93 protein-coding genes, 4 tRNA genes and 10 pseudogenes are annotated in these 114,448 nt (G+C 69.0%); 56 read left to right on the top strand and 51 right to left on the bottom strand.

Annotated elements, in window-relative coordinates; all coding sequences use genetic code 11:
* Positions 1-100: 100 nt before the first annotated feature.
* Positions 101-1,024 (bottom strand): LysR substrate-binding domain-containing protein, encoded by a 924-nt coding sequence (locus AC2W7K_RS06510; protein WP_198500541.1) that lies wholly within the window; start codon positions 1,022-1,024, stop codon positions 101-103.
* A gap of 206 nt (positions 1,025-1,230) precedes the next feature.
* Between AC2W7K_RS06510 and AC2W7K_RS06505 the strand changes: the two genes are divergently transcribed.
* Positions 1,231-2,769: an SLC13 family permease gene (locus tag AC2W7K_RS06505; RefSeq protein WP_198500542.1), complete on the top strand. Its 1,539-nt coding sequence runs from the start codon at positions 1,231-1,233 to the stop codon at positions 2,767-2,769.
* A 20-nt stretch (positions 2,770-2,789) separates the two neighbouring features.
* Here the strand turns inward: AC2W7K_RS06505 and AC2W7K_RS06500 are convergent.
* Positions 2,790-4,695, bottom strand: a pseudogene (locus AC2W7K_RS06500) (primary-amine oxidase).
* Positions 4,696-4,817: 122 nt separating this feature from the next.
* Between AC2W7K_RS06500 and AC2W7K_RS06495 the strand changes: the two are divergent.
* From AC2W7K_RS06495 to AC2W7K_RS06480, 4 genes are all read left to right on the top strand, one after another.
* Positions 4,818-5,477: a TetR/AcrR family transcriptional regulator gene (locus AC2W7K_RS06495; RefSeq protein WP_198500544.1), complete on the top strand. Its 660-nt coding sequence runs from the start codon at positions 4,818-4,820 to the stop codon at positions 5,475-5,477.
* A gap of 5 nt (positions 5,478-5,482) precedes the next feature.
* Positions 5,483-6,415 (top strand): AraC-like ligand-binding domain-containing protein, encoded by a 933-nt coding sequence (locus tag AC2W7K_RS06490; RefSeq protein ID WP_198500545.1) that lies wholly within the window; start codon positions 5,483-5,485, stop codon positions 6,413-6,415.
* A 276-nt stretch (positions 6,416-6,691) separates the two neighbouring features.
* Positions 6,692-8,158 (top strand): APC family permease, encoded by a 1,467-nt coding sequence (locus AC2W7K_RS06485; protein WP_282959858.1) that lies wholly within the window; start codon positions 6,692-6,694, stop codon positions 8,156-8,158.
* A gap of 123 nt (positions 8,159-8,281) precedes the next feature.
* Positions 8,282-9,697 carry an aldehyde dehydrogenase family protein gene (locus AC2W7K_RS06480; protein WP_198500547.1) on the top strand — a complete coding sequence of 472 codons (1,416 nt, stop codon included), beginning with the start codon at positions 8,282-8,284 and terminating at the stop codon, positions 9,695-9,697.
* A 202-nt stretch (positions 9,698-9,899) separates the two neighbouring features.
* Here the strand turns inward: AC2W7K_RS06480 and AC2W7K_RS06475 are convergent, their stop codons facing one another.
* The 4 genes and pseudogenes from AC2W7K_RS06475 to AC2W7K_RS06460 all read right to left on the bottom strand — a co-directional run.
* Positions 9,900-11,861, bottom strand: a complete 1,962-nt coding sequence (locus AC2W7K_RS06475) for an HNH endonuclease signature motif containing protein (protein ID WP_232623835.1) — start codon at positions 11,859-11,861, stop codon at positions 9,900-9,902.
* A 210-nt stretch (positions 11,862-12,071) separates the two neighbouring features.
* Positions 12,072-12,605 carry a hypothetical protein gene (locus tag AC2W7K_RS06470; RefSeq protein WP_344251448.1) on the bottom strand — a complete coding sequence of 178 codons (534 nt, stop codon included), beginning with the start codon at positions 12,603-12,605 and terminating at the stop codon, positions 12,072-12,074.
* Between the two features lie 264 nt (positions 12,606-12,869).
* Positions 12,870-14,459, bottom strand: coding sequence for an FAD-dependent monooxygenase (locus tag AC2W7K_RS06465; RefSeq protein ID WP_486005903.1), 1,590 nt, complete (start codon positions 14,457-14,459; stop codon positions 12,870-12,872).
* A 109-nt stretch (positions 14,460-14,568) separates the two neighbouring features.
* Positions 14,569-14,694, bottom strand: a pseudogene (locus tag AC2W7K_RS06460) (FAD-dependent monooxygenase); the annotation flags it as partial.
* Between the two features lie 239 nt (positions 14,695-14,933).
* Here AC2W7K_RS06460 and AC2W7K_RS06455 point away from each other — a divergent pair.
* Positions 14,934-15,614, top strand: a complete 681-nt coding sequence (locus tag AC2W7K_RS06455; protein ID WP_137825869.1) for a GntR family transcriptional regulator — start codon at positions 14,934-14,936, stop codon at positions 15,612-15,614.
* A gap of 768 nt (positions 15,615-16,382) precedes the next feature.
* Here the strand turns inward: AC2W7K_RS06455 and AC2W7K_RS06450 are convergent.
* Positions 16,383-16,976, bottom strand: a complete 594-nt coding sequence (locus AC2W7K_RS06450) for a recombinase family protein (RefSeq protein ID WP_198500549.1) — start codon at positions 16,974-16,976, stop codon at positions 16,383-16,385.
* 196 nt (positions 16,977-17,172) lie between these two features.
* Here AC2W7K_RS06450 and AC2W7K_RS06445 point away from each other — a divergent pair, with 196 nt between their 5' ends.
* Positions 17,173-17,592: a hypothetical protein gene (locus tag AC2W7K_RS06445; protein WP_198500550.1), complete on the top strand. Its 420-nt coding sequence runs from the start codon at positions 17,173-17,175 to the stop codon at positions 17,590-17,592.
* A gap of 514 nt (positions 17,593-18,106) precedes the next feature.
* Here AC2W7K_RS06445 and AC2W7K_RS06440 read toward each other — a convergent pair.
* The 4 genes from AC2W7K_RS06440 to AC2W7K_RS06425 all read right to left on the bottom strand — a co-directional run bounded on the left by AC2W7K_RS06440 (position 18,107) and on the right by AC2W7K_RS06425 (position 20,107).
* A complete protein-coding gene (locus tag AC2W7K_RS06440) occupies positions 18,107-18,955 on the bottom strand; it encodes a hypothetical protein (RefSeq protein WP_198500551.1) in 849 nt (282 codons plus the stop codon).
* A 126-nt stretch (positions 18,956-19,081) separates the two neighbouring features.
* Complete coding sequence (locus AC2W7K_RS06435) at positions 19,082-19,279, bottom strand: hypothetical protein (protein WP_198500552.1); 198 nt, start codon at positions 19,277-19,279, stop codon at positions 19,082-19,084.
* Entirely contained in the window at positions 19,276-19,662 is a 387-nt protein-coding gene (locus AC2W7K_RS06430; RefSeq protein ID WP_198500553.1) for a hypothetical protein, read from the bottom strand. The genes AC2W7K_RS06435 and AC2W7K_RS06430 overlap by 4 nt, the downstream gene beginning before the upstream one ends.
* Positions 19,663-19,750: 88 nt before the next feature.
* Positions 19,751-20,107, bottom strand: a complete 357-nt coding sequence (locus AC2W7K_RS06425) for a hypothetical protein (RefSeq protein WP_198500554.1) — start codon at positions 20,105-20,107, stop codon at positions 19,751-19,753.
* A 1,076-nt stretch (positions 20,108-21,183) separates the two neighbouring features.
* Here AC2W7K_RS06425 and AC2W7K_RS06420 point away from each other — a divergent pair.
* A complete protein-coding gene (locus tag AC2W7K_RS06420; protein ID WP_198500555.1) occupies positions 21,184-22,719 on the top strand; it encodes a tyrosine-type recombinase/integrase in 1,536 nt (511 codons plus the stop codon).
* A 158-nt stretch (positions 22,720-22,877) separates the two neighbouring features.
* Here the strand turns inward: AC2W7K_RS06420 and AC2W7K_RS06415 are convergent.
* From AC2W7K_RS06415 to AC2W7K_RS06405, 3 genes are all read right to left on the bottom strand, one after another.
* A tRNA-Phe gene (locus AC2W7K_RS06415) sits at positions 22,878-22,953 on the bottom strand.
* Positions 22,954-23,021: 68 nt separating this feature from the next.
* Positions 23,022-23,095 (bottom strand) — tRNA-Asp (locus AC2W7K_RS06410).
* A 37-nt stretch (positions 23,096-23,132) separates the two neighbouring features.
* Positions 23,133-23,205 (bottom strand) — tRNA-Glu (locus tag AC2W7K_RS06405).
* A gap of 166 nt (positions 23,206-23,371) precedes the next feature.
* Here AC2W7K_RS06405 and AC2W7K_RS06400 point away from each other — a divergent pair.
* Positions 23,372-23,719, top strand: coding sequence for a metallopeptidase family protein (locus AC2W7K_RS06400; RefSeq protein WP_137825195.1), 348 nt, complete (start codon positions 23,372-23,374; stop codon positions 23,717-23,719).
* A gap of 243 nt (positions 23,720-23,962) precedes the next feature.
* Positions 23,963-24,468, top strand: a pseudogene (gene ybaK, locus AC2W7K_RS06395) (Cys-tRNA(Pro) deacylase).
* Here ybaK and AC2W7K_RS06390 read toward each other — a convergent pair.
* Positions 24,428-25,102, bottom strand: a complete 675-nt coding sequence (locus AC2W7K_RS06390; protein ID WP_486005902.1) for a YigZ family protein — start codon at positions 25,100-25,102, stop codon at positions 24,428-24,430. The pseudogene ybaK and the gene AC2W7K_RS06390 sit on opposite strands and share 41 nt — an antisense overlap.
* Positions 25,103-25,221: 119 nt before the next feature.
* Here AC2W7K_RS06390 and AC2W7K_RS06385 point away from each other — a divergent pair.
* Positions 25,222-26,585, top strand: a pseudogene (locus AC2W7K_RS06385) (aminotransferase class III-fold pyridoxal phosphate-dependent enzyme).
* Between the two features lie 21 nt (positions 26,586-26,606).
* On the opposite strand, the gene AC2W7K_RS06380 reads toward AC2W7K_RS06385, so the two are convergent.
* Together AC2W7K_RS06380 and AC2W7K_RS06375 are read right to left on the bottom strand one after the other, a co-directional pair.
* Positions 26,607-28,238 (bottom strand): amidohydrolase, encoded by a 1,632-nt coding sequence (locus AC2W7K_RS06380; protein ID WP_198500558.1) that lies wholly within the window; start codon positions 28,236-28,238, stop codon positions 26,607-26,609.
* A gap of 60 nt (positions 28,239-28,298) precedes the next feature.
* Positions 28,299-30,005: a thiamine pyrophosphate-dependent enzyme gene (locus tag AC2W7K_RS06375; protein WP_486005901.1), complete on the bottom strand. Its 1,707-nt coding sequence runs from the start codon at positions 30,003-30,005 to the stop codon at positions 28,299-28,301.
* Positions 30,006-30,120: 115 nt separating this feature from the next.
* On the opposite strand from AC2W7K_RS06375, the gene AC2W7K_RS06370 reads away from it, so the two are divergent.
* From AC2W7K_RS06370 to AC2W7K_RS06345, 6 genes are all read left to right on the top strand, one after another.
* On the top strand, positions 30,121-32,970 hold the full coding sequence (locus AC2W7K_RS06370) for an aminotransferase class I/II-fold pyridoxal phosphate-dependent enzyme (protein WP_344251445.1): 2,850 nt from the start codon (positions 30,121-30,123) through the stop codon (positions 32,968-32,970).
* A 30-nt stretch (positions 32,971-33,000) separates the two neighbouring features.
* Positions 33,001-33,360, top strand: coding sequence for a UBP-type zinc finger domain-containing protein (locus AC2W7K_RS06365; RefSeq protein ID WP_344251444.1), 360 nt, complete (start codon positions 33,001-33,003; stop codon positions 33,358-33,360).
* Positions 33,361-33,387: 27 nt separating this feature from the next.
* The gene (locus AC2W7K_RS06360; protein WP_137825187.1) at positions 33,388-33,636 is read left to right on the top strand and encodes a DUF2630 family protein; all 249 of its coding nucleotides are present in this window, start codon (positions 33,388-33,390) and stop codon (positions 33,634-33,636) included.
* The gene (locus tag AC2W7K_RS06355; RefSeq protein WP_376871343.1) at positions 33,633-35,486 is read left to right on the top strand and encodes a GMC family oxidoreductase; all 1,854 of its coding nucleotides are present in this window, start codon (positions 33,633-33,635) and stop codon (positions 35,484-35,486) included. The genes AC2W7K_RS06360 and AC2W7K_RS06355 overlap by 4 nt, the downstream gene beginning before the upstream one ends.
* Positions 35,487-35,595: 109 nt before the next feature.
* On the top strand, positions 35,596-36,201 hold the full coding sequence (locus AC2W7K_RS06350; RefSeq protein WP_344258484.1) for a GNAT family N-acetyltransferase: 606 nt from the start codon (positions 35,596-35,598) through the stop codon (positions 36,199-36,201).
* Positions 36,202-36,342: 141 nt separating this feature from the next.
* Positions 36,343-37,344, top strand: a complete 1,002-nt coding sequence (locus AC2W7K_RS06345; protein WP_344251441.1) for a hypothetical protein — start codon at positions 36,343-36,345, stop codon at positions 37,342-37,344.
* 15 nt (positions 37,345-37,359) lie between these two features.
* Here the strand turns inward: AC2W7K_RS06345 and AC2W7K_RS06340 are convergent, their stop codons facing one another.
* From AC2W7K_RS06340 to AC2W7K_RS06310, 7 genes are all read right to left on the bottom strand, one after another.
* Positions 37,360-37,839, bottom strand: a complete 480-nt coding sequence (locus tag AC2W7K_RS06340) for a protein-tyrosine phosphatase family protein (RefSeq protein ID WP_486005900.1) — start codon at positions 37,837-37,839, stop codon at positions 37,360-37,362.
* A gap of 5 nt (positions 37,840-37,844) precedes the next feature.
* A complete protein-coding gene (locus AC2W7K_RS06335; protein WP_137825183.1) occupies positions 37,845-38,627 on the bottom strand; it encodes an amino acid ABC transporter ATP-binding protein in 783 nt (260 codons plus the stop codon).
* Between the two features lie 6 nt (positions 38,628-38,633).
* Positions 38,634-39,425, bottom strand: a complete 792-nt coding sequence (locus AC2W7K_RS06330) for an amino acid ABC transporter permease (RefSeq protein WP_198500565.1) — start codon at positions 39,423-39,425, stop codon at positions 38,634-38,636.
* 134 nt (positions 39,426-39,559) lie between these two features.
* Positions 39,560-40,390 (bottom strand): ABC transporter substrate-binding protein, encoded by an 831-nt coding sequence (locus AC2W7K_RS06325; protein ID WP_137825181.1) that lies wholly within the window; start codon positions 40,388-40,390, stop codon positions 39,560-39,562.
* Positions 40,391-40,632: 242 nt separating this feature from the next.
* Complete coding sequence (locus AC2W7K_RS06320) at positions 40,633-42,069, bottom strand: MFS transporter (protein WP_137825180.1); 1,437 nt, start codon at positions 42,067-42,069, stop codon at positions 40,633-40,635.
* Between the two features lie 131 nt (positions 42,070-42,200).
* Positions 42,201-42,806: an MFS transporter gene (locus tag AC2W7K_RS06315; RefSeq protein WP_486005899.1), complete on the bottom strand. Its 606-nt coding sequence runs from the start codon at positions 42,804-42,806 to the stop codon at positions 42,201-42,203.
* Entirely contained in the window at positions 42,803-43,411 is a 609-nt protein-coding gene (locus tag AC2W7K_RS06310) for an MFS transporter (RefSeq protein ID WP_486005898.1), read from the bottom strand. The genes AC2W7K_RS06315 and AC2W7K_RS06310 overlap by 4 nt, the downstream gene beginning before the upstream one ends.
* Before the next feature lie 160 nt (positions 43,412-43,571).
* Here AC2W7K_RS06310 and AC2W7K_RS06305 point away from each other — a divergent pair, with 160 nt between their 5' ends.
* Positions 43,572-44,993 (top strand): MFS transporter, encoded by a 1,422-nt coding sequence (locus tag AC2W7K_RS06305; protein WP_344251455.1) that lies wholly within the window; start codon positions 43,572-43,574, stop codon positions 44,991-44,993.
* A gap of 10 nt (positions 44,994-45,003) precedes the next feature.
* Here AC2W7K_RS06305 and pcaC read toward each other — a convergent pair whose 3' ends face one another.
* From pcaC to AC2W7K_RS06270, 7 genes and pseudogenes are all read right to left on the bottom strand, one after another.
* Entirely contained in the window at positions 45,004-45,429 is a 426-nt protein-coding gene (pcaC, locus tag AC2W7K_RS06300) for a 4-carboxymuconolactone decarboxylase (protein ID WP_376871364.1), read from the bottom strand.
* A 143-nt stretch (positions 45,430-45,572) separates the two neighbouring features.
* Positions 45,573-46,211 (bottom strand): annotated as a pseudogene (locus AC2W7K_RS06295) (alpha/beta fold hydrolase); the annotation flags it as partial.
* Between the two features lie 98 nt (positions 46,212-46,309).
* Positions 46,310-46,909: a lyase family protein gene (locus tag AC2W7K_RS06290; RefSeq protein WP_486005897.1), complete on the bottom strand. Its 600-nt coding sequence runs from the start codon at positions 46,907-46,909 to the stop codon at positions 46,310-46,312.
* 26 nt (positions 46,910-46,935) lie between these two features.
* On the bottom strand, positions 46,936-47,664 hold the full coding sequence (locus AC2W7K_RS06285) for a lyase family protein (protein WP_486005896.1): 729 nt from the start codon (positions 47,662-47,664) through the stop codon (positions 46,936-46,938).
* 55 nt (positions 47,665-47,719) lie between these two features.
* Positions 47,720-48,292 carry a protocatechuate 3,4-dioxygenase subunit alpha gene (pcaG, locus tag AC2W7K_RS06280; RefSeq protein WP_344251437.1) on the bottom strand — a complete coding sequence of 191 codons (573 nt, stop codon included), beginning with the start codon at positions 48,290-48,292 and terminating at the stop codon, positions 47,720-47,722.
* A complete protein-coding gene (gene pcaH, locus AC2W7K_RS06275) occupies positions 48,285-49,085 on the bottom strand; it encodes a protocatechuate 3,4-dioxygenase subunit beta (RefSeq protein ID WP_344251436.1) in 801 nt (266 codons plus the stop codon). Before pcaH ends, pcaG begins: the two co-directional genes overlap by 8 nt.
* A gap of 17 nt (positions 49,086-49,102) precedes the next feature.
* A complete protein-coding gene (locus AC2W7K_RS06270; RefSeq protein ID WP_344251435.1) occupies positions 49,103-50,299 on the bottom strand; it encodes a 4-hydroxybenzoate 3-monooxygenase in 1,197 nt (398 codons plus the stop codon).
* Positions 50,300-50,570: 271 nt separating this feature from the next.
* Here AC2W7K_RS06270 and AC2W7K_RS06265 point away from each other — a divergent pair, with 271 nt between their 5' ends.
* A complete protein-coding gene (locus AC2W7K_RS06265; RefSeq protein ID WP_486005895.1) occupies positions 50,571-51,626 on the top strand; it encodes a YeeE/YedE family protein in 1,056 nt (351 codons plus the stop codon).
* Positions 51,623-51,847: a sulfurtransferase TusA family protein gene (locus AC2W7K_RS06260; RefSeq protein ID WP_211978126.1), complete on the top strand. Its 225-nt coding sequence runs from the start codon at positions 51,623-51,625 to the stop codon at positions 51,845-51,847. The genes AC2W7K_RS06265 and AC2W7K_RS06260 overlap by 4 nt, the downstream gene beginning before the upstream one ends.
* Position 51,848: 1 nt before the next feature.
* Here the strand turns inward: AC2W7K_RS06260 and AC2W7K_RS06255 are convergent, their stop codons facing one another.
* Entirely contained in the window at positions 51,849-52,640 is a 792-nt protein-coding gene (locus tag AC2W7K_RS06255) for a class II glutamine amidotransferase (RefSeq protein WP_344251433.1), read from the bottom strand.
* Between the two features lie 28 nt (positions 52,641-52,668).
* On the opposite strand from AC2W7K_RS06255, the gene AC2W7K_RS06250 reads away from it, so the two are divergent.
* From AC2W7K_RS06250 to AC2W7K_RS06240, 3 genes are read left to right on the top strand one after another with little or no spacing between them, the layout of a single operon-like run.
* Positions 52,669-53,202 (top strand): O-acetyl-ADP-ribose deacetylase, encoded by a 534-nt coding sequence (locus AC2W7K_RS06250; protein WP_344251432.1) that lies wholly within the window; start codon positions 52,669-52,671, stop codon positions 53,200-53,202.
* A 10-nt stretch (positions 53,203-53,212) separates the two neighbouring features.
* Positions 53,213-53,566 carry a VOC family protein gene (locus tag AC2W7K_RS06245; protein ID WP_344251431.1) on the top strand — a complete coding sequence of 118 codons (354 nt, stop codon included), beginning with the start codon at positions 53,213-53,215 and terminating at the stop codon, positions 53,564-53,566.
* A gap of 16 nt (positions 53,567-53,582) precedes the next feature.
* Positions 53,583-54,248, top strand: coding sequence for an SDR family oxidoreductase (locus AC2W7K_RS06240; protein WP_344251430.1), 666 nt, complete (start codon positions 53,583-53,585; stop codon positions 54,246-54,248).
* A 2-nt stretch (positions 54,249-54,250) separates the two neighbouring features.
* Here AC2W7K_RS06240 and AC2W7K_RS06235 read toward each other — a convergent pair whose 3' ends face one another.
* The gene (locus AC2W7K_RS06235) at positions 54,251-54,988 is read right to left on the bottom strand and encodes a GTP pyrophosphokinase (protein WP_137825167.1); all 738 of its coding nucleotides are present in this window, start codon (positions 54,986-54,988) and stop codon (positions 54,251-54,253) included.
* Positions 54,989-55,122: 134 nt separating this feature from the next.
* Here AC2W7K_RS06235 and AC2W7K_RS06230 point away from each other — a divergent pair, with 134 nt between their 5' ends.
* Both AC2W7K_RS06230 and AC2W7K_RS06225 read left to right on the top strand, forming a co-directional pair.
* On the top strand, positions 55,123-55,683 hold the full coding sequence (locus AC2W7K_RS06230; protein WP_344251429.1) for a dihydrofolate reductase family protein: 561 nt from the start codon (positions 55,123-55,125) through the stop codon (positions 55,681-55,683).
* A gap of 3 nt (positions 55,684-55,686) precedes the next feature.
* Positions 55,687-55,950 (top strand): DUF2277 domain-containing protein, encoded by a 264-nt coding sequence (locus tag AC2W7K_RS06225; protein WP_344251428.1) that lies wholly within the window; start codon positions 55,687-55,689, stop codon positions 55,948-55,950.
* A 1-nt stretch (position 55,951) separates the two neighbouring features.
* Here the strand turns inward: AC2W7K_RS06225 and AC2W7K_RS06220 are convergent, their stop codons facing one another.
* Positions 55,952-56,725 carry an IclR family transcriptional regulator gene (locus tag AC2W7K_RS06220; RefSeq protein ID WP_137825165.1) on the bottom strand — a complete coding sequence of 258 codons (774 nt, stop codon included), beginning with the start codon at positions 56,723-56,725 and terminating at the stop codon, positions 55,952-55,954.
* A 133-nt stretch (positions 56,726-56,858) separates the two neighbouring features.
* Between AC2W7K_RS06220 and mdlC the strand changes: the two genes are divergently transcribed.
* The 4 genes and pseudogenes from mdlC to AC2W7K_RS06200 all read left to right on the top strand — a co-directional run bounded on the left by mdlC (position 56,859) and on the right by AC2W7K_RS06200 (position 62,362).
* Positions 56,859-58,439, top strand: coding sequence for a benzoylformate decarboxylase (gene mdlC, locus AC2W7K_RS06215; RefSeq protein ID WP_344251427.1), 1,581 nt, complete (start codon positions 56,859-56,861; stop codon positions 58,437-58,439).
* Between the two features lie 32 nt (positions 58,440-58,471).
* Positions 58,472-59,932: a benzaldehyde dehydrogenase gene (locus AC2W7K_RS06210; RefSeq protein WP_486005894.1), complete on the top strand. Its 1,461-nt coding sequence runs from the start codon at positions 58,472-58,474 to the stop codon at positions 59,930-59,932.
* A 32-nt stretch (positions 59,933-59,964) separates the two neighbouring features.
* Positions 59,965-61,218 (top strand): MFS transporter, encoded by a 1,254-nt coding sequence (locus tag AC2W7K_RS06205; protein WP_486005893.1) that lies wholly within the window; start codon positions 59,965-59,967, stop codon positions 61,216-61,218.
* Positions 61,215-62,362, top strand: a pseudogene (locus AC2W7K_RS06200) (PrpF domain-containing protein). Before AC2W7K_RS06205 ends, AC2W7K_RS06200 begins: the two are co-directional and overlap by 4 nt.
* A gap of 15 nt (positions 62,363-62,377) precedes the next feature.
* Here the strand turns inward: AC2W7K_RS06200 and AC2W7K_RS06195 are convergent.
* The 7 genes from AC2W7K_RS06195 to AC2W7K_RS06165 form a co-directional block, all read right to left on the bottom strand.
* Positions 62,378-65,212: an ExeM/NucH family extracellular endonuclease gene (locus AC2W7K_RS06195; RefSeq protein WP_486005892.1), complete on the bottom strand. Its 2,835-nt coding sequence runs from the start codon at positions 65,210-65,212 to the stop codon at positions 62,378-62,380.
* A gap of 148 nt (positions 65,213-65,360) precedes the next feature.
* Positions 65,361-66,254 (bottom strand): endonuclease/exonuclease/phosphatase family protein, encoded by an 894-nt coding sequence (locus tag AC2W7K_RS06190; protein ID WP_486005891.1) that lies wholly within the window; start codon positions 66,252-66,254, stop codon positions 65,361-65,363.
* A complete protein-coding gene (locus AC2W7K_RS06185; RefSeq protein WP_486005890.1) occupies positions 66,251-67,024 on the bottom strand; it encodes an HAD family hydrolase in 774 nt (257 codons plus the stop codon). The genes AC2W7K_RS06190 and AC2W7K_RS06185 overlap by 4 nt, the downstream gene beginning before the upstream one ends.
* Entirely contained in the window at positions 66,924-68,027 is a 1,104-nt protein-coding gene (locus tag AC2W7K_RS06180) for an ABC transporter ATP-binding protein (RefSeq protein WP_486005889.1), read from the bottom strand. Before AC2W7K_RS06180 ends, AC2W7K_RS06185 begins: the two co-directional genes overlap by 101 nt.
* Positions 68,024-68,926: an ABC transporter permease gene (locus AC2W7K_RS06175; protein ID WP_486005888.1), complete on the bottom strand. Its 903-nt coding sequence runs from the start codon at positions 68,924-68,926 to the stop codon at positions 68,024-68,026. The genes AC2W7K_RS06180 and AC2W7K_RS06175 overlap by 4 nt, the downstream gene beginning before the upstream one ends.
* Positions 68,911-69,798 (bottom strand): ABC transporter permease, encoded by an 888-nt coding sequence (locus tag AC2W7K_RS06170; protein WP_486005887.1) that lies wholly within the window; start codon positions 69,796-69,798, stop codon positions 68,911-68,913. Before AC2W7K_RS06170 ends, AC2W7K_RS06175 begins: the two co-directional genes overlap by 16 nt.
* Complete coding sequence (locus AC2W7K_RS06165) at positions 69,795-70,937, bottom strand: extracellular solute-binding protein (RefSeq protein WP_486005886.1); 1,143 nt, start codon at positions 70,935-70,937, stop codon at positions 69,795-69,797. The genes AC2W7K_RS06170 and AC2W7K_RS06165 overlap by 4 nt, the downstream gene beginning before the upstream one ends.
* Positions 70,938-71,193: 256 nt before the next feature.
* Between AC2W7K_RS06165 and AC2W7K_RS06160 the strand changes: the two genes are divergently transcribed.
* Positions 71,194-71,985, top strand: a complete 792-nt coding sequence (locus tag AC2W7K_RS06160) for a GntR family transcriptional regulator (RefSeq protein ID WP_486005885.1) — start codon at positions 71,194-71,196, stop codon at positions 71,983-71,985.
* A gap of 102 nt (positions 71,986-72,087) precedes the next feature.
* Here the strand turns inward: AC2W7K_RS06160 and AC2W7K_RS06155 are convergent, their stop codons facing one another.
* Positions 72,088-75,519 carry a bifunctional proline dehydrogenase/L-glutamate gamma-semialdehyde dehydrogenase gene (locus AC2W7K_RS06155; RefSeq protein ID WP_486005884.1) on the bottom strand — a complete coding sequence of 1,144 codons (3,432 nt, stop codon included), beginning with the start codon at positions 75,517-75,519 and terminating at the stop codon, positions 72,088-72,090.
* A gap of 142 nt (positions 75,520-75,661) precedes the next feature.
* Here AC2W7K_RS06155 and AC2W7K_RS06150 point away from each other — a divergent pair, with 142 nt between their 5' ends.
* Positions 75,662-76,474, top strand: a complete 813-nt coding sequence (locus AC2W7K_RS06150; RefSeq protein WP_486005883.1) for a transposase — start codon at positions 75,662-75,664, stop codon at positions 76,472-76,474.
* Positions 76,475-76,530: 56 nt separating this feature from the next.
* Complete coding sequence (locus AC2W7K_RS06145) at positions 76,531-77,241, top strand: GntR family transcriptional regulator (RefSeq protein ID WP_486005882.1); 711 nt, start codon at positions 76,531-76,533, stop codon at positions 77,239-77,241.
* A 20-nt stretch (positions 77,242-77,261) separates the two neighbouring features.
* Here the strand turns inward: AC2W7K_RS06145 and mgtE are convergent, their stop codons facing one another.
* Entirely contained in the window at positions 77,262-78,593 is a 1,332-nt protein-coding gene (mgtE, locus tag AC2W7K_RS06140; RefSeq protein ID WP_486005881.1) for a magnesium transporter, read from the bottom strand.
* A 224-nt stretch (positions 78,594-78,817) separates the two neighbouring features.
* Between mgtE and udk the strand changes: the two genes are divergently transcribed.
* From udk to AC2W7K_RS06120, 4 genes are all read left to right on the top strand, one after another.
* Entirely contained in the window at positions 78,818-79,426 is a 609-nt protein-coding gene (gene udk / locus AC2W7K_RS06135; protein WP_137825150.1) for a uridine kinase, read from the top strand.
* Between the two features lie 74 nt (positions 79,427-79,500).
* Positions 79,501-80,094 carry a hypothetical protein gene (locus AC2W7K_RS06130; protein WP_344258477.1) on the top strand — a complete coding sequence of 198 codons (594 nt, stop codon included), beginning with the start codon at positions 79,501-79,503 and terminating at the stop codon, positions 80,092-80,094.
* On the top strand, positions 80,025-80,978 hold the full coding sequence (locus AC2W7K_RS06125) for an HNH endonuclease (RefSeq protein WP_344258533.1): 954 nt from the start codon (positions 80,025-80,027) through the stop codon (positions 80,976-80,978). The genes AC2W7K_RS06130 and AC2W7K_RS06125 overlap by 70 nt, the downstream gene beginning before the upstream one ends.
* An 83-nt stretch (positions 80,979-81,061) precedes the next feature.
* Complete coding sequence (locus AC2W7K_RS06120) at positions 81,062-81,616, top strand: hypothetical protein (RefSeq protein WP_137825149.1); 555 nt, start codon at positions 81,062-81,064, stop codon at positions 81,614-81,616.
* A 46-nt stretch (positions 81,617-81,662) separates the two neighbouring features.
* Here AC2W7K_RS06120 and AC2W7K_RS06115 read toward each other — a convergent pair whose 3' ends face one another.
* Positions 81,663-82,133 carry an SRPBCC family protein gene (locus tag AC2W7K_RS06115; RefSeq protein WP_211978103.1) on the bottom strand — a complete coding sequence of 157 codons (471 nt, stop codon included), beginning with the start codon at positions 82,131-82,133 and terminating at the stop codon, positions 81,663-81,665.
* A gap of 79 nt (positions 82,134-82,212) precedes the next feature.
* The gene (locus AC2W7K_RS06110; protein WP_211978102.1) at positions 82,213-84,135 is read right to left on the bottom strand and encodes an FAD-dependent monooxygenase; all 1,923 of its coding nucleotides are present in this window, start codon (positions 84,133-84,135) and stop codon (positions 82,213-82,215) included.
* Between the two features lie 185 nt (positions 84,136-84,320).
* On the opposite strand from AC2W7K_RS06110, the gene AC2W7K_RS06105 reads away from it, so the two are divergent.
* From AC2W7K_RS06105 to AC2W7K_RS06080, 6 genes and pseudogenes are all read left to right on the top strand, one after another.
* Positions 84,321-85,790 carry a fumarylacetoacetate hydrolase family protein gene (locus AC2W7K_RS06105; RefSeq protein ID WP_211978101.1) on the top strand — a complete coding sequence of 490 codons (1,470 nt, stop codon included), beginning with the start codon at positions 84,321-84,323 and terminating at the stop codon, positions 85,788-85,790.
* Positions 85,772-86,476: a GntR family transcriptional regulator gene (locus AC2W7K_RS06100; protein ID WP_249120911.1), complete on the top strand. Its 705-nt coding sequence runs from the start codon at positions 85,772-85,774 to the stop codon at positions 86,474-86,476. Before AC2W7K_RS06105 ends, AC2W7K_RS06100 begins: the two co-directional genes overlap by 19 nt.
* Complete coding sequence (gene hpaE / locus AC2W7K_RS06095) at positions 86,473-87,978, top strand: 5-carboxymethyl-2-hydroxymuconate semialdehyde dehydrogenase (RefSeq protein ID WP_198500571.1); 1,506 nt, start codon at positions 86,473-86,475, stop codon at positions 87,976-87,978. The genes AC2W7K_RS06100 and hpaE overlap by 4 nt, the downstream gene beginning before the upstream one ends.
* An 11-nt stretch (positions 87,979-87,989) precedes the next feature.
* A pseudogene (gene hpaD, locus AC2W7K_RS06090) lies at positions 87,990-89,100 on the top strand (3,4-dihydroxyphenylacetate 2,3-dioxygenase).
* A 9-nt stretch (positions 89,101-89,109) separates the two neighbouring features.
* Entirely contained in the window at positions 89,110-89,895 is a 786-nt protein-coding gene (locus AC2W7K_RS06085; RefSeq protein ID WP_211978099.1) for a fumarylacetoacetate hydrolase family protein, read from the top strand.
* On the top strand, positions 89,880-90,671 hold the full coding sequence (locus AC2W7K_RS06080; protein WP_211978098.1) for an HpcH/HpaI aldolase family protein: 792 nt from the start codon (positions 89,880-89,882) through the stop codon (positions 90,669-90,671). Before AC2W7K_RS06085 ends, AC2W7K_RS06080 begins: the two co-directional genes overlap by 16 nt.
* Before the next feature lie 38 nt (positions 90,672-90,709).
* On the opposite strand, the gene AC2W7K_RS06075 is transcribed toward AC2W7K_RS06080, so the two are convergent.
* Positions 90,710-92,596, bottom strand: coding sequence for an LPXTG cell wall anchor domain-containing protein (locus tag AC2W7K_RS06075; RefSeq protein WP_211978097.1), 1,887 nt, complete (start codon positions 92,594-92,596; stop codon positions 90,710-90,712).
* 563 nt (positions 92,597-93,159) lie between these two features.
* Between AC2W7K_RS06075 and AC2W7K_RS06070 the strand changes: the two genes are divergently transcribed.
* Positions 93,160-94,662 (top strand): PrsW family intramembrane metalloprotease, encoded by a 1,503-nt coding sequence (locus tag AC2W7K_RS06070; protein WP_486005880.1) that lies wholly within the window; start codon positions 93,160-93,162, stop codon positions 94,660-94,662.
* The gene (locus AC2W7K_RS06065) at positions 94,659-95,849 is read left to right on the top strand and encodes a MarP family serine protease (protein ID WP_198500576.1); all 1,191 of its coding nucleotides are present in this window, start codon (positions 94,659-94,661) and stop codon (positions 95,847-95,849) included. The genes AC2W7K_RS06070 and AC2W7K_RS06065 overlap by 4 nt, the downstream gene beginning before the upstream one ends.
* A gap of 13 nt (positions 95,850-95,862) precedes the next feature.
* Here AC2W7K_RS06065 and AC2W7K_RS06060 read toward each other — a convergent pair whose 3' ends face one another.
* The 3 genes from AC2W7K_RS06060 to upp form a co-directional block, all read right to left on the bottom strand.
* Positions 95,863-96,804 carry an endonuclease/exonuclease/phosphatase family protein gene (locus AC2W7K_RS06060; protein ID WP_198500577.1) on the bottom strand — a complete coding sequence of 314 codons (942 nt, stop codon included), beginning with the start codon at positions 96,802-96,804 and terminating at the stop codon, positions 95,863-95,865.
* Positions 96,805-96,908: 104 nt separating this feature from the next.
* The gene (locus AC2W7K_RS06055; protein ID WP_486005879.1) at positions 96,909-97,352 is read right to left on the bottom strand and encodes a winged helix-turn-helix domain-containing protein; all 444 of its coding nucleotides are present in this window, start codon (positions 97,350-97,352) and stop codon (positions 96,909-96,911) included.
* A 552-nt stretch (positions 97,353-97,904) separates the two neighbouring features.
* Positions 97,905-98,543: a uracil phosphoribosyltransferase gene (upp, locus tag AC2W7K_RS06050; RefSeq protein WP_198500579.1), complete on the bottom strand. Its 639-nt coding sequence runs from the start codon at positions 98,541-98,543 to the stop codon at positions 97,905-97,907.
* Between the two features lie 60 nt (positions 98,544-98,603).
* On the opposite strand from upp, the gene AC2W7K_RS06045 reads away from it, so the two are divergent.
* The 12 genes and pseudogenes from AC2W7K_RS06045 (at position 98,604) to allB (ending at position 112,825) form a co-directional block, all read left to right on the top strand.
* Positions 98,604-99,161, top strand: a complete 558-nt coding sequence (locus AC2W7K_RS06045) for a tRNA adenosine deaminase-associated protein (protein ID WP_344251413.1) — start codon at positions 98,604-98,606, stop codon at positions 99,159-99,161.
* A gap of 59 nt (positions 99,162-99,220) precedes the next feature.
* Complete coding sequence (locus AC2W7K_RS06040) at positions 99,221-99,658, top strand: nucleoside deaminase (protein ID WP_344251412.1); 438 nt, start codon at positions 99,221-99,223, stop codon at positions 99,656-99,658.
* 58 nt (positions 99,659-99,716) lie between these two features.
* Positions 99,717-99,807, top strand: a tRNA-Ser gene (locus tag AC2W7K_RS06035).
* Between the two features lie 249 nt (positions 99,808-100,056).
* Positions 100,057-101,537: pseudogene (locus AC2W7K_RS06030) on the top strand (NCS2 family permease).
* Between the two features lie 193 nt (positions 101,538-101,730).
* Positions 101,731-103,176 (top strand): xanthine dehydrogenase small subunit, encoded by a 1,446-nt coding sequence (locus tag AC2W7K_RS06025; RefSeq protein WP_344251411.1) that lies wholly within the window; start codon positions 101,731-101,733, stop codon positions 103,174-103,176.
* Positions 103,173-105,518: a xanthine dehydrogenase molybdopterin binding subunit gene (gene xdhB / locus AC2W7K_RS06020; protein ID WP_486005878.1), complete on the top strand. Its 2,346-nt coding sequence runs from the start codon at positions 103,173-103,175 to the stop codon at positions 105,516-105,518. Before AC2W7K_RS06025 ends, xdhB begins: the two co-directional genes overlap by 4 nt.
* Entirely contained in the window at positions 105,515-106,300 is a 786-nt protein-coding gene (xdhC, locus tag AC2W7K_RS06015) for a xanthine dehydrogenase accessory protein XdhC (RefSeq protein WP_344251409.1), read from the top strand. Before xdhB ends, xdhC begins: the two co-directional genes overlap by 4 nt.
* A gap of 40 nt (positions 106,301-106,340) precedes the next feature.
* A pseudogene (gene guaD / locus AC2W7K_RS06010) lies at positions 106,341-107,626 on the top strand (guanine deaminase).
* Positions 107,627-107,739: 113 nt separating this feature from the next.
* Positions 107,740-108,540 carry a hydroxypyruvate isomerase family protein gene (locus tag AC2W7K_RS06005; protein ID WP_486005877.1) on the top strand — a complete coding sequence of 267 codons (801 nt, stop codon included), beginning with the start codon at positions 107,740-107,742 and terminating at the stop codon, positions 108,538-108,540.
* Positions 108,525-109,529 carry a 2-hydroxy-3-oxopropionate reductase gene (locus AC2W7K_RS06000; protein WP_486005876.1) on the top strand — a complete coding sequence of 335 codons (1,005 nt, stop codon included), beginning with the start codon at positions 108,525-108,527 and terminating at the stop codon, positions 109,527-109,529. The genes AC2W7K_RS06005 and AC2W7K_RS06000 overlap by 16 nt, the downstream gene beginning before the upstream one ends.
* Entirely contained in the window at positions 109,529-111,325 is a 1,797-nt protein-coding gene (gcl, locus tag AC2W7K_RS05995; protein ID WP_486005875.1) for a glyoxylate carboligase, read from the top strand. Before AC2W7K_RS06000 ends, gcl begins: the two co-directional genes overlap by 1 nt.
* Positions 111,326-111,439: 114 nt before the next feature.
* Positions 111,440-112,825 carry an allantoinase AllB gene (gene allB, locus AC2W7K_RS05990; RefSeq protein ID WP_486005874.1) on the top strand — a complete coding sequence of 462 codons (1,386 nt, stop codon included), beginning with the start codon at positions 111,440-111,442 and terminating at the stop codon, positions 112,823-112,825.
* A 92-nt stretch (positions 112,826-112,917) separates the two neighbouring features.
* Here allB and AC2W7K_RS05985 read toward each other — a convergent pair whose 3' ends face one another.
* Positions 112,918-113,385 carry a peroxiredoxin gene (locus AC2W7K_RS05985; RefSeq protein ID WP_486005873.1) on the bottom strand — a complete coding sequence of 156 codons (468 nt, stop codon included), beginning with the start codon at positions 113,383-113,385 and terminating at the stop codon, positions 112,918-112,920.
* 2 nt (positions 113,386-113,387) lie between these two features.
* Positions 113,388-114,406 (bottom strand): annotated as a pseudogene (locus AC2W7K_RS05980) (glycerate kinase).
* Positions 114,407-114,448: the final 42 nt, after the last annotated feature.

Here is a 114,448-nt window from a genome sequence, read left to right as displayed (position 1 = left end):
TGAAGCGGTGCTCGTCCGGTGGAGCCAGCGTGTCTCCTCAGCGACCGGGCGGGATTGCCGACGCAATCGATCCTGGGGAAGCAGTGGTCTTCTCGCGTTGTCAGGCGTTGTCGCGCAGGTGCGCGGAGGCAGCTCTGGTCAGGTTGGCAAACGCCGACTGGAGCGGCGTGATGGCGTGGCTTCCGTGGTCGCCGTGAGCGCGTCGGGCAACGGCGAGGCCGATGGTGAGCTGCTCAGCCAGCGGTCGGACAGCGATCGATGTCCGCAATGGCAGTCCTGAGGGATCCGGGATCAGTGCGACCCCCAAGCCGGCGCTGACCATTGCAATGAGAGTGGAGGTCTCCGTTGCGGTCTGGACGATGCGAGGGCGGAACCCCAGTTGTCGGTAGAGCTCCCAGACTGCAGACGCCACCGTGGAAGAGCGGGGATAGCTGACAAGGCCGGTGTCGGCCAACTCTGCCACGCTCACCGGATGCCCTTGAGGAGAACGGCAGATCGCGGGATGGTTCATCGGGAGAATCGCCACGATCGGAGTCTGTTCGAACTCGTCGAGTATGAGTTCGCCCGATTGCACTGGCGGCCGCAGTACAGCGATATCGATGCGGTTCTCAAGCAGGGCGTTCTCCATCTGGGGTGTGAGCATCTCACCGGAGATCTGAAGACGCACATTGGGGAGCTCGGTCTGCGCGCGTCTGACGACCTCAGGCATGAGCCTGTATGTTGCCGTTCCCGAGAACCCGACCCGGAGAACACCGGCGGCACCGCGGCCCACTTCCGCAACGTCGAACTCTGCGGCTTCGACGTCGGAGAGCAGCTGCCGGGCTCGATCCATGAGGAGCAGCCCCGCCTCGGTGACCTCGACTCTGCGCGTCGTTCGCTCGAACAGTGTGGTGCCGAGTTCGGCTTCGAGCTGTTTGATTTGGTTGGAGAGCGGAGGCTGGGCCATGTGCAGTCGATCTGCAGCGCGCCCGAAATGCTTCTCCTCTGCCACTGCAAGGAAATAGCGCAGGTGTCTCAGTTCCATAGGGGTTCCAATCACGGTTGACGCACGCGAGAAATCAAGCCCGGCGTGATCATTGCCGAACGGCCTCTCGGACCTCGATTCATATCGTCATCATATGAAAAGAGGAAAAACCTGTACTTCTGTATCTTGATCGTCAACTCTACAGTGATTGAGATCACTGGGAATCCTCGCTGTGATTCTGCGCGGGGACCGAGCTGGGAGATGACATGACTGACGCAACGACGCATCGGACGGGAAGCCACGAGACGAACCCCGAAGACACGCTGGACGGCGGACGGAGGCGCAACTGGTGGCTCGTCACACTTGGACCGCTGGCTGGTCTCGTCCTCGCCGCAATCCTGCCTGACTCCCTCTCGTTCGAGGGCCGGGCTGTGGCCGGGTGCGGGCTGTGGATGGCGCTGTGGTGGATGACCGAGGCTGCGCCCATCCCAGTGACTTCGCTTCTCCCGCTGGTGCTGTTTCCCCTGTTCGGAATGGGAGAGATGAAAGCCGTGGCGGCCCCTTACGCCGATCCGGTGATCTTCCTGGTCCTGGGTGGCGTCATACTCGGTCTGGCTGCTGAGAAGTCTCGGTTGCACCTGCGTGTCGCGCTCGTGACCATTCGCCTGGTGGGCACCAAGCCATCGCAGATAGTCCTCGGACTCATGATTGCTTCTGCGTTCGTTTCTGCGTGGGTCTCGAACACCGCCACCGCAGTCATCATGGTTCCCATCGCCGTCTCGATCATCGATCTCGTGCGGAGAGTGAACAGGCAGGCAGTCGGTCCGAAGTTCGCCGCGTCGATGCTTCTCGGTGTTGCCTACGGAGTGACGATCGGATCGACGGCAACGCTGATCGGCCAGCCCCCGATGGCGCTCATGAAGGGCTATCTCAGTGAGGCCTATGACTTCGACATGGGGTTCGGCACCTGGATGCTCATCGGGATCCCGTGGGCGATCGTCATGCTGTTCATTGCATGGGCGGTTCTCACCAAATTGGTGTTCCGTCCAGAGGTCGACAAGCTCCCAGGAGGTGAGGGTGTGATCCGCGAGGAACTCGCGAAACTCGGGCGAATGACCACCGCGGAGCGCCGAGTGTCGGTGATCTTCTTGGTGGCGATCTTCTTCTGGGTCGCTGTTCCGTTTCTCGCGCAGATTCCGTGGCTGGCCGCCAACGCCGCCTTTCTCGGGTCAATCGATGACGCGCAGGTTGCAATGGCTGCGGCGATCGCCTGTTTCATCGTGCCCGCTGGGGGCGGCACGAACGGCAGCGACGGGCGGGCGCTGTTGCGATGGTCGGACGCGAAGGAGGTCCCCTGGGGCCTGCTGCTGCTCTTCGGCGGAGGCCTGTCCCTGTCGGCGATGTTCACTGCCACGGGTTTCTCAGGATGGGTGGGAGAGCAGGTTGCCGGTCTGACGGGCCTGCCCCCATGGCTGATCATCGTCGCAGTCATTGTCGTAGGTCTCGGCTTGACCGAGCTGACATCGAACACCGCTACCGCAGCGGCGTTCCTGCCGATCTTCGGTGCCGTCGCGGTGGGGGTCGGCCTCGATCCGCTATTCATGACGATTGCGGTGACCCTCGCTGTCTGCTCCGCCTACATGCTTCCAGTCGCGACGCCCTCCAACGCCGTGGCGTTCGGCACGGGTGAAGTCTCCATCAAGCAGATGATGCGTGCGGGACTGTGGTTGAACGTCATCTCACTCGGGTTGATCATGATCGTCATGTATACGCTGGTTCCAGTCGTCTTCGGGGTCTCTCTCTGATCGTGTGACCCGCCCGCCCCTCACTCCGCGCAGCAGTGGCCGCCGGAGTCGGGGGCCGGCACGTCGAGGACGGGGGAGCGGTCGAAGAAGCCCTCGGGGCGCAGCTTGAAGCCGACGGTATCGACGGGCATGATCGGCCAGTCCTCGACGCGTGGAAAGTGCGTGAGCCCGAACGTGTGCCACACGACGATGTCCTCACCGTCGACGCTGCGGTCGGCCTGCGTCCATGTCGGCAGGCCGGCATGACCGGCGTGCTGGTTGGGGAAATCGCCGGTCGGGTACCGCTCGTCGACGTCGTACTGGCTCACCCACAGCGCCTTCGACGCGAACGTCGCCCGCTTGTGGACCGAGGACTCCTCGGCGGCGAGCAGCGTCGGCAGACCGGCCGGATGGAGTTTGTAGGCGACGGGCTCGCCGAGGCGGTTGATCGACTCCGGGTTCGACACCACCCACGTCCGGGCCACCGACTGGTCGGCGTCGCGCTGGGCCGCGAGCTCCGTGGCGAGCAGGGTGCGCTTGCGGGTGAAGGCGTTGCCGCGCGGGTTCTCATCCGAGACCGGCAGCCGGACGACGTCCTCCTCCTCGACCCGGCAGCCGCCGCCGTCGAGGGCGAAGTCGAGGCGGGCGCCGAAGAGATGCTGGTGGAACGGGGCGCCGAGCCCCGGTGCGATCTCCGAGGCGAAGTCCGTCGAGCCGTTCGGCAGCGCCGAGGTGAAGACCACGCCCGTCGCCTTCGCCTCGAACTCGATCGTCCCGTCGAGGTAGAGGTACCAGTAGAACCCGTAGTCGTAGTTGCCGACGGTGGTGAAGAACGAGACGACGAAGCGCCGGTTGCGCCGCGTGTAGGCGACCCCCGACCACAGGTCCGAATGCTTCGCGAGCACCCCGGCATCCTCCTCGTGCATGCAGATGCCGTTGCGGATCTGCCGCGGCTCGCCGAGGTTGTTGACGACCCACGGGGAGAGGTAGGTGATGTCGCCGAGGCAGTCGCACCCGAGTTCGAGCGAGTTCGCCCACTGGCCGACGAGGTATTCGCCGGTGTCGAAGTAGTTCTGCCACGACCGCACCGGGGAGGGATCGCCGTAGGGGGACGACCATCTCCGCGATCGCGGCCCGGTCGAGGATCCGCCGGGTCTCATCCCCGTCGGTGAACGCGATGTTTTGGAGGACGAGACCCTCGCGCATGTCGAAGCCGACGTCGAAGGACCACTTCTCCCAGTCGATGTGGTTGCCGTCGGTGACGGTGAAGCTCGGTCCCTCGGGCTGGGTGATCGAGATCGGCTTCTGTGTCGTGCGCAGCGGACCGGTGAGCTCGGGGTCGGTGTAGTTGCCGTGCTCGGCCGGGATCGGCACGTCCTCGAGGTCGAGGACCTGGTCGACGCTGCGGTTCGTCACATCGACGTAGGCGACGAGGCCGTCGATGGGGTGCGCCCACGCGCTGTCGGAGGCGTGCTGCTGGTGGAACGCGAGCCCGCGGAGGATCCGCCGTCCCGCCTCGTCGGGGTATTCGAAGACACCGGCCGACAGGGGAGCGACCCGGACCTCGTCGAGGGCGAGACCGCGCCGGGCGATCGCCTCCTGCCACGCGGGATCCTCGCTGAGCACCTGTTCGACGATCTCGAACTCCTCTTCCATGACGGGGAACTCGCCGGCGACGGCGGAGTCGACCTCGGTGACGGATTCGACGCTGCGGTGGGTCGCGGACACGACGATGTCACGGGCGGTGCCGGCTTCCTTGTCGCTGACGAGGACGCGGAACCGGCGATCGACGGTGCTGGCGTCGCGCGCGGTGCCGCGGACGGGATCGAGGAGCCCGAGGTAGGCGATCCGCGCCGCGGCGGGGAAGAGATCGGCGTCGCGGAGCGTGTCGACGACCGTCGTCATCTCGTCATCCGTGGCCAGGGAGTAGGGGGTCTGGGGAGTCATCGTCCACCTCTGCGGTCTGAGGGTTCCAGGAATCTGGGGGTTGGCGATCAGGGGTTGGCGTGAGCCGGATCACGTTATAATCTACACTCGTAGGAAATAAAGTCAATGGGGATGGAGCACCGGTGCCGAAGATCGTCGACTACGCCCAGCGTCGCCGCGACATCGTCGACGCGACGATGCGGATCATCGCGCGCCAGGGCCTGCCGGGGGCGACGATGCGCGACATCGCCGCCGAGGCGGGGTTCGCCAACGGCGTCGTCAAGTCCTACTTCGGGTCGAAGGCCGACCTCCTCGCCGCGACCTATGTCGACGTCTACGAGGCGACGAATCGCCGCGTCGTCATCGCCACGGCGGGCCGGAGCGGGCTGACCGCGCTGCACGCGTTCGCCGCCGAGGTCGTTCCCCTCACCCCCGAGCTCCGCGACGAGGCCCGCGTCGTCCTCTCCTTCCTCGCCGAGGTGGCCCAGGATCCGGTCCGGGCCCGCGAGGTGCGGGCGACGATGGCCCGCTGGCGGGAGTGGATCCGCGGGTGGCTCGCCGAGGCGGCCGCTGCGGGGGAGATCTCCGCTGAAGTCAGCATCGACGTCGAGACCGACATCCTCCTCACCTACCTCTACGGGGCGCAGACGACGTCGATCCTCGGCGGGGAGAGCTTCGACTTCGAGGGATTCCGGACCCAGCTGAGCTACCTCATCGCGCGGCTCGACACCAGGCATGTCGGAACCCGGCATCTCGCAACCGGAACGCGCGAATCCAAGGAAACGGCACAGGCAGGCAGGTGAGAGCGATGACGCTGATGGAGAGCACGGCCGCGGACTTCGACGATTGGCGCAGCCTCGTCTCCGACTCGTTCGTGCCGCTCGAGACCGACCCGCAGCGCCGCGGAGCCTTCGCCGGCTCGATCAGCGCCCGAGACTACGACGCCGTCGTCATGTCCCACATCTGCGCCAACCCCCACGCGGTGCTGCGCACCCCGCGGCTCATCGCCGGCGGGGGAGAGGACTACTACAAGGTCTCCCTCCAGGTCAGCGGGCACGGTCTCCTCGTCCAGGACGGCCGCGAAGTGCCTTTGGCGCCGGGCACTCTCGCCCTCTACGACACGTCCCGGCCGTACACGCTCAGCTTCGACACCGACTCGACGTCGTACGTCATGATGTTCCCGCAGTCGCGGGTCACCCTGCCGCAGGACAGCGTCGCCCAGCTCACGGCGACGGCGATCGGCGCCGGCCACGACCTCGGCGCCGTCGTCTCCGATGTCATCGTCCGCGCCGGCACGATGCTGCCGACCCTGACCCGCTCGGTGGGGATCAGGTTCGCCGGCAATATCGTCGACCTGCTCACGACGGTCATGGCCGATGAGCTCAGCGACGGCGCCGAGGTGCCCGATGAGCGACAGCGGCTGTGGACTCAGGTCATCGCCCACATCGACGACCACCTCGGCGATCCGACGCTGTCACCGGCGACGATCGCAGCCGCGCACTTTATGTCCGTGCGCGCCCTCCACCAGCTGTTCGCCGGTGGGGAGAGTGTGGCCGGGGAGATCCGCCGACGGCGCATCGACCGCTGCCGGGTCGACCTCGCCGATCCCCTGCAGAGGCACGTGCCGGTCGCCGCGATCGGCGCGCGGTGGGGGCTGCCTGATCCGGCGCACTTCTCCCGCCTCTTCCGCAAGGTCGTCGGTCAGCCGCCCGCCGTCTTCCGCCGCACCCACCTCGAATGACCACTGTCGTTGCGTGACCCAGGTTGCCGGGTGACCCTGGCCGCCGGGTGAGGCTGTGCACGGGAGGTCAAGGGGACTGCTCGGAAAGCCAAGACGCGCCGGCTGGTGGCGCGGCAGGGTGGGGAGAACAATGACGTCTGTGAGGTGAACGACATGAGCGCTGCCACCGGGAATTCCCACGGCCCCGGCCAGTCCAGCAGTTCCGGCCATGCCGGCGGCGCTGGTGGTCCGGGCGGCCCTGGTGATCGCAGCGGCATCGGTCACTCAAACGGTCCCGTGCGTTCGCACGGTCACGGTCCGGCGGCTGCGAGCCTCGATGCGCGGAGGATCGGCACCCCGGCACTCGTCTTCATGATCATCGCCGCCTCGGCGCCGCTGACGGTCGCCGCCGGCGGACTGCCGAGCAACTTCGCGGTCACCGGACTCCTCGGGATCCCGCTGTCGTTCATCATCCTCGGCGTCATCCTCATCCTCTTCGCGATCGGCTACGGGGCGATGAGCCAGCACGTCCACAATGCGGGCGCGTTCTTCGCCTACATCGCCAAGGGGCTGGGCAAGCGGATCGGCGTCGGAGCCGCGCTGACGGCGCTCATGTCGTACAACGCGATGCAGATCGGCATCGTCGGGATGTTCGGCTTCGTCTTCTCCTCACTCCTGAACTCGTTCTTCGGGCTCACCGTCTCGTGGGTCGTGTGCGCGCTCATCGGCTGGGTCGTCGTCGGTCTCATGGGCATCGCCCGGGTCGATTTCTCCGCGAAGATCCTCGGCATCATCGTCACCACGGAGTTCCTCGTCGTCGTCATCTACGACGTCATCGGACTCTCGAACAGCCCCGAGGGGCTGTCGACGGCCGGCTTCGCCCCCGGTGACCTCTTCGTCCCGGGGATCGGCGCGGTGCTCGCATTCTCGATCGCGGCGTTCATGGGCTTCGAGTCCGGGGCGATCTACAACGAGGAGGTCAAGGATCCCAAGCGCACGGCCGGACGGGCGACGATCATCGCGGTGTGCCTCATCGCCGTCTTCTACGCCTTCTCCGGCTGGGCGATGGTCATGGCCGAAGGTCCCTCGCAGCTCGTGCCCCGCGCCCAGGAGCTCGGTCCCGATCTCATGTTCGCCTACCTCGGCGAGCACGCCCCGGTGTGGTTCGTCGACCTCGCGAACCTCCTCTTCCTCACCTCGCTGCTCGCCGCTCTCGTCGCGTTCCACAACATCGTCGCCCGGTACTTCTTCGCCCTCGGCCGCGACAGTGTGCTCCCGTCGTTCCTCGCCCGCACTTCACGACGGTCAGGCGCGCCCGTCGCGGGATCGCTCACGCAGTCGGCGCTCGCCCTCATCGTCATCCTCGTCTTCGCGGCCGCGGGCGCCAGCAGCACGGATCCGCTCTTCCCCGTCGTCACCCTCTTCACGTGGCTGACGAACATGGGGGCGTTCGGCCTCGTCCTGCTCATGGCGCTCACCGCGCTCGCCGTCATCGGGTTCCTCCGAACCCAGCGCGCGGAGTACTCGACGTGGGTTCGGCTCATCGCGCCCGGCATCGCGGCCATCGGACTCTTCGTCCTCTTCTTCGCGATCGTCGCGAACTTCGACGTCCTCATCGGCACGACGGAGCCGACCGTGCTCTCGTGGCTGCTGCCGCTCCTCGTCCTCGTGCCCGGGCTCATCGGCACCCTCTGGGCCTTCTGGCTGCGCGGCAGCCGGCCCGAGCTCTATGCAGGAATCGGATCCGGTGGAAGTCTGGGATGAGGACCTGCATGAGACGAGGATCTGCATGAGACCCCGCGACCCTGACAGTCGGCGTCGACCCGACCGTTGGCTTCCACCCGACCGCACCCGTCCCACTCACCGAATCCGAACCGAAGGAGCATCATGAGCACCGACCTCACGACCTACGATGGACTGCTCGCCGCGATCAACGACCCGGCGGGTCGCGAGATCACCGACCCGGCGACCGGTGATGTCATCGGCTGCACCCACGAGGGCACCGTCGCCGACATCGACGCGGCCGTCAGCGCCGCGGTCGCAGCGCAGCCGGCGTGGGCCTCGCGCCCCGTCGCCGAACGCAACGACCTGCTCAACAAGGCCGCCGACGCCATCGAGGCCTCCGCCGAGGCGCTCGCACAGCTGCTCTCCCGCGAGGCGGGCAAGCCGCTCAACGGGCCCAACGCGCGCTTCGAGGTCGGCGCCTGCGCGGCGTGGCTGCGGGCGAACGCGGCCTTCGTGCTCGAACCCGAGGTCCTCGTCGACGAGGACGGCACGCACGCCGAACTCGTCTACGACCCGGTCGGCGTCGTCGGCGCCGTCGGTCCGTGGAACTGGCCGATGATGATCACCGTGTGGCAGCTCGCCCCGGCCCTGAAGATGGGCAACGCCGTCGTCGTCAAGCCCTCGGAGTACACACCGCTGTCGGTCCAGGGCCTCATCGCCGTCATCAATCAGGTGCTGCCCGCCGACGTGCTCTCCGTCGTCGCCGGTGACGGGGCCGTCGGTGCGGCGCTGACCGACCACGACGACGTCGACAAGATCATGTTCACCGGCTCGACGAAGACCGGGCAGGCGATCATGCGCTCGGCCGCTGACAACCTCGCCCGGCTCACCCTCGAGCTCGGCGGCAATGACGCGGGCATCGTCCTCGAGGACGCGGACCCCAAGGCAATCGCCACCGACCTCTTCTGGGGCGCGTTCATCAACACCGGTCAGACCTGTGCGGCGATGAAGCGACTCTACGTCCCCGAGTCCCTCTACCAGGAGGTCTGCGACGCCCTCGTCGAGGTCGCCGCGCAGATGCCGATGGGTGTCGGCCTTGACGAGAACAACGTGCTCGGTCCTCTGCAGAACAAGCAGCAGTACGACATCGTCGCCCGTCTCGTGCAGGCGGCAAAGGACGGGGGAGCGACGGTGCTCGTCGGCGGAGACCCGCAGGAGGGCCAGTCGGGATACTTCTACCCGACGACGATCGTCGCCGACATCGACAACGACAACCCGCTCGTGGCCGAGGAGCAGTTCGGTCCCGCCCTGCCGATCATCAAGTACACCGACCTCGACCAGGCGATCACCTGGGCCAACGAGCTCGAAGTGGGGCTCGGCTCCTCGGTGTGGGGGTCCGACCTCGACGAGGCCAAGCGGGTCGCGGCGCGACTCGAAGCCGGCTCGACGTGGATCAACAAGCACGGCGCCATCGATCCTCGCGTGCCCTTCGGCGGTGTCAAGAAGTCCGGTTACGGCCTCGAGTTCGGTCTCGAGGGCCTCAAGCAGGTGAGCGTCCCGCACGTCATCTCCTGGTGACCAGTCGTCTCCTGGGGTGTGCTAGCTCCTAGGTGATGGCGACATTCGGCCGTCCGGCCGGGTCCGGTTGATCTGATCCCGGGCCCGGTCGGGCCATATCTGGGGTTGGGTTGCCTCTCGGAGTGGCAGACTCTTCCGGCAACACGGCGACGCCGTACAACAGAGCGCCTCGATCCTTCGGCCACGCGGCAGTGCCCGCAACTCAGAACGGTGGCGGCTCGCCGTTGTCCCAGACCCATTCCTGCTGAGGGGACGCCGGCCGCCGGACGATTCCCATGCGCTTGACCCAGCCGGGTCTCCCGATTTCGCCCTGCGGACCGGGACAGTCGTCGGAGATGCGCGTGTCTCCCGATTCCGGCAGCGATTGCTCGGGCGGCGGTGGTTCCGGCGGCGGTGGTAGCTCGGGAGGTGGCGCAGGTGGCGACTCGGGCGGTGGCTCGGGTGGTGGTTCGACCGTGGCGAACTGCCTGGCGTGCTCGACGTTGACAGGGTTGTCCCCTGCAACGAGAATCGCGCTCACTCCGTGGGCGAAGCGGTACCGGAGGAGGCCGGCGGACTCCATCCACACGGCGTACTTCCTGTCCGTCTTCGCCTGGTGGTGCGATTTGCAGAGGGGATGGAGGTTGCCGAACACGGTGAGTCCGCCGTGTTCGGGGTCATCGTGGTCGAACGGAATGATGTGGTCGACTTCTGAGGATTCTGCTCGCCGTCGGCATCCGGGGACGGTGCACGACTGCCATTGGGCGATGAGCGTCTGTCTCACCGTCTGTGGAATGTAATAGCTCTTGGCCTGGGCATCGACCGGAGTGCCGGTGGCGGGGTCGGTGAGGATCCGCGACCACGTCGAGCAATGGCCGGCGACGCGTCGCGCCATGTCCGCCGGAACCGGTGAGCCGTCGGAGAACGTCCCCGGCAGCTCGGACTGGTCGAGCAGTGACATGAGCGGCACCGTCATGATCATCCGGGCCTGATTGGCGAACCAGAACCCTGTGGTCGGCAGGGAGAGATTGAGACCGAGGAGAGGACGACCCTCCTCGTCGCGGTCGACGTCGACCGCCTCCTCGAACCGATCGGCCGCCGCGGTGAGGGCATCGGCGATGTCGGCGACGCTGCGCACGTGCTCGGTGTCGAAGGGGATCTCCCGTGTGGTGACCTCGCCGGTGTCGGTGTCGTGGGCCCGCACCTCGATGCCGACCTGGGGCCTCGTCTGGGTGAAGATGTCGAACATCAGAGCCATGATCGTGCGGTCGTCTTCGATGACGGCACCGGACGGGAGCATGTCGGCGAACGGTGCGGTGCTGTTGTTCCGGATCGCTTTGGCGAAGGCTTCGATGCGGAGGAAACAGGCTTGGAGTTCCGCTGAGGGGCCGGTGATCGTCAGGCACGACGTGCCGTCCGGATGGGTGGTGAGGTCGACGCGGCGGTGGTCGAAGGCACGCTCGCTGCGCTCCTCGACGGGTTCGACCACGCTGATCTTCATGGCCAGGGACTTGCGGAAGGTCTCGATCGTGACATCGGCGCGACGCCGCGCGAGGTAGCAGTCGATCTCCGGCAGGTGGGCGAACCCGATGTCCTTGCACAGACGCGCGGCGGCGACGACGTGGGCGTAGGTGAAGTCGCCGGCGAGGCAGCGCTCGTGGAACTTCGGCAGTCCGTGGATGAGGAGCATCGCCGTGGTGATGTGGGTGTAGGTCGTGGTGATCGAGTTGCCGAGGATGGTCGCGAGCTCCGCGATGTCCTCGGCGTGGGAGTGCGCATGGACCCAGCCGTCGATCGACTGGGTCTCGCGGAAGCGCGGGAAGCCGGGCAGGACTGCCGTGTCGGAGGCTTCGCCGTCATCGCGTTCCGAAGGCACTTTTGGACTGTCCGACGCCGTATCAGCCTGGTCGTCGCGGGTGCGCGCCCGCGCGAAGCGTCGAGCGGTCTCGGTCAGGCTCGCGTGCCGGTACGGTTCGTCCGCATCGGGATTCATGAGGTTGAGGTGGTCGATGACCTCGTCGTGGAAGAGCGCGGCAGTCGTCTCGAGCGCGGTGAGCTGGGCCCGGTCACACGCGGAGTAGACGTCGACGGCAGCGGCGAAACGGGAGTCCGGATCGACATTGATGCGCCGGCTGTTTCGGCCAGGCTGAGCTCCGGAAGGGACTGATTCGGTTGTGTCGGTCACGGGGATTCACCTGTCTTCCCACGTCAACGTGGTTAATGACATCAGTGTAGTTCACGATCCAGATGAAGTCAATGGGTTTCTCGAAACTGATTCGAACGCAAAAATCGATAGATTCTCTGTGCTCAGCGATTTTCGGAGCCCGCGATGACATGCGAACGCCCTCCCACCTCGGCGAGCGAGGAGAGAGGGCGCGCGGAAGGGAGGGGAGGGTCAGTCCTCCCAGTAGGCGTTGTCGATCGTCTCCGGCATGCCGTCGATGACGTCGACCTCTTCGACGTGATCGTCGGCGAGGGCGTCGACGTCGAGATCGTCGCCGCTGAGCTCGGCGACCTCGGAGTCGTCGTCGCCGTAGGAGACCATGTCGTCCCCGTCGCGGTTGCCCTGTTCGGCGGCGGTCGTCGGGTCGGTGTCGAGGTCGCCGTCGAGCGCGGGGGCGTCCTGTTCGTCGTCCCAGCCGGCGTCGGCGATGAGGGCGTCGTCGGCGCCTTCGATGCCGGTGCCCTCGGGTCCTTCGGCGCCCGGTTCGACGTAGGGCTCGCTGTCCTCGTCGTCGATCTCGTCGAAGTCGTCCGATTCGGCGTCGTCCTCGGCTTCGTCGGCGGTTTCCTCGAGACCGGTGAGGTCGACCCCGGTGGGCTCGGCGTCGTCCTCTTCGAGCTCTTCCTCGTCGAACTCGTCGTCCTGCGTGAGGAAGTCGTTGTCAGCGGGATCGGTGTCGTCTGCCCAGGTGTCGCCGGTGCTCATGGTCGCTCCTTGGTTCGGGTCGGTACATCCTTATTCTTGCACCGTTGCGCGACGGTGGGGACAGGCAGCGGAAAGTGCTGAGGAATCGGTCGCGCAGGATGGATCCCCTGCAGAGATCTCCGGGATCTCCCCAGCTCGCCGAGGCGGTCCTGCGGTTCCCGCGCCCGCCCGGTCCCGCGCCCGCCCGGTCCCGTGCCCGCCCGGTCCGGAGCCGGCGCGGTTGAGGAAGCTCCGCGCCGGGCCCTCTCCACGTCTCGAGCGTCCTCAGACAGTCACGCCGTTGACTCCTGCCGCCGCGACCCCGTTCGACTCGGATGTGCCGAGGCGCGACCCTGACCCCGCACCCTGAGACCCCGCACCCTGAGACCCCGGCGTCACCGCGAGCAGCGAGTCGAAGACCCGGCGGAGCTCGCTGTCGGCGTCGGGCACGCCGGCGACCGAGCGGTAGGCGACGTAGCGGTCGGGGCGGACGATGACGACGCCTGAGGAGCTGATGCCGCGGTTCTTCATCCACGCCATCCGCACGTCGACGAAGTCGCAGCCCTCGAGGCCGACGGTGTGCGCTCTCAGCGGCAGGCCGCGCTCGGCGGCCAGCCGGTTCGCCGCATCGACCCAGCCCTGGCCGTCCTCGCCGGCGAGGACGAGGAAGTGCCCACCGGCGACGAGGTCGCCGAGCGCGATGCGCTCGTTCGACTTCTCGACGAAGGCGTGGGGGAGCGGATGGCCCGGCTTGGTCGAGGGCTCGTAGAGCCGCACGGGGTCGATGGGGGAGTAGTCGGGCGATCCGTCGGAGACGATGGCCGCGGAGTCGTACCGATACCCGAACTCGACGTTGTGATGGCGGAACTCCATCGTCTGCGTCCCGATCGCCTTGTTGAGCGCGTGGCGCTTCTCCGCAGCGTTGGGCAGCGAGTCGTCCCAGATCGGCTCGAGTTCGGCCCAGTTGTCCGTAGCGGAGGCTTCGGGCGAGAGGTTGAGCGCCTTGTCGATCGTGAAGTGATTCATCGCCGAGGCGACCGCGGCGTCGACATTGTCCTGATCGACCGGCTGGCGCTCGGCTTCGTAGGTGTCGAGCAGTGCGTCGTCGGCCTTGCCGGCGAGGACGAGGGAGAGCTTCCACGCGAGGTTGTACCCGTCGTGGATCGCGGAGTTGAGCCCGAGTCCGCCGGTCGGCGGGTGGCGGTGGGCGGCGTCGCCGATGAAGAAGACGTCGCCGGTCCTGAACCTCTCGGCCACGACTCCCTCCATGATCCACGGCGAGACCTTGTGGACCGTGAGCGCCGAGCGGTCGACGCCGAGGACGGTGCACAGGCGCTCGATGACGAGATCGTCTCTCAGCGCGTCCTTGTCGTGCGTCGCGTAGTCGAGATGCACGACCCACTCCTCCGAGGTCGTGCCCCAGTGCTCCGGTCCCATCGCCACGAGGACGCCGGAGGACCACGATCCGCCGAACTCCGGATTGACGAGCCAGCGGATGAGCACATCGTCGTCGCGGGCCGACTGGGAGAGGTCGGCGGAGAAGTGGACGGAGACCATCATCATGAGGTCCGTCGGACCGGTCATGCCGACGCCGAGGGCCGGGCCGATCGTGCGCCCGCGGTCGGCGGCGATCGCATAGCGGGCACGCACGGTGTACTCGGTGTCGGTGTCCTTGTCGAGCACCGTCGCGCGCACGCCCTCGTCGAGCTGCTCGATCGCGGTGACCTCGTGATTGAAGCGCACGCCTCGCGGGTCGGGATGGAGCGTCCGGGCGTGGTCGAGGAGGAGCGGTTCGAGGCGGATCTGGGGCAGATTGCACGTGCGCTTCGCGCTCGCCGCGATGTAGTCGGGGTCGGTGTAGCCGCCGCCCCACACCTCGAGATGGCCGAGTCGGCGCCCGGAGTACCGGTGGTCGCCGACGAGCGGCGTACCACCCGGTGGCCTTCATGTTCTCGGCGGGCGTGCTGCGCTTCTCGACCTCCGGGGCCACGCCGACCTCCTCGAAGATCTCCATCGTGCGCTGATTGAGCACGTGGGCCTTCGGCAGCTTCGAGGTGTAGGGCAGCGAGCTGACGAGCAGGTGATCGACGCCGAGCTTCGACAGGTTCATCGAGGCCGACAGTCCGGCTCCGCCGCCGCCGATGATGAGAACGGGTACTTCGATATCAGCCATGGTGCCTCCTTGCATCCCGGCATCGGCGTTGCGATGCCACAGGCTCTGATCCGACTTCTGCGCCACGATCGGTCGTCGCGTGGTGTCCACCGTATGAGCTGAATCACGACATTGCAAGAGAAAAAAGATATTTTCAGCAAACGTCGACAGATGGCTGTTCCATCTATACTGGCGCTATGCCTGCACCTCGAGCCGGAAGCACGCTCTCCGCGGAAGCCTATGATCGCCTGCGCGCCGAGCTGCTGCGCGGAAGCTTCACCCCGGGCTCGAAGCTGCGCATCGGCGAGATCGCCCGCGGATTCTCCGTCAGCGCCTCGGTGCTGCGGGAGGCGATGACCCGGCTGGCCCAGGACGGACTGCTCAGTGCGAGTCCGCAGCGCGGCTTCTCGGTTCCCGAGCTCACCGTCGGAGCGCTCGAGGATCTCACTCGGGCCCGCCGGATCATCGAAGCCGCCGCCCTGCGCGAGTCGATCGCCGATGGGAGCCTGTCGTGGGAGTCGGATGTGCTCGCGGCTCACCACATGCTCGAGCGCACGCCCTTCACCGACGGGGGCGGGCACATCACCGAGGAGTGGGGGCATGTGCACCGGGCGTTCCACGAGGTGATCCTCGCCGGCGGCCGCAGCGAGACGCTGGCGAAGGTGGCGACCGACCTGCGGGCGCGCTCGGCGCTCTTCGTCCACTGGTCGCGCGAGCTCGTCGTCGACGAGTCCCGTGACGTTCCCGCTGAGCACCGGGAGATCGCCGAGGCGACGGTGGCCCGTGATGTCGAGCGCGCGGTCGATGCCCTCGAGTGCCATATCCAGCGGTCGGCCGATGTGCTCATCGCCAGCGTCACCGCGAAGGCGAGTGCCTGAGCCTCGCGCCCGTGGCAGCTGCTCGTCCCTGGCAACTGCCGGTCCCTGAGACACAGAAGAACCCCGCGGAATCCGCGGGGTTCTTCGTGGTGGTGGCTCCGACCGGCGTCGATCCGGTGACCTTTCGATTTTCAGTTTCGATGTATGGTCAGTGTTGGTGGGGGAGGGAATATGAGAGTGTCCAAAAAGTGACTGTCGATTTCGGCGGTAATGACTTTGATGCGGCAGCGGATTCCGGTATTCGCTTCGTCCCTGCCGTGACGGTGATCGCGCCGAGGTCACCTCGACCCGGCGCGCGCTCGGGCCGCCGATCCTCGCAAGCGCGGCAGTCGTTAACCGAGTCGCTTATACCACGCTGGTTTGCTCTACCACCTAGTGTCAAATCGTCATTGGAATGAAACTGTGATGTTACTATTCCATGATCTAGGGTAGCTTAGAGGAGTGGTGCGGCGGCCGGCGTTCACCGTCTTGGGGACCTCGGGAGCTGCGTCTCGCTCGTGCCGAACGGCAGGACATGGTCCGGATGCTCTCGGACGAGGGAATGAGCACCAGGGCGATCGCTCCGATAGTGGGGGCGAGCGATAGGCAGGTGAGGCGCGATGTTTCAGGTGGGACAAATGTCCCACCTGACCCTACTCCACCGCACGTCAACACCGATACCGGCGAGATCATCGACGAGCCGGTCAAGACGACAGGCATGGACGGGAAGCAATACTACCGGCCTAATCAATCTGCAAGTGACACAGCAGGGCCACGGCTATGCGACAACTACAGGCTGAGAGTCTCCCTCATCTCCTCCGCTTCCCTGACGTAGCGATAGCCCGTCGGTCGAGACTTACCGAGGACCTCGGCAATCTCGGGTGCCGTGTGCCCCGAGTCGATGAGGGCGAGCACTCGGCGTGCCAGCTTCTCGTTCATGACACGCCGCCTGCCGCCGACTTTGCCGTTCTCGCGCGCTTTGGCGAGCGAGGCCGTGGTGCGTTCGCTAATAAGTTCACGCTCATACTCGGCCATTGTGATGACCATTCCGGCCATCATCCGCCCGGCGGATGTGCTGGTGTCGATCCCGTCTGTGATGGAGACCAGCGTGATGCCGGCGTTCTTGAATTGTTCGATGAGGGTGGCAATGTGAGCCATTGACCGGCCTAGCCGGTCGAGTTTCCAGACCTTGACGGTATCGCCTGGTCGGAGTTGGGCGAGCAGGCTGTCGAGCCCGGGGCGCTGTTGTCGTGTCCCGGAGACTCCTACGTCTTGGAGGATGCTCTCTTCTTCGACTCCTGCTGCGCTGAGCGCGTCAACCTGCTGGTCGACCGTCTGGTCGTTGGTGCTGACTCTCACGTATCCAAATGTCTTGTTCGCCATGATGGCCTCCCTAGATGTGTCTCATGAAACGTTGCGTTGTGAGACAATCTATCAAGATCAATGTGGACACGCAAGATGAGACGCGAGATTGATCGTTCACGGAGTGTTTGAGTAGTGCTCGCGTGTATCGTCTGGGGGATCGTTTTACGAGACACCTTCCTCGCCTGGTGTCGGCCCTGCCGGGTACGATTGCGACATGAGCGGCACCGAGAATGATGACAGCTTGGCGTTCGAGAGGAACCACGGATGCCGATTCGGCGAATGTGGAATACAGGTGATCGACGTTGTCATGTCGGAGGGCATTGGGAAGCTCGTTCGAGTCGGCGAGGGCGTGATCGTGAGTCACGCGCTTGAGGTGCTGCGCGAGCTGCACCCCGAGACCCTCGTTCAGAGCACGATCATAGAGGCCGCGGCCGAGGACTTCGATGACTTCGGGCACATCCGAGAGTCGGAGGACACCGCGCTTGTCTGCGCGGTGCTCGATGCGCTGGAGGGGATCGAGCATCTCGAGCCCGATGCGACCGTGTCGCTTGATTTGATCCGACGCGGCCTCGCCTGTAGTTGGGAGGCGTACCACCTGGAGTTCAATACGGGCCTGTTCGGCCCTGTGGCCTGAGCCTACGGGCGGCTGGTCGAAGAGGTGAGGCTCACGGCCGAGTGAGGCACGCCCTCGACCTTGCCCGCACGCGCCAACGCATGGAGGACCACAGCGCGGCGCAAGCGCGCGCTGAGCGCGGGGCGGGCAGTGAGTCAGCCCAGGGTCCACAGCGAGCCGGGCGAGCCGAGGGGCGCGCCGACGCAACCCGAGAGCGCGTACCCCGGTCGGCACCCGGCGGCAGGCCGGGGGCTGGCCTTGATGCCGTGACAGCTGTGATCCGAGGGGGGATAGCCCCCTCCCGCCCCATCCTCCGGCACCGCAGGTGGTTAGCATCTGTGCTCGCTCCCACTTCAGATGTCCATGATTACTTAACGATCGTTAAGTATGCCGGGGTGACGGAGCGCCTGGCCGGGGTCGTGGGGGCGGTAAACAGTCGGGGCGGGTCCGCGACGCCGCGCCCGGTTCTGGTCAGAAAATTGAAGGGCGCCCCCAAGTCGATCAGGACTTGAGGGCGCTCCGGGTGTTTCAGTTGTCAGCCGTTGGGGCGAAGGCCAGGTGCAAGCCGGCTTGTCTTCATCGGACGTGCCCCGTCGCTGTACTGGATCGGCCGGGGGCGGTGCCCGCTGGCACGGGCCAGGCGTTCGCGGTGGGCCTCATACTCTGCGATGCGCTCCCGCTCTTCGCGGCGCTCCCGCTCTTCCGCATCGCGCTTGGCCGTCAGTTCAGCGAAGTAGGCCTCACGGGCCGCCTCGATACGGGGGTCGTCTCCGACGGCGAGCGCTTCCTCGACGGTGTTCGAGGTGAGGCTCGCAGGGTGAAGGTCGATGCCGTCGAACATGTGCCGCTCGGTGCTGGACGCGCTCACGGGCGGGGGCGTGTACCGCTCATCGCCTCGGTCGATGCCTGCAGCCTTGGCGATCTCCGCGACCTCCCGTTCGAGGTCCTCGAGCAAGTGGATTTCAGACCAAAGCTCCTCTTTCAGCGGGACCATCTTCTCCTGGTACCGGGCGATGAATTCGTCCCGGTCGAAACCCGCGATGACGGCGGCTCGGTCTTCCATTCGCGCGAGGGCCAGGGCACGGTCTGCTGCAACCATCTCGCGTTCAGCCTCGGCGAGTTCCTGGCGCTTGAGCGCTGCCCGCTTCGACGCCCAGCGCAGTGATCCTTCGAGTTCGGCGAGGTCGTGCGCCCAGTCCTTCGGCTTGGCCGTTTTCGTGTCGGCTAGGGCCTCGTGCGCGTCGATCTTCGCTTGCGCGTCCGCCTCGGCCTGTTGGGCCGTGGCGAGTTCGTCGCGGGCCTTCGTCAGGCGGGAGGAGACGGCCTCGTGGCCGGGTCGGATTGCATCTTCGGCGGGTGTGGGGATATTTCGGTTCTTAGTCATGCGTTCTCTTTCGCGTGATTCGTGCTGGATTCGTGTGGTTCTCCTGCCAGCGGCGGGCCATTCGGGGGGATTCTGTTGCAGGTGATCCCTTCTGTGGCGGCGCGTAGTTTGGATGCAGTACGGTGCTCATTCGACCTCACCGTCGATCCGGTCAAGGACGTCGGTGAGCTGGTCGAGCTGTGCCAGCAGCTCCGCGATCCGGCGTGCCCGGTTCGCGTCCGCTGCACGCTGATCCCGAAGCTCGAGCTTGTCGATCTGCCTCTGGATGTCGGCGATCTGGTTGGCGAGGAGGGATCGAAACAGCTCGATGTCGGCGTCGTTCACGCGACCACCTCGGCGTCGTCGGGGACCAGCGTCAGCGGCCAGCAGTCGCGGCCCAGTTCGATGCGGTCGTGCCCGTGGAACGGGCGCTGACCGAAGGCGAGTGCGGCGGCTGCGATTCGGTCCCCGACCTCCTCCGGGGGGACAATGAGGATTTCCTGTTCGCCTCGGTAGTACGTCCTTGTTGATGCTCTACCGCCTGCTGGTCCGACCAGCGTGGTGCAGTCGAATTCGGCGCGCCCTCGGTAGCCGTTGCGTTTGTCGAGCATCATGTAGGTCAGCGGTGACCGTGTCGACGTGGTGTAGCAATCACCGATTGCCAGATCGGCGACGGTCGACCATTCGAGGTCAGGATGATCTTCGAGAAGATTATGGGCGTTGTTCATTTGTTGTTTCCTTGTTTGCGATGACCGGCCTGTGGGGCCGGGCGTCCCCGTTGGGGACTGCATGTGTTCACCTCCTCAAGGTGTCTTGTCATCGCCATGTCTGGGGGTCGGCGTACCGGCGTGCGCCGGTGTCGATCTGACGGCGCATCCCGTGGTCGAGTCCGACCGCCCTGCACCAGCCGTCGAAGCCTTCCGTGATCGGGGCGAACCGTTTCAGCCAGCCCGCTCCGTCGTATTCGTCAAGGTTGCCCTCGATCTCTCGGTTGAGCTTCGAGGTCAACGGCCAGCAGTGGGCCGGGTTCACGCACCAGCCGTTCCCGCAGACGTGGTGCAGTTCGAGGCCGCCTCGATGCGGCCCGTAGAACATCGCCCGCAAGAATCTCACGGCGACCCAGCGGAGTCCGTCGACCTCGACCGTTGGACGGTTGACGTTGGCGTCGACCATCCAACAATGAATCCCCCCGAGATCGTCGTGAGTGATCCGCCGGGCCAGTTCTGCCAGGGCGGCGTCTCGGCGTTTCGGAGCGTCGGCGAGGTACCGGTCTTCGTGAGACCGGCAGTACCGGCGAGCACGTTTTTCCCGAGGCGGACGACACCGTCGCAACCCCGCACCGAACAGAGTCCTGACTGCTGCCGATAGGTTTGCATTCGGTGCGTATCGCAGACGCGAGCACCGTCGACGTTGCGAGTTGAGATCCTTTCGCATCCTTCAATCGAGCATGGCGTCTTGTCCTTTCGAGGCCGTCCTCGCCGCCTCGTCTGTGGTGTACCAATTAATTCATTCTCTCGGTTCTTCAATGTCCTCCTTCCCCAGTTCTCGCGGGGCCAAGCGGCCCCTGCCGTTCACCCTCGTTTCGAGGGGGTATTCCTATGGTGTTGCTTCTACCGTCATGCCCTTCTTGTTATGCCGCCTGTGGGGCGGCTTGGTGTTTCACCGATCCTGAGAGGATCGGATTGGGTTCGAGTATTTGATCCGAGTTGTAAAACGGCTCGGGCAAGAGCCGTTTGTTTTCAGCTGCGTCTTCCACGCATGTGCGACACCAGACGTAGACGCCTCGCGGCGTCCGTGTGGATCGGTGAAACTCGGTGTACTGCTTCTGACGCCAACAGTTCTCGCAGTAGGCCCAGCCGTCGGTGACGGCGTGGCCGTCGAATGCGTGATTCATTCGTGTTCCTCTATTCGGTTGCCAATTCTGGGCCGGGGTGTCGGCCCGGTCCTCCTGTCTCCTGCCGCCGGGGTTGCGGCGGCACCGCCTGGGTGTTAGAGTGGAGTCACCGTTTCACGTGAAACGGTGTTTGTTGTGCCAACAGAAAATGGTGACGATTTAAGTGTACCACTGGGGTGCAACTTTTTAGCCTTCATACCTTTTGTCGATGATGTCGAAAGGTGCGCAGCCGCATCGGCGGACTGCTGAGATCTTTGGTTTTACAGGTGTAAGTGAGTTACTTGCAGCTATCTTTCTCACATGAAGTTCACAGCTGAATTTTGGTGCAACCTTTAAATGTGTTGATTACCAGCTCGTGTTCCACGTGGACGCGGGCCTCCGGCTGACCGTGTCGGAGTCGCCTCGGTGCGTCCTTGACCTTTCGATTCCATGGTATCTTTCCGCTAACAGCTCGGGCATTCAGGCCCGACGCGACGACAACGAGCGAGAGGGTGTCGAGGTGGCTGTCACTGACCTGAAGGCGACGGGTAAATGGGAGAAGGGTTCCCGCGCGAAGCGCTGGGAAGTTGATTGGTACGACTCATCGAATAGCCGGAAGCGGAAGCGCTTCCGCACGAAGGTGGAAGCCGACGACTTCGATGCTGAGGTTCATCTCAATTCCGGGGGAGCTCGGGACAGGTCGAGGGCCGCCTCAAAGTCTGTCGATGAGGTCCATTCAGAGTGGATCAAGTATCTGTCCGTCTACGGCGGGCGGTCCCATGATGGAGCGTCACCCTCGACTATCGGTGGTTATGAGTCGATCCACGCACAGTGGATCGCTCCGACCCTCGGGTCGATTCGTCTGGGCAAGCTCGACCGCGCCTCGGTTGAGGCGTGGCGTCTCGGGATGGTCTCGGCGGAGGGCCGGGGCCCGTCGCCCAGGCAACGAGGTGTCGCGGACGATCAGCTCGTCAGGCTTCTCAACTGGTGCATAGATCAGGGGTACCTGGGTGAGAATCCTGCGAAGACGCGCTCCGGTGGTCGGGCTCCTCGCCCGATCTCTCGGAAGGCGAAGGAGCACATTTATTTGGAGGGCCGACAGGTGTGGAGACTCGCGGCGTGTGCGCCGGACGTGATGACGCGAAACCTCATCCTCGTCATGGCGAACACCGGTCTCCGCTTCGGTGAGGCCGCAGCGCTCCGCGTTGGCGACTTCGACCCAGACTCGGGGGATCTCTTCGTTTCGAAGGCGCTCGCCATGGATAAGGGGAAGGTATATGAGTCGCGGACGAAGACGCATGAGACCCGGACGGTGACGATCTCGGAGTGGGTGCTCGATCTTCTGATCGAGCAGGTTGAGGGTAAGTCAGATGAGTCGAGGGTTTTCTCGACGGTGAGGGAGCACCGCGACCTTAATCGGGATAACTGGTCGAAGCGGTCTTTCGGTCCGGCGGCGCGGCAGGCATCGACGGCCATCGCTACTTTGCAGGCGCAGCTGGGGGTCTCCGAGCGGAAGAGGGGGCGGGCATGGTTTGGTCCCCAGACGGCCGCTGCCGTCGGCGCGGCATCCTCCTCGCAGTCTCTTCGGGATGTGTTGCGTACTCCGGGGGAGTGGTTCGAGAGTTCTGGTCAGTTCGACCAGGCGGTGAAGGTGATTCAGGCGAAGCACGGGGGTGACGGGTTTCAGGTTCTCCGTCTGGGGGATGTCGACTTTTCGACGCCGACTCCGCATGACTTGCGCCACACCGCAGCGTCGCACGCGATCGCGTCAGGCGCGAGCGTGATTGCAGTGCAGAAGATGCTCGGCCACGCCGACGCCAAGATGACGTTGAACACTTATGCCGGGCTGTTCGAGGATGATCGGGTAAGGCTCGGTGCGGCAATGGCGAGGGCGTTGGCGCGGCCTGAGTAGGCAGGTGTTCCTGCCGTCAAAAAGCGTCCAAAAAGTGACTATGGGATCGAGCAAAAGTGTCTACGTAGTGACCTGCATAGAACCTACGATCTGTCAATCCTTGAATTGAAGGAGGCCCCGTCTCCCCAGTAAATGCCTGGGGAAGCGGGGCTTCCATGTGGTGGCTCCGACCGGCGTCGATCCGGTGACCTTTCGATTTTCAGTCGAACGCTCTACCAACTGAGCTACAGAGCCTGGCCGCCGACATACGCATGTATGCCGAGAGAAACAAAGGCTCTTCCGAAGAAGAGCCTTATGCTCCGCGACCCTGACGGGACTCGAACCCGCGACCTCCGCCGTGACAGGGCGGCGCGCTAACCAACTGCGCCACAGGGCCTTGCTGTTGTGGTGACAGACCTTTCGATCCTACACCGTACCCCCAACGGGATTCGAACCCGTGTCGCCGCCGTGAAAGGGCGGTGTCCTAGGCCTCTAGACGATGGGGGCCTAGTTTGCTCTCGGATTCCCCGTGGGCAACGACGTTAAGCTTATCCCAACCTTTTCGGAGAATGCAAAACAGATCGCGGTGTCCTCCGTCACAGAATCCCGGCCCCGTTCGCGGGCCTCGCGCACCCGGATTCCCGTGTCAGATCCGCCCGTTAGGATCGGGGCCATGGAGCAGCTGAGCGACGAGGAATTCGATGCCATCCTCGAGGAGGCGGTCGAATCGCTGCCTGCCGGAGTCACCGACGAACTCGACAACGTCGCCCTCTTCGTCGAGGACCGTCCCGAGGACGGCAGCCGCACCCTGCTCGGCCTCTATCACGGGATCCCGATCGGCGAGCGCGGTCAGAGCGGACTCGAGATGCCGGACACGATCTTCCTCTACCGCGACAACCTCATCGCCTTCGCCCGGGACCGCGACGACCTCCGCGAGCAGCTCGTCATCACGATCGTCCACGAGATCGCCCACTTCTACGGCATCGACGACGACCGGCTCCACGAAATCGGTTGGGGGTGAGGCCGACTGACAAGGTGCCCGAACGCGATGATCCCGTGTGAGCTGGACGAAGGCTCGCTACCGGCAAGTTCGGTTTGCCTTCATTGATTGGCGCTGGGCTTGACGGTTCGCCTATTGTGGGCGGGTACCCAATCAGTAACCGATACAACATTCCGTCCGTATCGAGCTGGGAAGAGCGCGAGGCTCCGGCAGTCGCGCTCTGCGTCTCCCTCTCGACCCGCGGGCAGGAGGCACGACCCCCTTATGACAGTTGCATCTGCATCCAAATCGGCCAGCGCGGCTACCCCGGCCGTTCGCGTTCTCAATCTCGCGGGCATCGACTACAGCCTGCACAGCTTCGAGCACGACCCCGCCACCCGGCGCTACGGCTCGGAAGCCGCTGACAAGCTCGGCGTCGGGTCCGACCAGGTCTTCAAGACCTGATGATCCAGGTCGACGGCGCGCCCGTCACCGCTCTCGTCCCCGTCTCGGGACAGCTCGACCTCAAGGCCCTCGCCTCGGCGCGCAGCGCGAAGAAGGCGCAGCTGGCCGGGGTCGCGGAGACCGAGCGCCGCACCGGCTACCCGGTCGGCGGCGTCTCCCCGTTCGGGCAGCGCCACGCCGTGCCCGTCGTCATCGACCGCACCGTGCTCGAGCACGCCTCGGTCTTCGTCTCAGCCGGCCGCCGCGGCCTCGAGATCGAGATCCGACCCGAGGACCTCGTCATGCTCACGAACGCGCAGGTCGCGAAGATCGCCGCGCTCGACTGAGCAGAAACACTGGGGCGACAGCCTCACACCCACTCCACGTCGCCGACTCCGGCTGGGCCCGCCCCGCTGTGAGGTCGGCGAACATCGTCAGGGCCGGGTCCACCTCGGCGACGGGGACGAGGACGTCGAGCGTCACCTCGGCGCCGTACTCCGCCCGCACCGACCAGCCGCGGACGCCCGCCGCGCGCTCGAGGGCGTTCGCCTGCGCGTAGTCGACGGTCGCCCGCACCGGCACGAGCTCCTGCTTCGTGATGATCGATGCCTCATCGACCGCCGCCGAGGCGGCCTGGCCGTAGGCGCGCACGAGCCCGCCCGCACCGAGCAGGGTTCCCCCGAAGTACCGGGTGACGACGGCGAGGACGTACGTGAGGTCGCGGCCGGCGAGGACGTCGAGGATCGGGGCGCCCGCCGTGCCCGCCGGTTCCCCGTCGTCGCTGAAGCGCTGCGTGCGCGCATCGGGATCGAGGATGAACGCCGTGCAGTGGTGGCGGGCCTTCGGATGCTCCGCGCGGCGGGCAGCGATGATCTCCCGGGCCTGCGCCTCGGTCTCCACCGGGGCGATGAGGCCGAGGAACCGGGACTTCCTGATCTCGATCTCGGCTGCGGCGGGGCGCGCGATCGTCCGGTAGGGCATGAGGTTCACTGTAGTCCGCGGACCTGGCCTCCCAGTGCTCTACCCTTGAGCGTAGGCGGCGCCGAGGCTGCGCCGCGCGCCCCGGTCAGGGGCCCGGACGAGCGCGAGAGGTGACGATCATGGAGCAGTTCAGCGACGCGGAGCTCGCGGAGATCAGGGACGAATCCGCCCGCGCCTACGACCTCGACCGGGCCCACGTCTTCCATTCGTGGTCGGCGCAGAGGACGCTCGACCCGATGACCGTCTCCCGCGCGGCGGGCTCGTACATCTACGACGGTGAGGGCCGCCCGCTGCTCGACTTCTCCTCCCAGCTCGTCAACACGAACATCGGCCACCAGCATCCCAAGGTCGTCCAGGCAATCAAGGACCAGGCCGATCTGCTCTGCACGATCAGCCCCGCCTACGCCAACGCCGCCCGGTCGGAGGCCGCGCGCCTCATCACCGAGCGCACCCCGGCCGGCCTCGACCACGTCTTCTTCACCAACGGCGGGGCCGACGCCAACGAGCACGCGATCCGCATGGCCCGCCTCCACACCGGCAGGCACAAGGTCCTCTCCCGCTACCGCTCGTACCACGGGGGCACGCAGACGGCGATCAACGTCACCGGCGATCCGCGCCGGTGGAGGAACGACCTCGGCGATTCCGGTGTCGTCCACTTCTTCGGCCCCTTCCTCTACCGCTCCGAGTTCGCCGCGACCACCGAGGCGGAGGAGACCGAGCGCGCCCTGCGCCACCTCGAGCGCACGATCGAACTCGAGGGCCCGTCGACGATCGCCGCGATCGTCCTCGAACCGATCCCCGGCACCGCGGGCATCATGATCCCGAGCCCGGAGTACATGCAGGGCGTGCGGGCGCTCGCCGACGCCCACGACATCGTCCTCATCGCCGACGAGGTGATGGCCGGCTTCGGCCGCACCGGCCGGTGGTTCGCCTTCGAGCACTTCGACATCGTCCCCGACATCATCACCTTCGCCAAGGGCGTGAACTCCGGGTACGTCCCGCTCGGGGGCGTCATCATGGACGATGCCATCTACGACTCCTTCGCCGAGGTGGCCTATCCCGGAGGTCTGACGTACTCCGGTCACCCGCTCGCGTGCGCGGCCGCGGTCGCGACGATCGACGCGATGGAGAACGAGGGCATGGTCGCCCACGCCGCCCGGATCGGCGAGGAGATCATCGGACCCCGTCTGCGGCAGATCGCGGAGGCCTCGAAGCATGTCGGCGAGGTCCGCGGGACCGGGGCGTTCTGGGCGATCGAACTCGTCTGGGACAAGGAGACGAAGGAGCCGCTGGCCCCCTACGGCGGCGGCTCACCCGAGGTCGCCTCGGTGCTCGCCGCCCTCAAGGAGCACGGCCTCGTCGCGTTCAGCAACTACCACCGCATCCACGTCTCCCGCCGATCAACATCGGCGAGGACGACCTCGAGAAGGGCCTCGGCATCCTCGAGACGGTCCTCACCGACCTCGACTTCCCGCGCCGCTGAGCGCCCTCCCGCGCCGCTGAGCTACCGGGCGTCGTGGGTGAACGCGCCGCCGAGGACGGTCGCGCGGACGGGGATGCCGGCGATCTCGTCGGGGGCCACCTCGGCGGGATGGGCGTCGAGGGCGACGAAGTCGGCGAACTTCCCCCGGGTCAGCGTGCCCTTGTCCGCACCCTGCCCCGAGGCGACGGCGGCGACCGAGGTGTAGGCGGCGACCGCCTCGGCGGGGGTGAGCCGCTCGGCCGCCGCACCCATGACGTCGCCGTCCCGGGTCGCGCGGGTGACGAAGGCCTCGATGCCGCGCAGCGCCGTGCCGTCGGCGCACGGGCGATCCGAGCTGCCGGGCAGCAGGACCCCGGCGTCGACGAACGACTTCGCCCGGTAGAGCAGGCGGCGGCGCTCGGGTCCGAGCGACCGGTTCATCCCGTCGCCGATCGCCTCGGCGAACGCGGCCTGCGGGGTCACCGCGATGCCGTGTTCGGCGAGCGTCGCCAGGTGCTCGTCGTGGACGAGCCCCGCGTGTTCGATGCGGTTGGGCACCGCCCGCCTGCCGTGGAGTCTCTGCGCTTCGACGATGTTCGCGATCGCCGCATCGACGGCGGCGTCGCCGATCGCGTGGACGGCCAGCGACCACCCGGAGGCGTACGTGTCGAGGATCTGGCGGCGCAGCACCTCGGCGTCGGCCTGGAGATACCCGCGATGATCGCGGCCCGCGTAGTTCTCCCGCAGCGCGGCGGTCTCCCCGCTCATCGCCCCGTCCATGAAGAACTTCACCGGGCCGATGCTGATGAGGTCGTCGCCGAGGCCGGTGCGCAGTCCCGCGTCGAGGCCGATGCCGAAGCCGTCGGCCGGGTTCGCGGCGATCGCGTGGAGGCCGTCGGCCTGCGGCATCAGCTGCGCCCGGGCCCGCAGCCTCCCCTCCTCGCGGGCCCGCAGGTACGCGGAGATCTCGATGGGGGAGTGGCCGATCCAGCCGTAGGCGATGCCGCATTCGCCGAACGAGGTGATGCCCTCCTTCGCGTACTGCGTCGTCGCGAGATCGAGGGCCTCGACGATCGTGTCGAGCGAGTACGGGCGGATGAGGTCCTGGACGAGGCCCTGCGCGGTCTCCTCGACGAGTCCCGTCGGGTGGCCGGCCGGGTCGCGGACGACCTTCCCGCCGACCGGGTCGGTGAAGCCTCGGTCGAGGATGCCGGCCCGGCGCATCGCCTCGGTGTTGACGATCGCCGCATGTCCCGAGGTCTGGCGCATGAAGAGGGGCCGGCTGCCGGTGATCGCATCGAGGCGGGCGAGCTCCGGGTACTGCCCGTCGTAGTCGCGGTGGGCGAAACCGGTCGCCTCGATCCACTCGCCCTCGGGTGTCGTCGCCGCCGCCTGCTCGAGGGCCGCGTAGACGTCGGGCAGCCCCCCGGGCATCGCCGTGACGTCGACGGAGGCGAGTGTGAGGCCGAACCACGTCGTGTGGCAGTGGACGTCGTTGAAGCCCGGCAGCACGGTCGCCCCGCCGAGCGATTCGACGCGGTCGGCGGTGACGCCGTCGAGTTCCTCGTCGACGCCGACGATCCGACCGGCGAACACCCCGATCCGCTGGGCCCGGGGACGGGCGGGGTCGAGGGTGTGGGCGTCGAGATCCGTGAAGATCGCGTCGATTCTCATGGGGCTGCCTTCGTCGTGGACGTCGCTGTCACCGGTGACCCGGTCTTCTCGAGTCTGCCATCACAGCCGGGCGCCGCGGATCGCGGGGTCGGTGATGCAGTGGACGAGCGCCGGGCCCCGGTGGTCCAGCGCGGCGGCGAAGGCCTCACGGAAGTCCGCGGTCCGCTCGACCCGGATGCCGAGTCCGCCGAACGCCGTGGCCATCGCCGCGAAGTCGGGGTTGTCCAGGGCGGTGCCCGTCGCGCGGCCCGGGTAGTCGCGGTCCTGGTGGCCGCGGATCGTGCCGTAGACGGAGTTGTCGTTGACGACGATCGTGAGGTCGATCCCGTACTGCGCGGCCGTCGCGAGCTCCTGGCCGTTCATGAGGAAGTCCCCGTCCCCGGCGATGCAGAAGATCGTCCGGTCGGGGGCGACGAGTCCCGCGGCGACGGCGGCCGGCACCCCGAAGCCCATCGACCCGTTGCGCGGCCCGAGTGCCGAGGGGAAGGCGTGCGTGGGCAGGAACCGCGTCGCCCATCCGGAGAAGTTCCCCGCCCCGTAGGTGACGATCGCATCCTCCGGCAGCAGCTCCCTGACGTGGGTGAACGCCTCGTCCATGTCGACGAAGCCGGGGCCTGCCTCCGCTTCGGCCGGCGCCGGCTTCGGCACCCGCCATGCCTCGAGCTCGGCGCGGGCCGCGGTGATCCACGCAGGCAGCTCGGGCGCGGCCGCGCCGCCGGACTCCCCTTCGCCGACCTCGTTGACCGCGCCGTCTGCGGTCACCGCGTAGTCCGGGGTCCCGTCCGCGGCGACGAGTCGGGCGGCGAACCGGCTCACCGAGGTGACGATGTGCTCATCGAGGCGCCCGAAGTGACCGTGCGCATCGGGGTCGGGGCCGATGACGATCGTCTTCTGCTCCGTGCCGAGCGTGAACCCGTCGGTGGCGACGTCCGTGCGGACGCAGCCGAGGAAGATGTGGAGGTCGGCCTCGGCGAACACCCGCTCGGCCACCGGGGCCGCCCCGTACCCGAGGATGCCGAGGAAGTTCGGGCTGTCGTGGTCGATCCCGTCGTAGGCGCGGAATGTGCCGAGCACCCCGAGACCCCGGTCGGCGACCAGCGGGCGATGCGCTCGGCCGTGGCCTGCGGCCAGTCCTCCCCGCCGATGATGAGGACGGGACGCTCGGCCTGATCGATGCGGGCCCGCACCTCGGTGAGGTCGCCGTCGTCGGGGGCGGGCACCCCGACGGTCAGGGGCGGCAGCGCCGAGGCGGTCGTGCGCTGGGTCAGCACCTCCTCGGGCAGGCCGACGACGACGGGACCGGCGGCCGGTGACCGCGGTGTGCAGGGCGTCGGCGACCACCTCGGCGGCCTTGTCCGGATCATCGAGGACGAGGACCTTCTTCGTCGTCGAGCCGAACCACCCGGTGAGGTCGAACTCCTGGAACGACTCCCGACCGCGGTGGGAGGTGGGGATGAGGCCGACGAAGACGACGAGCGGGGTCGCGTCCTGGTGGGCGGTGTGGACGGCGGCCATGACGTTCGCAGCGCCGGGACCGCGGGTGACCATGGCGACCCCCGGGACCCCGGTCATCCGCCCCTCGGCCACGGCCATGTACCCGGCCCCGCCCTCCTGGCGGCAGACGATCGGGGTGATCGGCGAATCGTGGAGTCCGTCGAGGACGTCGAGGTAGGACTCGCCCGGGACGAGGTAGGCACGGCGGACGCCGTGGGCCTCGAGCTCGCGGACGATGAGGTGGCCGGCGGACAGCGACTCTGATGCATCCATTCCTCATGCTTATCACTCTTTCGTCTCAAGTGGGCACCGCGGTGGCGAAACGGATGAGGGCAGGCCGTATGATCGTCAGCACAACGGATTTCGCACCACGCCAGGAGGCTCCAGCATGACCGGCATCGACTCCGACGATCTTCCGGGACGGGCGATCTTCACGCCCGAACCGTCGGCTTCCGGAGGAGGTGCGCGAACGCCGCTGCGACCGGGGTTCCTGACGAGACCGGAGAAGGCGAAGCTCGAACGCGACCCGGGAATGCCGGCGAGCACGTGGCGGCTGCGCTCGGACGCGTGGGAGTACCTCAAGTACGCGATCAAGCGCCTCGTGATGAGCGGCGGGGACTTCTCGATGATCGCCGCCGACGGCGAGGTGTGGCGGTCCCTGCGGTCGCTGAAGACCATCGAGCTCTACTGGGGCGGGTTCGGGCAGCGCTACGTCGAGGAGATCGCCGAGCTCCTCTCCGACGGCGAGTTCGACCGAGCCCACGACATGATCACCCGCGCGGTCAACCGGCTGCGCGGGACGACGGTGCCCGACCTCCTCGAGGACGAGCTCACCGAGGAGGAGCGCAACGAGCTGCGTGACCGGCAGGACCAGCGTCCCCGGTTCGAGGTCCTCATCGTCGACGAGACGACCGAGGGCGGGCGCGACGAACTCCACTCCGACCTGCTCAAGCTTCGCAGCCCCTCCGACCAGTTCATCTACGACTACGTCATCGTCCCCACCGCCGATGACGCCGTCGTCGCGGCGCTGACGAACCCCAACCTGCTCGCGTGCGTCATCCGGCCCGGATTCACCGACCGCACCCGCGAGGTGCTCAGCCGTGACCTCCGCACCGCCGTGGCCTACGCCCACGAGGGGACGACGTCGTCGCCGACCGGCCCGATGAGCCCGCTCAACTCGGTGCGCCGGGTGCTGCGGCTGGCCGACACGCTCGCCGGCATCCGCCCCGAACTCGACCTCTACCTCATGGCCGGGGCGCACATCGAGAGCCTCGCCGGGGCGCTCACCCACCGCTTCCGCCGCGTCTTCCGCCGGGAGGACCAGTTCGAGCTCCACCTCTCCCTCCTCCGCCGCGTCCAGCACCTCTACGACACCCCGTTCTTCGCCGCGATCCAGGAGCACGCCCGGCGCCCCGCCGGGGTCTTCCACGCCCTGCCGGTCTCCCGCGGCGGATCGGTCGTCGGGTCGAAGTGGATCAGCGACTTCGTCGACTTCTACGGCCTCAACCTGCTGCTCGCCGAGACGAGCGCGACCTCGGGCGAACTCGACTCCCTGCTCGCCCCGGTGCGCACCCTGAAGAAGGCGCAGTCCCTGGCCGCCCGCGCGTTCGGTGCGAAGCGCACGTACTTCGTGACGAACGGGACGTCGACGGCGAACAAGATCGTCCACCAGGCCGTCGTCGCCCCCGGCGAGGTCGTCATGGTCGACCGCAACTGCCACAAGTCCCACCATCACGCGCTCATGCTCACCGGGGCCCGGGCCGCCTACCTCGAGGCGTACCCGCTCAACGACTTCGCGTTCTACGGCGCGGTGCCGCTGTCGCGGATCAAGCAGCTCCTCCTCGACTACCGGGCCGCCGGTCGCCTCGACGAGGTGCGGATGATCACGCTGACGAACTGCACGTTCGACGGCATCGTCTACGACCCCGAGCGGGTGATGGCCGAATGCCTCGCGATCAAACCCGACCTCGTCTTCCTCTGGGACGAGGCGTGGTTCGCCTTCGCCCGCTTCCATCCCGTCACCCGCAAGCGCACCGCGATGGTCGCGGCCGAGCGGCTCGATGAGAACCTGCGGACGAACGCCCACGACGCCGCGTACCGGGAGCAGCGGAAGCGGCTGTTCGATCCGGTCACCGGGGAGCCGGCGCCGGACGAGGTGTGGCTGAACGAGACCCTGCTCGCCCCGCCGGATGCGACGATCCGGGTGTATGCGACGCAGTCGACGCACAAGACCCTGACCGCGCTGCGGCAGGGGTCGATGATCCACGTCTACGATCAGGAGTTCGGAGCCGGCGCCGAGGAGGCCTTCCACGAGGCGTACATGACGCACACCTCGACGTCGCCGAACTATCAGATCCTCGCCTCCCTCGACCTCGGTCGCCGGCAGGTCGAGATGGAGGGCTTCGCGCTCGTCCAGAAGCAGCTCGACCTCGCCGTCAGCCTTGCCTCGGCGGTGGCCCGGCACCCGCTTTTGAAGAAGACGTTCCGCGTGCTCACCGCCAAGGACCTCATCCCCGCCGAATACCGGGAGACGACGCGGTCGATGCCGCTGCGCGACGGCCTCGGGACGTTCTGGAGCGCGTGGACGACGGACGAGTTCGTCGTCGACCCGAGCCGGATCACCATCGAGATCACCGGCACCGGCGTCGACGGGGACACGTTCAAACACGAATACCTCATGGACCGCTACGGGATCCAGGTCAACAAGACGAGCCGGAACACCGTGCTCTTCATGACGAACATCGGCACCTCCCGGTCGGCCGTCGCCTACCTCATCGAGGTGCTCGTCAAGATCGCCGAGAAGTTCTCCGACCCGCACGCGCTCACCCGGGCGAACGCAGCGACGGAACTCGCCGCCGTGATGCCGCCGCTGCCCGACTTCAGCGCCTTCGCCCCGGAATACGCCGCCGAGGTGCCCGCCGAGGACCCCGAGGCGCAGCTGCCCGACGGGGATCTGCGGTCCGCGTACTACGCGGGTCTGCGGCAGAAGTCGGTCGAGTACGTCCTCCCGCACGAGCTGCGCCGCCGCGTCGACGCCGGGGAGACCCCCGTCTCGGCCGGGTTCGTCACCCCGTACCCGCCCGGCTTCCCGGTGCTCGTGCCCGGTCAGGTCATCACCGCCGAGGTGCTCGACTTCATGTCCGCGCTCGACACCCGGGAGATCCACGGCTACGACGCGCGCCTGGGCTATCGGGTCATCCTCGCGGAGGTCGCCGGAGAGGCGGAGACGACCGGCTGAAACCAGTGTGACTTGTGCCATACTCGGTGCATGGACATTCAACTCGAACCCGGAGACATCGACACCGCGGTTCCGCCCTCGGGACCCGGATGCGTCGAATGCGAAGCCACGGGCGGCTGGTGGGTGCACCTGCGCCGATGCGCGGCCTGCGGTCACATCGGGTGCTGCGACACCTCCCCGTCGCAGCATGCGAGCAAGCACGCCGCGGAGACCTCGCACCCGGTCATCCGCAGCTACGAGCCGGGCGAGACGTGGTTCTACGACTTCCGCACCGAGCAGGTCTTCGACGGACCCGAGCTCGCGCCGCCGGAGTCTCACCCCGCATCCCAGCCGGTGCCCGGGCCCGCAGGCCGCGTTCCCGCGGACTGGATGGACAAGGTCCACCGCTGAGCGCCCCCACCCACGAAAGGTTCCGTCATGGCCAGTGACAAGTCGATCCATCAGCAGATCAACGACGCCGTCGAGGAGGAGCGCGAACTGCGCCGCCGCCTCGGTGCCGGTGAGATCACCGAGGAGCAGGAGCACCAGCGCATCGCCCAGCTCGAGGGCGAGCTCGATCAGCTCTGGGATCTCCTCCGCCAGCGGCAGGGGGAGCGCGATGCCGGACGCGATCCCAACCTCGCGAAGGAGCGTCCCGTCAGCGAAGTCGAGAACTACCTCCAGTGACGGACACCGCAGCCCCTGAGACAACCGCCGATTTCGTCGTCGTCGGGTCGGGGGCGGGCGGCGGACCGCTCGCCGCGAACCTCGCCGCGGCGGGGTTCAGCGTCGTCGTCCTCGAGGCCGGCCGCGATCACCGGTGCCGGTACTACGACATCCCCGTCATGCAGGCCTATGCCAGCGAGGACGTCGACATGGTGTGGAACTTCTTCGTCTCCCACTACGACGATCCCGACCGCGGAGCGCGGGATTCGAAGTGGGTCGACGAGGAGGGCGGGATCCTCTATCCGCGGGGCAGCACGCTCGGGGGCAGTACCGCGGTCAGCGCCCTCGTCCACATCGCTCCGCAGCCGCGGGACTGGGATGCCCTGGCGTCGCTGACCGGGGACGAGACCTGGGGCAGTGCGCACATGCGGACGATCTTCGAGCGCGTCGAGGACTGGCAGGGCGTCGACGCCCGTCCCCTGCCCGGCGACACCGAGGCCGAGCGCGACCAGAAGGCGCACCACGGGCACGGCGGATGGCTGCCGACGACCCGGGCGGATCCGGCGATCGCCGGTCGCGAACCGCGGTTCCTCGACATCATCAACGCCACCGAGGCGACGAGCCGGGAGAGGTTCGACATCCCCGCCGAGGTGTCCCTGCCGCGTGACATCAACGCCGCCGACACCCCGCCGGAGTACCAGGGCATGTCGTTCGTGCCCGTGGCCGCCGGCGGTGGGCACCGCAACGGCGCCCGGCAGCGACTGCTCGCCGCGCGGGATGCTCACCCGGAGAAGCTGACGATCATCGAGGATGCGCTGGCCACGCGGGTGGTCCTCGAGGGCACCCGGGCCGTCGGGATCGAATACCTGCCCGGTGCCGGGCTCTACCGGGCGACCCCGGAGGCGCGCCGGTCCGCGGAGGCGTCGCCGGCGGCCCGCATCGTGCGCGCCCGCCGCGAGGTGATCATCGCCGGCGGGGCGTTCAACACCCCGCAGCTGCTCAAGCTCTCCGGGATCGGTCCGGCCGCCGAGCTGCAGGAGCTCGGCATCCCCGTCGTCGTCGATCTGCCGGGGGTGGGGGAGAACCTCCACGACCGCTACGAGGTCTCGGTCGTCAACGAGCTCGACGCCGACTTCCCGATCTTCGACGGGTCGACGCTCGACCTGCCCGCACCGGGCGAACCCGATGACCACCTCATGAAGGAGTGGAAGGACGACCGCGGCGGCCCGTATTCGACGAACGGGTCGCTCGCGGCCCTCGTCGCCCGCACGAGTGCCGCCTCCGATGACGGCACCGATGTCATCGTCTTCTCCCTCGCCGCGGACTTCCACGGGTACTACCCGAACTACTCGTACGACGCGAAGCCCCACCACAACCGGATGAGCCTCCTCGTGCTCAAGGGCTGGACACGGGACCGTGCCGGGTCCGTGCGGCTGCGCTCGGCCGATCCGCGGGATGTCCCCGACATCCGGATGCGGTATTTCGACGAGGGGTCCGAGGGCTGGGAGACCGACCTCGACGGCGTCGTCGACGGGATCGAGCTCGCGCGGGAGATCGCCTCGAACATCGAGAACACCCGCATCGTCCGCGAGCTCGTCCCCGGCGCCGAGGCGGACACCCGGGAGAAGCTGCGCGATCACGTCATGGCCGAGGCCTGGGGCCACCATGCGTGCGGCACCGCGAAGATCGGCACCGCTGACGATCCGCTGGCGGTGCTCGACGGGGACCTGCGGGTGCGGGGTGTCGAGGGCCTGCGCGTCGTCGACGCGAGTGTCTTCCCCGACATCCCCGGCTACTTCATCGCCAGCGCCGTCTACATGGTCAGCGAGAAGGCGTCGGACCAGATCATCGCGGAGCACAGCGGCCGCTGAGGCGGCACCTGACGCCTCCGCCGCCGAGACGACCACTCCGCGCCCGAGATCGCCGCTTATAACCGGTGGTCTCGGCGTTAAGTGGTGGTCTCGATGAGGAAGGAGACCCATGAGCACCATGGAGTACACGCGGATTGACGCGTCGCACGCTGCGGCAGCGCGCACGACGATCACTCGTGCCTTCGCCGCGGACCCCCTCCTCGAGTGGCTCTTTCCTGCCGAGCAGTGGGAGGCCAGTGAACGCCTTGACGCGATTGCGACCTTCTACTGGCCGAGTGTCGAATCCTATGCCGCTCGGAGCGCCGGGCATGTCGCTGTCGATGAGGGCGCGGTCGTCGGTGTCGCCGTGTGGCGCATCCCCGACAAGGGCTCTCCAGGACTGACTCTGCCCAGTGCGTCCGGTATCGCGCGGCTGCTCTTGGGAGACAAGCTGAGAGCGCTCGCGGAAGGGATGCGTGAGGCTCGCGGAGACTCGGCGCTGCCGAGCGGCCCGTATCTCCACGATCTGGCAGTGACTGCCGATCGTCGAGGGGAGGGAATCGGGACGGCACTCATCGAGGCCGGCCTTCGCGAGTTCGGTGCCGAGGGCGCATGGCTGGAGACGACGAACCCGAACAACCACGGACTCTACGAGCGTGCTGGCTTCGAGGAAGTCCACGCGGGCGCGGTCGGCGACTCAGGGGTGACGATGACGCGGATGGCTGTGAATCACTGATTTGCCGAGACCACCGCTTGGCATCGAGACCGCCACTTCTGCCCGGCGGTCTCGATGCGAAGTGGTCGTCTCGATGGTGGCTTAGAAAATTTATGTGGTGCTTGCATTCATTTGAAGCTGTTTGATAGCTATTGTGAGTTCATGGTCACTGTGTTCAGCTCGAGTGAGTTGCGCGACCTCGGCGTCGGGGCCGACACGTTCGACGAGTGCATCGGCAGGATCCGCCGCGGCTGGTTCGTGCTCAAGAAGCCATGCGAGAACACGGCCCATGAGGTCCTCCACGAGATCCATGAAGCGTCGGGACATCCGTACCCGCAGACCTTCGGGGACATCCGTGACAGCACGGAGCAGCTCAAGACGCTCATCCGCTCCTACGCGCGGGAACTGCTCCCGGGGAGCTTCTTCTCCCACGTCTCGGCAGCCATCATCCACGGACTCGATCCGCCGTTTCCCACGACGACAGCGGCCGAGCTCATCCGGTCCGGGTATGGGAAGAGGAAGCAGACGGTCCACTACCGGAATCGTGAAGTCGGGCCTGACGATCGCGCCCGCGTCGGCGACCTTCCCGTGACGTCGATGAGGCGGACGCTCCTCGACCTTGCCCACGACTATCCGAGCGATGTCTCGGTCCCCTTCATCTCCCAGGCTCTGCGCGAGGGGAAGGTGTCAAAGACGTCACTCGAGAGCGGTATCCGCCTCGGCGGCAGGGGGTGCAGGAACGCACAGCTGGCGCTTGAGCTGGCGAGCCCGCTGCACGAATCAGCGGGCGAGGCGCTGTGCGCGGTCAGGTTCCACCGCTTCGGAATCACCGGCATGATTACGCAGGTCGACTCGTTTGATGCCAGCGGCTCCTGGATCGCCCGCAACGACTTCCGGCACGAGACTCTGCCGCTCGTCGTCGAGTTCCACGGGCTGGGGAAGTACTTCCTCAACGAGGGCGGGCCCGACCGGGCGAGTGCGAAGAACCACGAACGTCACATGAAGCTGCTCAACTCCGGACTGCGAGTGTTCAACCTCGTATGGGGAGACCTCTTCCGCGCCCAGCCGTTCATGGAGATCAAGGCCGAGCTCAAAGCGCTTGCCTCATCGAGATCACCACTTGGAATCGAGACCGCCACTTCTGCCCGGAGGTCTCGGCGTTAAGTGGTGGCCTCGGCGTCAGTCGGTGCCATTGAGGTAGAATCGCTCGACGAAGCGGCGCTGCCACGGGGTCTCGACGGCGCGGACATCGTAGTGGGTGCGGACGAAGGCGACCGCCTCGGTGGGAGTCACTCCGTCGAGGACTGCCAGGCAGGCCAGTGCGGTCCCGGTGCGCCCGCGCCCACCGCTGCAGGCGACGCCGACGCGTTCGAACTCCGCTCGCCTCCAGCACTCGACGAACGCATCCGCGGCATCGTCCCGGTCCTTCGGCAGGGCGAAATCGGGCCACGCCACCCACCGCAGATCCATCGCTGGCGCGGGACCATGCGTCTCCGACTCGAACTCGCGCTGCCGGCCGAGGAGGATGAGCTCGAAGTCCGCGGCGTCCGGTCGGTCATCTGCAGCAACGCGTCTCGACCGCGCCAGGGAGCGCCCCCGAACCAATCGACCCGACGACAACGCGAGGACGCCCTGACTCGTCGGATCCCAGCTGCTCACGACTGCTACTCCAGCTGTCCCGGGTGGAGGACGCGAGAGAGGAAGTCCTTCGTCCGCTGCTCCTGCGGATTGCCGATGACGTCCCTGGCCGGGCCCTCCTCGACGACGACCCCGCCGTCCATGAAGACGACACGATCGGCGACCTGGCGGGCGAACTCCATCTCGTGGGTGACGACGACCATCGTCATCCCCGCCTCGGCGAGGCGACGCATGACCTGAAGGACATCGCCCACGGTCTCCGGGTCGAGCGCCGAGGTCGGTTCGTCGAAGAGCATGAGGTTGGGGTCCATCGCGAGCGCGCGGGCGATCGCGACGCGCTGCTGCTGGCCGCCGGAGAGCTGATCGGGGTAGCGCTCGGCGAAGCCCTCCAACCCCACCTGTGCGAGGCGGTCGAGGGCGATCCGCTCCGCTTCCGCCCTGCCCCTCTTGAGCACCCGGCGCTGCGAGATCGTGCAGTTGTCCATGACCGTCAGGTGCGGGAAGAGGTTGAATGCCTGGAACACCATGCCGACATGCCGGCGCAGACTGTTGATCTCCACATCGGGGTCCGTCGCGTCGTAGCCCGCGACGGTGATCGTCCCGGCGTTGGGCTGCTCGAGCAGATTGACGCAGCGCAGCAGGGTCGACTTCCCGGATCCTGAGGGTCCGATGAGGCAGACCACCTGACCCGGCTTGACGTCGAGATCGATGCCCTTGAGCACCTCGACATCGTCGTAGGACTTGTGCAGGCCGGTGATCGTGCACCCTTCGGCGTGGATGTCCTCGGTCGGTTTCGATGCAATCGACATATCGTCCTACTTCTTGATCTTGGCGGTGCGCGACTCGAAGCGCCGGGCGAGGATCCCCAACGGGACCGTGATGACGAGATAGCAGACACCGGCGACGACGAGCGGTGTCAGCCCCGCCTCCGGATTGGAGATCGCCTCTCTGCCGAACTTCGTCAGCTCGTACTGGGAGGCGGTGAGTCCGAGGATGTAGATGAGCGAGGAATCCTTCGTCATGAGGATGATCTCGTTCGTCAGCGGCGGCAGGATGATGCGGAACGCCTGCGGGATGACGATCGTGACCATCGCCCGCGTGTGGGACATGCCCAGCGACCGCGCCGCCTCGTACTGGCCCTTCGGCACGGCCTGGAGCCCGGCGCGGATCGTCTCGGCGATGTAGGCGGACTCGACGATGCCGAGCGCGAGCATCACTGTGACATAGGTGTCCATCCGGATGCCGAACGCGTAGGGCACCGCATAGCCGAACGCGAGGAAGACGAGAAGGGCGGGCACGCCGCGGAAGAGCTCGATGTAGGCCGTCGCGATCCACCGGTAGGGAGCGACCGACGAGATCTTCATCAGCGCGAGGAGGATCCCGAGCGACAGCGCGAGCACGAACCCGAGCGCCGTGTAGATGATCGTGTTGACGAGCGCAGTCGTGATGATCTCGGGGAACTGCGCCGCGATCACGTCGGGATTGAAGAACTTGAGGTAGATCGTCTGCCAGTCGGCGAGGAAGACGGCGAGAAGGACGGCGACGATGAGGATGCCGTATTGGATGCCGCGGGATGTTCGCTCGCGCTGGCGCACGCTGAGAGCCAAAGTGCCTCCAGAATTCTGGGCCCGATGTGAGGAGCCCTCATGCATCCGGCGGGGTGGGCCGCATGCGGTGTCGGTGAACGGGAACCTGCCGAGGCCCGGCCGGCATCACGCCGACCGGGCCTCGTGGACGGACGTCAGGGAGTCGTCGCCGCCCGATCCGCTTCGGGGATCCGCGCGGCATCGGCGACGTCGCCGAACCACTTGTCGACGGCGGCGTCGTAGGCGCCGTCGGAGTAGAGGCGCTGCATCGTCGTGCCGAAGGCGTCGAGCATCGGCTGATTGCCCTTCTTCACCGCGGCGCCGAGGACCTCGCCGGTGTCGTACTCCTCGACGAAGACGAGGTTGTCGTCAGCGGCGACGGCGGTGGAGATGATGGAGATGTTGCCGATCACCGAATCGACCTGACCGGTCTGGATCGCCTGGGTCATCAGCCCCGAATCCTCGAACTGGACGGGTGTGGCGCCGTTGTCCTGGGCATAGGTCTCACCGGTCGTCGCCTGCTGCACGCCGACCTCCTTGCCCTTGACGTCGGCGATTCCCTTGATGCCGGACTCCTTCGTCGCCATGAGCCCGAGGTTGTCCTTGAGGTACGGCGCGGAGAAGTCCATCTTCGTCTTCCGGTCCTCCGTGATCGACATGCCCGACAGGGCGATGTCGCACTGAGCGGTGTCGAGCGCCGACCCGGACTGGATGGCCTCGAAGGCGGTCGTGATGACGTTGAGCTCGACGCCGAGGTCGTCGGCCAGGCCCTGGGCGAGGTCGATGTCGAAGCCGACGTTCTCGCCGTTCTCGACGAACTCGAACGGCTCGTAGGGAATGTCGGAGCAGACGGTGAGCTGTCCTTCGCTGACGAGGGGAACCCCGCCCTCGGCCGTCGGTTCCGAACCCGATCCTCCACCTCCGCATGCGGACAGGGCGAAGAGAGCGCCAGCGGCCACGGCGGCCATGGTCAAGCGTCGTTTCATGGATCCTCCCAGATCGTCGGTGACGGCGATGTCACACGCATGTGCGCCGCTCAGCAACCGAATTCTGAGCGGCATCTGTGAGGAATCGTACCGTGTCCTGTGTCACATCGATGTTTCGTCGGCCCTCGCCGAGGTGGTCGTTGCCAAACCGTTGCACGAAGCGCCGAGGCGGACCTGCGGGTCCACCTCGGCGTTGGCTGTTGCTCTGCTGAGTTCAGCTCTGCGTTCGGCTGGGTCGGGACTCAGCTCAGTTCGGCCTCGATGTCGAGGTCCGCGGTCTCCTTCGCGAAGTAGAGCGCGACGAACGTGAGGAACGCGGCGGCGACGATGTAGAGGCCGCACCAGAAGATCGTGCCTCCCTCGGCCTGCCACAGCGCGACCATCGCGAACGGTGCGGGACCGGCGCCGATGACGCTGGCCATGTTGTACGACACCGCCGAACCCGTGTAGCGGACGTTGGCGGGGAAGAGCTCGGGCAGGTACGCGGCCATCGGCCCGAACGTCAGACCCATGAGGGTGAAGCCGATGATGAGGGCGGCGACGACGCCGACGGTGCCCGCGTTGAAGAGCACGTTGACGGCGAGCCCGTAGACGGCGATGAGCACCGTGACGCCCATGAGCATCTTCCGGCGTCCGAGCTTCTCCGCGAGCGGTCCGGAGACGACGGTGAAGATGCCGAAGAACACGACGCCGATGATGAGGTAGGTGAGGAACTCGTTCTTCTCATAACCGAGCCCCGCGACGAAGCCCGCGGGATCGAAGGGCTTGCCGGCCGCCTCGGCGGCGGTCTCCGCCTGCTCCACCGTCGCCGGGGACGTGCCGTACGTGAGCGTGAACGCGGTCATGAAGTAGAAGATGACGTAGGTCGCGAGCATGATGAACGTGCCGAGCAGCAACGGCAGCCAGCTGCCGGTGAAGACGCGGCCGATCGGGGCCCGGGAGATCTGCTGGCGCTGCTCGACGAGTTGGAACGCCGGGGTCTCCATGAGCGAGAGCCGGACGTAGAGGCCGACGGCGACGAGGAGGGCCGAGAGGAGGAACGGGATCCGCCAGCCCCACGCGAGGAACGCCTCGGGCGAGAGCCACGAGTTGAGGCCGACGAAGAGGAGGTTGGCGAGGATGAACCCGACGGGCGCGCCGAGCTGCGGGAATGTTCCCCAGATCGCGCGCTTGCCCTTGGGCGCGTTCTCCGTCGCCAGCAGCGCCGCGCCCGACCATTCGCCGCCGAGGCCCACGCCCTGGGAGAAGCGGAGGAGGACGAGGAGGAGCGGGGCGAGGACGACCCAGCCGGGGGTCTCGGCGGTGGGGAGGAGGCCGATGAGGAACGTGCCGATGCCCATGATGAGCAGGGACGCGATGAGCGTCTTCTTCCGGCCGATGCGGTCGCCGAAGTGACCGAAGATGATCGACCCGACGGGGCGGGCGACGAAGGCGACGCCGAAGATCGCGAACGAGCTCAGCAGCTGCGTCGTCGAGGTCTGGTTGGGGAAGAAGAGGGCGGGGAAGACGAGTGAGGACGCCGTCGCGTAGGCGTAGAAGTCGAAGAACTCGATGGTCGTGCCGACCATCGAGGCGCTCAGCACCTTGCCGCGCGTGTTGTTCTTCCTCGTCGCCGCGATCGCCTCGGACTCGGCTGCGGACTGCGCGGGCGCGCCGTCCGGCTGTGTTTCGGTGGACATGTTCTCTGTGCTCCGCTGTGGTGGTGAAGACGGGCAGTCGTGCTCGTGTGGACGGACCGACACTACGCTCGTCTCAGCAGGCGCACAGCCTGTGTCTCAGAAATTGAGATCGCCGGCCGGGGCGCGGAGGATCACAGGTCGAGCGTCGTCCGGCTCGACGACGCGGCCGGGCCCTTCCGGCGCAGGACGATCGCGATCGTCAGCACGATGAGACCGGCGATGCACAGGCCCACCCCCACCCACGCGGGTGCCCGATAGCCGAGACCGGCGGTGATGACGATGCCGCCGAGCCACGCGCCGAGGGCGTTGGCGAGATTGAACGCCGCGTGGTTCATCGCCGCCGAGAGACTCGGGGCGTCGGTCGAATCGCGCAGCAGCCGCATCTGCAGAGAGGTCGTGATCATGGACCCTGCGATGCCGATGAAGAAGAGCGCGACGATCGCGACCGCGGCGTTCTCCGTGAACGCCCCGAACGCGGCGAGGACGAGAGCGGAGAGGATCATGCCGCCGGTGCCCGACCGTTCGATCGACTTGTCGACGAGCGGACCGGCGATGAGCGAACCCGCCGTCATGCCGAGACCGTAGACGGCGAGCACCCACGGGATCGCGGTCTCCGGGACATGGGCGACCTCGGTCATCGTCGGGGTGATGTAGGTGTAGACGGCGAACATGCCGCCGAAGCCGATCGAACCGGCGAGCAGCGTGAGGATGATCTGCGGCCGCGCCAGGGCTTTCATCTCCCGCGGGCCGAGGGTGCTTGGGAGAGTCTCACCGTGGGCACTGCGATGGCGACCATGATGACGGTGAGGATGCCGAGCGCGGCGACGAGCGCATAGGCGCTGCGCCAGCCGAAGGCGTTGCCGAGGGCCGCGGCGACGGGCACGCCGACGATGTTCGCGATCGTCAGACCGAGCATGACCCTCGCCATCGCCCGGCCGCGGCGGCCCACCGGCACGAGCGAGGCCGCGACGATCGCGCCGATGCCGAGGTAGGCGCCGTGGGGGAGGCCGCTGACGAAGCGGGCGATGTTGAACAGCGCCGCATTCGGCGCGAGCATCGAGGCGACATTGCCGAGGGCGAAGAGTCCCATGAGGCACAGGAGCAGGAGCTTGCGGTCCATGTGCGCGGCGATCGTCGTGATGAGCGGGGCGCCGACGACGACGCCGAGGGCGTAGAGGGACACCGCATGCCCGGCCTGCGGGACGGTGATGCGCAGCTCGGCGGCGATCTGCGGGAGGAGACCCATCGTGGCGAACTCTGTGACGCCGATCCCGAACGCGCCGATCGCGAGGGCGAAGACGGCGAATTTGTAGGTCCGGCGGGGCACGGGCGCATCGCTCATGGCTGTCCTCTGGGATGGGGTGCGGATTCTCACCGACGGCAGGGCGGCCGCGGCAACCGCACCAGCCTAGTGCCCGCGACCGGGCACCGGTAGTCCGCGCCGTCACAATGTGATCGGTCCCATGTCAGTGCGTCGGGCTACTGTGAGAGACATGACGGTGATGAGCGACGATCCCCATGCGGCTGACCCCGAACCGCCGCCGGGCGGACAGCGGACGTTCCTCCATGTCCTCGTCAACACTGCCATCGCCAACGTCACGACGAGCTTCCTCTGGTTCGCCCTGACCTTCTGGGTCTACCTCGAGACCCGATCGGTGCTCGCCACCGGGGTCATCGGCGGGGCGTACATGCTCCTCGTCGCTCTCTTCTCGATGTTCTTCGGCACCGTCGTCGACCGGTTCCGCAAGCTTCGGGTCATGGTCGTCGCCACGGCCGGCACGCTCGTCCTCTTCGCCGTCACCGGGCTCATCTACCTGGCGGTGCCGAATGCGATCCTCCTCGACATCGGCGGACCGTGGTTCTGGATCTTCAGCATCGTCATGCTCGCCGGGGCCGTCGTCGAGCAGCTGCGCGGCATCGCCCTGTCGACGACCGTGTCCCTGCTCGTGCCCGGGCCCAAGCGCGCCAACGCGAACGGCCTCGTCGGCACCGTCCAGGGGCTCGGCTTCCTCGTCACGAGCGTCTTCAGCGGACTCGCCGTCGGGTTCCTCGGGATGGGCTGGTCGATCGCCATCGCCGTCGTCCTCATCGGCCTCTCCCTCCTCCACCTCCTCACCCTGCGGATCCCCGAGCCGGTCATCGTCGCCTCCGCGGGGCAGCCGGGCTGGGTCGACATCCGCGGCGGCCTCGCCGCGGTCCTCGCCGCCCCCGGGCTCTTCGCGCTCGTGCTCTTCACGACGCTCAACAACCTCGTCGGCGGCGTCTACATGGCGCTCACCGACCCCTACGGGATCGAGGTCTTCGGGTCCGCTCAGGCCTGGGGCATCGCCCTGGCCGTGGTCTCGACCGGGTTCATGATCGGCGGCGGACTCGTCGCGAAGTTCGGTCTCGGGCGCAACCCGATCCGCACGATGCTCCTCTTCTGCTGCCTCATCGGACTGCTCGGCGCGGTCTTCGCACTGCGCGAGTCCTGGCTCCTCTACGGCCTCGGACTGTGGGGCTTCTTCCTCATGCTGCCGGTCATCGAGGCCGCCGAGCAGACGGTCATCCAGCGGGTCGTGCCGTTCCGTCAGCAGGGCCGCGTGTTCGGCTTCGCCATGACGTTCGAGGCGGCCTCGGCGCCGATCACCGCGTTCCTCATCGCCCCGATCGCGGAGTTCTGGGTCATCCCGTACATGCGCACCGATGCGGGCGCCGACCGCTGGGGCTGGCTGCTCGGCGAGGGGGACGTGCGCGGCATCGCGCTCGTCTTCCTGTGGACGGGCATCGTCTCGATCGTCCTCGCTCTCGCCGCCTTCGGCACCCGCGCCTACCGGATGCTCTCAGCCCAGTACCTCGAGGTCGCGGCCAAGGACGGTGCGGCCAAGGACGGTGCGGCCAAGGACGGCGCGGCCAAGGATGGCGCCGCCGCGGACGGCGCCTGAGCGCGCCGGGTCAGTCGAGACCGTCGGCGTCGACCTCGGCGAGAGCCTCTGCGGCGACGGCGAAGGCGGTGTTGGCCGAGGGCACCGAGCAGTAGATCGCGGACTGGAGGAGGATCTCCTTGACCTCGTCGCGGCTGAGCCCGTTGCGCAGCGCGGCCTTGACGTGCATCTTCAGTTCCGCCTCGTGTCCACCGGCGATCATCGCCGTGAGCGTGATCGCCGAGCGCATCCGCCGGTCGAGGCCCGGCCGCGTCCAGATCTCACCCCACGCGAAGCGGGTGATGAGGTCTTGGAAGTCGGCGGTGAAGTCCGTGATCGCGGCGTTCGCCCGGTCGACGTGGGCATCGGAGAGGACCTCGCGGCGCACTCCCATCCCCGCCTCCCACACGGCGTCGCGGTCGGCGTCACGCGGTCCCGAGGCTGTCGGCCGGGGCACATCGGCAGCCGCCCCGGTCTCTGTCCCGCTCGTGCCGCGGCGGCGAGGAAGTCGGAGAGGAGTCCCGCGGTGACGACGGGCGCCTCGATCGGGACGAGGTGGGCGGCTCCCTCGATGATCTCGAGGAGCGCACCGGGGACGGCATTGGCGATCTCGGCGAGCTTCGTCGGCGGGGTCGGAGTGTCGTGCTCACCGGCGACGGCGAGCAGCGGCAGGCCGATCTCGGACAGGCGCCCCCGGATGTCGAAGTCGGCGAGCGTGTAGCAGAGCGCGGCGTAGGAGAAGCGGTCGGCATCCTGGAGGGAATGGAGGAGTGCCGCCGAGGCCTCGGGTTCGCGTTCCATGAATCCGGGGCCGAACCACCGTTCGGCCGATCCGATGACCTGCGTCGGGGTTCCGGAGATCGCGACGGTCTCCGCGCGCTCCTCCCAGCCCGGGGCTTCGCCGATCTTCGCCCCGGTGCAGAACACCGCCGCCCGTTCGAACCGCTCCGGATGATCGAGGGCGAGCTGGAGGGCGATGGCACCGCCGATCGAGTCCCCGGCCAGCGACACGGCCACCTCCGAGTCGCCGACGACATCGGGAAGGACACGGTCGACTGTCGTGAGCACCGCCTCGGCGAGATCGGCCATCGAGACCCGGGGAACCTCCGAGCGCGACGCTCCGGCCCCCACGTCGAGGGCGGGGGAGCGACCGTGACCGGGCAGGTCGATGCCGATGACCGCGGTGTCGGGGGCGATGTCGGCCAGGGCGCTCGCCGCCTGCTGCCACAGCGCGCCCACCGAGGTGCCGAGCGAGGGCAGGGCGATGACGACCCGGGCAACGGGGGCGGTCGGGGTCGTGAGGACTGAGGCGGTGAGTTCCACGGTGGTCGCTTTCGTCAGGGGGTGGTCGGGTCGGTCGTGCGGATGATCGTCTCCCGGATGCCCTCGGCCTCGCCGAGGTAGGACGACGGTGCGAAGAATCCCTCCAGCTCCGCGGGGTCGGGGACCGGCCCGGGGGTCGCGGAGAGGGCGGCGCCGAGGCGCTCGGCGGGGTCGCCGGAACCGGAGAGGATCTCCGTGATCGCGTCCTTCGACAGGCGGTCGCCGAAGACGATCGTGAGCTTCTCGCCGTAGATGCCGGGACCGGCGGCGTCGAGGTTGCGGCGCATCGCCTCGGGGCGGGCGCTCAGTCCGGTGGCCATCTCCTCGAGGAGGGCCAGGGAGGACAGGGCGAGGACCATGAGCGCGGACAGGGCCGGCCATTCGGCATGCCAGGCGCCGTCGGAGCGCTCCTCGACGGCCGCGGCGCCGGTCGTCGCGACCGTGGCGAGCAGGCCCGGGGCGCGCATGCCGTTGCGGTGGAGGAGGACGGCGACGGTCGGGTTGGTCTTCTGCGGCATCGCCGAGGAGCCGCCGGTCGCGGCGAGGGCGAGTTCCCCGACCTCGGGGCGGGTGCCGATGAGGACGTTGCGCGCGATCGAGGAGCCCACACCCACGCACTGGGTGAAATGGGTCGCCCAGGTCAGGACGCGGACCCGGTCGGTGTGCCAGGGAACGGGGGTGGGGGAGAGGGCGGCGTCGGGTCCGCGCAGCTGGACCTCGAACTCCCGCAGCAGCGCCTCGGTGCGGTCCCCGGCGAACTCCCGGATCGCCGCGCGCGTGCCGGCGGCCCGCCGACCTGGACGGCGTCGCTGCGGGGCGTGAGAGCGGCGACCTCGGCGACCTCCGCCGCCCACGTCGCAACCCGCAGACCGAACGTCGTCGGCAGCGCCGGCTGGGTGAGGGTGCGGGCCAGGCACAGGGTGTCGGCATGGGCCTCGGAGAGGGAGCGGAGCGCCTCGGTGATGACGTCGAGACGCGCCCGGGTCTCGGCGATCGTGCGGGTGACGAGGAGGCCGAGCGCGGAGTCCATGACATCCTGGCTCGTCAGCCCCCGGTGGAGGGCACGGCCCGCCTCGGGAGTGAGGCGGGCGCGCACCCGGGTGAGGAACGGGATGACGGGATTGCCGCCGGATTCGGCGTCGGCGGCCAGGCCTGCCAGCGCCTCCGCATCGGCCTGGAGGTCCCACGTCACGGCATCGACGGCCCCGGTGACCGCGGTCCGCGTCTCCGCGGAGACGAGACCGGCCGCCGCCTGCGCGGTCACCCACGCGCTCTCAACCTCGCCGATCGCCCCGACGAGCGCCGCATCGTCGACGCTGTCGGCGCCGCGAAGATCGCCGGGGGCGAAGAGCAGCCGGGTGCGGCTCATGCAGTCTCCTCTGTCGTCTCAGTCGGTGTCGTCTCAGTCTCGGTCGACGGCCATCTCAGTCGGTGTGGCCGGGGAACCGGAGGAACGGGGTCTCGTCCTCTCCCTGCAACCGTATGTCGAAACGCAGCGTCCCGTCAGCCTCCCGGGTCGCGATGAGACGCTCCCGCTCGGCCGGGTCGAGGGAGGACAGCAGCGGATCGGCGGCCAGCGCCTCGGCGTCACCGGGGATGTAGACCCGGGTGAAGAGCCGGTTGAGCAGGCCGCGGGCGAAGACGACGACGCTGATGAAGGCGGCCTTGCCCGCCTCGGTGGGGCCGGGGACGACGGTCGAGAAGCTGAACCGGCCCTCGGGGTCGCAGGCGGCGCGCCCGAACCCGGTGAACGTGAAGCCGTCACGGCGCAGCGACCCCGTCGCCCGGGAGACCGTGCCGGTCTCGTCCGGCTGCCAGATCTCGAGGATCGCATCGGGCACGGGCACCCCCGCGCCGTCGTAGACGACTCCGGCCAGCTGCACGGCGTTGGCCGCTGCCGGCGGGACGAGCGCGCTGTCGCCCGGGTAGGGCAGGGCGTAGCCGTAGAAGGGTCCCACGGTCTGGCCGGGGGTGGCGGTGTACTCGGTCTCAGGCATCGTCGTCCTCTTCCATCCAGGTCCGCTCGGCTCCCGTGAGGACGATGTCCCACGAGTAGCCCATGAGGAATTCGTGTTCGGTGATGTCGTGGTCGTAGGTGGCCACGAGGCGCTCGCGCGCCTTCTCGTCGGTGATCGACTGGAAGATCGGGTCGAGGGCGAAGAGCGGGTCACCGGGGAAGTACATCTGCGTGACCATCCGCTGCGTGAACTCGGTGCCGAAGAGCGAGAAGTGGATGTGGGCCGGCCGCCACGCATTGTGGTGGTTCTTCCACGGGTAGGGACCGGGTTTGATCGTCGTGAACGAGTACGATCCGTCCGGTCCCGTCAGGGTGCGCCCGACCCCGGTGAAGTTCGGGTCGATGGGGGCCGGGTGCTGGTCGCGTTTGTGGATGTAGCGGCCGGCGGAGTTCGCCTGCCAGATCTCGACGAGCTGACCGGCGACCGGCCGGCCGTTGCCGTCGAGGACCCGGCCGGTGACGCGGATGCGCTCGCCGATCGGCTCCCCGCCGGCCTGGATCGTCAGATCCGATTCGAGGGTGCCGATGTCCCGGTGGCCGAACGCCGGGGAGTACAGCTCGATCGTCTCCGGGTCGGTGTGGCGGGGATCCTTCGTCGGGTGCCGCAGCAGCGAGGACCGGTAGGGCGGGTAGTCGAGTCGCGGCTGCGTCTCGACCGGGGCGCCGGCTGCCACGGCGTCTTCGTACTCGCGGCCGATCTCGTTGATCTCCGCGCTCAGCGTCGCCTGCGATTCGGCGGCGTCGTCGGGACCGGAGAGCTTCTGTGCGCTCATGGTCTGACCTCTCTTCTTCAGGGGATGGTGGTGGTGTGCGGCCAGCCGGTGTAGCACTCGGCCAGGTACCGGCGGCCGTGGTCGGAGGTGAGGATCGAATCGAGCTCGCCGAGGCTGCGGCGGGCTTCGAAGGGATCCGCGGTGGGGTCGGTGTGGAGCATCCTCGTCATCTGGTACGAGAAGTTCTGGGCCTTCCAGACGCGCTTCGTCGCGGTCGCCGAGTACCGGGCGAGCGCCTCGGCGTCGGAGTCCTGCAGGGCGCGCACGAGGGCGGGGGCGAGCACCGCGACGTCGGCGAAGGCGAGGTTGAGGCCCTTCGCCCCGGTCGGGGGGACGGTGTGGGCGCTGTCGCCGGCGAGGAAGAGGGAGCCGTGCTGCATCGGCTCGGTCACGGCCGAGCGGAACGGCAGAACCGTCTTGTCGATGATCGGACCGGTCCGGAGCGCGAAGCCGTCGGGGCCCTCGACGCGGGCCTGGAGTTCGGTCCAGATGCGGTCGTCGGACCAGTCGGCGACCTCGGTGTCGGGTGGGGCCTGGAAGTACATCCGCTGGACGGTGTCGCTGCGCTGGGAGATCAGGGCGAAGCCGCGTGCGGAGCGGGAGTAGATGAGGACCTCGTGGCTCGGCGGCGCCTCACAGAGGATCCCGAACCATGCGAACGGGTACTCGTGGAAGAACCGCCTGCGCGTGGTCTCGGGGATCGATGCCCGGGAGGGGCCGCGGGAGCCGTCGGCGCCGACGACGTACCGGGCGGTGACGGTGAGCGGCTCACCGTCGTCGGTGACGGCGCGCACCTGCGGGGACTGCGATTCGACGGCGTCGAGGCGGGTGTCGGTCACCGCGTGGAACGTCGGTCGTCCGGTGCGGGCGCGGGCGGCGGCGAGGTCGACGTAGATCTCGTTCTGCGGGTAGAGCCACACGGATTCGCCGACGAGGTCCGGGAAGTCGAGAGGGTGGCTGACCCCGTCGACGCGGATGTCGATGCCGTCGTGGCGATGGCCTGCGGTGTGGACGCGGGAGTCGATGCCCGGGGTCTCGAGCATCCGCACCGAGGCTGCCTCGAGGATGCCGGCGCGATGGGTCGTCGCGATGTCGTCATGGCTGCGATTGTCGACGACGACGGAATCGATGCCGGCGACGTGCAGGAGATGGGCGAGCATGAGGCCCGCGGGTCCTGCGCCGACGATCGCGACATCGGTGTGGAGATCTGGCACTGAGGCCTCCTTGCCTGTCAGGGTTCACCTCAGTGTGCTCCGCACCACGAAACCGGCGCGACAACTTTCTCATTCAACGGCGTCCGTGGGTGACGACACATGACGCGGCATTGACGCGGCGAGAGTGATTGCTCAACAATAGTGGGCGGTGCGGGCTAGTGTTTGCCGAACTCGCTCGGGTTGGGATCGCCTGTTCTGCACTGCAATGCTCAACACCTGGGCCCCGTCATCGCAGGACGGTCCCCGGTGCACATCGGCAGGAAGGCCATCCATGATCATCACCGGTCTCGTCGTCGGGCTGCTGCTCGGATTCGTCCTGCAGCGCGGACGCTTCTGCGTCACCGGCGCCTTCCGCGATCTCACGCTCACCGGCAACACCCGGTGGTTCTCCGCGCTCATCGTCGTCATCGCCGTCCATGCGATCGGCCTCGCCTCCTTCAGCTCGCTCGGGATCATCACCCTCGAGCAGTCGGCGTTCCCATGGCTGGCCTCCATCCTCGGCGGACTGATCTTCGGGGCCTCGATGATCCTTGCCGGGGGCTGCGCCACGGGCACGTACTACCGGGTCGGCGAAGGACTCGTCGGCAGTTGGATGGCGCTGATCTTCTTCGCCCTGACCGCCGCGATCATGAAGACCGGGCCGGCCGCGGGACTCACCGAAGGGCTGCGGTCGATCACCGTCCCCGACGGCACCCTGAGTGCGACGACCGGGCTGAGCCCGTGGGTCTTCGCGATCGCACTCTCCGGCGTCGCCGTGTGGCTGACGATCCGCCACAACCGCAAGCTCACCACCCCGGTGGCCACGCTTCCCCCGCGGCGGACCGGACTGGCCCACCTCCTCTTCGAGAAGCGGTGGAACCCGTTCGCCACGGCCGCGATCATCGGCGTCATCGCCACCCTCGCCTGGCCGCTGTCGGCGGCGACGGGACGCAAATCCGGGCTCGGCATCACGACCCCCTCGGCGAACCTCGTCACCTACTTCGCGACCGGGGACGTCACCCTCGTCGACTGGGGAGTCATGCTCGTCATCGGCATCCTCGTCGGCTCGTTCATCGCCGCGAAGGCCTCCGGGGAGTTCCGGATCCGCGTGCCCGACCGTGAGACGCTGCTCAAGGCGATCGCCGGCGGCGTCGGGATGGGCATCGGCGCGGCGATCGCCGGCGGCTGCACCGTCGGCAACGCCATGGTCTCGACCGCACAGTTCGAATACCAGGGCTGGGTCGCGACGTTCTTCATGATCGTCGGCGCCGTCATCGCCGCGAAGGCCACCATCAGACCACGCAGCGCAGCGAGCACCCCGGTACCCGCAGGAAGCGGGACAGCATGAAACAGATCCTCGAGACCAACGGGCTCGTCTGCCCCTTCCCCCTCGTCGAGGCCAAGGACGCGATCAGCGGCTTGAGCGTCGGTGACGAACTCGTCATCAACTTCGACTGCACCCAGGCCACCGAGGCGATTCCCCAGTGGGCGGCGGAGAACGGCTACCCGGTCACGCACTTCGATCGGACCGGCGACGCCTCGTGGACGATCACCGTCCAGAAGGCGTAGGTCACAGCCGCACGATCGTCTCCGCGCCGTCGGCGACGGTCAGGCGCATCGCGGTGTTCTGCTCGATCCGGCTCCACCCGGTGTGGCTGAGTCCCGAGCTCGTGACGATCGTCGCCCCGTCCGCGAAGCGCTGCCAGCTCATCCGGTAGTAGTGGCTGCGGTGGTCGAGCGGGAGCCGACCGCCGGTCTGACTGGTGTCGAAGCTCGCATAGGGCACCTCGGTGCCGAGCGTGGCATGGACGACGATGAGCCCGGTCCGGGTGAGGACGAGCAGGTTGATGCCCGGGTGGTCGAACTCCGCGCGGATCTCGCGCACCGTCTCGACGACGGCCTCGAGGAGCGGGGCGCCGGTATCGACCCGCCGGAGGATGAGGGCGAAGAGGAGGGCCGAATCCGTCGTGCCGCCGATGCGCGCGATCTCGGCTTCGGTGACCTGCGCCCGCAGCTGCTCGACCGGGTGGATCGACCCGTTGTGTGCGAGCGCGACGCCGTCGGCGAGGAACGGGTGCGTGTTCTCGACGAGGTCGGCCATCCCCGTCGTCGCCATCCGCAGGTGGACGATCCGCCCGCGCGCCGCCGCATCGTCGAGCGCCGCGGTGAGACGGGGGTCGTTCGTGCCTTCGTGGGGCGTGCGGAACCGGTCGAGCGCCTCGGTGGCCGGATCGATCCACGCCGTGCCCCACCCGTCGTCGTGGAGTCGGCCGAGGTCCTGCCACTGCCGGCACTGGGCGCGGCCGATCAGTCCGGCCGCGCTCACCGGGGTCGGCGAGATGAATCCGAGAAGCCTGCACATTCGCCACCGTCCTGACTAGACTCGCTCCATGAAGATCACGGTACTCGAAGGCGATATCACCGAGGTGCGCGTCGACGCGATCGTCAACGCCGCGAACTCGAGTCTCCTCGGCGGAGGCGGCGTCGACGGGGCGATCCACCGCGCGGCGGGACCCGCTCTCCTCGAGGCGACGAGGGAGCTGCGGCGGACGAGTCTGCCGCGCGGTCTTCCCCCAGGCCAGGCCGTGGCCACCGAGGCGGGGGAGCTGCCGGCGCGGTGGGTCATCCACACCGTCGGCCCGAACCGGAACGCCGGGGAGGCCGACCCGGAGGTCCTCGAGTCGGCGTTCGAATCGAGCCTCAACGTCGCCGAGGAGGTCGGGGCCGCCTCGGTGGCGTTCCCGGCGATCGGCGGCGGGGTCTACGGCTGGTCGCCGCGGGATGTCGCCGAGGCGGCGCATGCCGTCATCGTCGACGGGCGGGCCCGCGGGCGCTGGGAGACGATCACCGAGGTCCAGTTCGTCCTCTTCAGCGACGCGATGACGAGCGTCTTCTGCCAGGTCTTCGACCACGATCAGTGGTGAAAGGGGAGCCATGAGAGTCCACAGCATCATCGCCGATCTGCCGGTCGCCGACATCGCCGCCGCGCGCGACTTCTACACGTCCTACCTCGGGCTGGCGACCGAGGAGTTCAACCTCGGCTGGGTCGCCCGGTTCACCTCGCCCGAGACGGGCGCGCACCTCCAGGTCGTCACCGCGGACGCGACCGCACCGGTCGACGCGGCCGTCTCGATCAAGGTCGACGACGTCGACGCCGCCTACGCCGAGGCGGTCGATCGCGGGTTCGACATCGTCCACCCGCTCACCGACGAGGAGTGGGGCGTGCGGCGCTTCTTCGTCCGGGCACCCGACGGCAACGTCTTCAACATCGTCGCCCACCGGGAGTAGGCACTACCCTCGAACCATGCCCCTTGCGCTCATCACCGGTGCCGCCCGACCCGACAGCATCGCCGCCGGCATCGTGCCGCGACTCGAAGCCGACGGCTGGGACGTCGTCACCAGCGACCTCGACGGCACCGACCAGCCCTGCGACCTGTCGACGCCGACGGGTCCCGAGGCGCTCATCGCGGCGGTGACCGCCGAGCACGGCACCCTCGACGCCCTCGTCCTCAGCCATGCCCACGGCGTCGAATCGGGCATCCTCGACACGACGGCGGAGAGCTTCGACCGACATGTCGCCGTCAACGCCCGGGCGAGCCTCCTCCTCATCGCCGCCTTCGCCCGGCAGATCGGCCCTGACGGCGGAGCGGTCGTCGCGTTCACGAGCGACCACGTCACCGGCAACCTGCCCTACGGGGCGTCGAAGGGGGCGCTCGACCGCATCGTCATCTCCGCAGCGAGAGAACTGGGACCGCGGGGAATCTCGGCGAACGTCGTCAACCCCGGCCCCATCGACACCGGGTGGATGGACGAGGACTTGCGGGCCGCTCTGCTCCCGGCCCAGCCGCTCGGTCGCCTCGGCACGCCGGCCGACATCGCCGGCATCGTCGCGTTCCTGCTCTCACCTGCCGGTCGCTGGGTCTCCGGGCAGCTCATCAGCACCGACGGCGGATTCTCCGCCCGGTTCTGACCTCACTCCTCGTCGCGGCTGAGGTTCCACAGCAGGCGGAGGAGCTCGGCGTCGAGGTCGTTGCCGTGGTCGGTGGCATCGGCGTCGCGGACCTCGTTGTGGAGCTGCTCCATCTTGAGGTCGAGCTCACCGGCGACGGCGGCGGCGCGGGTGAGTTCGGCGACGAGGCGGTCGGGTACGTCGCCTGCGTACTTGTAGTGGATCTTGTGCTCGAGGCTCGCCCAGAAGTCCATCGCGATCGTCCTCACCTGGACCTCGCAGATGATCGGCACCGGACCGTCGGAGAGGAAGATCGGGATCTCCAGGATCGCGTGGAGGCTCTTGTAGCCGTTGGGCTTCGGATGGGCGATGTAGTCCTTGATCTCGATGACCCGGATGTCGTTCTGCGAGGTCAGGGTCTCGAGCACCCGGTAGGTGTCGGCGATGAAGCTGCACGTGATGCGGATGCCGGCGATGTCGGTGATCGCCGTGCGGATGACGTCGATGTCGAGCGGCAGACCGCGCCGGGTGATCTTCTCGAGCAGGCTGCGCGGGGTCTTCACCCGCGAGCTGATGTGCTCGATCGGGTTGTAGCGATGCAGGGTGAGGAACTCCTCGCGGAGGATCGAGACCTTCGTGAGCACCTCGTCGATCGCGAACCGGTGATGCATGAGCAGGCGCGAGAAGTCCGTGCGCAGCCGCTGGACCTTCTCCGCCTGGGCGGGGGTGAGCGGCTCGGCGGGCTCGCCGGGGACGACCATCGATTCTCCTGGGGTTCGGAACCACCTCGGCGGTGGTCAGGCTCAGTCTACGTCGGGGGTTCTCCCGGCGCCGGATGTGTGGTTGACTGAGCACACCAAGCAATTGCATTCTGCAAGCACTCAAGGGGGGAGTGATGGGAACAGTGGCATGCTCGCTCGACGGGTTCATCGCCGGTCCCGGACACGACATGTCGTGGCTCTCGACGGCCGAGTTCGCCGAGGGCACCACCGAGAGCATGGCCTCCGAGGTCGCCGTCATCATCTCCGGCAGGCGGGGCTACGATGCGGCAAAGGCGCAGGCCGACAGCCGCGACGAGTTGACGGCCGAACCGTACGGCGGAGCATGGTCGGGCACCGAGATCATCCTCACCCACCGCCCCGCGGAGCTGGCCGGCGACGATTCCGTCATCGCGCTCGACTGCTCGATCACCGAGGCGATCGACCGCGCCCAGGCCCTCGCCGGGGACGGCGACATCCAGATCATCAGCGCCGACATCGCCCGGCAGGCGCTCGAGGCCGATCTCATCGATGAGCTTCAGGTCTTCGTCGCCCCGGTCTTCCTCGGCGACGGCACGCGGATCTTCGACGTCCCCGGCGGCCGTCGCATCGACTGGGAGCTCGTCGCGATCGATGCGGCGAACGCCCGCAGCTGCGGCCGGACCTATCGTCCGCGGCGGTCGGCGGCGTACCGTTGAGCCATGTGCCGGAACATCCGAACCCTCCACAATTTCGAGCCCGCGGCCACGAGCGACGAGGTTCACGCCGCAGCCCTCCAGTATGTGCGCAAGATCGCGGGGACGACGAAGCCCTCGAAGGCCAATGCCGAGGCCTTCGACGCCGCCGTCGAGGAGATCGCCCACATCACGCAACACCTCCTCGACTCCCTCGTGACGACCGCACCGCCGAAGGATCGCGAGGTCGAGGCCGAGAAGCGCCGCGCCCGCTACGCCGCGCGAGCATGAGCTAGTCCGTGACCGACCGGCCCTGGCTGATGAGGTCCTGAGTGATCCCCGCCGAGGCGGCCCGCAGCGCCTGCATGATCGCCGGCATCCCGACGTTGCGCTCGGAGTCGACGACGACGCCGAGGCCCGCGATCGTCAGCCCGCTGCCGTCGAAGACGGGCACGGCCACACCCGTCGTGCCGTCGTCGATGTGACCGACGAGTTCGGCGCAGTGATAGGTCCGGATCGTCTGGAGCATCCGCCGCAGCACCGTCGGATCCGTCGTCGTGCGCTCCGTGAACGCCGTGAGCGCACCCCGCAGATACGCCTCGCGCACGTGCCGGGGCGCATGCGCGAGGAGGACGAGTCCGCACGAGGAGGCGTGCGCGGGCAGTCGACCGGCTGTGCGCGAGCGGTTGATGACGGCCATGGGCTTCGACATCCGCTCGATGAAGAGGACCTCCCGCTCCCGGAGGATGCCCAGCTGCGTGTTCTCCCCGACGAAGTCGTGGACGGCGATCATGTGCGGCCGCGCCAGGGACGCGAGCTCGACGGCGTCGGAGGCGCGGTTCGACAGCTCCCACATCCCCACCCCGATCCGCACCCGCCCGCTCGGATCCCGCTGCAGGAGGTCGTGGGACATCATGTCGTTGATGAGGCGGTACGCCGTCGACTTCGGCAGCTGGGCGCGGCCGGCGAGCTCTTCGGTGGTCAGGCTCGGGTGGTCGGGGTCGAAGGCCCCGAGGACGCGAACGAGCCGATCGATCATCGAGTCGCCCGAAGGTGAGTTCGCCATACCAGCATCGTAGCCGCGCGAACCTGTGCGTCCCAATGAATGGAATAACCGTAGCCAGACGTGTCGCCGCTCACTAGCGTGGCGATTATCGGCGGGGCGTCCCCACCGTCCGTCTCGAAGGAGAGCATCGTCCATGGCAGCATTCACGGTCCGGCAGGCAGTCCACGACCTCATGGCATTCCACGGTATGACCGTCCTCTTCGGCAATCCCGGATCGAATGAGCTGCCGTTCCTCAAAGACCTCAGCGCCCGCTACATCCTCGGGCTCCAGGAGGCCGCCGTCGTCGCCATGGCCGACGGCTACTCCCAGGTCACCGACCGTCCCACGCTCGTCAACCTCCACGCCGCCTCGGGGTCGGGCAACGGCCTCGGCGCCCTGACGAACGCCGCGATCTCCCGCTCCAAGCTCGTCGTCACCGCAGGCCAGCAGGTGCGCAGCATGGTCGGCCCCGAGGTCATGCTCGCCAACGTCGACGCCACGATGCTCGCCAGACCCCTCGTCCACCGCTCCCTCGAACCGCTCGCGGCCGCCGATGTGCCCCGCGCGTTCTCCGAATCCGTGCTCGCCTCCCAGCGCGGTCCCGTCTACCTCTCCGTGCCCTACGACGACTGGGACGCCGAGGTCGAAGAGAGCGTCGTCGGCCAGCTCTCGCGCACCGTGACCCCCGGTTCGGCCCCCGACCCGGCCGTCATCGCCGACCTCCGCGACCGGCTGGGCGCAGCCGAGGCCGCGGTCCTCGTCCTCGGCCCCGACGTCGACACCCCGGAGGCGTGGGCGGCCGCGATCGCCCTCGCCGAGGCGCACGACCTTCCCGTATGGGCCGCCCCGTCCCTGCCGCGCATGCCCTTCCCCAACCAGCATCCGCTCTTCCGCGGAGTGCTGCCGGCGGCGATCGGCCCGATCGGGGAGATCCTCGGCGCCCACGACCTCGCCCTCGTCATCGGCGCCCCCGTCTTCCGCTACCACCAATGGCAGCCGGGAGAGTACCTGCCGGAGACGACGCATCTCGTCCAGATCGGCGACGACCCGGACGCCGCCGAGCGCGCCCCCTTCGGCGATGCGCTCGTCACCGACCCCGTCGCCGCTCTCGTCGCGCTCGCCGAGGCCGCCCCCGCCCCCGGCACCCCGCGGACGTGGGAGCCGGAGATCGAGCCCGCGACCGCCTCGGCGACACCGGGCACCCTCCACCCCGAGGAGGTCTTCGCGACCCTGCGGGAGACGATGCCGGTCGACTCCCGCTACGTCGTCGAATCGACGTCGACGAACTCCGCGTTCTGGGCGCAGATGGACCTCCGCGAGTCCGGGTCGTACTTCTTCCCCGCCTCCGGCGGTCTCGGGTGGGGTCTGCCCGCTTCGATGGGCGTCGCGCTCGCCGATGCTCGCCGACCCGTCGTCGCGATCATCGGCGACGGCTCCGCCCACTACTCGATCGCCGCCCTGCGCACCGCCGTCGAGGAGGGCATCCCCGTGACCATCGTCGTCCTCCGCAACTCCACGTACGGGGCGCTCGTGTGGTTCGCGGACATGCTCGACGCGGGCACGGTGCCCGGGCTCGACCTCGGCGACGTCGACTTCGTCTCGATCGCCCGGGGCTACGGCATGACCGCCGTCCACGCGGACTCGACCGCCCATCTCGCCGAGCTCCTCACCGAAGCCCACGGTGCCGGCCGGCCCACCCTCATCGAGATCGACACCGAGAAGACCACCCCTTGACACCCCCACCACAACCCCAAGGAGACACCGCAATGAGCACTGAGACCTTCCTCGGCACCGACTGGAACGGCCGGATCTTCACCGGCGACTGGGTCGACGGTCGCGACCCGATCCCCGTCGTCGAACCCGCCACCGGTGAGACCCTCGCCCGGATCGGCATGGCCTCGTCCGACGATGCCCTCGAGGCGGCACGACGGGCGGCCGCCGCGCAGCGCGACTGGGCGAAGACCAAACCGACGGAACGGGCGGCGGTGATGCGCCGCGCCGGTGAGCTGTGGGCCCAGCACGCCGCGGAGATCAACACGTGGATCATGCGCGAATCCGGTGCGATCGCGGCGAAGGCCACCTTCGAGACCGACTATGCGGCGGCCACCTGCTACGACTCCGCAGCGCTGCCGACCCACCCGAAGGGGCAGGTCCTGCCCTCGGACGAACCCCACTGGTCGTTCTCCCGCCGCGTGCCCGCGGGCGTGGTCACCGTCATCGCCCCGTTCAACTTCCCGCTCATCCTCTCCATCCGCTCCGTCGCCCCGGCGCTTGCCCTCGGCAATGCCGTGATCCTCAAGCCGGATCCGCGCACCGCGGTGTCCGGAGGCGTCACCCTGGCGAAGATCTTCGCCGAGGCGGGGCTGCCCGAGGGCGTCCTCCAGGTCCTGCCCGGCGGCGGTGACGTCGGCGAAGCCCTCGTCGCGGCCCCCGAGGTCTCGGTCATCTCGTTCACCGGGTCGACCGCGGCGGGACGGATCGTCGGCGAGAACGCCGGTCGCCTCCTCAAGCGCTGCCACCTCGAGCTCGGCGGCAACAACGCCCTCATCGTCCTCCCCGGCGCCGATCTCGAGGCAGCCGCCTCGGCGGGCGCCTTCGGATCGTGGTTCCACCAGGGTCAGATCTGCATGACCACCGGCCGTCACCTCGTCCACGACAGCATCTACGACGACTACGTCGCAGCACTGGCCGAGCACGCCGCGAAGCTGCCCGTCGGCGACCCGAGCACCGAGGAGGTCGCCCTGGGGCCGATCATCGACGAGAAGCAGCAGACGCACGTGCGCGACATCATCGAGAAGGCTCAGGCCGACGGCGCCCGCCTCGTCACCGGCGGCGTCGGCGAAGGCCCGTTCGTCCCGGCGACGGTGCTCGCCGACCTCTCGCCGACGAACCCCGCGTGGACGCAGGAGATCTTCGGTCCCGTCGCCCCCGTGGGACGGTTCTCCACGCTCGAGGAGGCCGCGGACCTCGTCAACGACAGCGAGTACGGGCTGTCGGTGAGCATCCTCGGCGACCTCGGCACCGCGATCGATCTCGCCGATCACATCGACTCGGGCAAGATCCACATCAACGAGCAGACCATCGCCGATGAAGGGGACGTCCCCTTCGGCGGCACGAAGGACTCGGGCAACGGCTCCCGCATCGGCGGCGCCGAGGCCAACATCGAGTCCTTCACCGAGGTCCAGTGGATCACGATGCGCTCGCAGATCGCACCGTACCCCTTCTGACCACCGACACCTTCACAAGACCGGAGACAGCGTTGTCCGCATCGCCCACCGCACCATCCCGCCCCACTCCCGCGGACACCCGCTGGCCGGCCGTCCTCTGCTGGCTCGCCGTCGCCCTCGAGGGCTTCGACCTCGTCGTCCTCGGGGCGGTCATCCCGCAGCTGCTCGCCACCCGGGCGCTCGGCTTCACCCCCGAGGCGGCGACGCTCGTGGCGACGATGAGCCTCGTCGGCGTCGGCCTCGGGGCGGCCGTCGTCGGGCCGATCGTCGACCGCGTGGGGCGGCGGGTGACGATCATCGCGTGCGTGATCATCTTCTCCGTCTTCACCCTGCTCGTCGCCTTCGCTCCGAACGTCGCGCTGTTCACGGTGTTCCGGTTCATCGCCGGTCTCGCGCTCGGTGCGGTCATGCCCAGCTGTCTTGCCTACATCAGCGAGCACAACCGCTCGGGCAAGACCGGCAAGGCGACGACGCTGACGATGACCGGCTACCATGCCGGCGCCGTGGCGATCTCGCTGCTCGCGGTCTTCTACTCGCACAACTGGCATCTGCTCTTCATCGCCGGTGGCGTCGCGGGGCTCGCCATGGTGCCGCTGCTGTGGTGGAAGCTGCCGGAATCGACGGCGTTCCTCGCCGCCCGCTCGGAGCAGAGCACGGAGGCCGCGGCGGCGCCGAAGACGGGGATGCGCGGTCTCTTCACCGGCCGGTTCGCGCTCGTGACGATCGGCGTGTGGGCCGCGAGCTTCATGGGACTCCTCCTCGTCTACGGTCTCAACACGTGGCTGCCGCAGCTCATGGCCGATGCCGGATACGAGGTCTCCGACTCCCTCGTCATGCTCTTCGTCCTCAACCTCGGTGCCGTCGTCGGCCTCGTCGTCGCCGGGTGGCTCGCCGACCGGCACGGGACGAAACCCGTCGTGCTCCTCTGGTTCGTCCTCGCCGCGGTCTTCCTCGCGATCCTCAGCATCCCGATGACGAGCCAGCTGCTGCTCAACCTCGCCGTCTTCATCACCGGCGTCTTCGTCTTCTCCGCCCAGGTCCTCATCTACGCGTTCGTCTCCGCGATCTACCCGGCGACCGCGCGCGGCACGGCGCTCGGCATGGCCTCGGCGGTCGGCCGGATCGGCGCGATCGTCGGACCGTTCATCACCGGCACCCTCGTCGCCGCCGGCATCGCCTACCCCTGGGGCTTCTACCTCTTCGCCTTCGTCGCCGTCCTCGGCTTCCTCGCGATGGCGATCGTGCCGGCGGTGGTCGATGCGAGGAACGCTACTCTGAGGGCATGACACGCTGGATCGACGCCGCCTTCGTCCGCGGAGGCACGAGCAAGGGCCTCTTCTTCCGTGCCGCGGACCTGCCACCGGTCGGCGACGGCGAGGAGCGGACGGCCTGGGACCGGATCTTCACCTCGGCGATGGGCTCGCCCGATGCCTTCGGTCGGCAGCTCGACGGGATGGGCGGGGGCATCTCCTCCCTGTCGAAGGTCATGGTCGTCTCCGCCTCCGACCGCGACGGCGTCGACCTCGACTACACGTTCGCGCAGGTGGAGATCGCCGAGGCGGCCGTCGACTACTCGGGCAACTGCGGCAATCTCTCCTCCGGGGTCGTCCCGTTCGCTCTGCTCACCGGGCTCATCAGCGCCGGTGACGGGTGGCATGTCTTCCGCCTGTTCAACGTCAACACGGGCCAGCTCGTCGACGTCGGCCTCACCGTCGAGGACGGTCAGGCCGCCGTCGACGGGGACTTCGTCCTCACCGGGGTGAGCGGGAAGGCCGCCCCCATCGAACTCATCTACCCCGATCCGGCCGCAGCCGCACCGGTGCGCTCCTGCCGACGGGAAACACCTCGGATTCCCTGACCGCCGGCGGGTTCCTCATCGACGCCACCCTCATCGATGCGACGCTGCCGCTCGTCATCGTTCCCTGCACAGCGGTGGGGCTCACGGGCACCGAGCTGCCCGAGCAGATCGACGCCGACTCCCGGGCGCTGGGGCTCATCGAGGAACTGCGCCGCGCCGCCGCGGTGCGGATGGGACTGTGCCCGAGCCCGGAGACCGCGCCGCAGGTCGTGCCCAAGGTCGCCGTCGTCAACGCGCAGGCCGACACGCGTCTCCTCGACGGCACGCGGCTCCCCGCCGCCGACGCCGACCTTCCCGTGCGCGTCATCTCCATGGGGCAGGCCCACAAGGCGGTGCCGGGCACCGCGGCGATGTGCCTGGCCGCGGCCGCGCTCGTCCCCGACACGATTCCCCACCGGATACTCACCCGCAGCGCGCACCCGCGCTCCGGGCCGGAGGTGCGGCTCGGCACTCCCTCCGGGGTCGTCACCGCCTCGGCGGTGCGCGATACGACCACCGGAGAGGTCACCGCCACCTCGCTCTACCGCACCGCGCGCGTGCTCATGCGCGGTCAGGTGGCCGTCGCGGACTGACGCGACGGCCGATCCTCAGTGCTCGGCACCGCCCTCACGGCGGCGCCGGGCGATGATCACCGAGGCAGCCCCGACGAGGAGGAGTCCCGCGGCGATCGACACGGGCAGGGCGAGCTCCGAACCGGTGCGCGGCAGGTTCCCGCCGGGTCCCGCGGTGTTCTGCGCGTTCTCGTCGCCGGCGCCCTGGGAACCGCCGTTCTCGTCGGCATCGTTCTGCGAGCCGGAGCCGTTCTCGTCGCCGTCGTCCTGACTTCCGTCGGCGTCGTCTTGGCCGCCGTCGGCACCTGCGTCGGCACTGCCGCCTGCGTCCGCGCCGCCGTCAGCCGCTGCTGCCGCACCCGCGTCTGCACCCGCACCCGCGTCTGCATCCGCCGAGGCCTCCGCGTCCTCACCGCCGGTGCCGCTCTCGGGGTCGAAGATCCCGACGAGGACGGGATCGTGGTCGGAGGCGCGGTAGCGGTCGGGGGAGTAGAGGTCGGTGACGTTGTAGTTGAACCGGCTGTACTCCGAGGCGATCGGCTCGACGGAGTTGATGTCCCAGATGTCGGCGCCGGTGACGGCGTCGAATGCCGTCTCGGTCTCGCCCGCATCGAGGGCGAGCACGTGGTCGAGGCTGCCCGTGCGTCCCTGGAAGACGTACGTCGACCCATCGGTCATCTCCGCGGCGACGTCCTTGTACCCGGCGTCGTAGAAGACCTGCATGGGGTCCTCCTGCGTGTACGAGTTGAAGTCGCCGAGGAGGTAGACGTAGTCGGTGTCGGCCGCCGTCTGCTGCTGCCCGGCGAAGTCGACGAGGGCGTTGGCCTGCTTGACGCGGTCGGCGTTCGAGAAGCCCTGACCGTCGCCGGTGTCCTCGTTGCCCGGGCCCTCGCCCGAGCCCTTCGACTTGAAGTGGTTGGACACGGTGACGAACGTCTTCTCCGTCTCGGCGGTGCCGGCGTCGTCCTTCGGCGCGAACGCCTGGGAGAGGGGTTCGCGGGCATTGGAGAACGCGTCCTCATCGTCGAGGATGACCGATTCGCCCTGCGGGGCCACCTCGGCGATCTGATAGATGAGGGCGGTGCGGATGACGTCCTCTTCAGCGGGAAGGTCGGCCGGGGAGGGGACGAACGCCCACTTCTCCGTGCCGGCCGCCTCGTTGAGGCGGGTGACGAGCGTCTGCAGGGCGGAGTCGCGGTCCTTGCCGAAGCGGGCCGAGTTCTCGATCTCCATGAGGGAGACGACCGAGGCGTCGAGGTCGTTGATCGCCTCGACGATCTTCGTCTCCTGCCGCTCGAGGCTCTCCGCGTTGGCCGCACCGCGGGCATCGCAGCCGCCGCGGACGGTGATCGGGTTGCCCTCGCGGTCTTCGTAGTAGGTGCAGCCGGAGAGCTGGTCGCCGGTCGTCGTGAAGTAGTTGAGGACGTTGAAGCTCGCGAGGCTGACCTGGCCGCCGACCTCCTCGGGTGCCGCGCTGCGGGTGTCGGAGAACTCCGCCGGCTGGACCGCCTCGGCGTTGTCGCCGGTGAGCTGCGTCGTCGGCTGGAACCGCCACTTCTCGAACCCGAAGCCGAGGACGACCGGTGAGGTGAAGGTCGCGGCCGCGCCGACGCGCACGGGGGCGTCCTGACTGAGGTAGGGCAGGGGCACGTCCTGGTCGCTGTCGAGGTAGTCGACGGTCGCCCCGTCGTCGAGGATGACCTCGCGGGCGAGGTTCTCCGCCTCGATCGCCTCCGCCTCGGCGCTGCCGGGTCGGGCAACGTCGGTGGGCTGGCGCAGGACGCCGTCGCCGGTGGCGAGGGCGATCTCGCCGTACGTGTTCGCGTTGTAGTTGTCGGAGACGGTGAGCTCGCCGGAGGGCTGGACGAGCATGCCTTCGAGGGCCTCGCGCTCGGCGGCATCGTCGGGGAAGGCGCCTTCGACGGCCTTGACCGCCTCGACGGGTTCGTCGAGGCGGGTCATCCCGGAGGCGGAGACGGTCAGCTGCGTCTGCCCGTAGCGCTCCGAGGCGGTGCCGGTGAGTTCGAGGAAGTCGCCGATGCTGACGTCGGCCACGGTGTCGGGGGAGTAGACGAAGATGCCGTCGGAGGCACCGGGTGTGGCGTCGTCGGCCCCGCCGGAGCCCGCGGTCTGGACGAAGTAGCCGCCGAGTCCGCCGGTCGGATACGCGGCCGTGACGACCCCGCGGGTCTTCACCGTCTCACCCTGCATCGGGCTGGCGTCCTCGGTGCCCTGGATGTCGGCGATCGGGGTGACGTCCTCAGGAGCCGGGCCGCCGCCGTCGCCGCCGTCGCCGCCGTCGTCGGGCAGGGTGTCCGGGGTCGGCGGGGCCGCGCTCCACGCCCCGTCGATGAGCTGGATCGACTGACCGCCGGTGGCCGTGGCGCCCGTGGGGGTCGCCTCCTCGTCGACGACGGGGTCGGGGGTGTGGGTGTTCGCCCTGCCCGTCACGCCTCTGCCGCCGGTGACGCCGCCGATCTGGTCGAAGGAGATGAGCGTGCCCGCGTCGTCGATCGCGAATGCCGAGGCCCCGTAGCTGCCGTCGGCGGCCGATCCGGAGTTCACGGAGTTCGTGATCGGCACCTCGACGGCCAGGGCACCGGAGTCGCCGACGGTCGTGCCGTCGGGGACCGTGGTGACGTTCTCCGCCGCCTGGACGCTGCCGCCGCGGGTCACCGAGCCGACGGTCCATCCCGAGAGGTCGGTGCCGGGGTCGGCGGCGATCTCGATGAAGTCGGTGTCGAGGGTGTAGCCGATCTCGCTGATGTGCGGAGCGGTCGCAGCACTCGCCGAGGCGGCCGGCAGGACGAGTCCGAGGCCGGCGACGAGGCCGAGAGCGGCGGCGGAGGCGAGGGAGGACGAGGCTTTCATGGAGGCCTTTCGGGATCAGTGGGCACGCGCGGACGCGACGGACGGATCCCTTGCACCCTATCGGCCCACTGGTCGACGCCGACGGCAACCATGTGAACGCGATGTGAACACTCGGGCAGTCCACTGAACGCGCTGACTGTGACCGAGCCTACACTCCGGGACCGACACGGAACGCGAACCGCGTCTCGACGAGCTGATGGTCGGAGGGAAACCGATTGTCCCGCTGACCGGGGATGAGAGCGCAGCGTCCGCCGACATCGGCGAACCCGGAGCGCGGGTGCTCCTCGCCGGCGGCCACGCAGCCGCGGACCACCGAGTCGAGCACGTCGAGTCCGCGGGAGAAGACGAAGTCGATCCTGTCCCGCGGTTCGCCGCCGCCGTCTCCTGTGGGCAGCGGTTCGATCGGGGACCATGTGTCGGCGGGAGTCGCGGCCGGGTCCGGATGGATGTGCCGATAGGTGTCGACGAACCCGGCGGCGAGCACGGCGTCGGTGCTCGCCCACCGGGTGTTCGGCCGGTCCGCTCGCGCGTGCCAGTCTAGGGTCGCCGGGGCATTGAAGTCGCCGCTGATGACGACGGGCATCTCCGGGTCGCCCGCGGCGGTGAGGATGCGCTCTGTCTCTGCGAGCACCGCGGTGATCTGGGCGAGACGCTCAGCCTCCTCGGCGTCGGCGATCTCCTGTCCCCGGCCGGCCAGCGCCTGATAGGGACCGTACGGGTAGGGCGCGAGGTGGACGGACCACACGAGGATCTGCGGGCCTTCGGGCACCGGTCGGACGAGGGCGGCCTGCGCGAAGGGCGTCGTATCGGTGTCGTCGACGGCCGTGGCCTCCCCGGTGCTCAGCACTGCGACGTCCGGGCCGGACTGGGCGAGGGCGGCGGTGAGCTTGGGGGCGAGCGCTTCGGCCGCGGCTCCCCAGCACTCCTGGACGGCGAGGATCTCGGCGGGGAACTGCGCGGCGATCGCGTACTGCTTGTCCTGGCCGAAGTTCACCTCCCGGCCGCCGAACCACACGTTCCAGGTCTGGAGGGTGAAGGTCATCGGTCATCGCCCCTTCGGGAGTCGAGGTGGAGGGTGGAGGTCGCAGGATCGAAGCGCAGCTGCGTCAGATCCGCCAGGCGCACGGCGGAGACGAGGGCGATGGACGGATCGGCATTGACGCCGATGACGGTGCACCCGGCGGTGTGAGCGGCCTGCGACCCGACGCGCGAGTCCTCGAACGCGACGGCCGCGGCGGAGGTGAGGCCGAGCGCCCGGGCGGCCTGCTCGTAGATGTCGGGGAACGGCTTCCCGCGGTCGACGTCGTCGATCGTGACGACCTCGTCGAAGAGCGGCAGCAGTCCCGTCCGGTCGAGCAGCCCGCGCACGTCCGCGCGGCGACCGTTGCTCGCCACCGCGATCGGCACGGCGCCGGAGAGCGCGCGCACGAGCTCGGGCGCCCCGGCATCGGGGCCGACACCGCGGTCAGGGCGGCACTGTAGGCGCGGTCGACCTCGGCGACAGCGGGGACCGGGGCGGTGCCGGTGCGCACTGCGTCGAGACGGGCCACCGCCTCGGCGGCGGTGAGACCGCGGAAGGACTCCGCGGCGGCCCGGTCGGCGCCGAGCCGCTCGAGATGGAACGCCATGAGGTCGAGCCAGGGCCGCTCCGAGTCGACGAGGATGCCGTCGCAGTCGAAGATCGCCGCACGGACGGGCAGAGCGGTGTCGATCACGCCCACGCCCCACCCGCCTCGGCGCGCGGAACCCGCAGGGCAGGAGCGGCGGTGATCCGGGCGCTGACGCGGTCCCCGGGGCGCAGCTGCGCGGCATCGGCCGAGGACAGCGACGCCGACCAGGCACCCGGTCCGGCGCCGAGGCGGTCGGGGCGGCCGAGCCGGACCATCGTGCGCTCGCCGGTGTAGGTCGTGCCGGTGACCGCCAACGCCCCGTCGGGCGACGGTGTGATCGCGAGGTGCTCGGGGCGGACGAAGACGACCTCGGTGCCGTCGGGGTCATCCGGCAGCCGATCGTCCGGGCGCCAGGTCGCGGGGACGGCGAACTCGTTGACGGTGCCGACGAAGCGGGCGACGAACGGGGTGGCCGGGCGGGCGTAAACGGTCTCGGGAGCCGAATGCTGTGCGATGCGTCCGGCGCTCATCACGGCCACGCGGTCGGCGATCGCGAGCGCCTCGCCCTGATCGTGGGTGATGAAGACCGTCGTCGTGCCCAGGGACTGCTGCACCCGCCGGATCTCGTCGCGCAGCGCGGCGCGGACCGTGGCGTCGAGTGCCGAGAGGGGTTCGTCGAGGAGGAGGACCTGCGGCTGGGTCGCCAGCGCCCGGGCGAGTGCCACGCGCTGCTGCTGACCGCCGGAGAGCTGGTGGGGGAAGCGGGGCCCCATATTGCCGAGGCCGCAGATCTCGAGGAGCTCGTCGCGGCGGGCAGCGCGCGCGCCGGCATCGACCTTCCGGATGCGCAGACCGTATTCGATGTTCTCGCTCACCGTGAGGTTGGGGAAGAGGCTGTAGCCCTGGAAGACCATGCCCATGTCGCGGCGGTTGGGCGGGAGCCCGAGGACGGATCGCCCGCCGACGAGGACATCGCCGGAGTCGACGGACTCGAATCCGGCGAGGATGCGCAGGGTCGTCGTCTTCCCGCACCCGGAGGGCCCGAGGAAGCTCACCATCGACCCGGCGGCGATGTCGATGTCGACGTCGGTGAGCACGCGGGTGGTCCCGAAGGACTTGACCACACCGCGGAAGGTCACGGACTTCGGGTCGGAGGCAAGTGCTGCGGCCGGGCGCGATTGCTCCGGAGCGGTCGTCTGGATCATGCGGGCTGGGTCTCCTTCTGCGGCGCGGCGGCCGGGGCGGCGGGGGTTGCCGCGTCGCCGAGGCTGCGTCGGTCGAATCGTGAGGCGCTGATGGTCGCGGTCGCGAGCAGCAGCCAGGTGGTGAGGTTGAGCAGGACGGACAGGGTGATCGACCCGCGGAAGTTCGCGTCCGAGAGGGTGTTGAGGTAGACGGGCAGAGTGTTGATCGAGAGAGTGGCCGCGATCGTGTACTCCCCGATCGAGAGCGCGAAGGCGTAGAACGCGGAGAACATCACCGACCCGCGGATGTTGGGCACGACGACGCGCGCCAGCGTGGTCTGCAGGCCCGCGCCGAGGGAGGCCGAGGCCTCGTGGAGGGTGCGCAGATCGAGGGAGGAGAGTCCCGCGTCGATCGAGCGGTAGGTGAACGGCAGGCAGAGGATGACGTAGGTGCCGACGAGCACGAGCGGCAGGTTCTCCGCCTGGAGGAGGAGGTTGATCTCCATGCCGAGACTGCCCCGGCCGTTCGACGCGAGTCCCCGCAGCACCGTCGTCATGCCGGCGGCGATGGCGATCGCGGGGATGACGAGCGGCAGGGTGCAGAGGATGGAGAGCAGCGACCGCAGTCGGGGCGCCCAGAGGTGGACGGCGACGACGGCCGGGACGAGCGTGCCGATGAGCACGAGGGAGGTGAGCGCGGCGATGAGGAGGCTGCGGATGAGCGGGGCGACGATCGCTCCGGAGTCGGCCAGTCCCCTCAGCCCGTCCGTGGTGAACGTGCCGTCGGTCCGGAAGAACGCATACGTCAGCGAGCTCAGCTGCGGGGTGAGCACGAAGATCGCCAGGGCGATGAGCGGCAGCCAGGTGAGGGTGCGGGCGGTCCTGCTCTCGCCGAGGCGGGGGTTCAGCGATCGAGCCATGCGGCGCTCCTCTTCGTCAGGGCGTTGAAGGCGATGAGCACGATGACGGCGACGACCCCGGTCGTCACGCCGAGCGCCATCGCCGTGCCCTCGCCGCCGGTGGCTGCGGAGCTCGCGAGCTGGCCGGCGATCTCGAGGGGGATGAGCGGGAACGCTCCGGTGCCGATGAGCACCGCCGCTGAGGCGTGGGTGCCGAAGGCGGCCCCGAACATCAGCAGCCACGCGCCGAGCACGGCGGGGGTGAGGACCGGGATCCCGACCCGTCGCCAGAAGACCCACGACGTGCCCCCGAGGGACGCGCTCGCCTCCCGCCACTCCCGCTTGAGGGCGATGAAGCTCGGGAGGGTGAGCAGGATCATCGTCGGGATGAGGAAGTACTGGTACATGAGGATGAGGCCCTTGACGCTGTAGAGGGTGAAGGACGGATCGAGCGCGGTGAGCAGCGAGACGAAGTAGCCGGTGTTGCCGACGGCGACGATGAAGGAGAACGCCAGCGGCACCCCGCCGTCGTTGGCGAGCACGCTCGAGACGACCGCGGCGATCGCGCCGACGACCTTCGACCGCACAGCTGAGAGCGCCCATGCGCAGATCCCGCCGGCGACCATCGCGACCGTCGCCGCGGCGAAGGAGAGGACGAGGCTGTTCTGCAGGGCCAGCGACCGTGAGCCCGAGCCGAGCGAGGTGAAGTTCGCGAACCCGAGGCTCGGCTCCTGCCCCGCGTCACCGGGGACGAGCAGCGAGGTGACGACCATGCCGATGACGGGCACGGCGAAGAAGACCGTGAGGATGAGCGTCAGCGGCGCCAGGGCCGCCCAGGCCGGCGAGAGGACTCGCCGACCCGGACGGGAGGGGGCTGCGACCGGCAGGGTCATCCGACGGCCTGGGCCCAGTTGTCGGCGAGCACCTGCTGCTGCGAGGCGCGCTGCTCCTCGTTCGGCTGCGGTGCCGGTTCGCTCGTCGCGGCTTCGGGCAGCTTGCCGAGCGCCTCCTCGTCGACGGTTCCGGCGTCGACCATCGCGTCGAGGCGGCCGGGCTTGACGTAGCCCTGGAGCAGGAGGTTCTGCCCCTCGTCGCTGAAGACGAACTCCTGCCACAGGCGGGCGACAGCCGGGTGCGGGGCGTCGGCGTTGACCGAAGCGGCATAGTACGAGGACACGGTCCCATCGGAGGGGATCGTCGTCGTGAAGTCGACGCCGGAGTCCCGGACGTCGTCGGCCCACTGCAGCAACAGGTAATCCCAGTTGAGGACGATCGGCGTCTCCCCGGTCTCGACCGTGCCGGAGACCGCTTCGGACGGGATGAGGTTGCCCGAGTCGGAGAGCTGCGCGAAGTAGTCGATCCCGGGCTGGATGTCATCGAGGCTGCCGCCGTTGGCCAGTGCCGCGGCATAGACGATCATGAAGCCCGATTCACCTGTGGTGGGATCGCCCGGCAGCGCGACCTGGCCCTCGTACTGCGGATCGAGGAGGTCGGCGAAGCTCGTCGGGCAGGTCTCGACGGCGGCGGCGTCGCAGCCGATGCCCACCGTGCCGCCGAGGTGGTTGTACCACGTGCCGTCGGCGGACTTCATGGTCTCCGGCAGGTCACCGGCGGTCTCCGGGGTGTAGTTCGCGAGCAGCTCCTCGTTCGTCGAGGTCACGGCGAAGGACTCGCCGGTGTCGAGGTAGTCGAGCGAGGTGTCCTGGCCGACGCGGTTCTTCACCGCATTGATCTGGTCCTGGCTCGAGCCGGAGGACGTGTCGTTGTTGATCTCGATGCCGTACTTCTCCGAGAACGCGTCGAGCAGGCCCCCGTAGTTCGCCCAGTCGGGGTAGAGGCCCATGACGTTGAGGGTGCCTTCGGCCTGTGCCGCGGTCACGAGGGCATCCATGCCCCCGCCCTCGGCGACGGATGTGGCCTGGCGCCAGTTGGCCGACTCATCGGATTCGGCGGCGGCGGATCCGCATCCTGCGAGAACGGCAAGGGTTCCTGCGGCTGCGACTGCAGTGAGCGTGCGCGTGATTCTGGACATGGTTGAACTCGCCTTTCGGACTGTGTGCGCAGGGCGCACTCGGGTCGTGCGGAAGGGGCGGAACGATTCCCACCCTAGAAGATGTCGGGCGGATCACACAATAAGTTCACTGGTGAACTTGAGTGCGACAGTTGTACTTCACCAGTGAACATTGACCGTGGAGTGGAAGCGTGGTGACGACTCGGTGAATTCGCGGACCCGGGTTCCGGGCCCGTTCTGGCAGAGTGGAATGATGGCGGGAGTGGAGAGGGGGCCCATGACCACGGGACAGGCGGCGGCGAACGGCCAGCCGGGTGCGCGCTACGAGCAGATCGCCGAGCAGATCCGTGACGCGATCCGCGAGGGACGGCTGGCGGTCGGGGACAATCTGCCCGCCGAGACGGTGCTCGCCGAGGAGTTCGGCGTCGCTCCCGGCACTGTGCGCGAATCGCTGAGACTGCTCGTCGCCGAAGGCACGATCAGCGGCCGGCGCGGCGTGCGCAAATCGGTGCTCCGGGTGCCCCGGCCCGCCGCGATCGCCGAGGAGTTCCGCAGCTTCGCCCAATGGGCCAGCGCCCACGGACGGACTCCCGGCGGACTCGTCATCGAGCAGAGCTGGGAGATCGCGGGCGAGCGGACCGCTGCTGCGCTCAGCGTCGATCCGCGCGCCCGGGTGCTCGCGGTGCTGCGCGTGCGCACGCTCGACGGAGAGAAGGTCATGGTCGAGCGCACCCGCTACCCCGAGCGCCTCGGGCAGATCATCGAGGCGCTGCCCGCGGACCTCGGATCGGTCACCCGTCACCTCGCCGACGTCCACGGCATCGTCTTCGCCGGAGCCGACCACGTCTTCTCCGCCATCGTCTGCGGCATCCAGGATGCGGCGCTGCTCGACGTCGCCCGCGGCCGTCCGCTGCTGCGCCACGTCCGTCGCAGCCGGGACGCGGCAGGCCGCCCGCTCGAGGTCTCCGAGGACCGCTACCTGGCGAACAACCTGTCCGTGGCGATCACCAACGGGCGCAACGTCAATCCCCTCAGCTGGCTGACGTCCGACGACGTCGACTGGGCCTGAGGGAGTCGACTGGGCCTGAGGGAACGGCGAAGGGCGCTCAGCCGCCTGGGTCAGAGGTGGCTGAGCGCCCTTGGTGTGTCCGCGGCGATCAGGCTCGGATGATCACGCCTTGAGCTCGGCGGCGAGCTCGTGGAAGTCACGGCTCGGGTTGCCGAAGCGGTGCAGCGTCATCGACACGGCCTGCTCCTGGACGTAGTAGCGCAGCTCGACGCGACCCGAGGAGGTGACGGGCTCGTCGATGACGGCGACCTCGGGGCGCTCTGCTGCGACCGCGAGCAGCTCCGGCTCGTACGTGCCGAGGACGCGGATGCGCGCGCCCACGGTGTCGTCGTAGCGGCCGTCGGCGACCATCGATGCGAACGCCTCAGCCGATTCGACGCGGGAGGCCGCACCCGAGCGCTCGACGGCGATCTTCACGTCCGCCGAGATGTCCGTGGCCACACTCAGCTGCACCGTCGAGCCGACGGTCTGCGCGGCCGAGAGCGAGCGTTCGAGGTCGAACGCCGTCGCCGCCGCGGTGACGCGCAGGGTGACCGGGCGCGGACGGTAGCGGAAGATGTTCGCCTCCGAGCGCAGTCCCGTGTGGTCCTTCGCGGCACCGAACTCGGCGTCGAACCAGCGGCGGTCGTCGGCCTGGGCGCGCTCGAGGCTCTGACCGTCGCCGACCGAACCGGGCAGGGTCGCCGGATCGTCGGTGTAGTGACCGAAGAGCATGAGGTAGTTCGGGCCGCCGGCCTTCGACCCCAGACCGACAGACGACTGCTTCCAACCGCCGAAGGACTGGCGCTGGACGATCGCGCCGGTGATGCCGCGGTTGACGTAGGCGTTGCCCACCTCGACGCGGTCGACCCACTGACGGACCTCATCGGGATCGAGCGAGTGGATGCCGCCGGTGAGACCGAAGTCCACGGCGTTCTGGAACTCGATGGCCTCGTCGAGGTCGCGGGCGTGCATGAGGCCGAGGACCGGACCGAACACCTCGGTGAGGTGGAAGAACGACCCGGGCTTGACCCCGTCCTTGATGCCCGGGCTCCACAGGCGGCCGGTGCCGTCGAGCTGCTTGGGCTCGAGCAGCCACGACTCGCCGGGCTCGAGCGTCGTCAGCGCGCGACGCAGCTTGTCCGAGGGGTCCTCGGTCAGCGGACCCATCGTCGCCGACAGGTTGGCCGGCCAGTCGACGACCATCGAGGACGCGGCGTCGATGAGCTGCTTGCGGTAGCGCTCGGAGTCGTACGTCGATCCGACCATGATGCCGAGCGACGCCGCCGAGCACTTCTGCCCGGCGTGGCCGAATGCGGAGTACACGAGGTCGGCGACGGCGAGGTCGCGGTCGGCGGCCGGGGTGATGATGAGGGCGTTCTTGCCCGAGGTCTCGGCGTTGACGTGGAGTTCGGGGCGGAAGGACTTGAACAGCGCGGCCGTCTCCGAGGCGCCCGTGAGGATGACGCGGTCGACATCCGGGTGGGAGACGAGGTGCTGACCGAGCTCTCGCTCGATCGGCGCGCTGAGCTGGAGGACGTCGCGCGGGACGCCTGCCTCCCACAGGGCGTCGACGATGAGCGCCGAGCAGTACGGGGTCGGACCCGAGGGCTTGTGGATGACCGCGGAGCCGGCGGCGAGGGCCGCGACGGTGCCGCCGGTCGGAATCGCGATGGGGAAGTTCCACGGCGGGGTGACGACGACCATCTCATCGGGCGTGAACGTCGCCCCCTCGAGCTTCTCGAGCTCGAGGGCGTGGAGCGCGTAGTAGCGGATGAAGTCGATCGCCTCGGAGATCTCGGGATCCGACTGGGACGGCATCTTCCCGACCTCGGCGGCCTCGACGGCGATGAACTCGCCGCGGCGGGCGGCGAAGATCTCGGCGGCGCGGTGGAGGATCTCCCCACGCGCTGCCGCCCCGAGGGCACGCCAGTCCGCGGCGGCGGTGCGACCGCGAGCGATCATCGCATCGATCTCGTCGGTCGATGCGATCGTCGGCGCGGCCGGACGGGAGTCGAGGTAGCCCGGTGCGGTCGCCTCGGCGATGATCGACCGGATCCACTTCTGGTTGGCCGGCAGCGACGGGTCGGTGTCGGGTTCGTTGGCGAAGACGACCTGGGCGGGTCCGGCGACGTGGGCGGCGGAGCGGTCCTGGGTGCGGTTCGGCAGCGGTGCGGCTTCGCCGTCGCGGGCGAGCTCGGACTCGAGCTGCGCGACCGAGGCGCGGAAGCGGTCGGCTTCGCGGTCGAAGATCGCATTGCCGTTGGCGAGCTCGAAGATGCCGGACATGAAGTTCTCCGTCGCGGAGTTCTCCTCGAGGCGGCGCACGAGGTAGGAGATCGCGACGTCGAACTCCTTCGGGTGCACGGCGGGCACGTAGAGGAGGAGGTCCCCGACGTCCTCGGTCACGGCGGCCGCCTGCTCGGTGGCCATGCCCTGGAGCATCTCGAACTCGACGCGGTCGGTGACCTCACGGGCGACGGAGAGGTGGTGGGCGAAGGCGATGTCGAAGAGGTTGTGGCCGGCCACGCCGATGCGCAGGCCCTCCATGCGCTCGGGGGTGAAGAGCCAGTGGAGGACGCGCTTGTAGTTCGCGTCGGTGCTCTGCTTCGAATCGCACGTCGTCGTCGGCCAGCCGGCGACCTCGGCGTGGACGGTCTCCATCGCGAGGTTCGCGCCCTTGACGAGGCGGACCTTGATCCCGGCGCCGCCGGCGGCCACGCGCCGGCTCGCGAACTCGCTGAGCCGCTGGATCGCCCCGAGGGCGTCGGGCTGGTAGGCCTGGATGACGATGCCGGCCTCGAGGTCGGTGAACTCCGGTTCGGAGAGCAGGCGGGTGAACACGGCGAGCGTGAGCTCGAGGTCCCGGTACTCCTCCATGTCGAGGTTGACGAACTTCGCGCCCGTCGGGGCCTTCGCGGCCTGGGCGTAGAGCGGGCGGAGGCGGTCGACGACGTAGTCGACGGTCTCGTCGAAGGCCCACATCGACAGCTGCGAGGCGACCGAGGAGACCTTGACGGAGACGTAGTCGACGTCGTCGCGGGCGAGCAGGCGGTGCGTCTCCTCGAGGTGGTGGTCGGCTTCGGCATCGCCGAGCACGGCCTCGCCGAGGAGGTTGATGTTGAGGCGGTGGCCCTCACCGGTGAGCTTGGCGACGGTCGAGCCGAACGGCTTGTCGCGGGCGTCGACGACCATGTGGCCGACCATCTGGCGCAGGCGCGTGCGGGCGGCGGGCACGACGACCTGCGGCATCACCTTCGCCAGGGCCGCGCCGGCCTTGATCTGCGCGCGGTCGAGCTTCGACATCGTCTCCGGGGCGAGCCTGCCGACCTCGGCGAGCGCATCGGCGGCGGCGTGGACGTCATCGGTGCGCACGACGCGGTCGACGAACCCGACGGTGAAGTCGAGCCCATTGGGGTCGGAGAGGACGGCCGAGAGGCGTTCGCCCGCGGGGTTCTTCGCAGCGGTCTTGTTCGTGGCCACTCGCAGCCATCTGCGGACGGTGTCGACCGAGGCCGCGGTGAGCTGTTCGAGGTCGGTGTCTGTGTGCAGCAACGTGGGTCGTCCTTACTGTCGTGACGGGGTTCCAGCGGGATTTCCCTCAGTATGCGCCGCCCCGAATGCGGGGTGAATGGCTGGCGACCGCCCGCCGAATAATTTGAGTCAGAAGTCGTGAGCGCGCGGGTAGAATCGGGTCATGTACACGCCCGAGTTCCGTCGTCAGACCGTCGTTCGCGCGGCGGTGACCTCGATCGCCGAGGCGGCCGCGGAAGCGGGGGTGTCCGAGTCGAGTCTGCGTCGCTGGGTCCGCCGCGCCGACCTCGGCGACCGTCCCCGCAGCGGCCGGCCGCAGATCCAGAGCACCGCCGCCCAGGTCGTCGAAGCGCTCGTGGGAACCGCGGGCGCCCGCATCTCCGGACCGGACTTCTCGACCCGGGCGCTCGCCGAGGCGACGGGCCTGAGCCAGAGCATCGTGACCCGGGCGATGCGGGACCTCACGGTGTCCTCGGCTCGTCTCGCCGAGGTCCGGGTGGCCGGGGGCGGCGGTGACGAGGTCGTCGCCGCGGTCGGCGGGTTCCCGCTCATCGTCGTCGGCTTCCGCCGACGTGCAGGTGCCGAGCCCGGCCCGGCGGTCCCGGCCAGGCGGATCCAGCGGCGCATCGCCGGGCTCGTCGCCGCGCTGCGCTCGGCCGGGGTCACCCGGTGGTCCCAGCGCTTCGGCAGCGAGCACCGGCAGGCCGATGAGGCGGCGATGACGATCATCCGCGACGGCGTGCCCGGAGTCGCCCCGAGCGACCTGCGGCTCGTCGTCTTCGACCCCCTCGGCGAGCCGCCGAGGTCGTCGCCGCATCGTTCGAGCACGCTCCGCATCTCAGCCACCTCTCCCTCCACCGTGACATCGACGCCTTCGTCACCGCGCTCAAGGAGGCGTTCGCACACAGTCAGGACATTCCCGGCTCGCTCCTCGACCTCGTCTCCGGGCGCGTGCGCCACGGCTTCGAAGGGGTGAACTGGCAGGCCGGGCGGCAGACCGAAGCGCCGAAAACTTCCACGAGTTCTGACTCAATGGAGATCTCCTCGTGGCTGCCGAGCGCGACCCGCTCGATCACCGAGCACCTCGCGATCGCCCTGCGCGAGGAGATCATCGACTCCGGCTACGAACCCGGGGACCGGATCAGCCCGAAGCTGCTCTCCCGCCGCATGGAGGTGCCGCGGTCCTCGGTCGATGCCGCACTGCGGCGGATGGTCGACGACGGACTGCTCGACGGCACCCGCGGCGGGGCGAGGATCCCGCTCATCACGACCGTCGACGTCCTCGACCTCTACGCGGCGCGGATGGCCGTCGGCGAGGTGCTGCTGCGGTCCCTCGCCCTGCGCCCGCAGCGGTTCCTCGTCCCCGTCCAGCTCGCCCTCCGGCAGGTCGAGGCCTCGGCGGCGACGCGCAGCGGCATCGACGTCGAGGACGCCGACCTCCACTTCCAGCAGGAGCTCGCGCGCGCCTCGGGGCTGCGGCAGAGCGCGCGGGCCTTCGAATCGCTCACCCTGCGTCTGCGCCTCTTCATCTCCGTTTTGAGGCTCGACTACTCACCGGCCAGCGACCGGATCCTCGCCGACGACCGCGGCATCTTCCGGGCACTCTCCCGCGGGGATGCGCGGGAGGCCATCGAGGTGTGGCGGGGCAAGGTCGACAACGCCGTGCGCCACATGTCCGGTCTTCTCGCCCGCCGTCGCTTCGACCACGAGCTGTGGGCGCAGCTGACCCAGCACTTCGGCTGACCCGGCCTTCCGCGCAGCGCTCACAGGCCCATGATCGTGATGGCGATCGTGAAGTAGACGAGCAGTCCGCTGGCATCGCAGAACGTCGAGATGAACGGGGTCGACACGACCGCCGGATCGACGCGGCACGCTTTGGCGGCCAGCGGGATCGACCCGCCGACGAGGGCGGCGATCGGACAGTTGACGATGAGGGTGAGGCCGATGATCGTCCCGATGTCGAGGCCGTAGAGCGGGGAGGCGATCGCGAACGCGGGGACGGCGAGGAGGACGCCGAGGGCCAGGCCCGTCGTGAACTCCTTGGCCGCGACCCGCGCGAAGTCCCGCAGCCCCACCTCGTCCATCGCCAGCGCCCGCGTCACGGTCGTCGCCGCCTGCGAGCCGGTGTTCCCGCCGATCCCGGTGAGCAGGGGGATGAAGAGGGCGAGGGCGACCACCTCGGCGAGCGTCGATTCGAAGATCTCGAGGACGTGGACGGTGAGCACGGCGGACACGGCGAGGACGAGGAGCCAGACGATGCGCGTGCGGGCGATCGTGAGGATCGGGGTCGGCAGGTACCGGCGGTAGAGCGGCTGGGTGCCGCCGGAGAGCGCGAAGTCGGCTTCGTCGGCCTCGGCGATGATCCGGGCCGCGTCGTCGATCGGCACGATCCCGACGAGGCGGTTCTCGCTGTCGCACACGGGCAGGACGGGCACGCCGTCGCGCAGGGCCGCCCGGGCTGCCGTCTCCCGGTCCTCGCTCGTGTGCGTGACTGTCTCGAGCGGGTCCATCGCCGAGGTGACCGGGGCGTGCGGGTCGCACCGGAGGAGTGCGAGCGCGTCGAGGGTCCCGATGAGGGTGCGGTCGGCGGTGAGGACGGGGAGGAGGCGGACGTCGGCGAGATCGACGTCGGCGGCGCGGATCCGGTCGGCCACCTCGGCGACGGTGTCGTCTGCCCACGCCACGACGGCCGTCGGAGACATCCGGCGGGCGATCGAGTTCCGGTCGTAGCCGGCGACGGCCATGACCGCGTCGAGGTCGGCAGGGGAAACCGCGGAGAGCAGCTTCGTTGCGACACCGGCGGGGAGCTCGTCGACGAGGCGGCTCTGGTCCTCGGGGTCGAGGTCGGCGAAGATCGTCGTCAGCTCCGTGGTGCCGAGCGCGGTGATGAGGTCGGAGCGCGTGCCGCGGTCGAGGCGGTCGAAGACGTCGACGGAGACGGTCTTCGGCAGGAGTCGGAAGACGACAGCCGCCTCGGTGGCGGGCAGCTGTGCGATGAGGTCGGTGGTCGCCGATGAGCCGAGGCGGCGCACGGCTGCGGCCAGGCGCGGCAGCTCACGGTCAGCGGTCAGGGTGCGGATGGTGGACGCGTCCATATTCGTCTCCGGGCAGTCGTCGATCGACGCCTGCGGAGGAGAGATCGGACGGCAGGCGTCAGGGCATGGGGGAGGGGCGGCACAATCGAGAGTCGGAATCCATCGACGACCACCTCCTTGACGCGGCTCCGGCAGCTTTCCTCCACCCTATCGGAGGGGTCGGACACGAGCCGCATCGGGTAGATTTGGGGAGACATTCGGGCGAGACGAGGGAATATGCGACCGTGGAGATTCTGACTGTGGGCGTGGCCGGGGGCACCGGCAGCGGGAAGACGACGCTGACCCGGGCGCTGCTCGCCGAATGCGTCGGCGTGTCCTCGGTGCTCTACCACGACAACTACTACCGCCGGCAGGACGATCTCACCTTCGCCGAGCGCGAGCGCGTCAACTACGACGACCTCGACGCCTTCGACAACGACCTCTTCGTCGACCATCTCCTCGCGCTGCGCAGCCAGCGGTCGGTCGAGAGCCCGATCTACGACTTCTCCAACCACAACCGGAGCACGGACACGACCGTCGTCCAGCCCTCCCCGGTCATCATCGTCGAGGGCATCCTCATCCTCGCCGAGCCGCGCATCTGCGAACTCCTCGACATCAAGCTCTTCGTCGACACCGATGCCGACGTCCGGCTGCTGCGGCGGATCAAACGCGATGTCATCGAACGGGGTCGGACGCTCGAATCCGTCGAGGAGCAGTACCTCGGCACCGTCAAGCCGATGCACGAGCTCTACGTCGAACCCTCGAAGCGCAACGCCGATCTCATCGTCCCCGAGGGCGGCCACAACATCGTCGCGATGGACATGATCATGCGGAGGATCAAAGCCGGGGCGTGACGCCCGGGTGGCGTGTCGTCCCAGGTCACCGAGGTCGGAGATCTCATGTCAGGACCGTGCCCTAGGGTGCGGTCATGGACTTCGAACCTGCCCTCGCCGGTGGGGCGCCTGTCCCGGACGGGGCGTCGGACTACCTCGCCGAGGTGGCCCGGCTGAGCGGATTCCTGCGCGGTGCCGCGGCGGCGGAGTCCGAGGACGAGGCGCTCGCGCGGATCACCGCGCTCGAGGAGCTCACCGCGACGATCGCCGCCGCCCAGTCGGCTGAGGCCGTCGCCTTCGCCGAGCTGCGCCGGGACCGGGACCGGCTGAACGGACTGCCCGTCCAGGAGTGGGGTGTGCGCGCCGGGGACGAGGTGGGGCTGGCCAAGCGGGTCTCACCGGGGTCGGGGCGGAAGTTCCTCACCGCCGCCCAGGCGCTCGTCACCGAACTGCCCGGCACCTATGCAGCGCTGGCGGCCGGGGAGATCTCCGCGGACCGGGCGCGGATCATGGTCGAGGAGACGGCGACGCTCGACCCGGGGGATCGGGGCCGCGGATGCGGGAGAGCCTCGGCCAGTCGGGGCCGCGCGGTCTGCGCACCGAGGTGCGGGCACTGGCGATGCAGGTCGACGCCGCGGATGCCGCGAAGAAGGCGGAGCGTGCCGCCGCTCACCGGCGGGTGTCGCTGACAACGCTCGCCGACGGCATGGGGCGGGTGAGCGCGATCCTCCCGCTGCCGCAGGCCGTGGCCGTGTGGACGGGGCTGAAGGCCGAGGCGGATGCGGTGATCGCCGCCGGGGAGGCGCACGGTCGGCGGCACCCGCAGATCATGGCCGACGGCTTCGTCGAGCGGCTGACCGGGCAGACGAGGGCCGCGGCGGTGCCGACGGAGGTCCACGTCGTCATCGACGCCGAGTCGCTCTTCGCCGACGGGATGGTGCCGGCGTGGATGCCCGGATTCGGGCCGCTGCCGGCGGAGTCCGCGCGGACGTTCCTCGCCGCGAACGAGGCGGAGGTGTTCATCAGGCGGATGTTCACGAGCGTGACCGACGGTCAGCTCGTCGGCACCGAATCGCGCTCGCGGGCCTTCACTGGGCGGCTGCGGCAGATGGTGATCTTCCGCGACGATCGGTGCCGGACCCCGTGGTGCGATGCCCCGATCAAGCACGCCGATCATGCTCAGCCGTTCGCCGCCGGCGGTGACACCTCGTGGGAGAACGGCTCGGGACTGTGCGCCTCCTGCAACTACGCGAAGGAGCACCCCGGGTGGTCGCACGAGGCGACCGCGACGGGCCTGACGGTGACGACCCCGACCGGGCGGAGGTACGCGACGACGACCCCGCCGTTGCTCATACGGATGAAGCATCCGCGGCGGTCGAACCGCGGGATGGCCGGCGCCGGTCCTCCAGACGGCGGTGCGAGTGACTGGCGTCGGGTCTTCGCCGGTCTGCTCGAGCCGGACGCGGCCCCGGCGTGGTCGGTGAGAGACCCGGTGCGCCCGCCGCCGCGGCGACGCGCCCGCTCCCACGCCGAGGAGGTCCTCCGCACGCAGATCCGCGCTCGCGCCGGATGACGCGGCCGGGTGAGACGGCCGGGTGACAGTTCTGCAACATCCTCGTCACCGGCCGGCGGCAGGTGAAACCGAGGATGGTGGTCATGAACACCGTGGACCGCCCCGCACCCGTCGGCACGCAGCTGCTGCCGCGCGGTCGACGGTCGCGGTGGGTGGCGCGGTGGCTGCCGCTCGTCGCGCTCGCGTCCTGGGTGGCGATGATCTGGGTGCCCGTGCTCGACAGCGGGAACCATGAGGGTCCCCGCCTCGTCATCACCTCGCTCGGCGAGCAGCCGATCGCCCCGGAGACGAGCGATGTCGCGTTCCTGCTGCCGTGGATCGCGATCATCGCGTGCGCGGTCACCGCATGGATCTCACGCTCACTCGTCATGTGGTCCCCGGCGGCGGTGATCCTCGGGCTCGTGCTCCTCGTGGCGCTCACCCTCATGCTGCTCGACCCGCCGTTCTTCATGTGGGACGGGATGGACGAGCAGGGTCGCTGGGTCGGCGGGATGGAGATCGGCTATCCGGCGCCCGGGGCGGTGCTGTGGGCGCTCGGCAGCACGGCCCTCATCGTCGGCGGCATCTTCGGCCTCTACGGCAGCCGGCACTGCCGTCACCGCAGGCACGCCGAGAAGTACTCGGGCTCGCGCTTCTGAGGTCGACAGTCGGAGACGGCGGTGTCGCCTGCCGAAAGTGGCTGCGTCAGCTCCCGGAGACGGCGGCGGCCAAGCGGTTGAGCGACTCGTCGAGCTGGTCCTCGCTGACGACGGGGAACAGGGAGAGCAGCTTCGGGTCGTCGACCTTCGACCAGTCGTAGGTCAGCGTCACCTCGGTGCTGTCGGGGCCGACCGCATTGAGCTCGTAGACCCATTCCCAGCCGCCGGGCTCCTTCGGATTGTCCGACTGAGCCGGCTGCCACCCGACCATCTTGTTCGCGTCGTACGCGGTGACATGGTTGTGCATCCGGTAGTCGCCGCCCATCGCGTCGGCGAACATGTTCATGACGAAGACGTCGCCGACGCCCTGGATGCGCTGGGACTTCTCCGCCGCCCGCACCATCCCCGAACCGTCGAACTGCTCGTGGTTCTCCGGGAGGGTGAGGACGTCGAAGATCTCCTGTGTGGGGTGGTCGATGACACGGGTGACTGTGATGCTCTTCTCATTCGTAGCCATACGACCACCCTGCCACAGGCGCAGTGCCAATCCGAGGCCTTCGCCCCGGTCATCAGCCAGCTCTCAGACAGGCCGGCTCTCAGCTCTCGGGGAGGAAGACCCCGGCGAAGAACTTCCCGATCTCCTCACGGGCGCTCAGCGGGTAGATGCCGGCGACGTACTGGTCGGGCCGCACGACGACGACGGCACCGTCACGGCTGATCTCGCGGGTGTCGAAGATGTCGTCATCGGGCAGGGCCGCGTAGATGTTCTCGAGGTACTCGAGGCTGTACTTCCCGACGAAGGGGCGGAAGACCGGGGGCACGTCGGTGAAGTCGAACTCCGTGTGCGGCTGCTGGTAGATGACCTTGAGCTCGACGAGGGCGTCAACGTCCTCGCCGGTGCGGCGGTAGGCCACGAGCGGGGAGGCGGGATCGGATTCGAGCCAGTCGGCGAGGCCGGGAACTCCGTTGAGCGCCTCGGCGTCGGTCTCCTGACCCGGGGTCGCCCCGTCGGCGAAGACGTAGATCCGCCAGCGGCCGTCGGCCTTCGCCTCGTGCCCGAGGTGGAGGGGGTAGGAGTCGACGACGCGGTTGACGCGCGCGGACTTGAAGCGCTTGCCGACGGGGAAGCCCGCCGCGAGCTCCTGGTTGGCCGTCGAGGCAGTGATCATCGACTCCGTGTACTCGGTCATGAAGCCGGCGGGGAACTCCGCGGTCTTGACGTAGAAGTCCTCGAGGTAGGCCTTGTCCGGCAGCTGATCCTGCGGGGTGGCCATGAGCGTCGACCACTCCTTGTCGAAGTCGATGAGGTTCTTCGCGGTGACCTGGCGCTCAGCGGAGTAGGTCCGCAGCAGCTCGGACGACGACCGGCCGGTCGCGACCTGCCCGAGCTTCCAGGCGATGTTGAAGCCGTCCTGCATCGAGACGTTCATGCCCTGACCGGCCTTCGCCGAGTGCGTGTGGCAGGCGTCGCCGGTGATGAACACGCGCGGGCACGGGGAGTCCGGGACCGACTCGTCGGTGTCGTCGAAGGCGTCGGTGAGGCGGTGGCCGACCTCGTAGACGCTGTGCCACGCGACGTTCTTCACGTCGAGCGAGTAGGGGGCGATGATGGCGTTCGCCTTCGCGATGATCTCCTCGATGCTCGTCTGGCGCACCTTGCGCGCATCATCGACGGGCACCTCGCCGAGGTCGACGTACATCCGGAAGAGATGACCGCCCTCGCGGGGGATGTGGAGGATGTTGCCGTGCTTCGACGAGATCGCGCACTTCGTGCGGATGTCGGGGAAGTCGGTGTTGGCGAGAACGTCCATCACGCCCCACGCATGGTTGGCCTGGTCACCGGACATCGTCCGGCCGATCGCCGAGCGCACCCCGGAGCGGGCGCCGTCGCTGCCGATGACGAAGCCGGCGCGGATCGTGCGCTGCTGGCCGGCGCGCTCACCGGCGGTGTAGCGCACGGTCACCGACACCGGGTGCTGGGGATCGGCGGCGGTGGCGGGATCCTCGACGGAGAGGTCGACGAACTCGATGCCGTAGTCGGGTTCGATGCGGGCCGGGGACTGCTTGGCGAACTGCGCGAAGTAGTCGAGAACGCGGGCCTGATTGACGATGAGGTGCGGGAACTCGCTGACGCCGGTCTCGTCGTCCTTGGGACGGCCGGTGCGGATGATGTGATCGGGGTTCTCGGGATCCGGATTCCAGAAGGCCATCTCCGTGATGTGGTAGCCCTCGCGCATGATCTCCTCGGCGAAGCCGAACGCCTGGAACGTCTCGACCGAGCGCGCCTGGATGCCGTCGGCCTGGCCGATGACGAGGCGCCCGTCGCGCTTCTCGATGATCCGGGTGTTGACCTCGGGATATTGGGCGAGCTGTGCGGCGGCGACCATGCCCGCCGGTCCGCTGCCGACGATGAGGACGTCGACCTCGTCGGGCAGGGCTTCGGGTCGGTCGATGCCGTACCCCGCCGCCTCCTCGATCCGCGGATCCGCGGACACGTAGCCGTTCTGATGGAAGTGCATATCAGCCTCCGGTTTCTCACACACCCTCGTGCGTCTCGAGTGATCCATCACGCACACTGTGATTGAGATCGTATCAGTTCATATACGATCAAGCACGCGAATCCAGGAAATCACGACAAGCCCTTGTCCAGTGGCAAAGCATCGTATACGATTCAATCAATCAACGACGAGAGAACGAGGTTTCGATGTCGACTGCAGTGCCCTCCCGCCCCGGCAAGATCATCGCCGTCCACGTGGCGTACGAGTCCCGTTCGGCCCAGCGCGGCAAGCGCCCCGCCGCACCCTCGTACTTCCTCAAGGCCGCGAGCTCGGTCGCCCCGAGCGGAGCGACGATCGAGCGCCCCGCCGGCACGAAGCTGCTCGCGTTCGAAGGCGAGATCGCCGTCGTCATCGGCAGCCCCGCCCATCGGGTCACCGCGCATGAGGCGTGGGATCACGTCGCCGGCGTCACCGCGTCCAACGACTTCGGTCTCTACGACCTCAAGACCCCTGACAAGGGGTCGAACGTGCGCTCGAAGAGCCGCGACGGCTACACCCCGCTGGGTCCGAACCTCATCCCCGCCGCCGAGGTCGACCCGCAGGAGCTGACGATCCGGACGTGGGTCAACGGCTCCCTCGTCCAGGACGACGACACCGGCCCCGACCAGCTCATCTTCCCGCTCACCCAGATCATCGCCGACCTCAGCCAGCACTTCACGCTGGAATCCGGGGACGTCATCCTCACCGGCACCCCGGCCGGCTCGACCGTCGTCGCCCCCGGCGATGTCGTCGAGGTCGAGGTCACCGGCGCCTCCTCGGCGTCGGGGGAGCAGCTGAGCTCGGGACGCCTGCGCACCGAGGTCGTCGAGGGTCCCGGCGACTTCGACGCAGCGCTGGGCAGCACTCCGGCCGTCACCGAGGCGCTCGCCGCCGATGCGTGGGGCTCCCGCGAGGAGGCAGGCCTCCCGCCGGAGGACGACGGATCCCTGCCCGCTGGGCTGCGCGAGAAGCTGGAGAAGGCGCCGACCGCGGGTCTGTCCGCGCAGCTGCGCGCCCGCGGCCTCAACAACGTCGTCATCGACGGGGTCCGTCCGCTCAAGCCGGGCACGACGCTCGTCGGGGTCGCCAAGACCCTGCGCTTCGTCCCCAACCGGGAGGACCTCTTCAAGTCCCACGGGGGAGGCTACAACGCGCAGAAGCGCGCCTTCGACTCCCTCAAGCCCGGCGAGGTCATCGTCATCGAGGCCCGCGGCGAGTCCGGATCGGGCACGCTCGGTGACATCCTCGCCCTCCGCGCGAAGTCCCTCGGCGCCGCCGGGGTCGTCACCGACGGGGGCGTCCGCGATGCCGCCGAGGTGGCCGGCATCCTCCCCGTGTTCGCGACCGCGAAGAACCCCGCGGTGCTCGGTCGCAAGCATGTGCCGTGGGAGTCCGATGTCGCCGTGGCCTGCGGCAGCGCCACCGTCCTGCCCGGCGATGTGATCGTCGGCGACGACGACGGGGTCATCGTCATCCCGCGTGACCTCGCCGAGGAGGTCGTCGACGCAGCGCTGGAGAAGGAGACCGAGGACGGCTGGGTCGCCGATCAGGTCGCCGCCGGCAATCCCGTCGACGGTCTCTTCCCGCCGACCGGTGAGTGGAAGGCGAAGTTCGAGGAATGGAAGAGCTCACGATGACCGCCGAGGCCGCCCCGCTCGGCCAGCGCCTGAGCAAGGCCGAGCTCGCGTACAACTGGATCCGCGAGCGCATCGGGGACCACACGTTCGACGCCGGCGACAAGCTCGTGCTCTCGCAGATCGCCGTCGACCTCGACACCTCCGTCGTGCCCGTGCGGGAGGCGATCCGCAGGCTCGAAGCCGACGGTCTCGTCACCTTCGAGCGCAATGTCGGAGCGCGGGTGGCGATGGTCGACCACGGGTCGTACGTCCAGTCGATGGAGGCCGTCGCGATCCTCGAGGGCGCGGCGACGGCGCAGGCGCTCACCCACATCACCGATACTGACCTCGCCGCCGCCGAGGCGCTCAACGAGCAGATGCTCGCCCTGCTCGACGACTTCGACCCGGTCGAGTTCACGCGGCTCAACCACGAGTTCCATGCCGCGCTCTTCGCCCGCTGCCCCAACGATCGCCTCCGCACGCTCGTCGGCGTCGAATGGGACCGGCTCGCCCACCTGCGCAACTCGACGTTCTCCTTCGTTCCCGAACGCGCCCGGGAATCCGTCGACGAGCACTCCCGGATCATCGCACTCATCCGAGCGGCCGCCTCGGCGGATGAGGTCGAACGCGTCGTCCGCGCCCACCGCACCGCCACCCTGCACAGCTACCAAGAAGCCACCACAGCAACAGAGAGGGACAAGTCATGACTGCGTCCACCACTGCTCCCGCCAACCTGCCGGAGAAGATCCGCCACTACATCGACGGCGAGTTCGTCGACTCCCTCGACGGCGACGAGTTCGACGTCATCAACCCCGTGACGAACCAGCCCTACATCAAGGCCGCCTCGGGGAAGAAGGCCGACATCGATCGCGCCGTCGCCGCGGCGAAGAAGGCCTTCGAAGAGGGTCCGTGGCCGACGATGCTCCCGCGCGAGCGGGCCCGCGTGCTCAACCGCATCGCCGACATCGTCGAATCCCGCGAGGACGAGCTCGCGGCCATGGAGTCCTACGACTCCGGGCTGCCGATCACCCAGGCCAAGGGCCAGGCCCGCCGGGCCGCGGAGAACTTCCGCTTCTTCGCCGACCTCATCGTCGCCCAGACCGACGACGCCTACAAGGTGCCCGGACGGCAGGCCAACTACGTCAACCGCAAGCCCAAGGGCGTGGCCGGGCTCATCACCCCGTGGAACACCCCGTTCATGCTCGAATCGTGGAAGCTCGGCCCGGCGCTGGCGACCGGAAACACCGTCGTGCTCAAGCCCGCCGAGTTCACCCCGCTCTCGGCGTCCCTGTGGCCGGGCATCTTCGAAGAGGCCGGCCTGCCCACAGGCGTGTTCAACATGGTCAACGGCTTCGGCGAAGAGGGCTTCGCGGGCGATTCCCTCGTCAAGCACCCCGACGTGCCGCTCATCTCCTTCACCGGTGAGTCCTCGACCGGCCAGGCGATCTTCGCCAACGCCGCCCCGTGGCTCAAGGGCCTGTCGATGGAGCTCGGCGGGAAGTCCCCGGCCGTCGTCTTCGCCGACGCGGACCTCGACGCCGCCGTCAACGCGACGATCTTCGGGGTCTTCTCCCTCAACGGTGAGCGCTGCACCGCCGGGTCGCGCATCCTCGTCGAGGACTCGATCTACGACGAGTTCGTCGAGCGCTATGCCGCCCAGGCGAAGCGGGTCAAGGTCGGTCTGCCCTCGGATCCCGACACCGAGGTGGCCGCTCTCGTCCACCCCGAGCACTACGAGAAGGTCATGTCCTACGTCGAGCTCGGCAAGGAGGAGGGCCGCCTCGTCGCCGGCGGCGGACGCCCCGAGGGCTTCGAGGACGGCAACTTCGTCCAGCCCACCGTCTTCGCCGACGTCACCCCCGACGCGCGCATCTACCAGGAGGAGATCTTCGGCCCCGTCGTCGCGATCACGAAGTTCTCCTCCGACGAGGAGGCGCTCGAGCTCGCCAACGACACGAAGTACGGGCTCGCCGCGTACATCTGGACCTCGGACCTCAAGCGCGCCCACAACTTCGCGCAGGCCGTCGAATCCGGCATGGTGTGGCTGAACTCGAACAACGTCCGCGACCTGCGCACCCCCTTCGGCGGCGTCAAGGCCTCGGGCCTCGGCCACGAGGGCGGATACCGCTCGATCGACTTCTACACCGACCAGCAGGCCGTGCACATCAACCTCGGCGAGGTCCACAATCCCGTCTTCGGGAAGCAGTGAGAGGAAAACCCATGTCCGACCCCATCACCACCCCCACCGTCCCCGCGCCCGACGTCGTGCGCTGTGCGTACATGGAGATCGTCGTCACCGACCTCCAGCGCTCCCGCGACTTCTACGTCGACGTCCTCGACCTGCAGGTCACCTGGGAGGACGAGAACTCCGTCTACCTGCGGTCGATGGAGGAGTTCATCCACCACAACCTCGTCCTCCGCAAGGGTCCCGTGCCCGCGGTCGCCGCGTTCTCCTTCCGGGTCCGCAGCCCGGAGGAGGTCGACGCCGCCGAGGCGTTCTACCGTGAGCTCGGCTGCCCCGTCGAGCGGCGCAAGGACGGCTTCGTCCGCGGCATCGGCGACTCCGTGCGCGTGCAGGATCCGCTCGGCTTCCCCTACGAGTTCTTCTACGACGTCGACCACGTCGAGCGGCTCGCATGGCGCTACGACCTCTACTCGCCCGGTGCGCTCGTCCGCCTCGACCACTTCAACCAGGTCACCCCGGACGTGCCGCGCGCCGTGAACTACATGGAGGACCTCGGCTTCCGCGTCACCGAGGACATCCAGGACGATGAGGGCACCGTCTACGCGGCGTGGATGCGCCGCAAGCCCACCGTCCACGACACCGCGATGACCGGCGGCGACGGACCGCGCATGCACCACGTCGCGTTCGCCACCCACGAGAAGCACAACATCCTCGCGATCTGCGACAAGCTCGGCGCGCTGCGGATGTCCGACTCGATCGAGCGGGACCCGGCCGCACGGGGTGTCGAACGCCTTCTACCTCTATCTCCGCGATCCCGACGGGCACCGCATCGAGATCTACACGCAGGACTACTACACCGGCGACCCCGACAACCCGCGGGTGACGTGGGACGTCCATGACAACCAGCGCCGTGACTGGTGGGGCAACCCGGTCGTGCCCTCGTGGTACACCGACGCCTCGACGGTCCTCGACCTCGAGGGCAACCCCGTGCCGCTCACCGCCCGCACCGACGACTCCGAGCTGGAGGTGACGATCGGCGCCGACGGGTTCTCCTACACGCGCCGGGAGGACGCCGAATCCGACTTCGGAGCCCACTCGGGCGCCGAGGACGGCGAAGAGGAATTCAAGCTCGGCCACCAGCTCTGAGGAGGGGACATGCTCGAAGACGCCGTCATCGCGGGCATCGCCGATGAGCTCGCGGAAGCGGAGAGGACGCGGTCGAAGATCGGTCTGCTCACCGCCGCCCACCCGGACATGACCGTCGAGGACTCGTACGCGGTCCAGCGGGAGTGGCGCCGGCGCGGCGAAGCCGCGGGACGGCGGATGGTCGGGCACAAGATCGGTCTGACGTCGAAGCCGATGCAGCAGGCCACCGGCATCACCGAACCCGACTACGGGACGATCTTCGCCGACCAGGTCTATGAGACCGGCGCGGTCATCGACCACGCGCAGTACTCGGGAGTCCGCATCGAGGTCGAACTCGCGTTCGTCCTCGGTGCCGACCTCACCGGCCCCGACGTCACGCTCGTCGACGTGCTGCGGGCCACGGAGTACGTCGTCCCGGCGCTCGAGGTCCTCTCCTCGCGCATCGAGATGGAGGGGCGCACGATCGTCGACACGATCTCCGACAACGCGGCCCTCGGCGCGATGGTCCTCGGCGGGCGGCCGGTGGCCGTCGACGCCGTCGACCTGCGCTGGGTCGCAGCCCTGCTCTACCGCAACGAGACGATCGAGGACTCCGGTGTCGCCGCCGCCGTCCTCGACCATCCGGGCCGCGGCATCGCGTGGCTGGCGAACAAGCTCGCCGACCACGGGGACAGCCTGCGGGCGGGCGAGACCGTGCTCGCCGGCTCATTCACGCGACCGATGTGGGTCCACCCCGGCGACACCGTCCACGCCGATTACGGAGATCTGGGAGCCATCACATGTCGTTTCGAGTAGACCTGCCGCCGACGTTCGCCGACCGGATCCGCGGGCTCGCCGACGGCGACCACCTCGCGGGGATGTGGGTGAGCTCGGGGTCGCCCGTGGCCGCCGAGATCGCCGCGTCCTCCGGGCTCGACTGGGTCCTCATCGACGGTGAGCACTCGCCGATCGGCCTCGAGACGACGACCCGGCTCCTCCAGGCGATGAACGGCTATCCGGCCACCCCCGTCGTCCGCGTCCCCGTGTGCGATCGGGTCCTCATCAAGCAGCACCTCGACCTCGGCGCCCAGAACCTCCTCGTGCCGATGGTCGACACCGTTGCCGACGCCGAGGAGGCCGCCCGGGCCGTGCGCTACCCGCCTGCCGGGGTCCGCGGGGTCGGGTCCGCGCTGGCGCGGGCCTCACGCTGGAACACCGTGCCCGACTACCTCACCCGGGCGGCCGACCTCGTGTCCCTGACCGTGCAGATCGAGTCGGCGACGGCCGTGGAGAACGCCGCGGAGATCGCCGCCGTCGACGGTGTCGATGCCGTCTTCGTCGGGCCCTCCGACCTCGCCGCCTCGATGGGGCTGCTCGGTCAGCAGACGCACCCCGATGTCACCGCGGCGGTGCGCGCGACTTTCGAGGCGGTGCGGGCCGCGGGCAAACCCGTCGGCGTCAACGCCTTCGACCCGGTGCAGGCGCGGGCCTACCTCGATGCAGGGGCGTCGTTCGTCCTCGTCGGCGCCGATGTCAGCCTGCTCGTCGCCGGTGCCCGCCGCTGGGCCGAGGAGTGGTCCGGTCGGGACTGAGTCAGCGGCGCTCCGCGACCTCTTCCGCGCCGGTGGCCTCATCGTCTCCGCCGACCGGTGACGAGCAGCGTCGCCGCTCCCACCCCGATGAGGACGATGCCGGCGCCGATGAGCAAGCCATGGCCGGTCGCTCCCGTTCGCGGCAGCTCTGAGACAGGGCCCGGGGCCTGAGGCCGGTCCGCGACCGGAGTCGTCGGGGGAGAGCTCGGCGGCACAGGTTCCTCCGAGGGCACAGGTTCCTCCGGTGGCGCCGGCTGCTCCGGGGGCGAGGGCGCGGTCGGGGGAGGACTCGCGGTGCCCTCCGCCACCCGTTCCACGGTCTCGGCGGGGATGCCCCATTCGCTCGTCCAGCCGCGGTGGACGTCGTCCTCGGCAATCGTCGTCACGAACGTCACCCAGCCGACGGGCATATCGATCGGCTCCGTGCTCACCGTCGCGCTGCCCTCCTGATCGGCGACGACGGTGATGTCCTGGGCGGCGATCTCGGTGCCCGACGGTGTCGCCGACTGCTCCGGTTCCTCGTCGGTGCGATAGGCCGTGACCGTGAGCCTCGCCTCGGCGCCGGGCCGCAGCCCGGTCACCGCGACCTCGTCGGTCACGGTGTCGCCGTCGAGCCGGGCCTGGGTCTGCGCTGTCGGGGTCCACGGGGTGAAGCCCGTCTCCTTCGGCTGGCCGTGGATGCCCGTCCACTCCCTCGTCGAGTCGTCGGCGGCGATGGTCTCGGTGAAGTAGACCCAGCCGCGGAAGTCCGCGGGGATCCGAATGCCGGGGGACTCGTGGGTGCCGTTGCCGACGTCCGCCGACGTCACGGATCCGACCACCTCGGCGTCGTCGTTCCTCTTCCCCACCTCCGGCTTCGACGTCGTCGCCCACAGCTCGTGGACGACGTCGACGGTGTGGTCGCCGATGAGACCGGACACGGTGAACGTGTCGGTGACCGTGTCCCCGGGGGAGGGGTTCGCCTCCGAGATCTCCGTGACCACCCGCGGCTGCGAGGTCAGGTCGACCTCGGCGGAGTCGGTGAGCGTGATGGGTTCGCCCGGGGTGATGACCCGCTGCACCCGGGTGCCCGACGTCGGCTCGTAGAGGGCGACGGTGTCCGGGGCGACGCTCGCCGAGGCGCTCACCCTCACCGTGCCCGGACCCTCGGCGGTCAGCGTCGTCGTCGCCGGAGCCGTCCCGCTCGTCAGACTCGCCGGGCCGTCGGCGCCGGTGACCTCGAGCGTGATCGGCACATCGGGCACCGCGGTCCCCGACGCCGTCGTCAGGGCGGCGGTGAGCGTGACCCGGTTCGTCGTCGGGAACGACGGCGTCGGGTCTGCGGGGGCGCGAGCGAAGTCCCCCTCGCCCGCGGCATAGGGTTCGAGGATGGGGATGTCGAGGACCGGTTCGAGCGCGATGGTCAGCGTGTAAGGTCCTGCCATCCGCTTCGCCTCGGCCATGATCGTCTCGTACTGCTGCGCGGCCCCCTCGAACTCCGCACCGAGGTCGCCCGGCTCCTGCGGCGGGACCGTGTGATCGTGGTCGATGCGCTCATCGGTCCGGGCGATCGCGCTCAGCGCCGCCTGCACATCGGGATCCGGTGAATCCGCGTACGTCGCCAGCGCCCACGCCGTGACCGGCGCCGTGACCTCCTGCGCCGTCGCGTCGGCGAAGAACTCCGGCAGCGGCGACTGCTTCCCCGCGTCGATGCAGTACGCGAACGTGTCCGGGAACGTCCGATACGCCCCGTACCAGGTCTTTCCCTCGGGCGCTTCGTGCCAGATCCCGGGACCGTAGGCGTCGGCGCTGCTGAGCATCGGCACCTCGCCGAGCTCGGCACTCGCCCCGTGCGCGGGCCCGGGGGAGAGCCCGGCGCAGGAGAGGACGGCGACGATGAGGAGGACGAGGACGGACAGGGGCGTGGGTCGTCTGCGAGTTTTCATGCCCCGATTGGACGCCCCACGACAGAGTCCTGACCAGACCCCGACAACCCCCTGTGGAAACCGGTGCCGGCGTCCACAGGAGAATGAGCGCGAGTCGACAAGGCAGGTTCACGGCTGGGGACGCGAGTCGGCGGCGCGGCCGGGCGCGGCCGGCGGGCTCCTCAGCCCTGCAGAATCGGGCAGCGACGACGGCACGGCCCTCCCGCCTCGGTGCCGGGAATCCACAGTCAGATGCACGCAAGTGACCGGTGCCGGCTGTTGCTGAACGGACACGTCGCTTTAGGGTGCGTGTCAGTGTTCGACCGTAGACTGATGGGGCAGTCAACGCTCTGAACAGCGGCTTCGAGCGCCCCATGGAGAAGGACGGACTATGTCGGAACAGGTCGGCCCAGGACAGGCGGGCTCGAACCAGGGCCCCGGCCCGCACGGGAACGGCCCGCACGGGAACCGCCCGCACGGGAATCCGCAGCCCGGACCGCGGCAGGCGATGGGCCCGCAGCAGTTCCCGGGACGACCGCCGATGGCAGGCCCGCCGATGGCAGGCCGCCCGTGGTCGGCCGCCGATGGCAGGACCGCCCGGTTTCGTCCGGCCGCCCCAGGTCGACCCGCGGCGCAGCGATGAGCGCTTCCGCCCGCGCCCGCAGGAGGAGCAGCGCCCGCAGGAGGAGCAGGCCCGACGCCCGCAGCAGCGCCGCGGCGATCCCGCCGGTCGACCCGTCTATCCCGGCCCCCCGGTCCACCACAGGCAGCCGGTCGGCTCGCAGCCGGGGATTCCGCACCCGGGGCAGGGACCCCGCCGAGTCTACGAACAGCCGCGCTTCGCCCCGACCGTGACACAGGAGATGCGGGTGCGCGCGTCGATGCAGACCCCCGATCACCGGGTGTCGGAGACCCCGTGGACGGGAGCGGTGCGCCGCACCCAGCCGCCCGAGGAGCCCGGTTCGACGACGAACGTCGTCCGGCTCGCGATCGCGATCCTCGCGCTGTGCGCCCTCGTCTTCGGCCTCCTCGTCATGGCCGTCGCCGGCGGCTTCCAGTTCGGGGCCAGGCTCTTCGCCCTCATCGGGCTCTCGGCGATCCCGCTCGTCGGGATCATCGCCTACGTCCTGTGGCTCGACAGGTGGAAGCCGCAGCCGAAGATCCTCCTCGGCCTCTGCCTCCTCTGGGGCGCGGTCGCCTCGGTCATCCTCACCCTCTTCGTCTCCCTCGTCGGCGAGGTCGCCCTCTTCCTCGTCGGGGTCGGCGAGATGCCCGACGTCTTCGCCACCGTCGTGCAGGCCCCGATCGTCGAGGAGACGATGAAGACCTCCCTCCTCGTCGTCCTCGTCCTCGCCGCCCGCCGGCACTTCGAAGGCCCCCTCGACGGCCTCGTCTACGGTGCCCTCATCGGCGCGGGCTTCGCCTTCACGGAGAACATCCTCTACCTCGGCACCGCATGGCAGGAGAGCACCTCGGGGCTGTGGGTCACCTTCGTCCTCCGCTGCCTGTGCTCGCCGCTGCTCCACACCGCGTTCTCGAGCTGGGCGGGGGTGACGATCGGCTTCGCCGCCCGCAAGTGGCCGTGGTGGGCCGTCGTCCTCATGTGGCTGCCCGGACTCTTCATCGGCATGTGCCTCCACGCGATCTGGAACGGGTCGATGACCGGCCTCCAGCTCATCAGTCCGATCGCCCAGATCGTCGGACTCATCGTCCTGAGCTTCATCCTCACGACCTGCTGGGTCGTTCTCGGGCTGCTGCTGCGCCGCAGCGAGCGCCTCCACACGCTCAACATGCTCGGCGACTACGCGAACTCCGGGTGGCTCTCCCACGCCGAGGCGGACATGCTCGGCACGTGGAAGGGCCGGAAGTCCGGCCGCCGGTGGGCCAAGTCGTTCCCCGGCGGCAAGGCGGAGATGGCTGAGATGATCCGGCTCGCCGGGAAGCTGTCGACGACGCGCATGCGCCTGCTCGCCGGCATCGGCGGCGGTCGTGAGAAGGAGATCGAGAACTTCGAGCTCCGCGAATTCGCCGGAGCCCGCGACCGGCTGCTCGCCGCCTCCCGCGGCGAGGCGAAGGCCGTGTCATGATCATCGTCGACATCATCATCGTCCTCCTCGGCATCGGCGCCCTCTTCGCCGGATTCCGGCAGGGCTTCGTCGTCGGACTGTGCACGGTCGTCGGCTTCGTCGTCGGGTGGATCGCCGGACGGCTGCTCTCCCCGCTCGTCGAGAACCTCTCCGCCGGCACCTCGGCGATGGAGAATCCCGGCGTCGTCGCGCTGCTCGCGGCGATGCCGCTCGTGCTCAGCGTCCTCTTCGCCTTCGCCGGCAACGGGATCGGCACGTGGATCAAACGCGCGATGGACTCCGAGCTCGGGCAGGGCATCGACGCGATCGGGGGCACCGTGACCGCTGGCGTCGTCTACGTCCTCGTCATCTGGCTCGCCGCCGGCTTCATCCGCGCCACCCCGCTCGTGGGGCCCAACCAGTGGGTCGCCGACTCCGGCGTCATCGCCGCGATCGACCGGACGATCCCGTACTCCTCGCAGAGCGCGCTCGGCGATCTCGCCTCGACCCTGCGGGCCACGGGCTTCCCGCAGGTCTTCTCCGGGCAGACCGAGGAGATCCGCGGGGTCGGCGAACCCGACGCCGACATGGTCGAGGTCGGACGCAGCGTCGAGGAGTCGGTCGTGAAGATCACGACCACCACGACGACGTGCCGGGCCGGCTCCGAGGGCTCCGGCTTCGTCTACGACGACGGGCTCGTGGCGACGAACGCCCACGTCATCGCCGGATCGACGAGCCTCGCCGTGCAGGTCGGCGGGACCGGGCGCCCCTATTCCGCCGAGGTCGTCGAATTCGATCCGGAAGCCGACGTCGCCGTCCTCCGGGTCCCCGAGCTCGACGCTCCCGCCCTCGAGTTCGGCAGTCCGCTCGGACCCGGGGACGACTCCGTCGTCGTCGGCTTCCCCGCCAACGGCCCCTACACGATCTCCCCGACGCGGGTGCGCGAGCAGATCAACGCCCGCGGCCTCGACATCTACGACCAGAGCAGCGTCGTGCGCGACGTCTACTCGCTGCGCGGCATCGTCCGCGAGGGCAATTCCGGGGGACCGCTCATCGACTCCGGCGGCAATGTCGTCGGCATGGTCTTCGCCCGCTCGGCCACCGACGAGGAGACCGGCTACGCGCTCACCCGCGCCGAGATCCGCGACGAACTCCAGGCCGGCGCGGCGAACACGACCCCGGTGCCGACGGGACAGTGCACGAGCTGAGCCCGCGCGCAGCTCAGGCGAGATCGAGCCCGGCGATGACCGCGCGGTGGTCGCTCGTGCCCTCCCCGAGGACCCTGTCCGAGGTCGCGGTGAACCCGCGGTAGAGGATGTGGTCGAGGCGGGTGACGGGGAACTGCGCCGGCCACGTGAAGCCGAAGCCCCCGCGCGCCTCGACGCGGGTGTCCTGAAGCGGCGGGACGAGCTCGTCGAAGTTCCGATCCGTCGACGCGGTGTTGAAGTCGCCGGCGACGATGATCTGCTCCGCGTCATCGCCCTCGATGACGGTCGAGAGCCGGCGCAGAGCGGCGTTGCGCATTCCCTCCTGGCCCGGCCGCACCGAGGGCATGTGGACGGCGTAGAACCGGATGTCGCCGTGATCGGTGGCGATCGTCGTCGCGAAGGCGCGCGGCCACTGCAGTCCGAGGTCGATCTCCTCCGGCGTCGACATCGGCCACTTCGACCACACGCCGAGGGTGTCGATGACCTCCGAGTGGGCGAACGAGGCATTGAGCTCGTCCTGGATGATCTGCCCGGACAGTGACGCGAGCTCCTGCATCGTGACAATGTCGGGATCGGCGGCGACGATGTTCTGCGCCGTGGCCGTCGGCTCCGGCAGGCGGGCCCCGACGTTCTGCGTGGCGACGGTGAGGTCCGGGGTGCCGGCATCGCGCGCCGGCAGGAGCGGACCGCCGAACATCACGCCCCACACGAGCGCGGGGACGAGCACGCCGATGACCGAGAGCACGGAGAACCGGAAGAGCATCATGAGCAGGACGAGCCCGATGATGATCCCCGTCCACGGCAGGATGCTCTCGACGAGCAGGGCGATGCCGCCGCGGGCGGGCAGCAGCTCGTGGAGGACGAGGAACGCGGCGTAGAGAAGGCCGACGACGAGTGCGGTGATGCCCTTCGCGGACTTCCGTGCGCGAGCGGGCCGGGAATATGGCTGATTCATCGATTAGGAATCCTAACCGCGAACCCTGGCCCCCTGCTGGACGGGCCGTGCGACGTGCGTCTCAGTGTTAATTCACCGATGGGCTGGTTCACCGATGGGCCGGGTCACCGATGGGCGGTGGCCGACCACACGGTGACGTCGGGATGCGTGTCGTAGCGGTAGCCGGCGCCGCGCATCGTGCGGATGACCGAGGAGTGCTCGCCGAGGCGGCGGCGCAGTCGGCGGATGTGGACGTCGACGGTGCGCTCGTCCGGTTCCTCGGCCCCCGACCACACGGCGGCGATGAGGGCCTCGCGCGGCAGCGTCTCATCGGCATGGGAGACGAGGGTGGCGAGGAGGTCGAACTCCTTCGTCGTGACATCGACGAGATCGCCGTCGATGCGGACCTCGCGGCGCGGGATGTCGATGCGCAGGCGCTCGGCGGGTCCGGCCTCGGTCTCGCGCAGGGTCGGCGGATGGATGCGGTTGGGAATCCGGGAGCGCACCGGGCCGTGGCTGCCGGCCGGGGTTCCCGACGCGGCGGGGGAGCCGTTGGCGACGGCGCGCACGGCGTCGATGTCGCTGCCGCGGCCCTCGGGGGCCAGGGCGATGACGGCCTGGGTCTCGGCCTGGGAGGCGAGTTCCTTCGCGTACGCCTGGAGCTCACCGGCGATCGCGGAGAGGTTCGTGCCGTCCGCGGCGCCTTCGACTCGTCGAGGCCGATGTAGACGATGATGCCGCGCGCCGCCTTCGGCGAGGGCACGACGCCGGAGGGCCCGTAGGTGTGCGGCGGGTTCTGCGGGTCCACGGCGCTCAGCCTGGCACCGGCGCGGCGCACCGCGACAGCGCTGCGGGGGTGGACGTAGTTCGGTTCGGGATTCGGCATGTCTGTCCTCTGGGTGATGCGATGGAGTCCGCTGCGCGACGTGTCTGCACTCGTTCGCAGCCGGACAGCGGAAGGGCGATCACCGACGACGAACGCAGGGCATACACATCGATGCCGCGCGCATTCGCGCTTCGTGATTCGCAGAGGTCATGCCTTCATTATTCGTCACATGCGCGCACCCGGGCAAAGGATCGCCGGGTTCTGAGACGAGTGTGAAGTTTTGTGACGAGATCGTTCAGTCGACGATGCCGTACATCCGGTCGCCGGCGTCGCCGAGGCCGGGCACGATGTAGCCGAGCTCGTTGAGGCGCTCGTCGAGGGCGGCGGTGTAGATCTCGACGTTCGCCGAGGCCCCGTAGTCGCGTTCGATGCGCTCGACGCCCTCCGGTGCGGAGACGAGGCAGACGGCGGTGACGTCGCGGGCGCCGCGGGCGAGCAGGAAGTCGATGGCCATCGCCAGGGTCCCGCCGGTGGCAAGCATCGGGTCGACGACGAAGATCTGACGTCCGCTGAGGTCGTCGGGCAGGCGATCGGCGTACGCGGTCGGCTCGAAGGTCTCCTCGTCGCGGACCATCCCGAGGAAGCCCACCTCGGCGGTGGGGAGGATGCGCAGCATCCCGTCGAGCATGCCGAGGCCCGCGCGCAGGATCGGGACGACGACGGGACGGGGTTCGGCCATCCGAGTCCCGGTGAACGTCGCCACCGGTGTCGTGACCTCCCGGTCCTCAACGGCCAGGGACCTGGTCGCCTCGTAGGCGAGCAGCATGACGAGCTCCTCGGTGAGCTGCCGGAAGCGCGCGGAATCGGTGTTCTCATCTCGGAGAACGCTGAGCTTGTGGGCGATGAGGGGGTGGTCGGCTACGTGAAGGCGCATACTCAGATGGTACGGGAATCGGCTGTGGTGAAAGCCGGGGGAAGAGTCCACAATGGAGTCATGTCCTACTTCACTGAGATCCTTGCCGAGTCGAGCGACGGATTCCGCGCTCTCGATGTCGACGTCCGCGACGCCACGGACCTCGACAGCCTTGTCGACATGATGCGGAGTGCGGGAACCGATGACGGGGAGGCCGTCGCCGTCATCGAACACGAGGACGAATGGTTCGGTCTCGTCCGCCTCGCCGCGGACAACGAGGTCAAGGTCTTCATCTCGGATCTCGGCGCCGCCGAGCTCAGCCCGTTCGCGGAGATCTTCGCCGACTACCTCGACTCCCCGGACGACGCGTACGAGGCCGAACCCGAGGAGGAGTTCGGGCTCGATGCGGAGGAGCCGGACGCCGATGACGAGGACGACGACGTCGAGGACGAGGTCGAGATGCTCGACTTCGACGGCGACGGCGAATGGGGCGGCGACGCCGACATCTTCGCCGACCGCGGTCTGACTCCCGCCGACCTCATCGAGCAGGTCGAGAAGTACCCCTCGGATCCGGCGCGCGTCGTCGCCCACGTCGGGGAGACCGTCGGCTTCGCCGATCAGCTCGAGGCCGCCCGCTGAGCCACGACACCCGTGCCGATGAGCTCGGCTTCGGCGGGCATGCGCACTTCTCCGCGTGGATGGCCCTCGCCCTCGCCGAGGCGGCCCGGGCACCCGCGCACGACGACGTTCCCGTCGGGGCCGTCGTCCTCGACCGCGAGGGTCGGGTCATCGGGACCGGCCACAACCGGCGGGAGGTCGACGAGGATCCGCTCGGCCATGCCGAGCTGCTGGCCCTGCGGCAGGCCGCCGCGACGACCGGGCGGTGGCGCCTCGACGGGTGCACCCTCGTCGTCACCCTCGAGCCGTGCGCGATGTGCGCCGGAGCGCTCATCGGCGCCCGGGTCGCCCGCCTCGTCTTCGGCGCCTTCGACGAGAAGGCCGGAGCCGTCGGGTCGGTGTGGGATCTGCCGCGCGATCGGGCGGCGCTCCACCACCCCGAGGTCTACTCCGGGGTGCAGGAGAGCGCGGCGGCGGCCCTGCTCAGCGACTTCTTCACGGCCAAGCGGGGGACGTGACCGCACTCACCCCGATCCGATTTGGCCCGCTCCCGGCACCGACTGTATTGTTGTCGGCGGTGGCGTGTCCGAGCGGCCGAAGGTGCAACACTCGAAATGTTGTGTACGGTAACCCCGTACCGTGGGTTCAAATCCCACCGCCACCGCCAATGAAAACCCCTGGTCAGCCGGGGGTTTTCGTGTGTCCGGGCCCGTCGCGGCCAGGGTCTCGAATGGGTTGCACTTCGCCTGTGACGATTGACACACCGACCGTGAGACGCGAGACTGTCGGGATGAAATAGAAATATTTTCCGCATCATGGAAGGATACTTCTCTTTCGTTGCGCATGTTCAAGGCGCAGGGCTGCGACGACGATGTCATAGCCGACCAAATCGAACAGTTTGAGGTGGTCCATGACAATGGCAGACAAAGAAGTGTCGAACGACGACCAGCGGCAGGACACGGACGCCGCCGCCCGCAGTTCGGGCGCACTGGACAGATTCTTCGAGATAACCAAGCGCGGTTCCTCGGTCAAGCAGGAGATCCGCGGGGGCATCGTCGCCTTCGTCGCGATGGCCTACATCGTCGTGCTCAACCCGCTCATCCTCGGCGGCTCCGCCGACGTCGCCGGCGGCACGCTCGACTTCGCTCAGCTCACGGCCGTCACCGGACTCGTCGCGGGACTCATCACGATCCTCTTCGGCGTCATCGCCAAACTGCCGTTCGCGCTCGCCGCCGGCCTGGGGATGAACAGCTTCCTCGCCGTCTCCGTCGTCCAGGAGGTGACCTGGGCCGAGGCGATGGGACTCGTCATCATCAACGGCATCATCATCGTCCTCCTCGGCGCCACCGGCATCCGCACGGCGATCTTCAACGCGGTTCCCCACGCGCTCAAGATCGCCATCACGGTCGGCATCGGCCTCTTCATCGCATTCATCGGGTTCGTCAACTCCGGCTTCGTCACCCGGACCCCGGCCGGTCCGCCCGTGCAGCTGGGACAGGACGGGTCGATCACGTCGCTGCCGACGCTCGTGTTCATCGGCGCCCTCATCCTCATCGGCGTCCTCGTCGCGCGGAAGGTGCCCGGCGGCATCCTCATCGGCATGATCGTCGCGACGATCGCCGCGATCATCATCCAGGCGTTCGCGAAGCTCGGCACCGTCGGCGACCCGGTCAACCCCGACCCGGCCGGCTGGAACCTCAGCGCACCGCAGCTGCCGACCAGATCGTCGCGCTGCCCGACTTCGGGCTCATCGGCGCGTTCGACCTCTTCGGAGCCTTCGAGCGCATCGGCGTGCTCGCCGCGACGATGCTCGTCTTCACCCTCGTGTTCACGAACTTCTTCGACGCGATGGGCACGATGACGGGTCTGGCCCGCAGCGCGGGACTCCAGACGAAGGACGGCATGTTCCCCCGCATCCGCAGCGCCTTCGTCATCGAGGGCCTCGGCGCCGTCGCCGGCGGTGGCGCGTCCGCCTCGTCGAACACGGTGTTCGTCGACTCCGCTGCCGGCATCGCCGAAGGCGCGAGAACCGGACTGGCCGCGATCGTCACCGGTGTGCTCTTCCTCCTCTCGATGTTCTTCGCCCCGCTCATCGGCGTCATCCCGATGGAGGCCGGCGCCGCCGCCCTCGTCGTCGTCGGCGCCATGATGGTCACGCAGATCCGCGAGATCGACCTCAGCGACTTCCGCACCTCGCTGCCGGTCTTCCTCACCATGGTGACGATGCCGCTGACCTACTCGATCGCCAACGGCATCGGCGTCGGCTTCATCTCGTGGGCGCTCATCCACGCGTTCAGCCGTCGCGGACAGCACGTCCACTGGCTGCTGTGGATCGTCTCCGCCGGATTCGTCCTCTACTTCGTTCGCGGCCCCATTTCGGCTATCTTGGGAGGATGAGCATTGTGACGGAGCACACCGCGTGGGGGAAGGGGCAGATCGCCCACGGCGACTGACGCCCGCGGGGCGATGACGCCCCGCCGACCGCTCTCCGCTGCTGTTCGCATGGATAACCAGAAGTCTCGGAGAGCCAGCGCAACTGTTCCAACCATGCACTGTGCGCCTCCTCGCTGAGGCGCAGGAGGTGAGTGCGATGTCAGCGTCGACCACAGAACGCTCGGCCTGTCGGATCTCGGTCAACGGCACCGATCGCGACTTCGACGGTCCCACCCATACCAATGCCCTCGACTTCCTCCGCGGCGAGGGCCTGACCGCAGCCAAGGAAGGCTGCGCGGAAGGCGAATGCGGAGCCTGCGCGATCCTCATCGCGCGACCCGACGGCGACGGCACGACCCGCTGGACGTCGGTGAATTCCTGTCTCCTGCCGGCCGCGGCCCTCGACGGCCAGGAGGTCATCACGGCCGAGGGACTCTCGGCCGGTGACCACATCCACCCCGTCGCCGAGGAGATGGCCGTGCGCGGGGGATCCCAGTGCGGCTACTGCACACCCGGCTTCATCTGCTCGATGGCCGCCGAATACTACCGCCCCGGGCGGGAGGAGTTCGATCTCCACGCGCTCTCGGGCAACCTCTGCCGCTGCACCGGATACCGTCCGATCAAGGACGCCGCACAGGCACTCGGCACCCCAGAGGCCACCGACGCCCTGGCCGCCCGGATGGCCGACCCCGCCCCCGCCTCGGCGCCCACCGATCTCCACCGCCCCGACACCCCGACCGGGGACCTGGGCCGCTATCGCCGCCCTGCCGACCTCGCCGAGGCGCTCGGCATCCTCGCCGACGACCCCGACGTCCTCCTCGTCGCCGGCGCCACCGACTGGGGTGTCGAGGTCAACATCAAGGGCGTGCGCGCGAAGTCGCTGCTCGCCATCGACCGGTTGCCCGAGCTGCGCGGCATCCGGCGCACCGCCGACCACATCGAGATCGGCGCCGCCCTGACCCTGAGCGAGGTCGAACGCGGACTCGCCGGCAGCGTGCCGCTGCTCGGCAAGCTCTTCCCGCAGTTCGCCTCCCGTCTCATCCGCAACGGGGCGACGATCGGCGGCAACCTCGGCACCGGGTCGCCGATCGGGGACACCCCGCCGGCCCTCCTCGCCCTCGAAGCCGAGCTCGTGCTCGCCTCGCGCGACGGTGAGCGCACCGTGCCGCTCGCCGACTACTTCACCGGCTACCGGCAGACCGTGCGGAAGCCCGGCGAACTCATCTCCGCGGTGCGGATCCCCCTGCCGCTGGCACCCCTGACGTCGTTCCAGAAGATCGCGAAGCGGCGCTTCGACGACATCTCCTCCGTCGCGATCGGCTACGCCGTCGACGTCGTCGACGGGGTGGTGGTCAAGGCCCGCATCGGCCTCGGCGGAGTGGCCGCGACACCGCTGCGGGCCCGGGCGACGGAAGCCGAGCTCGAAGGCCGGCCCTGGACGCTCGAGACCGTCCACGCGGCGGCGGAGACGCTCGCCGCGGAGGGCACGCCGATGGACGACCACCGGGCGAGCGCGCAGTACCGCACGGCGATGCTCCGCTCCTCCCTCGAGCGGTTCTACGCCGAACAGCTCGCCGCGATGACCGAGGAGGCCGGACGATGAGCCAGCTGTCCCAGCGCCCCGCCGACCCCGTCGTCGGCGAGAGCCACCACCACGAAAGCGCGTTCGGCCACGTCACCGGCGCCGCCCTCTACACCGACGACCTCGTCGGGCGCCTGACCGGCGTCCTCCACGCGTTCCCGGTGAGGTCCGAGCACGCGCACGCGCGCCTCGACTCCCTCGACACCGCACCCGCCCTCGCGGTGCCCGGGGTCGTGCGGGTGATCACCGCCGCGGACATCCCCGGTGTCAACGACCAGGGCGTCAAACACGACGAGCCGATGCTGCCCGTCGACGAGATCATGTACTTCGGCCAGCCCCTGGCCTGGGTCCTCGGCGAGGACCTCGAAGCCGCGAAGGCCGGAGCGCAGGCGGTCACCGCCGAGGTCACCCCGCTGCCCTCGCTCGTCACCGTCCCCGAGGCGATCGCCGCCGGCAGCTTCCACGGCATCCAGCCGACGATCGACAAGGGCGACGTCGACGGGGCCTTCGCCGACGCCGCGCACGTCTTCGCAGGAGAGTTCGAGTTCGCCGGCCAGGAGCACTTCTACCTCGAGACCCAGGCCTCGCTCGCCCACGTCGACGAGAACGGCCAGGTCTTCATCCAGTGCTCGACCCAGCATCCGACGGAGACCCAGGACATCGTCTCCCATGTCCTCGGGATCCCCGCCAACGAGGTGACCGTCCAGTGCCTGCGGATGGGCGGAGGGTTCGGCGGCAAGGAGATGCAGCCCCACGGCTATGCCGCCCTCGCCGCCCTCGGCGCGACCCTCACCGGCCGCCCCGTGCGGCTGCGGCTGAGCCGCACCCTCGACATCACGATGACCGGCAAGCGCCACGGCTTCCACTCGACCTGGCGGATCGGGTTCGACGACGACGGGCGGATCCTCGCCCTCGAGGCCACGCTCACCGCCGACGGCGGCTGGAGCCTCGACCTCTCCGAACCCGTGCTCACCCGCGCGATGTGCCACATCGACAACGCGTACTGGGTGCCCAACATCCGCGTCCACGGACGCATCGCGAAATGTCACAAGACCTCGCAGACGGCGTTCCGCGGGTTCGGCGGACCGCAGGGGATGCTCGTCATGGAGGACATCCTCGGCCGCGTCGCCCCGCAGCTGGGCATCGACGCCGCCGAGCTGCGCCGCCGCAACTTCTACCAGGCCGGACAGGACACCCCGTACTACCAGCCCGTGCGCCATCCCGACCGGATGGAGGCGTGCTGGGATCAGGTGCTCGCCGCCGGCGACGTCGAGACCCGGCGGGCGGAGATCGCCGAGTTCAACGCCGCCCACGACGACGTCAAGCGGGGGCTGGCGATCACGCCGGTGAAGTTCGGGATCTCCTTCAACCTCACCGCCTTCAACCAGGGCGGGGCCCTCGTCCTCGTCTACAAGGACGGCTCCGTCCTCGTCACCCACGGCGGCACGGAGATGGGGCAGGGCCTGCACATGAAGATGCTCCAGGTCGCGGCGACGAGCCTCGGGGTCCCGCTGTCGACGGTGCGGCTCGCGCCCACGCGCACGGACAAGGTCCCCAACACCTCGGCGACGGCGGCGAGCTCCGGCTCCGATCTCAACGGGGGAGCCGTCAAGGACGCGTGCGAGCAGATCCTCGGTCGGCTCAGGCACGTCGCCGCGGGCCTCCTCGGGGCGCCCGCCCACGAGGTCGAGATCAGCCGCGGCATCGTCAGCGCCCTCTCGTCGGCGAAGACGATCACGTGGGAGGAGCTCATCAACACCGCGTACTTCCAGCGGATCCAGCTCTCGGCCTCCGGCTTCTACCGCACCGAGGGACTCCACTGGAACCTCTCGGAGATGCGCGGGGAGCCGTTCAAGTACTTCGCGTACGGGGCGGCCGTCAGCGAGGTCGAGGTCAGCCGCTTCGACGGCTCGTACACGCTGCGCCGCGTCGACATCGTCCACGACGTCGGGGATTCGCTCTCCCCGCTCATCGACCTCGGCCAGATCGAGGGCGGCTTCGTCCAGGGCGCCGGGTGGCTCACGCTCGAGGACCTGCGCTGGGACGACAGCGACAAGCCCAGCCGCGGACGGCTGGCGACGCAGGCGGCGAGCACGTACAAGATCCCGAGCTTCTCCGAGATGCCCGAGGTCTTCAACGTCGCGCTGCTGGAGAAGGCCCATGAGGAGGGCGCGGTCTACGGCTCGAAGGCCGTCGGCGAACCGCCGCTCATGCTCGCCTTCTCCGTCCGCGAGGCCCTGCGGGAGGCCGTCGGCGCCTTCGGGGCCCCGGGCACCGTCGTCGAACTCGCGTCCCCGGCGACCCCGGAGGCCGTGTTCTGGGCACTCGAGGCCGTCCGCTCCCGGGAGCCCGTGCCGTCATGACCTGGATGGACACCGCAGCCGAGCTTCGCAGCGCTCGGGTGCCGGCCGTCCTCGTCACCCTCGCCTCGGTCCGGGGACACGCTCCCCGGGAAGCCGGCGCGAAGATGATCGTCTCCGCCGATGACCTCTTCGGGACCATCGGCGGAGGCAATCTCGAGATGACGGCCGTCACCCGTGCCCGCGCACTCCTCGACGGCGGGGAGAGCGAACCCGAGATGCTCAGCCTGCGGCTCAACGACAAGGCCCCGGCGCAGTACGGGCGGCAGTGCTGCGGGGGAGAGGTCACCCTCCTCCTCGAACCGCTGCCCGTGCCCGCCGTCGTCGCGATCTTCGGGATCGGCAACATCGGGCTCGAACTCACCCGCATCCTCTCCCGCCACGACATCGACCTCCATGTGTCCGATTCGCGGCCCGAGCAGCTGAGCGAACTCGACCATCTCGAAGCCCCGGTGGCCGCCGTGACCCGCCACTTCGCCGTCGTCGGCGAAGAGGTGCTGATGAGCCTGCCCGCCGGCGCGCACGTGCTCATCATGACCCACGACCACGCCGAGGACCTCCACCTCTGTGCCGCCGCGCTCACGCGCGGGGACTTAGGCTCCATCGGCCTCATCGGCTCGAGCGCGAAATGGCAGCGCTTCCGCCGGGCCCTCCAGACCGAAGGGCATGCGCCCGAGGCCGTCGACACGATCATGTGCCCGATCGGCCTGCCCGCAGTCAGCGGCAAGCGCCCGGCGACGATCGCCGTGAGCGTCGCCGGCGACCTGCTCAGCCGCCTGCCCTGACCCGATCCATTCCACCTTCCAGACTTCAGGAGTCCACCCCATGCAGATCTTCCGTGCCCGCATCCTCGACACCCCGACCGATCCGTTCACCGGCGGCACCCTGCGCAGCGACGCCGATGTCGCGCTCGTCGTCGACGCCGGCCGCATCGTCGCCCGCACCGACTTCGCGACCGCGCGGGAGCGCCACCCCTACGCCGAGGTCGTCGACCTCCGCTCAGGGGTCCTCCTGCCCGGGTTCGTCGACACCCACGTCCACTACCCGCAGGTCCGGGCGATCGGCCACCTCGGCAAGCCGCTCCTCGACTGGCTCGACGAGGCGGCCCTGCCCGAGGAGTCGAAGCTCGGCGACGACGCCTACGCCCGTGCCGTGGCCCACGAGTTCCTCACCGGCCTGACCTCGGCGGGGACCACCTCGGCGATGGTCTTCGGATCGCACTTCGCCTCCGCCGTCGACATCCTCTTCGCCTCCGCCGCCGAGGTGGGGCTGCGGATGACGACGGGACTGGTCACCAGCGACCGCAACCTCCCCGAGGTCCTCCTCACCGACGTCGACCGCTCGGTGACCGAGAGCCAGGAGCTCATCGACCGCTGGCACGGGAGAGGACGGCTGCGCTTCGCGGTGACCCCGCGGTTCTCCTTCTCCGCCGGACCCGAGCTGCTCGCCGCCGGCGGCGGTCTCGTCAGGGACAACCCGGGCATCTGGGTGACCTCCCACCTCAACGAGAACCGCGACGAGATCACCGGGGTCGCAGAGATCCACCCCGAGTCCCGCGACTACCTCGACACCTACGATCGGGCCGGGCTGCTCGGCGCGCAGACGATCCTCGCCCACAACGTCCACCCCACCGACCGGGAGCTGACGCGGATGGCCGAGGTCGGGGCGGCGGCCGCGCACTGCCCGACGTCGAACTCCGCGCTCGCGAGCGGATTCTTCCCGCTGCGCCGCCACCTCGACGCCGGGGTGAGGGTCGCGCTCGGCTCCGACGTCGCGCCGGCATCGGGTTCTCCCTGCTCAAGGAGGGCGTGCAGGCGTACTTCATGCAGCAGCTCGACCCGGCCGGGGGAGTCCCGCTGACGTCGACGCACCTCCTTCACCTCGCGACGGCGGCCGGGGCCGCAGCGCTCGGACTGGACGCCGAGGTCGGCGACCTGTCGGTGGGCAAGCGCTTCGACGCCGTGTGGATCGACCCCGCGGCCGGGCAGCCGCTCGACGTCGGCATCGCGCATGCGGGCTCCGATGAGGACGCGCTGGCGAAGATCTTCGCCCTCGGCACCCCCGCCGACGTCTCCCGCGTGTGGATCGACGGCGAGCTCGTCAAGGGCTGAGTCTTCGGTGCAAGGGTCTTGACTCTCCGCGCCGACGATGCGTATGCTGATTTCATCCAACGGAAACTAACTTCCGTAATACGGAAACTCGCAGAGTCGCGAAGGAGACCCCGATGTCGTTCGACTTCACTCAGGCAGACAGCTACATCCTCAACTGCTCCACCCTGCTCACCGAACTCCCGGTGCTCGAGCGCGCCCAGGCGGCGAAGGACGCAGGCTTCGACAAGGTCGAGTTCTGGTGGCCCTTCGACGGCAATCCGACCCCGAGCCAGGACGAGGTCGATGCCTTCGTCGCCTCGCTCGAGGACGCCGGGGTCGAGCTCAAGGGGCTGAACTTCTGGGCCGGCGACATGGCCGGCGGGGACCGCGGGATGATCTCGATCCCCGGCGCGCAGGCCGACGTCGCCGCGAACGCGGCCATCGTCGCCGAGATCGGCCGCCGCACCGGCTGCCGGGCGTTCAACGCCCTCTACGGCCTCAGGCTCGCGGACTCGACCCCGGAGGAGCAGGACGCCGTGGCACTGGAGAACCTCGCCGTCGTCGCCGCCGCGGTCGAGGGCACCGTCCTCGTCGAGCCGATCTCCGGGGCCGAGGCCTACCCGCTCAAGACCGCGGCCGAGGCCGCCGCCGTCGTCGAGCAGGTGCGGGCCGCGGGGACGGAGAACATCGCCGTCCTCGCCGACTTCTACCACCTCGCCGTCAACGGCGACGACGTCGCCGCGGCTATCGAGACCGGGGCCGCGAGCTTCGGGCACATCCAGATCGCCGACGCCGAGGGCCGCGGGGCACCGGGCACCGGGCAGCTCCCGCTCGAGGCGTGGATCGCCCGCTCGCTCGAGCTCGGCTACTCCGGCGGCATCGCACTCGAGTACAAGCAGGACCGCGACACCGCCTTCGCGTGGCTCGCCCGCTGACCAACCGACTACGACCAGTAAGGACTTCCATCATGAGCACAACAATCGGATTCATCGGACTCGGCATCATGGGACTGCCGATGGCGAAGAACCTCGTCAAGGCCGGCTTCACCGTCCGCGGCTACAACCGCACCCCGGCGAAGGCGCAGGAGCTCGTCGCCGCCGGCGGTGAGGCCGCGGACTCGATCGCCGAGGCGGTCGCCGGCGCCCAGTTCATCATCACGATGGTCCCCGACTCACCCGATGTCGAGGCCGTGCTCACCGGCGACGACGGCATCCTCGCCGCCGCCGACGCCGGTGCGACGTGGATCGACTTCTCGACGATCCGTCCCGATGTCGCGAAGGATCTCGCCGCCCAGGCAAAGGAGGCCGGCCTCAAGCCGCTCGACGCTCCCGTCTCCGGCGGCGAGCCCGGCGCGATCGACGGCGTGCTCTCGATCATGGTCGGCGGCGAGGAAGCCGACTTCGACGCCGCCGCGGACGTCTTCGACGCCGTCGGCAAGACGATCGTCCGCGTCGGACCCTCGGGCTCGGGGCAGACCGTCAAGGCCGCGAACCAGCTCATCGTCGCCGGCAACATCGGACTCCTCGCCGAGGCGGTCGTCTTCCTCGAGGCCTACGGCGTCGAGACCGCCTCCGCGCTCCAGGTCCTCGGCGGCGGTCTCGCCGGATCGAAGGTGCTCGAGCAGAAGGGGCAGAAGATGCTCGACCGCGAGTTCGCCCCCGGCTTCCGCCTCGCGCTGCACCACAAGGACATGGGCATCGTCACCGCCGCCGCCCGCGAGGCCGGCGTGGCGATCCCGCTCGGCGCCGCCGTCGCCCAGCTCGTCGCCGCCACCGTCGCCCAGGGCAACGGCGGTCTCGACCACTCCGGTCTCCTCACCGTCGTCGAACAGCTCTCCGGTTCGGACGACATCGCCGCCGGCGACACCGCCGCGGGCGACACCGCCTCGGCGCAGGAGACCACGGCAGAGGAAGGGGCGGCGTGATGACGAGAATGCGCGCAGTCGACGCGATCGTCCTCATCCTCGAGAAGGAGGGCGCGACCGAGACCTTCGGCCTGCCCGGTGCCGCGATCAACCCGCTCTACTCGGCGATGCGGGCCCACGGCGGCATCCGCCACACGCTGGCCCGCCACGTCGAGGGCGCCTCGCACATGGCCGACGGCTACACCCGGGCGGCGGCCGGCAACATCGGCGTGTGCCTGGGCACCTCGGGCCCGGCCGGCACGGACATGATCACCGGACTCTACGCCGCGGCCGCTGACTCCCAGCCGATCCTCTGCATCACCGGGCAGGCGCCGGTGGCCGTGCTCGACAAGGAGGACTTCCAGGCCGTCGACATCGCCGCGATCGCCGCACCCGTGACGAAGATGGCGAAGACCGTCCTCGAAGCCGGTCAGGTGCCCGGCGTGTTCCAGAAGGCGTTCCAGCTCATGCGCTCGGCCCGCCCCGGACCCGTCCTCATCGACCTGCCGATCGACGTCCAGCAGACGGAGATCGACTTCGACATCGACACCTACGAACCGCTCGGGGTCGACAGGCCGGCAGCCACCTCGGCGCAGGCGGAGAAGATCCTCGATCTCATCGCCGCGGCCAAGCACCCGCTCATCATCGCCGGCGGCGGGATCATCAATGCCGACGCCGCGGATCGCCTCGTCGAATTCGCCGAGCTCACCTCGATCCCCGTCTCGCCGACGCTCATGGGCTGGGGGACGATCCCCGACAGCCACCCGCTGGCCGCCGGCATGGTCGGCATCCAGACGCACGTGCGCTACGGCAACGCCTCGTTCCTCGACTCCGATCTCGTCATCGGCATCGGCAACCGGTGGGCCAATCGCCACACCGGCGACCTCGCCGTCTACCGCAGGGGTCGGACGTTCGTCCACATCGACATCGAGCCGACGCAGATCGGACGCGTCTTCGCCCCGGACTACGGCGTCGTCTCCGACGCCGGCGCCGCCCTCGACGCCCTGCTCGCGGCCGCGCGGGCACGCACGGGCGCCGCGGCGCTGCCGGACTTCACGGAGTGGGCCGGCCAGTGCACGGCGCGGAAGGCGACGGAGCACCGGAAGACGAACTACACGGAGAAGCCGATCAAGCCGCAGCGCGTCTACCAGGAGATGAACGCGGCCTTCGGCGAGGACGTCACGTACGTCTCGACGATCGGGCTCAGCCAGATCGCGGGCGCGCAGATGCTCCACGTCTACCGGCCCCGGCACTGGATCAACGCCGGCCAGGCGGGTCCGCTCGGCTGGACGGGACCGGCGGCGCTCGGCGTCGCGAAGGGCAAACCGGGGGAGACGGTCGTCGCGCTCTCCGGCGACTACGACTTCCAGTTCATGATCGAGGAGCTCGCCGTCGGGGCGCAGCACAAGATCCCCTACGTCCACGTCGTCGTCAACAACTCCTACCTCGGCCTCATCCGGCAGTCGCAGCGCGGATTCGAGATGGACTATCAGGTCTCGCTCGCCTTCGACAACATCAACGCGTCCGGTGAGTCCGCGGGCTACGGCGTCGACCACGTCGCCGTCGCGCAGGGGCTCGGCTGCAAGGCGCTGCGCGTCGAGGATCCCGAGCTCATCGGCGAGGGTCTGCGGGTGGCCAAGGAGCTCATGGAGGAGCACCAGGTGCCCGTCGTCGTCGAGATCATCCTCGAGCGCGTCACGAACATCTCCATGGGTCTCGCGCTCGACGCGATCAACGAGTTCGACGTCCTCGCGCAGACCCCGGCCGACGCCCCGACGGCGCTCACCCCGCTGAGCGAGCTCGTCGCCGCGAAGTGAGGAGCACCGCACCGGTGCTTCGGTATACCATGGCCCCGTGAGCGGGGCAGCCGACGGTCGGCGGGACACTGAGTCGGCGGGACACTGAGCCGTCGGGACATTGAGGAGGAATCCATGAGCACACCCACCACTGCGACCGATGCCGGGACCGGCACCGAGGCGGTCGATCTCATCATCCGCGCCCGCCGGGCGATCCTGCCCGGCGGGGTCGGACCCGCCGAGGTGGCGGTCAGGGACGGCGTCATCGTCGCGGTCGCCGCCGACGGTGAGGATCTTGCGGCGACCGCCTCGGCGGACACGCGGATCGTCGAGGTCGACGACACCCGCGTGCTCCTGCCCGGGCTCGTCGACACCCACGTCCACGTCAACGACCCCGGCCGCAGCGAGTGGGAGGGATTCGCCTCGGCGACCCGGGCCGCGGCCGCCGGCGGGGTGACGACGATCGTCGACATGCCGCTCAACTCCGTGCCGCCGACCGTCGACGTCGCGGCGCTGGAGACGAAGCGGGCCGTCGCCGGGCCCAAGGCCTTCGTCGACGTCGGCTTCTGGGGCGGGGCGATCCCCGGCAACCGCGACGATCTGCGCCCCCTCCACGACGCCGGGGTCTACGGGTTCAAGTGCTTCCTCGAGGACTCCGGAGTCGAGGAGTTCCCGCCGCTGACGCCTGCGGAGATGACGGCCGACCTCGCCGAGATCGCGAGCTTCGACGGTCTCCTCATCGTCCACGCCGAGGACCACGGCGTCATGGCCACCGCGCCGACAGCGCATGGCCAGAAGTTCGCCGACTTCCTCGCCTCGCGGCCGCGCGAGGCCGAGAACGTCGCGATCGCCCACGTCATCGAGGCGGCGCGGGAGACCGGCGGGCGGGCCCACATCCTCCACCTGTCCTCGGCCGACGCCCTGCCGCAGATCGCCGCGGCGAAGGCCGAGGGGGTGAGGCTCACCGTCGAAACGTGCCCGCACTACCTCGTCCTCACCGCCGAGGAGATCCCCGACGGGGCGACGACCCACAAGTGCTGCCCGCCGATCCGCGAGGAGTCCAACCGCGAGGCGCTGTGGCAGGGACTCGTCGACGGGACCATCGACTGCATCGTCTCCGACCACTCGCCGTCGACGGCCGAGCTCAAACTCCTCGACTCCGGTGACTTCGGTGCCGCGTGGGGCGGGATCTCGTCCCTGCAGCTCGGCCTCTCGCTCGTGTGGACGGAGGCGGCGCGGCGCGGCATCGATCTCGCCGAGGTGGTCCGCTGGATGTCCGCGGCCCCGGCCGCCGTCGCCCGTGTCACGGGCAAGGGCGCGATCGCCGTGGGCGGCGACGCCGATTTCGCCGTGTTCGCTCCCGACGAGGAGTGGACGGTGTCGGCGACCGAGCTCTACCACCGCAACCAGATCACCGCGTACGATCAGCGCGTCGTCCGCGGCCGGGTCACCGACACACTGCTCGGCGGTGCCCCCGTCGACTTCACGGTCCCGCACGGCCGGCTCCTCACCGCCCGCTGACCGCGGAGCGACCTCGCCTCAACAGCCCTCCGGCACTCACGCAGCACGCGGCTGAGCGCCCCGGAGGGCTGTGTCGGGTCAGACGTCGAGGGTCAGACGTCGAGGGTCTCGCGGAGGCGCCGGACGTGGCCGTCGGCGGAGACGTTGTACTCGGCGAGGCTGAGGGCACCCGACTCGTCGACGACGAAGGTCGAGCGCAGCGTGCCCTCGACGGTCCGATCGCCGATCGTCTTCTCCCCGTAGCTGCCGTAGGCCTTCGCGACGGCCGCATCCGGGTCGGAGAGCAGCGGGAAGGTCAGGGATTCGTCCGCGGCGAAGGCCTGGAGCGCCTCGGGGCCGTCGGGGGAGACCCCGAGCACCTCGAAGCCCGCCGCGGTCAGCGACGCGAAGTTGTCGCGGAAGTCGCACGCCTCCGTCGTGCAGCCGGGCGTCGCCGCCTTCGGGTAGAAGTAGAGGATGAAGCGCTTGCCTGCCAGATCCGCCTTCGAATGGGTCTGTCCGTTCGCATCCTGCAGGGAGAAGTCCGGTGCCTGCTGTCCGACAGTGAGTGTGTTCGCCATGATCAGTGCCCTTTCTGTTGGTGTCCGGCCGCCACGAGCGCACACGCGTGCGCGGCGGTCGCTTCGATGAGCTCCTCGGCGCGTGCCGAGAGTTCGGGGAGGTCCGCCGGTCCGGGCGCGATCGAGAGCGCGGCGGTGATGCCGGCCTCCCGGCACTCGGCGGGGGTGAGTCCGACGCGTCCGGCGACGACGATGATGCTCGCCGAGGCGGGGCTGTGGTCCCGCACGGCCGCGACGACCTTGCCCCCGAGCGACTGGGAGTCGAACGACCCCTCGCCGGTGAGGACGAGGTCGGCGCCGGCGAGGGCCTCGGTGAGCCCGACCGCCTCGGCGACCATGCGCGAGCCCGGAACGACCTCGGCGCCGAGGAGCGCGGTGAGTGCCAGCGGGATCCCCCCGGCCGCCCCGAACCCGGGGGTCGCGGCATGCTCGCTGCCGAGCACCTCGGCGAAATGGGCGAGGTTGTCATCGAGGCGCGTCACGGTCGCGGCATCGGCGCCCTTCTGCGGGCCGAAGACGGCCGCTGCCCGCGCGGGCCGGTGAGCGGATTGTCGACGTCGACGGCGATGCGCCACGACACGGTGCGGGCGCGCGGGTCGAGACCGGAGGCGTCGACGGCGGCGAGGGCGGAGAGTCCGCCGCCGCCGGGGGCGATCGGCTCCCCGGCGGAGTCGGTGAGGGCGGCGCCGAGGGCCGCGACGATCCCGGCGCCGCCGTCGGTGCTCGCCGAGCCGCCGATGCACAGGAGGATCTCGTCGACGCCGTCGTTCAGCACCTGGGCGGCGATGAGGCCGACGCCGTACGTGTCGGCGCGTTCGGGGTCGAGGGGGACGTCGGAGACCTGGGGGAGGCCGTTGGCCTGGGCGGCTTCGATGACCGCGGTCCTGCCATCGGCGGAGAGCCCGTAGCGGGCGGTCGTCGGACGGCCGAGGGCGTCGACGACGTCGACGGTGCGCGCCGGCGTTCCCCACACCGCGAGGAGGGCCTCGAGGGTGCCCTCGCCGCCGTCGGCGAAGGGCAGCTCGGTGATCGTCGCGGCCGGGAAGACCTGCCGGGCCCCGCG

The sequence above is a fragment of the Brevibacterium sp. LAARM2_SD2 genome, assembly GCF_057364785.1.
Note: the sequence above shows the minus strand (reverse complement) of the source record. Positions and strands in the feature narration are given on the sequence as shown.

Bases quoted from the DNA above. Each gene is read 5' to 3' on its own strand.
- AC2W7K_RS06125 (WP_344258533.1), top strand. From the start codon at position 80,025: ATGCAGGTCGACGCCGCGGATGCCGCGAAGAAGGCGGAGCGTGCCGCC.
- AC2W7K_RS06240 (WP_344251430.1), top strand. From the start codon at position 53,583: ATGCCCCTTGCGCTCATCACCGGTGCCGCCCGACCCGACAGCATCGCC.
- AC2W7K_RS06455 (WP_137825869.1), top strand. From the start codon at position 14,934: ATGCCTGCACCTCGAGCCGGAAGCACGCTCTCCGCGGAAGCCTATGAT.
- AC2W7K_RS06225 (WP_344251428.1), top strand. From the start codon at position 55,687: ATGTGCCGGAACATCCGAACCCTCCACAATTTCGAGCCCGCGGCCACG.
- AC2W7K_RS06440 (WP_198500551.1), bottom strand. From the start codon at position 18,955: ATGACTAAGAACCGAAATATCCCCACACCCGCCGAAGATGCAATCCGA.
- AC2W7K_RS06065 (WP_198500576.1), top strand. From the start codon at position 94,659: ATGATCATCGTCGACATCATCATCGTCCTCCTCGGCATCGGCGCCCTC.
- AC2W7K_RS06195 (WP_486005892.1), bottom strand. From the start codon at position 65,212: ATGAAAGCCTCGTCCTCCCTCGCCTCCGCCGCCGCTCTCGGCCTCGTC.
- AC2W7K_RS06320 (WP_137825180.1), bottom strand. From the start codon at position 42,069: ATGTCCACCGAAACACAGCCGGACGGCGCGCCCGCGCAGTCCGCAGCC.
- AC2W7K_RS06445 (WP_198500550.1), top strand. From the start codon at position 17,173: ATGAGCGGCACCGAGAATGATGACAGCTTGGCGTTCGAGAGGAACCAC.
- AC2W7K_RS06075 (WP_211978097.1), bottom strand. From the start codon at position 92,596: ATGAAAACTCGCAGACGACCCACGCCCCTGTCCGTCCTCGTCCTCCTC.
- AC2W7K_RS06045 (WP_344251413.1), top strand. From the start codon at position 98,604: ATGTCCTACTTCACTGAGATCCTTGCCGAGTCGAGCGACGGATTCCGC.
- AC2W7K_RS06025 (WP_344251411.1), top strand. From the start codon at position 101,731: ATGTCAGCGTCGACCACAGAACGCTCGGCCTGTCGGATCTCGGTCAAC.
- AC2W7K_RS06310 (WP_486005898.1), bottom strand. From the start codon at position 43,411: ATGAGCGATGCGCCCGTGCCCCGCCGGACCTACAAATTCGCCGTCTTC.
- AC2W7K_RS06375 (WP_486005901.1), bottom strand. From the start codon at position 30,005: ATGGATGCATCAGAGTCGCTGTCCGCCGGCCACCTCATCGTCCGCGAG.
- pcaH (WP_344251436.1), bottom strand. From the start codon at position 49,085: ATGAGCGCACAGAAGCTCTCCGGTCCCGACGACGCCGCCGAATCGCAG.
- AC2W7K_RS06170 (WP_486005887.1), bottom strand. From the start codon at position 69,798: ATGACCCTGCCGGTCGCAGCCCCCTCCCGTCCGGGTCGGCGAGTCCTC.
- AC2W7K_RS06400 (WP_137825195.1), top strand. From the start codon at position 23,372: ATGGAGCAGCTGAGCGACGAGGAATTCGATGCCATCCTCGAGGAGGCG.
- AC2W7K_RS06265 (WP_486005895.1), top strand. From the start codon at position 50,571: ATGATCATCACCGGTCTCGTCGTCGGGCTGCTGCTCGGATTCGTCCTG.
- AC2W7K_RS06175 (WP_486005888.1), bottom strand. From the start codon at position 68,926: ATGGCTCGATCGCTGAACCCCCGCCTCGGCGAGAGCAGGACCGCCCGC.
- AC2W7K_RS06365 (WP_344251444.1), top strand. From the start codon at position 33,001: ATGGACATTCAACTCGAACCCGGAGACATCGACACCGCGGTTCCGCCC.
- AC2W7K_RS06040 (WP_344251412.1), top strand. From the start codon at position 99,221: ATGGCCCTCGCCCTCGCCGAGGCGGCCCGGGCACCCGCGCACGACGAC.
- AC2W7K_RS06085 (WP_211978099.1), top strand. From the start codon at position 89,110: ATGCTCGAAGACGCCGTCATCGCGGGCATCGCCGATGAGCTCGCGGAA.
- AC2W7K_RS06080 (WP_211978098.1), top strand. From the start codon at position 89,880: ATGTCGTTTCGAGTAGACCTGCCGCCGACGTTCGCCGACCGGATCCGC.
- hpaE (WP_198500571.1), top strand. From the start codon at position 86,473: ATGACTGCGTCCACCACTGCTCCCGCCAACCTGCCGGAGAAGATCCGC.
- AC2W7K_RS06180 (WP_486005889.1), bottom strand. From the start codon at position 68,027: ATGATCCAGACGACCGCTCCGGAGCAATCGCGCCCGGCCGCAGCACTT.
- pcaG (WP_344251437.1), bottom strand. From the start codon at position 48,292: ATGCCTGAGACCGAGTACACCGCCACCCCCGGCCAGACCGTGGGACCC.
- AC2W7K_RS06060 (WP_198500577.1), bottom strand. From the start codon at position 96,804: ATGAATCAGCCATATTCCCGGCCCGCTCGCGCACGGAAGTCCGCGAAG.
- AC2W7K_RS06220 (WP_137825165.1), bottom strand. From the start codon at position 56,725: ATGGCGAACTCACCTTCGGGCGACTCGATGATCGATCGGCTCGTTCGC.
- AC2W7K_RS06505 (WP_198500542.1), top strand. From the start codon at position 1,231: ATGACTGACGCAACGACGCATCGGACGGGAAGCCACGAGACGAACCCC.
- AC2W7K_RS06255 (WP_344251433.1), bottom strand. From the start codon at position 52,640: ATGTGCAGGCTTCTCGGATTCATCTCGCCGACCCCGGTGAGCGCGGCC.
- AC2W7K_RS06190 (WP_486005891.1), bottom strand. From the start codon at position 66,254: ATGACCTTCACCCTCCAGACCTGGAACGTGTGGTTCGGCGGCCGGGAG.
- AC2W7K_RS06145 (WP_486005882.1), top strand. From the start codon at position 76,531: ATGGAGATCTCCTCGTGGCTGCCGAGCGCGACCCGCTCGATCACCGAG.
- AC2W7K_RS06260 (WP_211978126.1), top strand. From the start codon at position 51,623: ATGAAACAGATCCTCGAGACCAACGGGCTCGTCTGCCCCTTCCCCCTC.
- AC2W7K_RS06425 (WP_198500554.1), bottom strand. From the start codon at position 20,107: ATGGTCGACGCCAACGTCAACCGTCCAACGGTCGAGGTCGACGGACTC.
- AC2W7K_RS06360 (WP_137825187.1), top strand. From the start codon at position 33,388: ATGGCCAGTGACAAGTCGATCCATCAGCAGATCAACGACGCCGTCGAG.
- AC2W7K_RS06100 (WP_249120911.1), top strand. From the start codon at position 85,772: ATGGAAGAGCTCACGATGACCGCCGAGGCCGCCCCGCTCGGCCAGCGC.
- AC2W7K_RS06120 (WP_137825149.1), top strand. From the start codon at position 81,062: ATGAACACCGTGGACCGCCCCGCACCCGTCGGCACGCAGCTGCTGCCG.
- AC2W7K_RS06105 (WP_211978101.1), top strand. From the start codon at position 84,321: ATGTCGACTGCAGTGCCCTCCCGCCCCGGCAAGATCATCGCCGTCCAC.
- AC2W7K_RS06450 (WP_198500549.1), bottom strand. From the start codon at position 16,976: ATGGCGAACAAGACATTTGGATACGTGAGAGTCAGCACCAACGACCAG.
- AC2W7K_RS06490 (WP_198500545.1), top strand. From the start codon at position 5,483: ATGACGCTGATGGAGAGCACGGCCGCGGACTTCGACGATTGGCGCAGC.
- AC2W7K_RS06390 (WP_486005902.1), bottom strand. From the start codon at position 25,102: ATGCCCTACCGGACGATCGCGCGCCCCGCCGCAGCCGAGATCGAGATC.
- AC2W7K_RS06235 (WP_137825167.1), bottom strand. From the start codon at position 54,988: ATGGTCGTCCCCGGCGAGCCCGCCGAGCCGCTCACCCCCGCCCAGGCG.
- AC2W7K_RS06230 (WP_344251429.1), top strand. From the start codon at position 55,123: ATGGGAACAGTGGCATGCTCGCTCGACGGGTTCATCGCCGGTCCCGGA.
- AC2W7K_RS06470 (WP_344251448.1), bottom strand. From the start codon at position 12,605: ATGAGCACCGGCGACACCTGGGCAGACGACACCGATCCCGCTGACAAC.
- AC2W7K_RS06325 (WP_137825181.1), bottom strand. From the start codon at position 40,390: ATGAAACGACGCTTGACCATGGCCGCCGTGGCCGCTGGCGCTCTCTTC.
- AC2W7K_RS06345 (WP_344251441.1), top strand. From the start codon at position 36,343: ATGGTCACTGTGTTCAGCTCGAGTGAGTTGCGCGACCTCGGCGTCGGG.
- AC2W7K_RS06510 (WP_198500541.1), bottom strand. From the start codon at position 1,024: ATGGAACTGAGACACCTGCGCTATTTCCTTGCAGTGGCAGAGGAGAAG.
- AC2W7K_RS06070 (WP_486005880.1), top strand. From the start codon at position 93,160: ATGGCAGGACCGCCCGGTTTCGTCCGGCCGCCCCAGGTCGACCCGCGG.
- mgtE (WP_486005881.1), bottom strand. From the start codon at position 78,593: ATGGACGCGTCCACCATCCGCACCCTGACCGCTGACCGTGAGCTGCCG.
- AC2W7K_RS06305 (WP_344251455.1), top strand. From the start codon at position 43,572: ATGAGCGACGATCCCCATGCGGCTGACCCCGAACCGCCGCCGGGCGGA.
- AC2W7K_RS06250 (WP_344251432.1), top strand. From the start codon at position 52,669: ATGAAGATCACGGTACTCGAAGGCGATATCACCGAGGTGCGCGTCGAC.
- AC2W7K_RS06130 (WP_344258477.1), top strand. From the start codon at position 79,501: ATGGACTTCGAACCTGCCCTCGCCGGTGGGGCGCCTGTCCCGGACGGG.
- AC2W7K_RS06245 (WP_344251431.1), top strand. From the start codon at position 53,213: ATGAGAGTCCACAGCATCATCGCCGATCTGCCGGTCGCCGACATCGCC.
- AC2W7K_RS06115 (WP_211978103.1), bottom strand. From the start codon at position 82,133: ATGGCTACGAATGAGAAGAGCATCACAGTCACCCGTGTCATCGACCAC.
- AC2W7K_RS06150 (WP_486005883.1), top strand. From the start codon at position 75,662: ATGTACACGCCCGAGTTCCGTCGTCAGACCGTCGTTCGCGCGGCGGTG.
- AC2W7K_RS06285 (WP_486005896.1), bottom strand. From the start codon at position 47,664: ATGAGCCGCACCCGGCTGCTCTTCGCCCCCGGCGATCTTCGCGGCGCC.
- xdhB (WP_486005878.1), top strand. From the start codon at position 103,173: ATGAGCCAGCTGTCCCAGCGCCCCGCCGACCCCGTCGTCGGCGAGAGC.
- AC2W7K_RS06480 (WP_198500547.1), top strand. From the start codon at position 8,282: ATGAGCACCGACCTCACGACCTACGATGGACTGCTCGCCGCGATCAAC.
- AC2W7K_RS06350 (WP_344258484.1), top strand. From the start codon at position 35,596: ATGAGCACCATGGAGTACACGCGGATTGACGCGTCGCACGCTGCGGCA.
- upp (WP_198500579.1), bottom strand. From the start codon at position 98,543: ATGCGCCTTCACGTAGCCGACCACCCCCTCATCGCCCACAAGCTCAGC.
- AC2W7K_RS06370 (WP_344251445.1), top strand. From the start codon at position 30,121: ATGACCGGCATCGACTCCGACGATCTTCCGGGACGGGCGATCTTCACG.
- xdhC (WP_344251409.1), top strand. From the start codon at position 105,515: ATGACCTGGATGGACACCGCAGCCGAGCTTCGCAGCGCTCGGGTGCCG.
- AC2W7K_RS06110 (WP_211978102.1), bottom strand. From the start codon at position 84,135: ATGCACTTCCATCAGAACGGCTACGTGTCCGCGGATCCGCGGATCGAG.
- AC2W7K_RS06380 (WP_198500558.1), bottom strand. From the start codon at position 28,238: ATGAGAATCGACGCGATCTTCACGGATCTCGACGCCCACACCCTCGAC.
- AC2W7K_RS06160 (WP_486005885.1), top strand. From the start codon at position 71,194: ATGACCACGGGACAGGCGGCGGCGAACGGCCAGCCGGGTGCGCGCTAC.
- mdlC (WP_344251427.1), top strand. From the start codon at position 56,859: ATGGCAGCATTCACGGTCCGGCAGGCAGTCCACGACCTCATGGCATTC.
- AC2W7K_RS06335 (WP_137825183.1), bottom strand. From the start codon at position 38,627: ATGTCGATTGCATCGAAACCGACCGAGGACATCCACGCCGAAGGGTGC.
- AC2W7K_RS06430 (WP_198500553.1), bottom strand. From the start codon at position 19,662: ATGAACAACGCCCATAATCTTCTCGAAGATCATCCTGACCTCGAATGG.
- AC2W7K_RS06185 (WP_486005890.1), bottom strand. From the start codon at position 67,024: ATGCCGCGCAGCTGCGCCCCGGGGACCGCGTCAGCGCCCGGATCACCG.
- AC2W7K_RS06210 (WP_486005894.1), top strand. From the start codon at position 58,472: ATGAGCACTGAGACCTTCCTCGGCACCGACTGGAACGGCCGGATCTTC.
- AC2W7K_RS06165 (WP_486005886.1), bottom strand. From the start codon at position 70,937: ATGTCCAGAATCACGCGCACGCTCACTGCAGTCGCAGCCGCAGGAACC.
- allB (WP_486005874.1), top strand. From the start codon at position 111,440: ATGAGCACACCCACCACTGCGACCGATGCCGGGACCGGCACCGAGGCG.
- AC2W7K_RS05985 (WP_486005873.1), bottom strand. From the start codon at position 113,385: ATGGCGAACACACTCACTGTCGGACAGCAGGCACCGGACTTCTCCCTG.
- AC2W7K_RS06315 (WP_486005899.1), bottom strand. From the start codon at position 42,806: ATGAAAGCCCTGGCGCGGCCGCAGATCATCCTCACGCTGCTCGCCGGT.
- gcl (WP_486005875.1), top strand. From the start codon at position 109,529: ATGACGAGAATGCGCGCAGTCGACGCGATCGTCCTCATCCTCGAGAAG.
- AC2W7K_RS06005 (WP_486005877.1), top strand. From the start codon at position 107,740: ATGTCGTTCGACTTCACTCAGGCAGACAGCTACATCCTCAACTGCTCC.